Annotated in this window: 99 protein-coding genes, 4 tRNA genes and 1 pseudogene (1 of these 104 only partly in view); 55 read left to right on the top strand and 49 right to left on the bottom strand. The window is 71.8% G+C overall.

Going from position 1 to position 114,903, the window contains the following annotated elements; genetic code table 11:
- The 7 genes from IE145_RS20350 to glmS all read left to right on the top strand — a co-directional run.
- On the top strand, positions 1-720 hold the 3' end of the coding sequence (locus IE145_RS20350; RefSeq protein ID WP_189526868.1) for a pyridoxal phosphate-dependent decarboxylase family protein. It extends 729 nt beyond the left edge of the window; 720 of the gene's 1,449 nt are visible here — the last part of the coding sequence; its start codon lies off the left edge, out of view; the stop codon is at positions 718-720.
- Positions 704-1,981, top strand: a complete 1,278-nt coding sequence (locus IE145_RS20345) for a lysine N(6)-hydroxylase/L-ornithine N(5)-oxygenase family protein (RefSeq protein WP_189526866.1) — start codon at positions 704-706, stop codon at positions 1,979-1,981. Before IE145_RS20350 ends, IE145_RS20345 begins: the two co-directional genes overlap by 17 nt.
- Complete coding sequence (locus IE145_RS20340) at positions 1,978-2,562, top strand: GNAT family N-acetyltransferase (protein WP_189526864.1); 585 nt, start codon at positions 1,978-1,980, stop codon at positions 2,560-2,562. Before IE145_RS20345 ends, IE145_RS20340 begins: the two co-directional genes overlap by 4 nt.
- The gene (locus IE145_RS20335) at positions 2,559-4,337 is read left to right on the top strand and encodes an IucA/IucC family protein (RefSeq protein WP_189526863.1); all 1,779 of its coding nucleotides are present in this window, start codon (positions 2,559-2,561) and stop codon (positions 4,335-4,337) included. The genes IE145_RS20340 and IE145_RS20335 overlap by 4 nt, the downstream gene beginning before the upstream one ends.
- Positions 4,338-4,442: 105 nt before the next feature.
- The gene (locus IE145_RS20330; RefSeq protein ID WP_189526861.1) at positions 4,443-5,324 is read left to right on the top strand and encodes a DUF4429 domain-containing protein; all 882 of its coding nucleotides are present in this window, start codon (positions 4,443-4,445) and stop codon (positions 5,322-5,324) included.
- A gap of 86 nt (positions 5,325-5,410) precedes the next feature.
- Entirely contained in the window at positions 5,411-5,686 is a 276-nt protein-coding gene (locus IE145_RS20325) for a hypothetical protein (RefSeq protein ID WP_018488852.1), read from the top strand.
- 75 nt (positions 5,687-5,761) lie between these two features.
- Positions 5,762-7,591 carry a glutamine--fructose-6-phosphate transaminase (isomerizing) gene (gene glmS / locus IE145_RS20320; RefSeq protein WP_189526859.1) on the top strand — a complete coding sequence of 610 codons (1,830 nt, stop codon included), beginning with the start codon at positions 5,762-5,764 and terminating at the stop codon, positions 7,589-7,591.
- Positions 7,592-7,707: 116 nt separating this feature from the next.
- Here glmS and IE145_RS20315 read toward each other — a convergent pair whose 3' ends face one another.
- Complete coding sequence (locus tag IE145_RS20315) at positions 7,708-8,229, bottom strand: universal stress protein (RefSeq protein ID WP_069739543.1); 522 nt, start codon at positions 8,227-8,229, stop codon at positions 7,708-7,710.
- Between the two features lie 571 nt (positions 8,230-8,800).
- Positions 8,801-8,965, bottom strand: coding sequence for a hypothetical protein (locus IE145_RS20310; RefSeq protein WP_189526857.1), 165 nt, complete (start codon positions 8,963-8,965; stop codon positions 8,801-8,803).
- Positions 8,966-9,147: 182 nt separating this feature from the next.
- Here IE145_RS20310 and IE145_RS20305 point away from each other — a divergent pair, with 182 nt between their 5' ends.
- From IE145_RS20305 to IE145_RS33855, 5 genes are all read left to right on the top strand, one after another.
- The gene (locus IE145_RS20305) at positions 9,148-10,365 is read left to right on the top strand and encodes a helix-turn-helix domain-containing protein (RefSeq protein WP_006124732.1); all 1,218 of its coding nucleotides are present in this window, start codon (positions 9,148-9,150) and stop codon (positions 10,363-10,365) included.
- 10 nt (positions 10,366-10,375) lie between these two features.
- Positions 10,376-10,981, top strand: coding sequence for an oligoribonuclease (orn, locus tag IE145_RS20300; protein WP_069739578.1), 606 nt, complete (start codon positions 10,376-10,378; stop codon positions 10,979-10,981).
- A gap of 120 nt (positions 10,982-11,101) precedes the next feature.
- A tRNA-His gene (locus IE145_RS20295) sits at positions 11,102-11,174 on the top strand.
- Between the two features lie 136 nt (positions 11,175-11,310).
- Positions 11,311-12,045, top strand: coding sequence for a 2OG-Fe(II) oxygenase (locus tag IE145_RS20290; protein WP_189526855.1), 735 nt, complete (start codon positions 11,311-11,313; stop codon positions 12,043-12,045).
- Entirely contained in the window at positions 12,032-13,132 is a 1,101-nt protein-coding gene (locus tag IE145_RS33855) for a DNA-3-methyladenine glycosylase I (RefSeq protein ID WP_308427824.1), read from the top strand. The genes IE145_RS20290 and IE145_RS33855 overlap by 14 nt, the downstream gene beginning before the upstream one ends.
- Before the next feature lie 18 nt (positions 13,133-13,150).
- On the opposite strand, the gene IE145_RS20280 is transcribed toward IE145_RS33855, so the two are convergent.
- Entirely contained in the window at positions 13,151-14,680 is a 1,530-nt protein-coding gene (locus IE145_RS20280; protein WP_189526853.1) for an FAD-dependent monooxygenase, read from the bottom strand.
- Positions 14,681-14,920: 240 nt separating this feature from the next.
- On the opposite strand from IE145_RS20280, the gene IE145_RS20275 reads away from it, so the two are divergent.
- The 4 genes from IE145_RS20275 to IE145_RS20260 all read left to right on the top strand — a co-directional run bounded on the left by IE145_RS20275 (position 14,921) and on the right by IE145_RS20260 (position 19,047).
- Positions 14,921-15,727 carry a 2-amino-3,7-dideoxy-D-threo-hept-6-ulosonate synthase gene (locus tag IE145_RS20275; protein WP_189526915.1) on the top strand — a complete coding sequence of 269 codons (807 nt, stop codon included), beginning with the start codon at positions 14,921-14,923 and terminating at the stop codon, positions 15,725-15,727.
- A complete protein-coding gene (locus IE145_RS20270) occupies positions 15,724-16,833 on the top strand; it encodes a 3-dehydroquinate synthase II family protein (RefSeq protein ID WP_189526851.1) in 1,110 nt (369 codons plus the stop codon). Before IE145_RS20275 ends, IE145_RS20270 begins: the two co-directional genes overlap by 4 nt.
- A gap of 88 nt (positions 16,834-16,921) precedes the next feature.
- Positions 16,922-18,343 (top strand): class I adenylate-forming enzyme family protein, encoded by a 1,422-nt coding sequence (locus IE145_RS20265; RefSeq protein ID WP_229825703.1) that lies wholly within the window; start codon positions 16,922-16,924, stop codon positions 18,341-18,343.
- Entirely contained in the window at positions 18,340-19,047 is a 708-nt protein-coding gene (locus tag IE145_RS20260) for a helix-turn-helix domain-containing protein (protein ID WP_229825702.1), read from the top strand. The genes IE145_RS20265 and IE145_RS20260 overlap by 4 nt, the downstream gene beginning before the upstream one ends.
- A gap of 1 nt (position 19,048) precedes the next feature.
- On the opposite strand, the gene IE145_RS20255 is transcribed toward IE145_RS20260, so the two are convergent.
- Positions 19,049-20,656 carry a 4-hydroxyphenylacetate 3-hydroxylase family protein gene (locus tag IE145_RS20255; RefSeq protein ID WP_229825700.1) on the bottom strand — a complete coding sequence of 536 codons (1,608 nt, stop codon included), beginning with the start codon at positions 20,654-20,656 and terminating at the stop codon, positions 19,049-19,051.
- A 62-nt stretch (positions 20,657-20,718) separates the two neighbouring features.
- Positions 20,719-21,219: a flavin reductase family protein gene (locus IE145_RS20250; protein WP_229825698.1), complete on the bottom strand. Its 501-nt coding sequence runs from the start codon at positions 21,217-21,219 to the stop codon at positions 20,719-20,721.
- 229 nt (positions 21,220-21,448) lie between these two features.
- On the opposite strand from IE145_RS20250, the gene IE145_RS20245 reads away from it, so the two are divergent.
- Entirely contained in the window at positions 21,449-22,093 is a 645-nt protein-coding gene (locus tag IE145_RS20245; protein ID WP_229825696.1) for a class I SAM-dependent methyltransferase, read from the top strand.
- 76 nt (positions 22,094-22,169) lie between these two features.
- On the opposite strand, the gene IE145_RS20240 is transcribed toward IE145_RS20245, so the two are convergent.
- Positions 22,170-23,807 (bottom strand): FAD-binding oxidoreductase, encoded by a 1,638-nt coding sequence (locus IE145_RS20240; RefSeq protein WP_189526912.1) that lies wholly within the window; start codon positions 23,805-23,807, stop codon positions 22,170-22,172.
- Between the two features lie 431 nt (positions 23,808-24,238).
- On the opposite strand from IE145_RS20240, the gene IE145_RS20235 reads away from it, so the two are divergent.
- Entirely contained in the window at positions 24,239-25,924 is a 1,686-nt protein-coding gene (locus IE145_RS20235) for an FAD-binding oxidoreductase (RefSeq protein WP_189526842.1), read from the top strand.
- A 72-nt stretch (positions 25,925-25,996) separates the two neighbouring features.
- On the opposite strand, the gene IE145_RS20230 is transcribed toward IE145_RS20235, so the two are convergent.
- The 5 genes from IE145_RS20230 to IE145_RS20210 form a co-directional block, all read right to left on the bottom strand.
- Positions 25,997-26,653, bottom strand: coding sequence for a cupin domain-containing protein (locus tag IE145_RS20230; RefSeq protein ID WP_189526841.1), 657 nt, complete (start codon positions 26,651-26,653; stop codon positions 25,997-25,999).
- 116 nt (positions 26,654-26,769) lie between these two features.
- Positions 26,770-27,543: an SDR family oxidoreductase gene (locus tag IE145_RS20225; RefSeq protein ID WP_189526839.1), complete on the bottom strand. Its 774-nt coding sequence runs from the start codon at positions 27,541-27,543 to the stop codon at positions 26,770-26,772.
- Positions 27,544-27,702: 159 nt separating this feature from the next.
- On the bottom strand, positions 27,703-28,509 hold the full coding sequence (locus IE145_RS20220) for an SDR family NAD(P)-dependent oxidoreductase (protein ID WP_006124751.1): 807 nt from the start codon (positions 28,507-28,509) through the stop codon (positions 27,703-27,705).
- A gap of 107 nt (positions 28,510-28,616) precedes the next feature.
- Positions 28,617-29,495: an AfsR/SARP family transcriptional regulator gene (locus tag IE145_RS20215; protein ID WP_229825694.1), complete on the bottom strand. Its 879-nt coding sequence runs from the start codon at positions 29,493-29,495 to the stop codon at positions 28,617-28,619.
- Between the two features lie 174 nt (positions 29,496-29,669).
- A complete protein-coding gene (locus IE145_RS20210) occupies positions 29,670-31,349 on the bottom strand; it encodes an FAD-dependent monooxygenase (protein WP_189526835.1) in 1,680 nt (559 codons plus the stop codon).
- A 314-nt stretch (positions 31,350-31,663) separates the two neighbouring features.
- Here IE145_RS20210 and IE145_RS20205 point away from each other — a divergent pair, with 314 nt between their 5' ends.
- The 9 genes from IE145_RS20205 (at position 31,664) to IE145_RS20165 (ending at position 42,162) form a co-directional block, all read left to right on the top strand.
- On the top strand, positions 31,664-33,382 hold the full coding sequence (locus tag IE145_RS20205) for a class I adenylate-forming enzyme family protein (RefSeq protein WP_189526833.1): 1,719 nt from the start codon (positions 31,664-31,666) through the stop codon (positions 33,380-33,382).
- A gap of 50 nt (positions 33,383-33,432) precedes the next feature.
- Positions 33,433-34,437, top strand: a complete 1,005-nt coding sequence (locus IE145_RS20200; RefSeq protein WP_189526831.1) for a methyltransferase — start codon at positions 33,433-33,435, stop codon at positions 34,435-34,437.
- Between the two features lie 117 nt (positions 34,438-34,554).
- Complete coding sequence (locus IE145_RS20195) at positions 34,555-36,573, top strand: FAD/NAD(P)-binding protein (protein WP_189526829.1); 2,019 nt, start codon at positions 34,555-34,557, stop codon at positions 36,571-36,573.
- Positions 36,570-37,994 (top strand): nitrosuccinate lyase, encoded by a 1,425-nt coding sequence (locus IE145_RS20190; RefSeq protein ID WP_189526827.1) that lies wholly within the window; start codon positions 36,570-36,572, stop codon positions 37,992-37,994. Before IE145_RS20195 ends, IE145_RS20190 begins: the two co-directional genes overlap by 4 nt.
- Positions 37,995-38,083: 89 nt before the next feature.
- The gene (locus tag IE145_RS20185; protein ID WP_189526825.1) at positions 38,084-39,070 is read left to right on the top strand and encodes a carbohydrate kinase family protein; all 987 of its coding nucleotides are present in this window, start codon (positions 38,084-38,086) and stop codon (positions 39,068-39,070) included.
- Between the two features lie 146 nt (positions 39,071-39,216).
- Positions 39,217-40,005, top strand: a complete 789-nt coding sequence (locus IE145_RS20180; protein ID WP_189526823.1) for an AfsR/SARP family transcriptional regulator — start codon at positions 39,217-39,219, stop codon at positions 40,003-40,005.
- A gap of 76 nt (positions 40,006-40,081) precedes the next feature.
- Entirely contained in the window at positions 40,082-40,669 is a 588-nt protein-coding gene (locus IE145_RS20175; protein ID WP_189526821.1) for an RNA polymerase sigma factor, read from the top strand.
- Positions 40,666-41,511: an MGMT family protein gene (locus tag IE145_RS20170; RefSeq protein ID WP_189526819.1), complete on the top strand. Its 846-nt coding sequence runs from the start codon at positions 40,666-40,668 to the stop codon at positions 41,509-41,511. Before IE145_RS20175 ends, IE145_RS20170 begins: the two co-directional genes overlap by 4 nt.
- A gap of 51 nt (positions 41,512-41,562) precedes the next feature.
- Positions 41,563-42,162, top strand: coding sequence for a methylated-DNA--[protein]-cysteine S-methyltransferase (locus tag IE145_RS20165; protein ID WP_229825693.1), 600 nt, complete (start codon positions 41,563-41,565; stop codon positions 42,160-42,162).
- 39 nt (positions 42,163-42,201) lie between these two features.
- On the opposite strand, the gene IE145_RS20160 is transcribed toward IE145_RS20165, so the two are convergent.
- The 5 genes from IE145_RS20160 to IE145_RS20140 form a co-directional block, all read right to left on the bottom strand.
- Entirely contained in the window at positions 42,202-43,239 is a 1,038-nt protein-coding gene (locus IE145_RS20160) for a LacI family DNA-binding transcriptional regulator (RefSeq protein ID WP_189526817.1), read from the bottom strand.
- Between the two features lie 172 nt (positions 43,240-43,411).
- Positions 43,412-44,869, bottom strand: a complete 1,458-nt coding sequence (locus IE145_RS20155; RefSeq protein WP_189526815.1) for a GH1 family beta-glucosidase — start codon at positions 44,867-44,869, stop codon at positions 43,412-43,414.
- Positions 44,870-44,928: 59 nt separating this feature from the next.
- Positions 44,929-45,849 carry a carbohydrate ABC transporter permease gene (locus IE145_RS20150; RefSeq protein WP_189526813.1) on the bottom strand — a complete coding sequence of 307 codons (921 nt, stop codon included), beginning with the start codon at positions 45,847-45,849 and terminating at the stop codon, positions 44,929-44,931.
- On the bottom strand, positions 45,846-46,862 hold the full coding sequence (locus tag IE145_RS20145) for a carbohydrate ABC transporter permease (RefSeq protein WP_189526811.1): 1,017 nt from the start codon (positions 46,860-46,862) through the stop codon (positions 45,846-45,848). The genes IE145_RS20150 and IE145_RS20145 overlap by 4 nt, the downstream gene beginning before the upstream one ends.
- Positions 46,863-46,974: 112 nt before the next feature.
- Positions 46,975-48,297, bottom strand: a complete 1,323-nt coding sequence (locus IE145_RS20140; RefSeq protein ID WP_189526809.1) for an ABC transporter substrate-binding protein — start codon at positions 48,295-48,297, stop codon at positions 46,975-46,977.
- 293 nt (positions 48,298-48,590) lie between these two features.
- Between IE145_RS20140 and aspT the strand changes: the two genes are divergently transcribed.
- Together aspT and IE145_RS20130 are read left to right on the top strand one after the other, a co-directional pair.
- The gene (aspT, locus tag IE145_RS20135; RefSeq protein ID WP_189526807.1) at positions 48,591-50,267 is read left to right on the top strand and encodes an aspartate-alanine antiporter; all 1,677 of its coding nucleotides are present in this window, start codon (positions 48,591-48,593) and stop codon (positions 50,265-50,267) included.
- Positions 50,268-50,313: 46 nt separating this feature from the next.
- A complete protein-coding gene (locus IE145_RS20130; protein WP_189526806.1) occupies positions 50,314-51,984 on the top strand; it encodes a bifunctional aspartate transaminase/aspartate 4-decarboxylase in 1,671 nt (556 codons plus the stop codon).
- Positions 51,985-52,338: 354 nt separating this feature from the next.
- Here IE145_RS20130 and IE145_RS20125 read toward each other — a convergent pair whose 3' ends face one another.
- Entirely contained in the window at positions 52,339-53,796 is a 1,458-nt protein-coding gene (locus IE145_RS20125) for a sensor histidine kinase (protein WP_189526805.1), read from the bottom strand.
- On the bottom strand, positions 53,793-54,524 hold the full coding sequence (locus tag IE145_RS20120; protein ID WP_189526804.1) for a response regulator transcription factor: 732 nt from the start codon (positions 54,522-54,524) through the stop codon (positions 53,793-53,795). Before IE145_RS20120 ends, IE145_RS20125 begins: the two co-directional genes overlap by 4 nt.
- A gap of 223 nt (positions 54,525-54,747) precedes the next feature.
- On the opposite strand from IE145_RS20120, the gene IE145_RS20115 reads away from it, so the two are divergent.
- Entirely contained in the window at positions 54,748-55,311 is a 564-nt protein-coding gene (locus IE145_RS20115; RefSeq protein WP_189526803.1) for a hypothetical protein, read from the top strand.
- Positions 55,312-55,326: 15 nt separating this feature from the next.
- Here IE145_RS20115 and IE145_RS20110 read toward each other — a convergent pair whose 3' ends face one another.
- Both IE145_RS20110 and IE145_RS20105 read right to left on the bottom strand, forming a co-directional pair.
- Positions 55,327-56,289, bottom strand: a complete 963-nt coding sequence (locus IE145_RS20110; protein ID WP_189526802.1) for a spermidine synthase — start codon at positions 56,287-56,289, stop codon at positions 55,327-55,329.
- 87 nt (positions 56,290-56,376) lie between these two features.
- Positions 56,377-56,787, bottom strand: a complete 411-nt coding sequence (locus IE145_RS20105) for a hypothetical protein (protein WP_229825691.1) — start codon at positions 56,785-56,787, stop codon at positions 56,377-56,379.
- 288 nt (positions 56,788-57,075) lie between these two features.
- Between IE145_RS20105 and IE145_RS20100 the strand changes: the two genes are divergently transcribed.
- Positions 57,076-58,443, top strand: a complete 1,368-nt coding sequence (locus IE145_RS20100; protein ID WP_189526800.1) for an NsdA family TPR-like regulatory protein — start codon at positions 57,076-57,078, stop codon at positions 58,441-58,443.
- 170 nt (positions 58,444-58,613) lie between these two features.
- On the opposite strand, the gene IE145_RS20095 is transcribed toward IE145_RS20100, so the two are convergent.
- The gene (locus IE145_RS20095; RefSeq protein WP_189526799.1) at positions 58,614-59,210 is read right to left on the bottom strand and encodes a histidine phosphatase family protein; all 597 of its coding nucleotides are present in this window, start codon (positions 59,208-59,210) and stop codon (positions 58,614-58,616) included.
- Positions 59,211-59,451: 241 nt separating this feature from the next.
- Between IE145_RS20095 and IE145_RS20090 the strand changes: the two genes are divergently transcribed.
- From IE145_RS20090 to IE145_RS20060, 7 genes are all read left to right on the top strand, one after another.
- Positions 59,452-60,456 (top strand): phosphatase PAP2 family protein, encoded by a 1,005-nt coding sequence (locus IE145_RS20090; protein WP_189526798.1) that lies wholly within the window; start codon positions 59,452-59,454, stop codon positions 60,454-60,456.
- Between the two features lie 106 nt (positions 60,457-60,562).
- Positions 60,563-61,597: a hypothetical protein gene (locus tag IE145_RS20085; protein WP_189526910.1), complete on the top strand. Its 1,035-nt coding sequence runs from the start codon at positions 60,563-60,565 to the stop codon at positions 61,595-61,597.
- Complete coding sequence (locus IE145_RS20080) at positions 61,588-63,204, top strand: hypothetical protein (protein ID WP_189526797.1); 1,617 nt, start codon at positions 61,588-61,590, stop codon at positions 63,202-63,204. The genes IE145_RS20085 and IE145_RS20080 overlap by 10 nt, the downstream gene beginning before the upstream one ends.
- Before the next feature lie 25 nt (positions 63,205-63,229).
- Positions 63,230-64,564 (top strand): AAA domain-containing protein, encoded by a 1,335-nt coding sequence (locus IE145_RS20075; RefSeq protein ID WP_069738571.1) that lies wholly within the window; start codon positions 63,230-63,232, stop codon positions 64,562-64,564.
- Positions 64,565-64,676: 112 nt separating this feature from the next.
- On the top strand, positions 64,677-65,018 hold the full coding sequence (locus tag IE145_RS20070; protein ID WP_073216185.1) for a DUF8844 domain-containing protein: 342 nt from the start codon (positions 64,677-64,679) through the stop codon (positions 65,016-65,018).
- A 267-nt stretch (positions 65,019-65,285) separates the two neighbouring features.
- Positions 65,286-65,984, top strand: a complete 699-nt coding sequence (locus IE145_RS20065) for a bifunctional DNA primase/polymerase (RefSeq protein WP_189526796.1) — start codon at positions 65,286-65,288, stop codon at positions 65,982-65,984.
- Positions 65,975-66,048 (top strand) — tRNA-Lys (locus IE145_RS20060). The genes IE145_RS20065 and IE145_RS20060 overlap by 10 nt, the downstream gene beginning before the upstream one ends.
- A gap of 64 nt (positions 66,049-66,112) precedes the next feature.
- Here IE145_RS20060 and IE145_RS20055 read toward each other — a convergent pair.
- Positions 66,113-67,354, bottom strand: coding sequence for a M6 family metalloprotease domain-containing protein (locus IE145_RS20055; protein WP_189526795.1), 1,242 nt, complete (start codon positions 67,352-67,354; stop codon positions 66,113-66,115).
- Positions 67,355-67,740: 386 nt separating this feature from the next.
- Here IE145_RS20055 and IE145_RS20050 point away from each other — a divergent pair, with 386 nt between their 5' ends.
- Complete coding sequence (locus tag IE145_RS20050) at positions 67,741-69,705, top strand: putative bifunctional diguanylate cyclase/phosphodiesterase (RefSeq protein WP_189526794.1); 1,965 nt, start codon at positions 67,741-67,743, stop codon at positions 69,703-69,705.
- 62 nt (positions 69,706-69,767) lie between these two features.
- Here IE145_RS20050 and IE145_RS20045 read toward each other — a convergent pair whose 3' ends face one another.
- Both IE145_RS20045 and IE145_RS20040 read right to left on the bottom strand, forming a co-directional pair.
- Positions 69,768-70,907, bottom strand: a complete 1,140-nt coding sequence (locus IE145_RS20045) for an LLM class flavin-dependent oxidoreductase (RefSeq protein ID WP_189526793.1) — start codon at positions 70,905-70,907, stop codon at positions 69,768-69,770.
- Positions 70,908-71,126: 219 nt separating this feature from the next.
- On the bottom strand, positions 71,127-71,891 hold the full coding sequence (locus IE145_RS20040) for a maleate cis-trans isomerase family protein (protein WP_189526792.1): 765 nt from the start codon (positions 71,889-71,891) through the stop codon (positions 71,127-71,129).
- Between the two features lie 322 nt (positions 71,892-72,213).
- On the opposite strand from IE145_RS20040, the gene IE145_RS20035 reads away from it, so the two are divergent.
- Positions 72,214-73,221: a D-2-hydroxyacid dehydrogenase gene (locus tag IE145_RS20035; protein ID WP_189526791.1), complete on the top strand. Its 1,008-nt coding sequence runs from the start codon at positions 72,214-72,216 to the stop codon at positions 73,219-73,221.
- Here the strand turns inward: IE145_RS20035 and kilB are convergent.
- Positions 73,211-73,678 carry a plasmid transfer protein KilB gene (gene kilB, locus IE145_RS20030; protein WP_189526790.1) on the bottom strand — a complete coding sequence of 156 codons (468 nt, stop codon included), beginning with the start codon at positions 73,676-73,678 and terminating at the stop codon, positions 73,211-73,213. The genes IE145_RS20035 and kilB overlap by 11 nt on opposite strands.
- Positions 73,679-73,900: 222 nt before the next feature.
- Between kilB and ehuB the strand changes: the two genes are divergently transcribed.
- The 7 genes from ehuB to IE145_RS19995 all read left to right on the top strand — a co-directional run bounded on the left by ehuB (position 73,901) and on the right by IE145_RS19995 (position 78,723).
- Positions 73,901-74,803: an ectoine/hydroxyectoine ABC transporter substrate-binding protein EhuB gene (gene ehuB, locus IE145_RS20025; RefSeq protein ID WP_189526788.1), complete on the top strand. Its 903-nt coding sequence runs from the start codon at positions 73,901-73,903 to the stop codon at positions 74,801-74,803.
- A 22-nt stretch (positions 74,804-74,825) separates the two neighbouring features.
- Positions 74,826-75,557: an ectoine/hydroxyectoine ABC transporter permease subunit EhuC gene (gene ehuC / locus IE145_RS20020; protein WP_189526786.1), complete on the top strand. Its 732-nt coding sequence runs from the start codon at positions 74,826-74,828 to the stop codon at positions 75,555-75,557.
- On the top strand, positions 75,554-76,198 hold the full coding sequence (ehuD, locus tag IE145_RS20015) for an ectoine/hydroxyectoine ABC transporter permease subunit EhuD (protein ID WP_189526784.1): 645 nt from the start codon (positions 75,554-75,556) through the stop codon (positions 76,196-76,198). Before ehuC ends, ehuD begins: the two co-directional genes overlap by 4 nt.
- Positions 76,188-77,045, top strand: a complete 858-nt coding sequence (gene ehuA / locus IE145_RS20010; protein ID WP_189526782.1) for an ectoine/hydroxyectoine ABC transporter ATP-binding protein EhuA — start codon at positions 76,188-76,190, stop codon at positions 77,043-77,045. Before ehuD ends, ehuA begins: the two co-directional genes overlap by 11 nt.
- Before the next feature lie 167 nt (positions 77,046-77,212).
- The gene (locus tag IE145_RS20005) at positions 77,213-77,971 is read left to right on the top strand and encodes an IclR family transcriptional regulator (RefSeq protein WP_189526780.1); all 759 of its coding nucleotides are present in this window, start codon (positions 77,213-77,215) and stop codon (positions 77,969-77,971) included.
- A gap of 40 nt (positions 77,972-78,011) precedes the next feature.
- Positions 78,012-78,563, top strand: coding sequence for a hypothetical protein (locus IE145_RS20000; protein ID WP_189526778.1), 552 nt, complete (start codon positions 78,012-78,014; stop codon positions 78,561-78,563).
- 86 nt (positions 78,564-78,649) lie between these two features.
- Positions 78,650-78,723, top strand: a tRNA-Lys gene (locus tag IE145_RS19995).
- A 181-nt stretch (positions 78,724-78,904) separates the two neighbouring features.
- Here IE145_RS19995 and IE145_RS19990 read toward each other — a convergent pair.
- The 4 genes and pseudogenes from IE145_RS19990 to IE145_RS19975 form a co-directional block, all read right to left on the bottom strand.
- Positions 78,905-79,093 (bottom strand): annotated as a pseudogene (locus IE145_RS19990) (acyl-CoA synthetase); the annotation flags it as partial.
- A 23-nt stretch (positions 79,094-79,116) separates the two neighbouring features.
- Positions 79,117-79,707 (bottom strand): lytic polysaccharide monooxygenase auxiliary activity family 9 protein, encoded by a 591-nt coding sequence (locus tag IE145_RS19985; RefSeq protein ID WP_189526776.1) that lies wholly within the window; start codon positions 79,705-79,707, stop codon positions 79,117-79,119.
- A 211-nt stretch (positions 79,708-79,918) separates the two neighbouring features.
- Positions 79,919-81,832, bottom strand: a complete 1,914-nt coding sequence (locus IE145_RS19980; RefSeq protein ID WP_373296612.1) for an SPFH domain-containing protein — start codon at positions 81,830-81,832, stop codon at positions 79,919-79,921.
- Between the two features lie 644 nt (positions 81,833-82,476).
- Positions 82,477-83,775, bottom strand: a complete 1,299-nt coding sequence (locus tag IE145_RS19975) for a peptidoglycan-binding protein (protein ID WP_189526774.1) — start codon at positions 83,773-83,775, stop codon at positions 82,477-82,479.
- A gap of 192 nt (positions 83,776-83,967) precedes the next feature.
- Between IE145_RS19975 and IE145_RS19970 the strand changes: the two genes are divergently transcribed.
- The 3 genes from IE145_RS19970 to glxA all read left to right on the top strand — a co-directional run bounded on the left by IE145_RS19970 (position 83,968) and on the right by glxA (position 88,373).
- Positions 83,968-84,041: transfer RNA gene (locus IE145_RS19970), tRNA-Lys, on the top strand.
- A 466-nt stretch (positions 84,042-84,507) separates the two neighbouring features.
- Positions 84,508-86,439 (top strand): glycosyltransferase family 2 protein, encoded by a 1,932-nt coding sequence (locus IE145_RS19965; protein WP_189526772.1) that lies wholly within the window; start codon positions 84,508-84,510, stop codon positions 86,437-86,439.
- A complete protein-coding gene (gene glxA, locus IE145_RS19960) occupies positions 86,436-88,373 on the top strand; it encodes a radical copper oxidase GlxA (RefSeq protein WP_189526770.1) in 1,938 nt (645 codons plus the stop codon). Before IE145_RS19965 ends, glxA begins: the two co-directional genes overlap by 4 nt.
- A gap of 80 nt (positions 88,374-88,453) precedes the next feature.
- On the opposite strand, the gene IE145_RS19955 is transcribed toward glxA, so the two are convergent.
- From IE145_RS19955 to IE145_RS19890, 14 genes are all read right to left on the bottom strand, one after another.
- Entirely contained in the window at positions 88,454-89,500 is a 1,047-nt protein-coding gene (locus IE145_RS19955) for a glycoside hydrolase family 6 protein (RefSeq protein WP_189526908.1), read from the bottom strand.
- Between the two features lie 339 nt (positions 89,501-89,839).
- On the bottom strand, positions 89,840-90,565 hold the full coding sequence (locus IE145_RS19950) for a class F sortase (protein WP_189526769.1): 726 nt from the start codon (positions 90,563-90,565) through the stop codon (positions 89,840-89,842).
- 1 nt (position 90,566) lies between these two features.
- Positions 90,567-91,133 (bottom strand): hypothetical protein, encoded by a 567-nt coding sequence (locus IE145_RS19945; protein ID WP_189526767.1) that lies wholly within the window; start codon positions 91,131-91,133, stop codon positions 90,567-90,569.
- A 113-nt stretch (positions 91,134-91,246) separates the two neighbouring features.
- Positions 91,247-92,080 carry an HAD-IIA family hydrolase gene (locus tag IE145_RS19940; protein WP_189526765.1) on the bottom strand — a complete coding sequence of 278 codons (834 nt, stop codon included), beginning with the start codon at positions 92,078-92,080 and terminating at the stop codon, positions 91,247-91,249.
- A gap of 74 nt (positions 92,081-92,154) precedes the next feature.
- Positions 92,155-93,696, bottom strand: coding sequence for an alkaline phosphatase family protein (locus tag IE145_RS19935; protein ID WP_189526763.1), 1,542 nt, complete (start codon positions 93,694-93,696; stop codon positions 92,155-92,157).
- Positions 93,697-93,830: 134 nt separating this feature from the next.
- Entirely contained in the window at positions 93,831-94,883 is a 1,053-nt protein-coding gene (locus IE145_RS19930; protein WP_189526761.1) for a 2-aminoethylphosphonate ABC transporter substrate-binding protein, read from the bottom strand.
- A gap of 29 nt (positions 94,884-94,912) precedes the next feature.
- On the bottom strand, positions 94,913-95,710 hold the full coding sequence (locus IE145_RS19925; RefSeq protein WP_189526759.1) for an ABC transporter permease: 798 nt from the start codon (positions 95,708-95,710) through the stop codon (positions 94,913-94,915).
- Positions 95,697-96,569: a 2-aminoethylphosphonate ABC transporter permease subunit gene (locus tag IE145_RS19920; RefSeq protein ID WP_189526757.1), complete on the bottom strand. Its 873-nt coding sequence runs from the start codon at positions 96,567-96,569 to the stop codon at positions 95,697-95,699. The genes IE145_RS19925 and IE145_RS19920 overlap by 14 nt, the downstream gene beginning before the upstream one ends.
- Complete coding sequence (locus IE145_RS19915; RefSeq protein ID WP_189526755.1) at positions 96,566-97,669, bottom strand: ABC transporter ATP-binding protein; 1,104 nt, start codon at positions 97,667-97,669, stop codon at positions 96,566-96,568. Before IE145_RS19915 ends, IE145_RS19920 begins: the two co-directional genes overlap by 4 nt.
- A complete protein-coding gene (locus IE145_RS19910; protein WP_189526753.1) occupies positions 97,666-98,379 on the bottom strand; it encodes a phosphonatase-like hydrolase in 714 nt (237 codons plus the stop codon). Before IE145_RS19910 ends, IE145_RS19915 begins: the two co-directional genes overlap by 4 nt.
- A gap of 5 nt (positions 98,380-98,384) precedes the next feature.
- A complete protein-coding gene (locus IE145_RS19905) occupies positions 98,385-99,509 on the bottom strand; it encodes a TIGR03364 family FAD-dependent oxidoreductase (RefSeq protein ID WP_189526751.1) in 1,125 nt (374 codons plus the stop codon).
- A gap of 167 nt (positions 99,510-99,676) precedes the next feature.
- Positions 99,677-100,435, bottom strand: coding sequence for a GntR family transcriptional regulator (locus IE145_RS19900; protein WP_189526749.1), 759 nt, complete (start codon positions 100,433-100,435; stop codon positions 99,677-99,679).
- A gap of 108 nt (positions 100,436-100,543) precedes the next feature.
- Complete coding sequence (locus IE145_RS19895; RefSeq protein WP_189526747.1) at positions 100,544-101,635, bottom strand: chromosomal replication initiator protein DnaA; 1,092 nt, start codon at positions 101,633-101,635, stop codon at positions 100,544-100,546.
- Between the two features lie 182 nt (positions 101,636-101,817).
- Entirely contained in the window at positions 101,818-102,960 is a 1,143-nt protein-coding gene (locus IE145_RS19890) for an ROK family transcriptional regulator (protein ID WP_189526745.1), read from the bottom strand.
- A gap of 73 nt (positions 102,961-103,033) precedes the next feature.
- On the opposite strand from IE145_RS19890, the gene IE145_RS19885 reads away from it, so the two are divergent.
- Positions 103,034-104,176, top strand: coding sequence for a Gfo/Idh/MocA family oxidoreductase (locus IE145_RS19885; protein WP_189526743.1), 1,143 nt, complete (start codon positions 103,034-103,036; stop codon positions 104,174-104,176).
- Positions 104,173-104,658, top strand: coding sequence for a heme-degrading domain-containing protein (locus tag IE145_RS19880; RefSeq protein ID WP_093808860.1), 486 nt, complete (start codon positions 104,173-104,175; stop codon positions 104,656-104,658). The genes IE145_RS19885 and IE145_RS19880 overlap by 4 nt, the downstream gene beginning before the upstream one ends.
- 106 nt (positions 104,659-104,764) lie before the next feature.
- Here IE145_RS19880 and IE145_RS19875 read toward each other — a convergent pair whose 3' ends face one another.
- From IE145_RS19875 to IE145_RS19860, 4 genes are all read right to left on the bottom strand, one after another.
- A complete protein-coding gene (locus IE145_RS19875; protein WP_189526741.1) occupies positions 104,765-105,625 on the bottom strand; it encodes a fumarylacetoacetate hydrolase family protein in 861 nt (286 codons plus the stop codon).
- Between the two features lie 138 nt (positions 105,626-105,763).
- The gene (locus IE145_RS19870; protein ID WP_189526740.1) at positions 105,764-106,534 is read right to left on the bottom strand and encodes a YidC/Oxa1 family membrane protein insertase; all 771 of its coding nucleotides are present in this window, start codon (positions 106,532-106,534) and stop codon (positions 105,764-105,766) included.
- Between the two features lie 148 nt (positions 106,535-106,682).
- Positions 106,683-107,015 (bottom strand): DUF6412 domain-containing protein, encoded by a 333-nt coding sequence (locus IE145_RS19865; protein WP_093438357.1) that lies wholly within the window; start codon positions 107,013-107,015, stop codon positions 106,683-106,685.
- A gap of 127 nt (positions 107,016-107,142) precedes the next feature.
- Entirely contained in the window at positions 107,143-107,910 is a 768-nt protein-coding gene (locus IE145_RS19860) for a class E sortase (protein ID WP_189526738.1), read from the bottom strand.
- 348 nt (positions 107,911-108,258) lie between these two features.
- Here IE145_RS19860 and IE145_RS19855 point away from each other — a divergent pair, with 348 nt between their 5' ends.
- Positions 108,259-109,263 (top strand): SEC-C domain-containing protein, encoded by a 1,005-nt coding sequence (locus IE145_RS19855; RefSeq protein WP_189526736.1) that lies wholly within the window; start codon positions 108,259-108,261, stop codon positions 109,261-109,263.
- 152 nt (positions 109,264-109,415) lie between these two features.
- Positions 109,416-112,553, top strand: a complete 3,138-nt coding sequence (locus IE145_RS19850) for a DEAD/DEAH box helicase (RefSeq protein ID WP_189526734.1) — start codon at positions 109,416-109,418, stop codon at positions 112,551-112,553.
- 141 nt (positions 112,554-112,694) lie between these two features.
- Here IE145_RS19850 and IE145_RS19845 read toward each other — a convergent pair whose 3' ends face one another.
- Positions 112,695-112,898, bottom strand: a complete 204-nt coding sequence (locus IE145_RS19845; RefSeq protein ID WP_373296611.1) for a DUF397 domain-containing protein — start codon at positions 112,896-112,898, stop codon at positions 112,695-112,697.
- A 13-nt stretch (positions 112,899-112,911) separates the two neighbouring features.
- Positions 112,912-113,775 carry a helix-turn-helix domain-containing protein gene (locus tag IE145_RS19840; RefSeq protein ID WP_189526730.1) on the bottom strand — a complete coding sequence of 288 codons (864 nt, stop codon included), beginning with the start codon at positions 113,773-113,775 and terminating at the stop codon, positions 112,912-112,914.
- 378 nt (positions 113,776-114,153) lie between these two features.
- Here IE145_RS19840 and IE145_RS19835 point away from each other — a divergent pair, with 378 nt between their 5' ends.
- Positions 114,154-114,594: a hypothetical protein gene (locus IE145_RS19835; protein ID WP_189526728.1), complete on the top strand. Its 441-nt coding sequence runs from the start codon at positions 114,154-114,156 to the stop codon at positions 114,592-114,594.
- Positions 114,595-114,903: the final 309 nt, after the last annotated feature.

The following is a 114,903-nucleotide window of genomic DNA, read 5'->3' as shown; positions in this document are numbered from 1 at the left end:
GACCCGCTGCCCGAGATCGCCTCGCTCTGCGACCGGTTCGCCACCTGGATGCACGTGGACGCCGCGTACGGCTGCGGACTGCTGGCCTCCCGCCGGCGGAACGGACTGCTCGAAGGTATCGCGCACGCCGACTCGGTGACCGTGGACTACCACAAGTCCTTCTTCCAGCCCGTGAGTTCGTCCGCCTTCCTGGTCCGTGACCGGGCGACCCTGCGCCATGCCACGTACCACGCGGAGTATCTGAACCCGCGGCGGATGGCCGAGGAGCGGATACCCAACCAGGTCGACAAGTCCCTCCAGACGACCCGCCGGTTCGACGCGCTCAAGCTGTGGATGACGCTGCGCGTCATGGGCGCCGACGGCATCGGCGAGCTGTTCGACGAGGTCTGCGACCTGGCCGCCGAGGGGTGGAAGCTGCTCGCCGCCGACCCGCGCTTCGACGTGGTGGTCCAGCCGCAGCTCTCCACGCTCGTCTTCCGCTGCATCCCCTCCGGCGGCGCGTCCCCGGACCGGATCGACCGCGCCAACCTCCACGCCCGCAAGGCGCTGTTCGCCTCCGGCGAGGCGATCGTCGCGGGCACCAAGATGGGCGACCGCCAGTACCTGAAGTTCACCCTGCTCAACCCCGAAACGACCGTGCACGACATCGCCACGGTCCTCGACCTGATCTCCGGCCACGCCGAGAAGTACCTGGGAGACTCCCTTGACCGCGCTTCCTGACCCCCACGACTTCATCGGAATCGGCCTCGGCCCGTTCAACCTCGGTCTCGCCTGCCTCACCGAGCCGATCGAGGAACTGAACGGCGTCTTCCTGGAGTCGAAGCCGGACTTCGAGTGGCACGCCGGGATGTTCCTCGAAGGCGCCCATCTCCAGACGCCGTTCATGTCGGACCTCGTCACCATGGCCGACCCGACCTCGCCGTACTCCTTCCTCAACTATCTGAAGGAGCGCGGCCGGCTCTACTCGTTCTACATCCGGGAGAACTTCTACCCGCTGCGGACCGAGTACAACGACTACTGCCGCTGGGCCGCCGGGAAGCTGAGCAGCATCCGGTTCGGCGAGACCGTGGAGACGGTGACGTACGACGAGGGCACCGGGCTCTACACCGTGCGCACCGCGTCCGGCGGGGAGTTCCGGTCCCGGCATCTCGTCCTCGGCACCGGCACGCCGCCGCACATACCCGAGGCCTGCCAGGGACTCGGCGGGGACTTCATCCACAACTCCCGCTACCTGGACGGGAAGGCCGAGCTCCAGAAGAAGAAGTCGATCACCCTGGTCGGCAGCGGGCAGAGTGCCGCGGAGATCTACTACGACCTGCTCTCCGAGATCGACACGTACGGCTACCGGCTCAACTGGGTCACGCGCTCCCCGCGGTTCTTCCCGCTGGAGTACACCAAGCTGACGCTGGAGATGACCTCCCCGGAGTACATCGACTACTTCCACGCGCTGCCCGAAGAGACCCGCTACCGGCTGGAGACCGGGCAGAAGGGGCTGTTCAAGGGCATCGATGGGGAGCTGATCGACGCGATCTTCGACCTGCTCTACCAGAAGAACCTGCCGGGCCCCGTGCCGACCCGACTGCTCACCAACTCCGCCCTCGTCAGCGCGCGTTACGACGAGGAGGGCGGTGCGTACTCCCTGGGGCTGCGCCAGGAGGAGCAGGGCAAGGAGTACGAGCTGACCACCGAGGGGCTGATCCTCGCCACCGGCTACCGGTACGAGGCTCCCGCCTTCCTCGCCCCGATCAGCGGGCGGCTGCGCCACGACAGCCGGGGCCGCTTCGACGTGGCCCGCAACTACAGCATCGACACCACCGGGCGCGGGGTCTTCCTCCAGAACGCCTCGGTGCACACCCACTCGATCACCTCGCCCGACCTCGGCATGGGCGCCTACCGCAACGCGTACATCATCGGCGAGCTGCTCGGCCGTGAGGTCTACCCGGTCGAGAAGTCCATCGCCTTCCAGGAGTTCGCCGTATGAGCCGCCCCGACGAACAGCGTCCTGACGAACAGCGCCCCGGCACCATCGGCGCGTTCACCGTCCGGCCGCTGGACCCCGCCGCCGACGCCGAGCTGGTGCACGGCTGGGTGACCCACCCCAAAGCCGCGTTCTGGCTGATGGGTGACGCCGAACTCGCCGACGTGGAGCGGGAGTACCGGTCCATCGCCGCCCATCCGCACCACGACGCGTTCATCGGGCTGCACGACGGCGAGCCCGCCTTCCTGATCGAGCGGTACGACCCCACCGAGGTCGAGCTGAAAGGGCTGTACGAGGCGGAGCCCGGCGATGTCGGGATGCACTTCCTGGTCGCCCCGACCGACACCCCGGTGCACGGCTTCACCCGGGCCGTGATCACCGCCGTGATGGATTTCCTCTTCGCCGACCCGTCGGTGCGCCGCGTCGTCGTCGAGCCCGACGTGACCAACAGCGCCGTACAGGCCCTCAACAAGGCCGTCGGGTTCGAGGTGCTGCGCGAGATCGCCAAACCGGAGAAGGACGCTCTGCTCAGCGCCTGCACCCGTGAGCAGTTCGAAGCAGCAACCGGAGGTAACGACCGATGACGACCGCCCTCACCGACAGCGTCGCCCACCTCTCCCCCGGGCGCTGGGCCACCGCAAACCGACTGCTGGTCCGCAAAGCACTGGCGGAATTCAGCCACGAACGGCTGCTGACCCCCACGCCGCTCGGCGACGACCGCTACACCGTCCGTAGCGACGACGCCTCCACCGAGTACCGCTTCACCGCGCGCCTCTTCGCCCTGGACCACTGGCAGGTCGAGGCCGAGACCATCACCCGGCACCGGCACGGCTCCGAACTTCCGCTGGACGCGGTGGAGTTCTTCATCGAGCTGCGGCACACTCTGGGAATCTCCGAGGAGATCCTGCCGGTCTACCTGGAGGAGATCTCCTCCACCCTGGCCGGAACCGCCTACAAACTCACCAAGGAACCGGCCACCTCCGGCCAGCTCGTCGCCGCCGGTTTCCAGTCCGTCGAGACCGGGATGACCGAGGGCCACCCCTGCTTCGTCGCCAACAACGGGCGCCTCGGCTTCGGCGTGGACGAGTACCGGGCGTACGCCCCCGAGGCGGCGTCCCCGATCCGGCTGGTGTGGCTGGCCGCCCGGCGGGAGCGGGCCACCTTCACGGCGGGCGCCGGGCTCGACTACGACGCGCTGATCAAGGACGAGCTGAGCGAGGCCACCCGGGAGCGGTTCGCCGGCGCGCTGCGCGGGCTCGGCCTCGACCCGGACGACTACTTCCTGCTGCCCGTCCACCCCTGGCAGTGGTGGAACAAGCTCGCCGTCACCTTCGCCGGGGAGCTGGCCGAACGCCATCTGGTGGTGCTCGGGGAGGGCGAGGACGGCTATCTCGCCCAGCAGTCGATCCGCACCTTCTTCAACACCGACCACCCCGAGAAGCACTACGTCAAAACGGCGCTCTCGGTCCTCAACATGGGCTTCATGCGCGGGCTTTCGGCCGCGTACATGGAGGCGACGCCCGCGATCAACGACTGGCTGGCCGGGATCATAGAACGGGACGACCTGCTGCGCGGGGCCCGGTTCTCGATCATCCGGGAGCGGGCCGCGATCGGCTACCACCACCGCTCCTACGAAGCGGCCACCGTCAAGGGCTCCCCGTACCGCAAGATGCTCGCCGCCCTGTGGCGCGAGAGCCCGGTGCCGGGCCTCCGGCCGGGCGAGCGGGTCGCGACGATGGCCTCGCTGCTCCACACCGACCACGAGGGCACCTCGGTGGCCGGGGTCCTGATCGCCGAGTCGGGCCTGGACCCGCAGGTGTGGCTGCGGCACTACCTGGACGCCTACCTGGTGCCGGTGCTGCACAGCTTCTACGCCTACGACCTGGTCTACATGCCGCACGGCGAGAACGTGATCCTGGTCGTGGAGGACGGGGTCGTCACCCGCACGATCTTCAAGGACATCGCCGAGGAGATCGCGGTGATGGACCCGGACGCGGTGCTGCCGCCGAAGGTCGACCGGATCCGGGCCGAGGTGCCCGAGGACATGAAACTGCTGTCGGTGTTCACCGACGTCTTCGACTGCTTCTTCCGCTTCCTGGGCGCGGGCCTGGCCACCGAGGGCATCCTCGACGAGGAGACCTTCTGGCGGACGGTCGCCGCCTGTGCGCGCGACTACCAGGAGTCGGTGCCGTATCTCGCGGAGAAGTTCGCGCAGTACGACCTGTTCGAGCCGGAGTTCGCGCTCTCCTGCCTCAACCGCCTCCAGCTGCGCAACAACCAGCAGATGGTCGACCTCAACGACCCTGCGGGAGCGTTGCAGTTGGTGGGCCGCCTCCAGAACCCGATCGCCGGGTTCTGAGCCCGGCCGCCGCGGTGCGGCGGCCCCCCGGACGGTGAGTGTCCGAGGACGGTCCCTCGGGCACTCACCCCTTTTCCGGGGCGGCCGGCTGGCAGAATCGGGGCCATGGCGGAAATCATCCAGCGGGACGGAACGTGGACGTTCGACGGGGACACCGTGCGCATCGTGCCGGGCGGAAAGGCGCACCCGGTCCGGCAGGAGCTGGGTGAGACCGCCGTCCCGCTGGAGGCGGTGGCGGGCGTCTCGTTCGAACCGGACCGCAAGGGCGGGCGGCTGCGGCTGCGGCTGCGCGGGGGCGCCTGCCCGGTGCTGCGGGCCGCCGACGGCCGGCTCAAGGACGGCGCCGACCCCTACGCGCTGACCGTGGAGAAGGACCGCACGGGGGTCGCGGAGTACTTCGTCGACGAGGTCCGCAACGCGCTGCTGATCGAGCAGGTGCCGGACACTCCGGTGGACCGCTTCCTGCTGCCGGGGCCGACGCTGCCGGTCTCCGGCGGGGGCGGCGACGGCACGGCGTCCTTCGACGGCGAGACCGTCCGGCTGACCTGGAACTGGAAGGCCGAGGAGGCCAAGACCGCCGGGGGCGCGTCCACCTTCCCGCTGTCGCGGATCGCGGCGGTGCGGTGGCTGCCGGCGATCGGCCTGGAGAACGGCTATCTGCGCTTCGAGCCGGTGGAGGGGCCCGTCTCCTCGCCGCCGAAGTACGACCCGTACGCCCTGGACCTGTGGGGGATGTCCAAGAAGGAGCACACGGCGGTCCTGGTCGCGGCGGCGGTGCTGATGCGGCTGCCCGGGGCCCGTGCGGCCCTGGACGCGCCGGGGGCGCCCCCGGCCCTCACCAAGGCGCCGGAGCCCGCCGCACCGCCCGCGAGCGACCACGACGCGCTGCTGCGGCGGCTGCGGGAGCTGGGCGAACTGCACCAGGCCGGAGTCCTCACCGATGAGGAGTTCAGCACCGCGAAGCAGGCCGTTCTGCGCAGCATGTGACGCGATCGGGCGAGCTTCCCCACATCCCCTGCCCGATATCGGGCAGATTTCTTGCGTAAGCGCGCCCCGGCACGCAATATCGACGGGTGCTTGAACGCCGCTCGTCGCACGACGACCTCATCGACCACCTCGTACGCTCCACCGCGCTCCAGCGCGGCGAGGCGGCCCGGGTGGTCCTCGACGTGCTGGCGTACTTCGACGAGAGCACCGACGACTTCGTCCGGCGCCGCCACCGCGAACTGCAGTCCGGCGGCCTGGTCAACACGGAGATCTTCGAGCGGATCGCGGCCGAGCTGCCGCACCGCGCCGTGGCGCCGCCGGAGCTCTCGCTCCGCCAGCTGCGCCGCATCGTCTACGGCTGAGCGGGGCCGGGCGCCCGTGCGCGGGGCGCCGCACCGCGTGTGTACGTGTACGTCGATGGAGGGGCAGAGAAATCCATGTGCGGAATCGTCGGATACATCGGGAAGCGTGACGTCGCTCCGCTGCTGCTGGAAGGGCTGCAGCGGCTGGAGTACCGGGGCTACGACTCCGCGGGCATCGTGATCACCGGCAAGGCGGCGGCGGGCAAGCCGGGCACGCTGAAGATGGTCAAGGCCAAGGGCCGGGTCCGCGAGCTGGAGGCCAAGGTCCCCAAGCGGTTCGCGGGCACCACCGGTATCGCCCACACCCGCTGGGCCACCCACGGCGCCCCGAGCGACGAGAACGCCCACCCGCACCTGGACGCGGAGAACAAGGTCGCCGTCGTCCACAACGGGATCATCGACAACGCCTCCGAGCTGCGCGCCAAGCTCACCGCCGACGGCGTCGTCTTCCTCTCCGAGACCGACACCGAGGTGCTGACCCACCTGATCGCCCGCGCCCAGGCCGAGACCCTGGAGGAGAAGGTCCGCGAGGCGCTGCGCCACGTCGAGGGCACCTACGGCATCGCCGTGCTGCACGCCGACTTCAACGACCGCATCGTGGTCGCCCGCAACGGCTCGCCGGTCGTCCTCGGCATCGGCGAGAAGGAGATGTTCGTCGCCTCCGACGTCGCCGCCCTGGTCGCCCACACCCGCCAGGTCGTCACGCTGGACGACGGTGAGATGGCCACCCTGAAGGCCGACGACTTCCGTACGTACACCACCGAGGGCTCGACCACGACGGCCACGCCCACCACCGTGGAGTGGGAGGCCGAGTCGTACGACATGGGCGGCCACGACACGTACATGCACAAGGAGATCTCCGAGCAGGCCGACGCCGTGGACCGGGTCCTGCGCGGCCGGATCGACGACCGGTTCTCCACCGTGCACCTGGGCGGCCTCAACCTGGACGCCCGTGAGGCGCGCGGGGTGCGCCGGATCAAGATCCTCGGCTGCGGCACCTCGTACCACGCGGGCCAGATCGGCGCCCAGCTGATCGAGGAGCTGGCCCGGATCCCCGCCGACGCCGAGCCGGCCTCCGAGTTCCGCTACCGCAACCCGGTCGTGGACCCCGACACCCTGTACGTCGCGGTCTCCCAGTCGGGCGAGACGTACGACGTGCTGGCCGCCGTCCAGGAGCTGAAGCGCAAGGGCGCGCGGGTGCTGGGCGTGGTGAACGTGGTCGGCTCCGCGATCGCCCGCGAGGCCGACGGCGGTACGTACGTCCACGCGGGCCCGGAGGTCTGCGTGGTCTCCACCAAGTGCTTCACCAACACGGTGGTCGCCTTCGCGCTGCTCGCGCTGCACCTGGGCCGGATCCGTGACCTGTCGGTCGCGGACGGCAAGCGGATCATCGACGGGCTGCGCCGGCTGCCGGAGCAGATCAGCGAGATCCTGGGACGCGAGGACGAGATCAAGCGGCTGGCGGCGGAGTACGCGGACGCCAAGTCGATGATGTTCATCGGCCGGGTGCGCGGTTATCCGGTGGCCCGCGAGGCCTCGCTGAAGCTGAAGGAGGTCTCGTACATCCACGCCGAAGCCTACCCGGCATCCGAGCTGAAGCACGGCCCCCTCGCGCTGATCGAGCCCGCGATGCCGACCGTGGCGATCGTGCCGGACGACGACCTGCTGGAGAAGAACCGCGCCGCGATGGAGGAGATCAAGGCCCGCAGCGGCCGGATCCTCGCCGTGGCCCACCAGGTGCAGGAGAAGGCCGACCACACGATCGTCGTGCCGAAGAACGAGAACGAGCTGGACCCGATCCTCATGGGCATCCCGCTCCAGCTGTTCGCGTACCACACGGCCCTCGCGATGGGCCGGGACATCGACAAGCCGCGCAACCTGGCGAAGTCCGTGACGGTCGAGTAGACGGCGGCGCGCGACCGCCGGCACGACGTCGGGCCCCGTACCGCTTCCATCGCGGTACGGGGCCCGACGCGTGCTCCCGCAGGGCTTTCTGGCGGCCCCTCAGCAGGCGCGGACGATCAGGGGATGACGACGACCGGGCGCTGCGCGCGGCGGGCCAGGCGGCCGGCCACCGATCCGAAGATCCGGCCCACGATGCCGTGCGTGGAACCCACGACGATGGCGTCGGCGGCGTACTCCCGGCCGACCTCCTCCAGCTCGTGGCAGATGTCGCCACCGCGCTCGACCAGCACCCAGGGGACCTCGGAGAGATAGTCGGCGCAGGCCAGCTCCAGGCCGAGGACCTCGGTGCGGTGGTCGGGGACGTCCACGAAGACAGGGGGCTCGCAGCCCGCCCATACGGTGGTCGGCAGGCGGTTGGCGACGTGGACGATGATCAGGCCGGAGCCCGAGCGGCCGGCCATGCCGATGGCGTAGGCGAGGGCCCGCTCGCTGGACGTGGAGCCGTCGAAACCGACCACGACTCCGTGCCGGAAGGCGGGATCGCACGCATGGCGTGCTTCGTCGACCGTGCGCGGCTCCGACCCTGGGTCGGCCAGCGGCTTGCGGTCTTTGGGTTCAGGGATTTCGTGACCGGCCATCGGTGTCTCGGCGAAGAGAGTCCTCGTGAGGAGGGAACGGTTTCGATGTGCATCAGGTGCGTCGGCTGACGGTGAAGCTCTGTCCGGGAATCATCTTCCCAACCCCATACCCCCAAGGGTACGGCGTCACTCCTCCATCGCCCAGACCCCCGCAAAAGCGTGCTTGACGCTTGAGGGAGCATGCACGAGCCCGTCCGGTATGGCAATGCCGGTTGTGTCGTACACGGGCCTTCGGGACGGCGAACACCGTCGGGCGTCCTGTTTTTCGCGACGTCTCCCGACCACCCGCCGGAGGCGGTGACGGAGCCCGTACCCGGTCCCCGTTGGCCACGTCGCCGAGGACCACCCGAAACCCGTCGTTCGTGTGTTCCCCGGCACATCGACCGGCGGCGGGAACCCGCGGAGCCTCGGCCCCGTCCGCGCCACAACACCCGCCACACCCGCCCTCCCTGACCCGAACACGCCATGCGGCCACGGCCGCGAGGGAGCGCACCGGCGCGGTCGCCCCGCGTCGGTTGTGCGCCCGGCGTGACTGGATACAGCACACACAACCGATGATTTTCAGCCAACTTCAGCCGAGGGGTGACCCCTTCACCGGATGGCCGGACAACCCACCGCCCACCAGGCAGGAACGGACCGCGCGGTACGCTTTCACCCGACGCGGACGGGCCACGTTGGCGAAGGGCACTTCCCTGTGCGCTTCGCAGGTGAAACGCTTCGTGATCGAACGCTTCACGCCACGTTTCCTTATCGACATTGAGCTGGTGGGGGAAGGTGTCACGGCAGGACCACGCGACGCAGTAGATTCGATCTTGAAAATCGGGGGCTGGGGAACCGTGCGAAACCGAGGGGAAACGTGCAGGAGCGGCAGGCCCGTAAGGACCAGAAAGACGCGAACACCGAGGGGGGCTTAGCGTCATGAGCCAGGACTCCGCCACCGCGACGGAGGCCGCACGCAAGCTGACCGGGCGGCGACGCCGGGAAGTCGTTGCCGTGCTGCTGTTCAGCGGCGGCCCTATCTTCGAGAGCTCCATCCCGCTCTCCGTTTTCGGGATCGACCGGCAGGACGCGGGAGTTCCCCGCTACCGCCTGCTGGTCTGCGGGGGCGAGGAAGGTCCGCTGCGCACCACCGGCGGGCTCGAACTCACCACGCCGTACGGCCTGGAGGCGATCAGCAGGGCCGGCACCGTGGTGGTGCCCGCCTGGCGGTCGATCACCTCGCCGCCGCCCGCCGAGGCACTGGACGCGCTGCGGCGCGCCCACGAGGAGGGCGCCCGCATCGTCGGTCTGTGCACGGGAGCCTTCGTGCTCGCGGCCGCCGGCCTGCTGGACGGCCGGCCGGCCACCACGCACTGGATGTACGCGCCGACGCTGGCCAAGCGCTATCCGTCGGTGCACGTCGATCCGCGCGAGCTGTTCGTGGACGACGGCGACGTGCTCACCTCCGCCGGAACGGCGGCGGGCATCGATCTCTGCCTCCATATAGTCCGCACCGACCACGGCACGGAGGCCGCCGGGGCGCTCGCGCGCCGGCTCGTCGTGCCGCCGCGGCGCAGTGGCGGGCAGGAGCGCTACCTGGACAGGTCTTTACCGGAGGAGATCGGGTCCGACCCGCTCGCCGAGGTCGTGGCCTGGGCCCTGGAGCATCTGCACGAGCAGTTCGACGTGGAGACGCTCGCGGCGCGCGCCTACATGAGCAGGCGGACCTTCGACCGCAGGTTCCGTTCGCTCACCGGCAGCGCACCGCTCCAGTGGCTGATCACCCAGCGGGTGCTTCAGGCACAGAGGCTGCTGGAGACCTCCGACTACTCCGTCGACGAGGTCGCCGGCCGCTGCGGCTTCCGCTCCCCGGTCGCGCTGCGCGGGCACTTCCGCCGCCAGCTCGGCTCCTCCCCCGCCGCGTACCGGGCCGCCTACCGGGCCCGTCGTCCGCAGGGGGTGGCGGAGAGCGCCGCGACGGTGGTCGAGACGACGGTGCCCAGCCAGGGGCCGCCGCCCGGACGCCGGGGCACGCCCGTGTCCGCCGCACCCGTCGCCGTGGCGGCGTCGGTGGGGCCCGGGGAGCACTCCCTGCCGGGTCCTGACGCGTTCGTTCCCGGACGCCCGGCCCTGCCGGGACAGCGGAGTGCCCCGTAGGGTGGGGCCCATGAACGACCGCATGGTGTGGATCGACTGCGAGATGACCGGGCTCTCGTTGACGGACGACGCACTCATCGAGGTGGCCGCCCTGGTCACCGACTCGGAGCTGAACGTGCTCGGCGAAGGGGTGGACATCGTGATCCGCCCGCCGGACGCGGCCCTGGAGACCATGCCCGAGGTGGTGCGGCAGATGCACACCGCCTCGGGCCTCCTCGACGAGCTGGCCGGGGGCACCACCCTGGCGGAGGCCGAGGAGCAGGTCCTGGCCTACGTCCGCGAGCATGTGAAGGAGCCCGGCAAGGCCCCGCTCTGCGGAAACTCGGTCGGTACCGACCGCGGCTTCCTGGCGCGGGACATGCGGGACCTGGAGAGCTACCTCCACTACCGGATCGTGGACGTGTCCTCGGTCAAGGAGCTGGCCCGGCGCTGGTTCCCCCGGGCGTACTTCAACAGCCCGGACAAGAACGGCAACCACCGGGCGCTGGCGGACATCCGTGACTCCATCACGGAGCTCCGCTACTACCGGGAGGCGGTCTTCGTCCCGCAGCCCGGCCCGGACTCGGAGCGTGCCAAGGAGATCGCGGCACGCCTGGCGGCCCCGGCCGCACCGTAGGAACCCGCTGGTCACGGGCGTGCGAGCGCCCGCGGACCGGCCCGGGGAAACGGGGGCGCGAGCACCCTCCCGGACCCTGTACACTTTTTCTCGGCCGGTCGGAAACGACCGGGCGACATGGTGGGTATAGCTCAGCTGGCAGAGCACCTGGTTGTGGTCCAGGATGTCGCGGGTTCAAGTCCCGTTACTCACCCTTCAGGGAAAGCCCCTGATCTGCGGAAACGCAGATCAGGGGCTTTTTCGTGCGCGCGGCGGGCGGGGCGCGGAAACCTGGGGGAAGTTCGCCGTCCGCGGCGGGTCCCCGTGGCGACGGACATACGGTGGTGGCCATGCCATCCCACGACGTCAACCCGTCCGGTCCCCGTCCGTCCCCGATCGAGGGGACCGACTGGGCGAGGGTCTCCGAGGAGATGAACGCGCACGGCTTCGCGGTCACCCCGCCCCTCCTCAGCCCCGAGCAGTGCCGGAGCATCGCCGAGTTATACGACGACACGACACGATTCCGCGCCACGATCGACATGCAGCGCTACCGGTTCGGAGCCGGGCAGTACCGGTACTTCGACCACCCGATCCCCGAGCCGGTCGCGGAGCTGCGCGAGGCCTTCTACCCCCGGCTGCTGCCGATCGCCCGAGAGTGGGCCGAGAAGCTGAAACGGCCCGCGCCCTGGCCCGACAGCCTCCAGGAGTGGCTCGCGATGTGCCACGAGGCCGGGCAGACCCGGCCGACGCCGATCCTGCTGCGCTACGGGCAGGGCGACTGGAACGCGCTGCACCGGGATCTGTACGGGGACCTGGTCTTCCCGCTCCAGGTGGTCATCGGGCTCGACACGTACGCGAGCGATTACACCGGCGGCGAGTTCCTCATGGTCGAGCAGCGGCCCCGGGCGCAGTCCCGGGGCAGTTCGGCGGTCCTCCCGCAGGGCGGCGGGCTGATCTTCACCACCCGTGACCGGCCGGTGGCCTCGGCCCGCGGCTGGTCGGCCGCGCCCATGAGGCACGGGGTGAGCACCGTACGCTCCGGTCTCCGCCGCACGCTCGGGCTGGTGTTCCATGACGCCGCCTGACGCCCGGCACACCGCCGCCGAGCTGGAAGCGCTCCTGCGGCTCATCCCGTCCACGGTCCGGGACGTCGCCGTCGGGCACGGGCGGGACGGGGACGGCGCCCACCGGGCCGCCGCCGAGGCCTTCGTCACGGCGTGGGAGGCGACCGGGCGCACGGTCACGGCGGTCGTGGACTGGCCCGAGGAGGCCGCCTCCTGGCTCCGTCCCGCGCGGCGGTTCACCGCCGGGGCCCCGGACGCCTGGGTGGTGGCCGGGGCGCCGCCGGGCTGGGCGCGGATGAGCCGGCGGCTGGCGCAGAGCACCGACTGGGCGGCGGAGCGTACGTACGCCTTCGCCTCGCTCGACTCCCCGCGGCTGGCGGAGCTCGCCGGGGTCGCGGTCCTCGACGGGCTGCGCGGTGCCACGGCGGACGGCGGCACCTGGCAGATCGACGACGGCCGCAGTAACCGCTGGCCTCCCCCCGCCCCGGCCGCCGCGGTCTCGAAGGGTGGGCCGGTGCTGGGTCCGGACGGGCGCAGGCGCTGTCCGTGGGCCGCCGGCCACCCGCTCAATCTGGCGTACCACGACAGCGAATGGGGTCTGCCCGTCCACGGCGAGCAGGCGCTGTTCGAACGGATCACGCTGGAGGCGTTCCAGGCCGGGCTGAGCTGGCTGACGATCCTCGCCAAGCGGCCCGCGTTCCGTGCGGCGTTCGACGGATTCGCCCCGGAGAAGGTGGCGGCGTACACGGACGCCGATGTGCTGCGGCTGATGGCCGACGCCGGGATCGTCCGCAACCGGGCGAAGATCGAGGCGACCGTCCGCAACGCCCGGGCCGTCCTGGCGCTGCGCGAGAAGGGTGGCCTGGACCGGCTCATCTGGTCGCACCGGCCCGCCGAGACCCCTCGGCCGCGCACGGCGGCCGAGGTGCCGACGAGCACCCCCGGCTCCCAGGCGCTGGCCCGTGAGCTGCGGGCGCACGGGTTCGGGTTCGTCGGCCCCACGACGAGCTACGCCCTCATGGAGGCCATCGGGATGGTCGACACCCATCTCCTGGAATGCCATCGCCGGGGCTCGGCGCTCCGCACCGGCGGTCCGGCCGGGGGCTGAGCCCGCCCGCCTCCCCGGTCAGCGGGCGGGTCCGAACCAGCGGGTCAGCGAGTCCCGTAGTTCGGGCCCGTCCCGCCGGTCGCCCCGCCCGCTCCAGGCCGTGTAGCCGTCGGGCCGCACGAGCACGGCGGTGGTGCCGAGCGGCTCGTCGGCCGTGGCGGTGACGACGTCCACCCGGTCCTGCCAGGGAGCGGACGCCTCGCGCAGCCCGGCGTCGTCGGCGAGGTCCAGGAGCACCGGGCGCGCGGTGTGCAGCAGTCCGGCGAGGGTGGTGGTGCCCCCGGCGGTCTTCAGCGTGATGTCGGGGGCGAGCCGGCCGACCAGCGGGGCGTCCCGGCGCAGCCCCATGTCGTACACCAGCGAGGTGCCGGTGATCATGCTGCTGAGGTGGTCGTTGACCTCGTCGAAGTGCATCAGCTCCGAGAAGAGCTCGCGCAGCGCGTCGGTGCGCGGGGCCGGGTCCATCAGCGCGACCTGCGCGCGCACGTTGTGCAGGACGGCGGCCGCGTCGGGGTGGCGCTCGGCCTGATAGGTGTCCAGCAGGTCGGCCGGGGCGCCGCCGCGCAGCTGCGCGGCCAGCTTCCAGCAGAGGTTGAAGGCGTCCTGGAGACCGAGGTTGACGCCCTGTCCTCCCGCCGGGAAGTGCACATGGGCCGCGTCCCCGGCGAGCAGGACCCGGCCGTGGCGGTAGGTCTCTGCCTGGAGCGCGGCATCGCTGAAGCGGGTGAGCCAGGCCGGCGAGTCCATGGGGACCTCGCGGCCGGCGATGCGCGCGACCTCCCCGCGCAGCTCCTCCAGGGTGACCGGGGAGTGCCGGTCGGGGTGCGGGCCGCGGAAGTCGTACGTGCACACACGGCTGCGGCCGGACGGCAGCACCCACAGCAGGGTCCAGCCGTGGGGGGTGCGCTGCCACCCCGAGGGGGCGTTCCACGGATCGAGGAGGCGGACCTCGCCCATGAGGGCGGAGACCGTGGCGGGCGTGCCGGTGAAGGCGATACCGGAGAGCCTGCGGACCGCGCTGCGCGCGCCGTCCGCGCCGACGACCCAGCGGGCCGTGACCGTACGGGTGTCGCCGGCCGTGTCGCGCAGGACGAGCCGGACGTGGCCGCATTCCTGGTGGATGCCGATGAGCTCGCTGTCCCGTTCGATCCGGGCGCCGAGCGTACGGGCGTGTCCGGCGAACACCTCCTGGGCCCAGGCCTGCGGGCTGGCGATCATGGCCGGGCCCTCGTCGACCACCCGGGACAGGTCCAGGTCGAACAGCGCGCCGAAGTGGAAGCGGACCCGGCCCCGTTCGTCCCGCCGGGCGGGGGGTCCGGGCTGGACCGCGTCCAGGATGCCCCGCCGGTGCAGGAGTTGCGCGGTCCGCGCGTGCAGGGTGCTCGCCTTGGAGACGGGCGAGGGGGTGGGCAGCTTCTCGTAGACCGTCGCCCCGACCCCCAGGAGGGCCAGCTCTCTGGCCACCAGCATGCCGACCGGACCACCGCCCACCACGGCGACTTCAGTGTCGACGGTGGTGGGCACCGTCTCCCGGGGGCTCGCGGGCATGGCTGCTCCGTCTGTCGTCGGTGGTGGGGGGCGCAGGGTCAAACCCCGGGTGAACAGTCCGGGTTGCGCGGGCGGGGGGGCCGATGGCCGATTCTCGCGGCGGACGCCGGCGCGGCTCTCTGGCTCGATTCTTCAGCGGCCGCTGCGACAGTGCAGCGAGGAGAGCGGCCACCACGGCTTTCGACCTGTTCCTCTCCGGTCGCGCAGAGATCACGATGGAAGAGGTGTGTCATGTCAAGCATGCCGCTGAGTGGCAAGGCACTGCGCCTGGCACGGCTGTCCAGGCGGGGTGACGGGCGCTATCTGTTCGTCCCCCTCGACCACTCCGTGTCCGACGGCCCCTTCGTCAGCGGTGCGGGCTTCCGCGAGCTGGTGCGCGGCATCAGCGAGGGCGGCGCGGACGCGGTCGTCGTCCACAAGGGCCGGGCACGGATGATCCCTCCGGGGCTGCTCACCCGCACCGCGCTCGTGGTGCATCTGAGCGCCAGTACCGCCCATGCCCCGGACGTCGACGCGAAGGTGCTGGTCGGCGATGTGGAGGACGCCGTGCGGATCGGCGCGGACGCCGTCAGTGTCCACGTCAACATCGGTTCGCCCACCGAGGCGGCCCAGCTCGCCGATCTCGGCGCCGTGGCCTCGGCGTGCGACCGGTGGGGCATGCCCCTGCTGGCGATGATCTACCCGCGCGGGCCGCGGGTGGAGGATCCCGGCCAGCCGGAGCTGGTCTCGCACGTCACCAGCATCGCCGCCGACCTCGGCGCCGATCTCGTCAAAACGGTCTTCGCCTCGCCGACGCCCCGGATGTCGGAGGTCGTGGCGAACTCCCCGCTGCCGGTGCTGGTCGCCGGAGGCGGGGGCAGTGGTCGTCCCCTGCACCAGTTCGCGTCCTCGGCCCTGGCCGCGGGATGCAGCGGACTGGCTGTCGGGCGTCGGGTCTTCGCCGGCCCGTCCCCCCGGCAGACGGTCCGGGAGCTTGCCGAAATCGTCCATGGCCGGGTGCTCGCGACCGAGCCGACGCCGCCCTCACACATGGCAGGTGTGCTGTGAAATTCGCCTGGATCGACATCCGCACCGTCCGCGCCGAGCACCGGGAATCGGTGATCGACGCGGCCATCCACGCCCGGGTCGACGCCGTCGTCGACAGCGATGCCGCCACGCTGGCGACTTTGCCGAACACGGTCAAGCGGGTACTGGCCGGCGCCCCGCGCCCGGCCGATCAGCCCCTCGACGACGTGATCGTCCTCAACGAGATAACCGACAGCGGGCGGCTGGGCGAGCTCCAGGCCCTCCACCGCAACGGCCAGAAGGACACCGCCGGTCTGGTCAACGTGGTCGACGACCCGTCCCTGACGCTGGCCTGCGACACCGCGATCGCGCTGCCGTACACCGTCGTGGAGTTCAAGGACCCGACGAAGATCCCGCTGGAGATCGTGATCGCGGCGGCCGACAGTTCGCCGGGTCAGCTGATCTGCCGGGCCGACGACCTCGAAGAGGCCCAGGTCATCGTCGACGTACTGGAGAAGGGCTCGGAGGGCGTGCTCCTGGCGCCCCGGGACGCCAACGACGTCTTCGCCCTGGTGGAGATGCTCCAGGTGAAGACCCCGGCGCTCCAGCTGTCCACGCTGACCGTCGAGTCCATCGAGCATCTCGGGCTCGGGGACCGGGTGTGCATCGACACCTGCACCCACTTCGAGAAGGACGAGGGGATGCTCATCGGCTCGTACGCCCACGGGTTCATCCTGTGCGTGAGCGAGACCCACCCCCTGCCGTACATGCCGACCCGCCCGTTCCGTATCAACGCGGGTGCGCTGCACAGCTATGTCTTCGGGCAGGACAACCGCACCAACTACCTCAGCGAGCTCAAGGCGGGCAGCGCCGTCCTCGCGGTCGGCGCCGACGGCCGCACCCGTCGCATCGTGGTGGGCCGCATCAAGCTGGAGTCCCGGCCGCTGCTGAGCATCAGGGCCCGTTCGGCGGAGGGCGTCGAGGTCAACCTCATCGTCCAGGACGACTGGCATGTGCGGGTGCTCGGCCCCGGTGCCGCCGTGCTGAACGTCACCGAGCTGAAACAGGGCGACCAGGTGCTGGGTCATGTCGCGACCGACAAGCGGCACGTCGGCTGGCCGGTCGGCGAGTTCTGCGTCGAGAAGTAGGACCGGGGTCCGGTCCGGGGCCGCCGCGCGGGCCGCCCGGGACCGGACGCCGTCGCACGACGGACCGTCGGGCCCGTGGGAGGGGACCATGTCGCAACAGTCCTGGCCGGCTCCGCTGTCGTCGCTGGTACGCCGCGCCCGGGGCCCGGTGTGGGCCCAGGCCGGGCGGCCCGGCTCCGAGGTCGACGCGACCGCGCTCCGGGCCCGGACGGACCGGCTGGCGCACACCTTTCGCTGTCACGGCATCGGGCCGGGCAGCACCGTCGCACTGCACGGAACACCCAGCTTCACCCAGCTGTGGTCGCTGTTCGCGCTCTGGTCGCTGGACGCCCAGGTGGTGCTGCTGGAGCCGCGATCGGGGCGGGCGGAGCGCGAGGCGCTGCTGGAGCTGTGCGCTCCCCAGTACGTCATCACCTTCGGCGAGCTGTACGGGCGCGAGGACCTGTTCGTCGGTGAGTGCGAGGTGCTGGTACGCCGCAGGCGCACCGGCCGCCCGGCGCGCACCGGCCACTGCCTCGTGCAGTTCTCCTCCGGAACCACGGGGCGTCCCAAGGCCGTGGGCCGTACCGCGCGGTCGCTGCTGACCGAACTGGAGCGGCTGCGGTCCCTTCCCCGGATGCCAGGGGAAGGCGAGCGGGTCGCGGTGCTGGGGCCGGTGGCCCACTCCTTCTCCCTGGTCGCGGGGGTCCTGTACGCCCTCGACGCCGGCGCCACCGTGGTCTTCCCCACGGCGCAGACGCCGGGGGCGCTCGCCGACGCGGCCCGGGGGGCGCGGGTGGTGATGGGCGGCCCCCGGCATTTCGCGGCGCTGGCCCACGCGGACGAGCGGCTCACCCTGCCGGATCTGCGGCTCGCCGTCTCCGGCGGGGACGTGCTGGACGCCGGGGACGCCGGGGCCTTCGCCCGGCGCTACGGCGTGCTGGTGGGCCAGGGGTACGGGACGACGGAGACCGGCATGGTGTCCACGGATCTGTCCGGCGCGGCCGGGCCGGGGGCGATCGGTACGCCCGTGCCCGGTGTCCGCATCCGCCTCCTCGGTGGCGTCCTCGGTGTCCATCTCCCCGAGTCCCCCTATCTGTACGAGGATCTGCCGCCGCACGACGGCTGGCTGTCCACGCAGGACCTGGTGGCCCGTGATCCGGCGACCGGCGTGCTGTACCTGCGCGGGCGGGTCGAGAGCCTCACGCCGGGCGGTGTCGACGCGCTGCGGATCGAGGCGGTGCTCCGGGCCCACCAGGACGTCACCGACGCCGTGGTGCTGGGGGCCGACCCTCCCCAGGCCCTGGTCGCGTGCGGGGACGGGCTGACGCGCACGGACCTGGCCGCCTGGTGCCACCGCTTCCTCGGCCCGTCCGGGGTCCCGCCGCGCTTCCACCTGGTGCCCGAACTCCCCCGCACGGCCGGCGGGAAGGTGCTGCGCGACCGCGAATGGCTGAACGGGCGCAGTTGGTTCAGCCGTCCTGCCGCGCGGCAGGACGGGCGGCGACAAGAGAGACGGGAGCGACGATGACAGGCGCCGTTGCGTACGGACGGGACGTCACCGGGGCGGACGAGGCCGCCCCCAACAGGCTGCACGCCCTGGCGGTCACGCGGGCCTGCCGGCTGATGGACGAGTCCGCGGCCCCGCCGAACCTCCAGGAACTGGCGCACTCCGCCGGATACAGCCGGTTCCACTTCCACCGGATGTTCAAGACGTTCACCGGGGTGACCCCGCACGCGTACGTGGCGGTCGTGCGGGCCCGCCGGGTCCGCCACGAACTGGCGCACGCCCCCACGGTGTCGGACGCCATCTACCGGTCGGGCTTCAACTCCAACGGGCACTTCTACTCCGCGTCCCCGGCGATCCTCGGCATGACTCCGCAGGAGTTCCGCTCGGGCGGTCGCGGGACCGTGATCCGGTACGCCTGCGCCCCGTCGTCGCTGGGCCCGGTGCTGGTCGCGGCGGCGGGCAAGGGCGTGTGCGCGGTGCTGGCCGCCGCCGGGGCGCCGGGCCGGGAGGTCCTGGCCCGGCGGTTCCCGCTCGCCCGGCTGACGGCGGGGGACACCGGGTTCGCCGCGCGGGTGCTCGCCGCGGTCCGCCGCGCGGAGCCGCCGGCGGCCGGCCGGGCCCTGCTGCCCGCGGATCTGCTGGAGGTGTGCCTGCACGAGCGGGTGCGCCGGGAGCTTTCGGGGCCCGGCGCGGCCGTCCGGGGCGCGGCGCCGGGCCCGTCCTGACTCAGCCGGAGCTGCCGAGGTTCCCGCGTACGCCCGTGAACCCCTCGAACGAGTCGAGGTCGGGGACGGTCCAGCCGTCCAGGTCGTACTCCTGGAGGCACCGCTCGGCGAAGCCCTTGTAGGCGGCCACCTGGCCGCTGGCCTCCTGCGCCTGGAGGATGTCGGTGCGCACCGCCTCGTGGTTGCCCGAGTAGTTGCGCTCGTACAGCTCGTGGCGGCCGCCGAACTCGGTGCCGACCGCGTCCCACAGGAGCTTCATGAGCTTGACGCGGCTCACCGCGTCGTGGCCGCCCGAGCCGCGTACGTACTTGTCCAGGTACGGGCGGATCTCGGGGTTCTTGAAGTCCTCGGCGCCGGAGGTGGTGTAGATCAGTCCGCTGGCGACGTCCTGCTGGATGATCTCCTTGATGCGGGGGTAGCCGATCGTCATGAACCAGCGGTAGGCCATGCCGTAGTCGAGGCGGGGCAGCAGTGCGCCGTTCTTCCATTCCTGGGGGTTGCGGGCCGCGGCGTCGCTCAGGGCCCAGAACATGTTCCGCCAGGCCAGCACCTCGCCGACCCGGGCCTGGACGCCCCGGAAGTCCTTGGTGCCGGTCATCTCGACCGCCTTGAGCAGCAGCCCGGCGATGAAGTCGATCTTCACGGCGAGGCGGATGGCGCCGTGGAAGGTGAGGCGCTCCAGGAAGCCGGACTGCGGGGCGAACCCGTTGACCCGGTCCACGTCCCCGTACAGGAAGACGTTCTCCCAGGGGATGAGGACCTTGTCCATGACGAAGATCGTGTCGTTCTCGTCGAACCTGCTGGAGAGCGGGTAGTCGAAGGGGGTGCCCATGACCCCTGCGGTCGCGGCGTACGACGGGCGGCAGATCAGCTTCAGTCCCGGCGCGTCCATGGGGACGGTCGCGACGAGTGCGAACTCCTTGTCCTTCAGCGGCAGTCCGTAGTGCGAGACGAAGTTGAAGTGGGTGATCGCCGATCCGGTGGCGACGACCTTGGCGCCGCTGACGATCAGCCCGTTGTCGGTCTCCTTCTCCACGTGGACGTAGACGTCCCTGACCTCTTCCGCGGGCCGGTTGCGGTCGACCGGCGGGTGGATGATCGCGTGGTTCCAGAAGAGGACCTTCTCCTGGGACTCGCGGTACCAGCGCCGGGCGTTCTCCTGGTAGGGCGCGTAGTAGTCGCTGTTGGCACCCAGGGTGCCGAGGAACGCGGCCTTGTAGTCGGGGCTGCGCCCCATCCAGCCGTACGTCATCCTCGCCCACTCCGCGATCGCCTCGCGGTCCTCGACGAGGTCCTGGACGCTGCGGGGGGTGCGGAAGAACTTGTGGGTCCAGCCGTCGGAGCCGGTGTCGGTGGGGGCGGTGAGGACGTCGCGCCGGGCCGGGTCGTGGAGGGCGTCGTAGAGCCGCGCGGTCATCAGCGCGGAGTTGCGGAAGGCGGGGTGGGACGTGACGTCCTTGACCCGGTCGCCGTAGAGGTGGATCTCCCGGCCGTCGCGCAGCGACTCCAGATACTCGTCGCCGGTCAGCGGGCGCGTCACCCGGCGCGGGGTGTCCGGGCCGCCGGCCGCTTTCGCCGCTTCTGCGGACTCGCCCTGCTCAAGCGTCATGTCGGTTTCCTTTTCGGGTCGATGAGTCCCCGTCGGGGGCGGGCGGTGAAGGAGGCCCGGCGTCAGCGGCGGGCGGATCCGAGACCGGCGGACGATCGCAGGGCGTGGAAGGCGCCGCTGTGGAAGACCAGGGGCTCGCCGCCCGGGGCGTCGAAGCTCAGCACCTCGCCGACGTACAGCAGGTGGTCGCCGCCGTCGTAGGAGGCCCATGGTCCGCAGGCGAAGTGCGCGACGGATCCGGCCAGCCGCGGCGCGGGGCCGGTGTCCTGCCACTCGACGTCCTCGTGGGGCGCATCGCTCCTGCCCGCGAAGCGGAGCGCGAGGTCGCCCTGGTCCGCCGCGAGGACGTTCACCCCGAACGGCCCGCCGGCCAGGAGCGCGCTCAGCCTGGAGCGCCGGTCCAGGGACACCATGACCAGCGGCGGCCGGAGCGAGACGGAGGTGAACGAGCTGACGGTGGCACCGTGCACCGTTCCCAGGTCGCCGTGCCGGATGGTGACGACGGTGACACCGGACGCGAACTGTCCCAGGCAGTCCCGGAAACTTCGCTCGCCTGCGCTCACGAGAATTCCTCCACATCGGGAATGCGAGTACATCGAAATGTGAGACACAAAGGAAATGCGCTGCACATTCCCCAGCGATACACGACCAGTGTCGCAGGGGCGCCTGAAGAATCAATCAAGGAAGTACCGCACCCCTTTTCGCACTTGACAGGAATACCGGCCGCAGTTTAGATGACCGAACAGCAGAGGTATTTCATCGAAGGGATCAGGTGTGAGAATCCAGGTCGATTTGAGCGATGCCATTCAGGACTATGTCGCCGATGTCTCCCTGCGTGAGCCCGACCTGCTGGCCGAACTGCGGGAGAAGACGTCCGAACTGCCTCTGCATCTGATGCAGATATCGCCCGAACAGGGTCAGTTCCTGTCGCTGCTGGTGAAGGCGATCGGGGCGAGGCGCACGCTGGAGGTCGGCGTCTTCACGGGCTACAGCCTGTTGTCGACGGCGCTGGCGCTGCCGGCGGACGGCTCCGTGGTGGCCCTGGATCTCGACGAGGGCTGGGCGGCGACGGCGCTGGAGTTCTGCGAGCGGGCCGGCGTGGCCGACAAGGTGGACTTCCGGCTCGGCGACGCGCGCGAGACCCTCGCGGCACTGCTGCGCGAGGAGGGCGCGCCGGGCTCGTTCGACTTCGTGTTCATCGACGCGGACAAGGAGGGCTATGCCGAGTACTACGAGGCGGCCCTGAAGCTGCTGCGCCCGGGCGGCCTGGTCGTGGTGGACAACGTGCTGTGGCACGGCGCGGTCATCGACCACGAGGTGCAGGACTCGGAGACGCGGGCGCTGCGCGAGTTCAACGCCAAGCTGCACGACGACAAGCGCGTGGAGCTGAGCCTGCTGCCGTTCGCGGACGGTCTGACCTTCGCGTTGAAGCGCTGACGCCGTCGCCGTCACGGGTCGCCGCGGCCCTCGCCCGCTTGCGTGGTGCGGGGGCCGCGGTCCGTTCACACGACGGTCAGGACGGCAGCTCGATCGACTGCCGGTGGCGGAAGACGTTCCTGGGGTCGTACGCCTTCTTGATCCGCTGGAGCCTGGGGTAGTTGCCCTTGTAGTAGAGCTCGTGCCAGGGGACCGAGGACGTGTTGTGCCGGGGGTCGCTGAGGTCGACGTCCGGGTAGTTGACGTAGCAGCCGTCGGTGACGCCGTCGGGGACGGGGACGCCGCCCGTCTCGACGTACAGGTCCTCGTAGAACTCCCGGATCCAGCGCACGGACGCGGCCTCGTCCGCCGGGTCGGTCCACCAGATCATCCAGGCCATCTTGAAGGCCGAGTCGCGGTGGGCGTAGGCGGTGGCGGTGGCGGGAACGGCGTTGGACTGCCCGCCGTGGGAGCTCAGCATCAGGGAGGCGGTCGGGTTGCCGAGGTCCTCGCGCGACAGGTGTTTGTAGAGCTTCCTGATATGCCGGGCGGGGAATGAAGCACGCATGTAGGCGGACTTGAAGTCGCCTTTCAGAGTGGGGTTGTTGGTCGTGGCGTTCGCCGTTCCTATGTACTGGGTCGCCTGCATCCACGGCAGGCGGCGCGGCTCCGCGAATTCCGGCATGGGCTTGAACTCGCCGATCGGCGTCACGGCCGGTCCGGTTCTGACTCCGACACCTCTGGTCACCGCGGCCATGAAGTCCGCGTGCAGTTTCTCGGCGCGGGGGACGGAGGCGTCGACCTGCGTGACGATATTGACGGCCCCGTTGGAACGGTGGTTGAGCGAGAGCAGGCTGCATATGGCGGAATTGGGGTCGTCCGGCTCGCTGTGGGCCACGTGCCAGTCCGCGAAGTTCTTCACCAGCCGGACGAAGTCGGTTTCCGTCAGGTCCTTCCAGGCCCAGGCGGCGGCGCTGATCAGCACCTCGGCGGGCGGCTTGGGCAGGAGGCTCTCGGGGGTGCGGCCCGGCGCGCCGGGGCTGCGGAACCAGTAGCGGGTGACGATGCCGAAGTTGCCGCCGCCGCCCCCGGTGTGCGCCCACCACAGATCGCGGTTGGGGTCGTCCTGCTCCCGGGTGGCCACGACCGTCCGGACCTTGCCGGAGGCGTCGACCACCACGACCTCCACCGCGTACAGGTGGTCGATGACCAGACCGTGCTTGCGCAGCAGCATGCCCCAGCCGCCGCCGCTGACGTGGCCCCCGACACCCACGGAGTAGCAGGTGCCCGCCGGGATCGTGACCCCCCACGGCCGGTACAGCCGTTCGTACACGTCCAGCAGACGTGCGCCGGCCTCGACGGAGAACGCGTGCATCCGGGGGTCGTACCCCACCGTGGCCATCTCCGACATGTCGACGATGACGTCGACGTCCGCGTTGAAGACGAAGTCCTCCCAGCAGTGGCCGCCGCCCCGGACCGTGATCCGCTTGCCCTTGTCCACCGCCAGCTGGACGACCTGGGCCACCTGCTCGGTCGTCTCGACCACATAGACGGCGTCCGGCGCGCCGACCCACCGCTGGTTCCAGCCGCGCACCAGGTCCGGGTAGCGCTTGTCGGCCGGGGTGACCGCCACGGCCGAGGCGGGGCGGGCGGCCGGGGCGGCGCCCGCGACCGGCTCGGCGGCGGTCGCGGTGCCCGCGGTCGCCGCCCCTCCGATGACGGCGGCGCCCGCCACGCCCGCGCCGGCCGTCAGGAATCTGCGCCGTTCAAAACCGTCTGTATCACGCACTTCTCAAGCCCTTCCCACGCGTCGGTGCGGATGATGCTAAGTGCCGTCCCGGGGCGGGGAACTCCAATTCTTGCGGTCTTTCGGCCGGCCCGGGGGAAAGATGAACACGCTTGACAGGCCGAGGCCGCCTGGCTCTAATTATCGCCACGTCGGCCGAAACATGACGCGAGCCCGCCGGCCCCACGACAAAACGTCCGTGGGCACCGGCAATCCCCCCTCGCCGGAGGCGACTCCACCCTTGCGTATGCAATCGGGTGCCCCGCCGACATCCCCCCTCAGAACCTTACGTTCCGCTCATTCCCGCGGAACCACCGGGGACATCAGGGCGTCCCTGGAAACCAGCAATGTCTTTTTCGGCTTCGAGAAGGGTGAAAACGATGAAGCGGTCAACGGGTCTCGGGCGGCGGAAGTTCCTCACCGGCACCACGGCCGGCCTGGGCGGGGCGGCGTTACTCTCGGGCGGCGGAAACGCATTCGCCGTCACCGCGAAGCCCGGTCCGCGCGCGGCGGATCCGTCGATCGGTCCGGTCACGGTCACCCCGGCCGACCAGCAGTACCAGGATTCCGTCAGAGCGTTGAACGCCCGGTATGTGGCGCGCCCCGATTCGGTGCACTTCGTGGACGCCCCCGAGCAGATACCGGCCATCGTGGAGCGGGCCGTGAGAGAGGGGAAGCGGCTCAGCATACGCAGTGGCGGACACTGCCTGGAGGATTTCGTCTACAACGCCGATGTCCGGGCCGTGATCGACGTCTCGCACATGAACGGCGTGTACTACGACCCCGCTCGCCGGGCCATCGCGGTGGAGTCCGGCGCCACGCTGCTCGATCTGTACGAAACGCTCTACCAGGCCTGGGGGATCACCGTCCCCGGCGGCATCTGCTACTCCGTCGGTGTGGGCGGCCATGTCAGCGGCGGAGGCTGGGGCATGCTCGCACGCCGGGACGGCCTGGTCGTGGACCACCTGTACGCGGTGGAGGTCGTGGTGGTCGACGCCTCGGGCCGGGCCAGAACCGTACTGGCCACCCGGGAGAAGGACGACCCCCACCGGGAGCTCTGGTGGGCGCACACCGGAGGCGGCGGCGGCAACTTCGGTGTCGTCACCCGCTACTTCTTCCGCTCCCCGGACGCCGTCGGCGCCGACCCCCGCACGCTGCTGCCCAAGCCGCCGGCCGAAGTCCTGCTCAGCGCGGTCTCGTGGCCCTGGGCCGGGCTCAGCGGGGACGGATTCGCGCGGCTGGCCCAGAACTACGCCTCCTGGCACGTCGCCCACGGGGCGGCGGACAGCCCGCAGCGCTTCCTCACCAGCTTCCTGATCCTCAACCACCAGGCCAACGGCCAGATCGGGCTGGTCACCCAGGTCGACGCGGCGGCACCCGGCGCGCAGAGGATGCTGAAGGAGTACCTCGCGTACATGGGCCGGGGCATCCGCATCGGACGGGGCGCCCTCACCCGGCAGATGGGCGACATCGGCCCGATGCCGCAGTTCTCCGCCGCGCGCCGGCTGCCGTGGCTCCAGGCCACCCGCTTCGTGGGGACGACCAATCCGCTGCTCAACGACCCGACGCTGCGCGCCGAGTACAAGTCGGCCTACATGCGGGCCGAGTTCCCCCGGGCCCACCTCGACGCCATGCACAAGCACCTCACCCGGACCGACATCGCCAGCCCGAACCTGAACATCCAGCTGACGCCGTTCGGTGGCGCGGTCCGCGGGGTGGGCCACGACGCGACCGCGGCCGGGCACCGGGAGGCCGCGTTCAAGATGCTCTGGTCGGCGCAGTGGAACGACCCGGCGGACGACGCCACATACGTGGCGTGGACCAGGGAGAGCTATCAGGAGGTGTACGCGAGGACGGGCGGCGTGCCGGTGCCCGACGGCGTCACCGACGGCTGCTACGTGAACTATCCGGACGCCGATCTGAGCGATCCGCAGTACAACACGTCCGGTGTGCCGTGGCACGCGCTGTACTACAAGGACGCCTACCCGCGGTTGCAGCGGATCAAGAAGACGTACGACCCCAGGAACGTCTTTAGGCACCGGCAGTCCGTGGAGCTGCCGAACTAGCCCGCGCGCCGCGTCCCCTGCTGTTGTGCCCGGGCCCGGTGCGCCGGGGCCGGGCACGACAGCGCGCACGGGTCAGCGATGCCCCTGGGCCGGCTCGCCGCCGTGGAGGTGCGCCAGAACCTCTTCCGGCAGCTCCTCCAGCTCGGCCGTCTCGAAGGGCCGGCGCTCAAGATATTCGGGATTGCATCCCTGATAGCCGAGAAGCCGCGCGACGGGGGAAAGGACACCGTTGATCACCCGCTGCACCGGCCAGGGCCGGTCGGTGAACCGGAGCACATCGGAGAACTCGCTCATGGTGACGGCGCTCTGGAGCATATTGGGGCGCCCCTCCTTGTTCGTCTTGCCGTCCTGGGCGAGACCGAAGAGCTGCCGGCATATCAACTGCTCGAAACGGTCGGCCCGGTTGTTCAACTCGACGACGACAAACGTCTCTTCGGTCTCGCTGTGGGCGAACCAGCGGTGGACGGTGCCGGGAGGCACGAGAACACTCTGCCCGAGCTTGTCGAGAACGATGTCCCGGCCCGCGACATGCACGCGCAATTCTCCCCGTACGAGAATGAAGCGCTCCGAGCTGTAGGGGTGCGTGTGATATCCGGCTGCAAATCCTCCGGGTTCGACATACATGTCCATCACGGCGCGTTCGCCCTTCGTGCTGGCGGCCGGCGTCCGGATGACGAGTTTCTCCCGGCACAGCGGGTTGTAGTAGGCCTCGCCCGGGTGGACAGTCATGGCGTTCCTCCAGTGAATTCGGTGGTCCGAGCACTGTCGTGGAGCCGGTTGTCACGCACTCCCCACAGAGAGGATTTCGCAGCCGCCCTTTCCTGGCACCGCCATTCTTTGCTCTTTCACATGCGGGTTCCGCCACTGGCGTCGATGTGCTGACCCGTGATCCAGCGCCCGGCGTCGGTGGCGAGGAACGCCACCGCGTCGCCGATGTCCTCGGGCTCCCCGACCCGGCCGAACACGGACTTCGCCGCGGTCTCCTCCCACGCGTCCTTGTCGTGGCGCAGCCAGTCGGCGTTGGAGTCGGTGTCCACGTATCCGGGGGCGACCACATTGACCGTGATGCCCCGGGACCCCAGCTCCTTGGCGAGGATGCGGCTGAAGCTGTCGAGCGCTCCCTTGGTCGCGCCGTAGGCGATGACCTCGGGCAGGCCCAGGCGGGTGACCGCCGAGGAGATGTTGATGACCCGTCCGCCGTCACGGAGGCGGTCCAGCGCGTGCTGCACGATGAAGAACGGCGCACGGATGTTCACGGCGATCATCCGGTCGAAGTCGGCGACGGTGGCGTCCTGGAAGTGGTCCCGCAGCGCCACCGCGGCGTTGTTCACCAGGATGTCCACCCCGGTGTCCCCGTCGTCGGAGAAGGCCCGCCGCTGGACGTCGAACTCCGCCCAGAACCGTTCGGCGTCGCCCTCGTGGCCCAGTTCGGTGCCGAACGCGAAGGCCTGGCCGCCCGCCTTGCCGATGGTCTCGACGACCTCCTGCGCGGCCGCGGCGTTGGTCGCGTAGTGGACGGCGACCAGCGCGCCCCGGGCGGCCAGCCGCTCGGCGATTCCACGGCCGATGCTCCGGCTGCTCCCGGTGACGACAGCAGTCTTGCCCTTCAATGTCTCCATGAGAGGTCTCCGCTCAGGTCGATGAGAAGCCCGGGGCCGTGGAGCCCGGGACGGTGGGTCCGGCGCGGGATTCGATGGCACGGCAGCGCGTGGCGGGCCTCCAGCGGTACGCCGGGGGCCCACCACGCGGCCCGTGCCACCGATCCCGGGCCGCCGGGATCAGACGCTCTTGAGGAACCCTCCGTCGACGGCGAAGTCGGCGCCGGTCGTGCTCGCCGAGCGCGGCGAGGCGAGCAGGAGGATCGCGTCGGCGACCTCCTCCGGCGTGACGAGCCGCTTGGTGACCAGGTTCATCATCTCCGGGGCCACGTTCTCCATGACGTTGTCCCGGTCCGTTCCCGCCATCCCGGCGATCACGTCGGCCGCGCCGCCCTCGTCGGTCCACCAGGCGGTGAGCACCGGGCCGGGCGAGACCGTGTTCACCCGGATCCCCTGCGGGCCGAACTCCTCGGAAAGGACCTGGGTGAGGTTGGTCAGACCGGCCTTCGCCGCCCCGTACTCGGGGTTGGCGGGCGCGGGCTGACGGGCGAGGCCCGTCGAGACGTTGATGATCGAGCCCTCGCCCTGCTGGAGCATCTGCGGGATCGCGGCGCGGATCGCCCGGACGACGGCGAAGAGGTTGAACTCGAAGATCGCGCGCCATTCGGCGTCGTCGGCGTCGAAGAAGCCCGTACGGGGCAGCGTGATGCCGGGCGGCGGGCCGCCCGCGTTGTTCACCAGGATGTCGAGCCGGCCGAACTCCGCGATGGCGCGCTCGACCACCTGACCGGGCGCTTCGGGGTCCATGAGGTCGACCGAGGCATGCACCAGGTTCGGGCCGGCCAGCTTCTCGAGCTCCGGGGTGATCTTGCGGGAGGCGGCCACCACGCGTGCCCCCTCCTCGATCAGGGAGCGGGTGACGGCCAGGCCGATGCCCTTCGACGCCCCGGTGACGACAGCGACACGGCCGGAAAGCTTCAGGTCCATGAATGTCCTTCTGGTGATGGGCTCGCGTCCGGGGGCCGGGCGGAGCCGTTTCTTGCACTCTCATCGGTCTGAACACCGCGCCCCCCGAAGGGGTTGCACGCCCCGGCTCACCCCGGGAGCCCGGCCCCGCTCCACGTGGGTACGGACGGCCCCGCCGGTGGGCGGGGGTCGACGAGGTCGAGCGAGAGCCGCCATCGCGGCATCGACGGCGCGTCGAGGCGCGGATGGGCGGCGAGGATGTCGGTGTTGAGCTGCTGGATACGGGCGGAGGGCGATGCGCCGTGCTCGTCGCGCAGCGCGTGCCGCAGCCGGTGGAAGACGGTCAGGGCGTCCACCCGGCGGCCCGACCGGTACAGGGCGAGCATCAGCTGGGCGGCGAGCGTCTCGTCGGCGGGGTGCTCCAGCGACAGGGAGCTCAGTTCGCCGATCAGCGTGTGATGGCGGCCCAGGTCCAGGTCGGCGGATATGCGTCTGCTGAGCGCGTCGAGCCGGTTGCGCTCGACGACCGCGATGGCCGCGTGGAGCAGCGGCCCGATGGGCACGTCGACCAGGATCTGACCGCGCCACCGCTGCTGTGCGGCGCGCAGTTCCCGGGCACCGCGGCTCAGCGCACCGCAGTCCAGGCTGTTCCGGGCGGAGCGGACCTCGTCCTCGTACACGTCCAGGTCCAGTTCGCCCGGCTCGACCCGCAGGACGTAGCCCTGGTCGCGGGTGGTCAGCTGGCCCGGTCCGGCCGGGCCGGGCGAGGCGCTGTTCGGCCGTCCGCCGAGTGTGCGGCGCAACTGCATGACGTAGGTGTGCACAGCCGCGACGGCGCTGGAGGGCGGGCTGTACTCCCAGAGCTCCTCGACAAATTGCGACATGGACACAACATGATTGGCGTTCATCAGCAGCAGCGCCAGCATCTGGCGCTGCTTGGGGGCGCTGGGAGTCCGGTCGATTCCGTCGTCGACAACAGAGAGCGGGCCGAGCACACAGAAATCCATGGATCCTCGTATTCGTCGCGGCCGCCGGGAGATCATCCCGTAAGTGGTCGTAGCGAAAACCTCTGCGGTCGGTACGCGGAGGCCGTTCCGCCGTGTTTCCCGAGAATATTTCCGTGTTTCAACAAACGTGGGCGCGGCGCGATCAGCCCGCTCCGGACCGGATTTCAGCGGAATTCACCAGAACGCTTCACGCCGGCCATGCCCCGTCACCAGATCCAGCAGGGTTCCGGGATCGGCGGGCGGCCGCTCGCCGCGCCAGGCCACATGCCCGTCGGGCCGGACGAGCACCAGCCCCGGCCCGTACAGCTCGCGCGCCGCCCCGTCGGGGAGGTCCAGCCGGGTGAGCGGCACCCCGCGGTCCCGCGCGGCGCGGGCCAGGGCGCCGGAGTCCGCCACCCGGTCGCCCACCCGCAGCAGGGTGAAGCCGGTACCGAACCGGTCGAAGAGCGAGCTGCCGGGGCCGTGTACGTCGTCGAGCCAGAGGTGCGGCGCCCGGCCGCCGGGTACGGCGGAGGGGGTGTACGAGACGAACGCGTCCGGGGGCGGGGTGCCGCCGCCCGCGTCGATGACCGGCGAGCCGTCGTAGCGCGCCCCGAGCTGGACGCCCAGCGTGTCCAGGGTGCGTCGGCCGTACTCGGCGAGCGCCAGCCCGGTCTTCTCCCGGGCGGCCCGGCCCTCGGCCGAGTCGTCCTCCAGGGCGGCGGGCCGCTCGATCGCGCCGAGGCCGACGGCCAGTTCGCGGGCGGCGGCGGTGTTGCGCAGCGCGACCGGCCGGCGTTCTGCCTCGTAGGAGTCGAGCAGGCGCGGGCCCGCCCAGCCCTGGACGGCGGCGGCCAGCTTCCACGCGAGGTTGGCGGCGTCGTCGACGCCGGTGTTCATGCCGAAGCCGCCGTTGGGCGTGAACAGATGGGCGGCGTCGCCCGCCAGCAGGACCCGGCCGTCGGAGAACCGCTCGGCGACCAGGGCCGCCCCGGCCGTCCAGGGCCGGTGGCCGAGCACCTCCACCGGCAGGTCGGCGCCCGCCGCCCGCCGCACGAGCCGCACCAGCTCCGGGGCGTCCACCGTGTCCGGGTCCACGGAGCTGGTCAGCAGGAAGAACTCGTCCACGCCGTTGAGAGCGATCAGATTGAGCGCCAGTTCGCCGTTGAAGACCCAGTTGCTCCAGGCCGCGCGGTCCCCGAGGAACTCCCCGTACAGGGTGGGGACACGCAGGTGCGCGGCGGTCGCCCGGCGGCCGAGGACATCCTGGTCGAGGGCGCCCTGCCCGCTGTACGAGATGCCGAGGCGCCGCCGGACGAAGCTGCGGCCGCCGTCCGCGCCGACCGCGTACCGGGCGTGCCAGGTACGCGGGCCCGCGGGACCCTCGGCGCTCACCACGACCCGGTCCGCCCGCTGTTCGAGGCCGGTGACCGTGGTGCCGAAGCCGAGGGTGATACGGGGACGGGTGCGGGCGTGGTCGAGCAGCAGGCGCTCCACGTACATCTGGTTGGCCCGGTGCATCGGTTCCGGCACCTGGTCGGTGCGGGCCGCCGTGGCCGTCCGCGCCCGCACCTGTCCGGAGCCGGGCCACGGCAGCAGGCACAGGCCGTGGCCGCCGTACCGGGTGGAGAAGGAGATCCCGGCGTCGTGCCCGGCGGGAAGGCCCAGGGCCCGGACGCGGTCGGCGAGGCCCAGGGTCCGGTAGTGCTCCATGGTGCGGGCGTTGTGCGTGCTGCCCCGCGGTGTGTCCGGCACCGATTCCCCGGAGTTGAGGACCACCGACCCGACGCCGTACCGGTCGAGGAGGAGAGCGAGCAGGAGTCCGACGGGACCGCCCCCCACAATGACGATCGAGGTCGTCGACGATCGCTCCATCCGGCAATCCTCCAGCCGTAGTCCCGGTGCGTACGGCGAATGCGCCGTACGAATGCGTCCTTGCACGGTGGTTATGCTCAGGGCCTTTGCCCAACTGCCGTCGGACAGACTCCCAGCGGTGCCTGAAGGATGGAGCGAGATCACCCGGCACCGGTACTGCCGATTACCTGACGACCTGCGAAATCGCGTCCGTGGACCGAATCTTTAGAAGGATCTCACAGACTTCCCAGGGCCGGGGTGGCAATCGTCCACCGGGCACCCCGGAACACCGCCCTCCATAATGCGGCTCTCCCTGCGGAGCGAGAGGTAGTTCTATGTTCCTCTTCGGTACACACCGGTCCCCGGCCCAGCGCCTGCGGCTTTTCGCCGACCGCGGGCTGGGCGCCGGGAACTTCTTCTGGCATGCCTGGAAGGTCGCGTCCGACCGCGACCGGCCGCTGCTCTTCCACCCCGACGTGGCCTCCCCCTCCTGGTCGGAGGAGAAGCTGGTCGGCCTGTCCCTCGACGACATCCGCGTCGCCGCGATCCGGTACGCGAACTGGTACCGCGCGCGGGGGGTGACGGCCGGCAGCCACGTCGGCGTCATCACCGGGCACGGGCTGTTCGGACTGATCCACCACATCGCCCTCACCGGACTGGGCGCGGCGGCCGTGCACTGCAATCCGCGGATGGAACCGGCCACCGCGGCCGAGTACTTCCTGCGCACCGAGTCACAACTTGTGGTCGGCGACACCGTGTTGCTGGACGCGTGCGCCGAGGCGTGGGAGGCCGCCGGGGCGAAGGACACGCCCCGGCTCCAGGACATCCACGTCCTGGACGCGACCGCCCGCTTCCCCGCGCGGCCGCTGCCCGGGTTCCCGCACCGGCACTCCGCCGACGACCTCGTGATGATCTCCCACTCGTCGGGCACCACCGGGCGGCCCAAGGCGCCGGTGTTCCACCACGGTTCGTTCTTCGTCGGCAAGCGGGAGCGGCTGTGGACCTTCCCGTCGCTGCGCTCCGACCGGCTGCTGACCGCCCTGCCGCACAGCCACTCGGCCGGCATCAGCTACCTGAGCATGGCGATCCTGCTCGGCATCCCCACCCTGATCCTGGACAACGCCGACGGCGAGAAGGTCGTCCGGGCCATCAACGCCTTCCACCCCAGCACCGTGCTCGGCTTCCCGCTGACGCTCGCCGAGATCGACGCCGACCGGATCCGTCCGGAGGCGGCCCAGCACATCCGGCTCTGGAACGGCATGGGCGACGCCTCGCACGAACGCCATGTCCGTCCGCTGGTCGCACTCGGCAGCCGGGGCCACGGGGCGAAGAGGACCGCGGGCTCCGTCTACCTGGACGGGCTCGGCTCCTCCGAGATGGGCATGGTCCTCTTCAAGCAGGCCTACACGGCGCAGACTTCGCGGTACGGACGACTGATCGGCACCCCGGCCCGGGTGGTGCGCGGCGCGGCCGTGCTGGACGCGTCGGGCCGCGAGGCGCCCGCCGGTCAGGCCGGGCGCCTGGGGGTCCGCACCCCCAGCGTCACGCCCGGCTACTGGGACGACCCCCGGCTGAACGAGGAATCGCTGGTCGACGGCTACTTCCTCACGGGTGACATCGTGCGCCGGGACACCGAGGGGCGCTGGTACCACCTGGACCGCACCCCCGACGTCATCAAGTCCGCCGACGGCGAGGTCTACAGCCTTCCGCTGGAAGAGGTCGTCCTGCTGACCACCGGGGCGCTGGACGCGGCGGTGGTGGCCGTCGACGGCCCCGGCCCGGCGGACGCGTCGGTGCCCGTCGCGGTCGTCTACCACGCCGACGACGTCGAGCGGGTGCCCGCGGATGTGCTGCGGGTCTGCAACGAGGCCCTGGACCGGGCGGGCCTGGCCCGGCTGCACGGCCTGGTGCTGGCCGCCGGACGGGACGAACTGCCGGTCGGGGTGACCGGCAAGGTCCTCAAGCGCCGGCTGCGCGAGAAGCACCGCCGACTGCTCCACGAGCCGCCCACCGGCGCCGTGGCCGTGGCCGACGGTTCCGCGCACACCGGCTGACCCCTCCGAACGGCCCTTCACCGTCCCGTCCCACAGAAAGGCCCTCCCCCATGGCCGACCGGAGCGCAGCCCGCCGGGTCATCGACATCGTCACCGGCGCCTGGCAGTCCCAAGCCCTGTACGCGGCCGTGGCGTTGGGCCTCGCCGACCACATCGCCGCCGGACACCTCACCGACGAGAAGCTGGCGGCGGCGGCCGGAGCCGACGAGGACGCCGTCACACGGCTGATGCGGCTGCTGACGGCCATGGAGGTCTTCGGGGGCAACGGGCGCGACGGCTACCGTCCGACCGCCGTCAGCGAGTGCCTGCGCGAGGGCGCCGACCAGTCCATGAGCGACATGGTCCGCATCTACGGCGAGGAGTTCCACCGGGCCTGGGGGGCGGTGGTCCCCGCCGTCCGCAGCGGCACGTCCGGGTTCGCCCACGCCTTCGGGACCACGCTGCACGCGTACTTGCGCGACGAGCCGAGCGCGGGGCCGAAGTTCCAGCGGGCGATGAACGCGGGCAACGTGTTCTTCCCCGACGTCCTGGACGCCTTCGACTTCGGCGGGGCGAGGACCGTCGTGGACGTGGCCGGCGGCAGCGGATCGCTGCTGGCGACGGTGTTGCGGGCCCACCCCGGGGTGCACGGCGTCCTCTTCGACCAGCCGCACATGCTGCCGATCGCCACCCGGTACCTCGACGAGGCCGTCGGCCCCGGCCGCTACGCGACACGGGGCGGCGACATCTTCCACGAGGTGCCGGGCGGCGCCGACGTCTATCTGCTCTCGCGGGTCCTCCAGGACTGGGACGACGAGCACTGCGTACGGCTGCTGTCCACCGTCCGCCGGGCCATGCCCGACTCCGCGCGGCTGCTGATCGTCGAGCGGGTCATCCCCGAGGACGGATCGCACCTGCTGCCGCTGCTGTGGGACCTCCATCTGCTGATGGCGGCCGGCGGCCGGGAGCGGACCGGGCCGGGCTACGCGGCCGTACTCGGCGCGGCCGGGTTCCGGACGGAGTCCGTGCACCCCCTCGCACTGGAGACCAGCCTCCTGGTCGCCGCCCCGGCCTAGGCCCTGTCGTCGAACTGCCGCCTGCCGCGCGACGACGGCAGTTCGACGACAGGACCTTGGAGGCCCGGCCCGGCGGACCGACTGTGCGGCCCCTTCGAGACGTAACGGAGAATCCGGATGAGCAGCGGGCACCTCGCAGTCTGCATTGTCGGTGCCGGGCCCCGCGGCCTGGCCGTGCTGGAGAGGATCTGCGCCAACGAACGGCAGACCGCCGCCCGCACGGCGGTGACCGTTCACGTCGTGGACCGGGCCAGACCCGGGCCCGGGCGGGTCTGGCGGACCGACCAGTCACCGCATCTGCTGATGAACACGGTGGCCTCGCAGGTCACCGCGCACACCGACGCCAGCGTGGCGATGGAGGGGCCGGTCCGGGCCGGGCCGAGTCTGTACGAGTGGGCCGTCTCCCTCGCGGAGAACGGGAGTCCGCGGTCGGCCGCGTCCGGCCGTGAGGCCGGGTTCCTGGCCGAGGCGGCGTCCCTCGGCCCGGACTCGTACCCCAGCCGGGCGCTGTACGGCCGCTATCTGGAGGAGGCCTTCGACCGTACGGTGGCGACGGCCCCCGGCCACGTCCGCGTCGTGACGCACCGGTCCCTCGCCGTCGCGCTCGACGACAGCACGGACTCCGAGGCGCAGACGCTCACCCTCGCGGACGGCACCCGCATCACCGGCCTGGACGCCGTGGTGCTCGCCCAGGGCCATGTCCCGGCCGAGAACTCGCCGGTCGAGGAACGCCTGGCCCGCGAATCGCGGGCGCGCGGCCTCGTCCACATCCTGCCGGCCAACCCCGCGGACGTGGACCTGTCCGCCGTCCGGCCCGGCGAGGCCGTGCTGCTGCGCGGTCTCGGGCTGAACTTCTTCGACCACATGGCGCTCCTCACGCTCGGCCGGGGCGGACGCTTCGAACGCTCCGGCCCCCGTCTGGTCTACCGGCCCTCGGGCCGTGAGCCGCGCCTGTACGCGGGTTCCCGGCGCGGCGTCCCGTACCACGCGCGCGGCGAGAACGAGAAGGGCGCGCACGGCCGCCATCTGCCGGTGCTCCTCACCGAGGAGGCGATCGCCCGGCTGCACCGGCGTGCCGTGGACGGTGAGCGTCTGCACTTCGGCACCGACCTGTGGCCGTTGATCGCGAAGGAGGTGGAGAGCGTGTATTACACCGCTCTGTTGCGCGCGCGGGGCGAGCGGCCGGGGGCCTGGTCCGGGGGCCGGCCGGGGGTCGAGGAGTTCACCGCCCGCTATCTGGCGGCTCCCCCGGGCCGGGCCGAACAGGAGCTGCTCGACGCGTACGCCGTCGCTCCCGGCGATCGCTGGGACTGGGAGAGGATCTCCCGGCCCTACGGCGACCGGGTGTTCGCCGGCCGGGACGACTTCCGCGACTGGCTGCTCGGGCACCTGGCCCGGGATGTCAGCCAGGCCCGTGCGGGCAATGTGAGCGGGCCGCTGAAGGCCGCGCTGGACGTGTTGCGGGACCTGCGCAACGAGATACGGATCGCGGTGGACCACGGCCGCGTCGAGGGCAACTCCTACCGCGACGACCTCCAGGGCTGGTACACGCCGCTCAACGCGTTCCTGTCGATCGGCCCGCCCCTCTCGCGCATCGAGGAGATGATCGCGCTGCTGGAGGCCGGGGTCCTGGACGTCCTGGGGCCCGGGATGAGCGTGGTCATCGAGAGCGGAAGCCAGGAATCCGGAGGCGGGGCGTCCTTCGTGGCGGCCTCCGACCGGGTGGGCGGACCACCGGTGCGGGCCGCCGTGCTGATCGAGGCCCGGCTGCCCGAGCCGGACGTGCGGCGTACCCGCGACCCGCTGCTGGCCTATCTGATGGCCACCGGTCAGGCGAGCCCCTACCGCATCGACGGGGCCTGCGGCACGCGGTACGAGACGGGCGGCCTGGCCGTCACCGAGCGGCCCTACCGGGTGGTGGACGCCGAGGGGCGGGCCCATCCGCGCCGGTTCGCGTACGGCGTGCCCACCGAGGCCGTCCACTGGGTGACCGCGGCGGGCATCCGGCCGGGCGTCAACTCGGCGATCCTGGGGGACGCGGACGCCCTGGCCCGGACGGTGCTCCGGCTGGAGCCGGCGGGCGGCGCGGCGGACGCTCCGGCCGAGGACAGCGACTTCTCGCAGGCGCTGGCATGACGGCGGCCGAGCCGGGACCGGACGCCGGACTGCTCGTTCCGGTGTGCGCGGGCACCCCCGTCGAGGCGGCCGTCGACGACCGGGCGTGGCTCCAGGCCATGCTGGACGCCGAAGCGGCCCTGGCCCGCGCGCAGTCGACGCTGGGCACCGTGCCGCCCGGCGCGGCGGCCGTCATCACCGAAACGGCGCGGGCCGAACTCTTCGACGTACGGGCGCTGGCGCTGGCCGCGCGGGAGACGGCGAACCCCGTCGTGCCGCTGGTGCGCGAGCTGACCCGGCTGGTGGCACTGAGCGACCCGGCCGCCGCCGAGTACGTGCACCGCGGCTCGACGAGCCAGGACGTCTTCGACACCGGCGCGATGCTGGTGTCCGCCCGGGTGGCGCGACTGCTTCTGGCCGATCTGCGGCGCACCGCCGACGCGCTGTACGAGCTGGCCGCCGCGCACCGGGACACGCCGATGGCCGGCCGGACCCTGGCCCTGCACGCGGTGCCGACCACGTTCGGCCTCAAGGCCGCAGGCTGGCGCGATCTGGTGCTCGACGCGGCCGACCGCGTGGCCGGGGTGCTGGCGGGCGGGCTGCCCGTGTCGCTGGGCGGCGCGGCGGGCACCCTGGCCGGCTATCTGGAGTACGCGGCGATCGCGGCGGCGGGCGGCACATCCGCCGGGCTCGATCGCGGTGGGTATCTCGACGCCCTGAACGGCGCGTTCGCGGCGGAGACCGGCCTGGCGCGGCAGAGGACGCCGTGGCACTCCCTGCGTACGCCGGTCGCGGACCTGGCCGCCGCGCTCGCCTTCACCACGGGCGCGCTCGGGAAGATCGCCGTCGATGTGCAGTCGATGGTCCGCACCGAGGTCGACGAGGTGGCCGAACCGGCCGTAGCGGGCCGGGGCCGCTCGTCGGCCATGCCGCACAAACGCAATCCGGTTCTCGCCACTCTGATCCGCAGCGCGGCGCTCCAGGTTCCGGCGCTCGCGGCCGGGCTGACCCAGTGCATGCTCGCCGAGGACGAGCGCTCGGCGGGTGTCTGGCACGCGGAGTGGCCGCTGCTGCGCGCCTGTCTGCGGCTGGCCGGCGGTGCGGCCCACACCGCCGTCGAACTCGCCGAAGGGCTCGTGGTCAGGCCGGAACGCATGCGCGGCAACCTGCGGCTGACCGGGAGCCAGATGGCCTCCGAACGGGTCGCCGCCGCGCTGGCGTCGGGGCTGGGCCGAAGCCGGGCCCAGGAACTGCTGGCCGAGGCCTCCGCGACGGCCCGGCACACCGGCCGCCCGCTGGCGGAGGTGCTCGCCGCGCTTCCCGGGGTGGCGGCGTGCCTGGACCCCCGGGAGCTGTCGGTCCTGCTGGATCCGCTCGGCTACACCGGGGCGGCCGGCCCGCTGGTCGACCGGGCGCTGGAGCGTCCCGCCGGTCCGGCCTGACCTGCGGGGCACCCGGCAGCCCCACCAGCCCTTTCCGTTCCCGACCCCTTCCCGACGCACCGCATCGCGAGGTCCAAGGAGAAGCCGCCGTGCGCATCGCCGTGACCGGTTCCATCGCCACCGACCATCTGATGGTCTTCCCCGGACGCTTCGCCGATCAGCTGGTCAGCGAGCACCCGGCCCGGGTCTCGCTGTCCTTCCTCGCCGACTCGCTGGAGATCCGCCGGGGCGGTTCCGCCGCCAACATCGCCGTCGCCCTCGGCCGGCTGGGCCTGGGCCCGGTGCTGGCCGGCGCGGTCGGCGCGGACTTCGCGGGCTACCGGGCCTGGCTGCACGACAACGGCGTGGACACCGAGCTGGTGCGGATCAGCGAGTCGCTGCACACCGCGCGCTTCGTTTGCACGACGGACGCCGACCAGAACCAGATCGCCGCCTTCTACTCCGGCGCGATGGCCGAGGCCCGGGAGATCACCCTCGCCTCGACCGCGCGCCGGGTCGGCGGCATCGACCTGGTGGTGATCGCGCCCAACGACCCCGAGGCGATGCGCCGCCACACCGACGAGTGCCGCCGGCTGGGGCTCGACTTCGCCGCCGACCCCTCCCAGCAACTCGCCCGCCTGGACGGGAAGGAGACCCGCCGCCTCGTGGACGGGGCGCGTTTCCTCTTCACCAACGAGTACGAGGCCGCCCTGCTCCTGAAGCGGAGCGGCTGGTCCCACCGCGACGTCCTCGCCCGGGTCGGCACCTGGATCACCACCCGGGGTGCCGACGGCGCCACCGTCGCGCGCACCGGCGGGCCGGCCCTGCGGATCCCCGCCGTCCCCACCGAGAGGCCGGCCGACCCGACCGGGGTGGGCGACGCCTTCCGCGCCGGGTTCCTGGCGGGCGTGGGCTGGCACTGGCCGTACGAGCGCGCCGCCCAGTTCGGCTGCGCGATGGCCACCACGGCGCTCGAAGCGGTGGGGCCGCAGGAGTACACGCTTTCCCTGGCCGGCCTCCTCCACGGGATCGGACAGGCGTACGGGCCGACAGCCGCGTCGGAGATCGAGGAGCGGCTGGCCTGCGTGCGCGCGTGAGTTGCCGGCCGTCGCCGGGGCAACACCCCGACGGCGGCCGGCTCAGAACGGCTCGATTCGTTTCCATGGAATTGACGTGCCCGAAACCGGGTACCTAACGTCGGCCATCGCGAGTACCTGAGTCTCCCGAAGATACGGAGAAGGCAATGGAAATGGGCGTTTTAGGTTCGTTGGTGCTGGTCAGCGGCCGGGTCGACCTGACCCCGAGCGCGCCGAAGCCGCGCCAGCTGCTCGCCTTCCTGATGCTCAACGCGAACCGCATGGTGCGGGCCAGCGACTGCATCAAGGAGTTATGGGACTCCCATCCTCCGAAGAGTTCGATGTCCACGCTCCAGACCTACGTACTCCACATAAGACAGGCCCTCCGCTGCACAGCGGCCGAAGTCCACGGCCGGACCCTGGTCACCCAGAACCACGGCTACCAACTGAATGTCGCACCGCACTCCTTCGACCGGTTCCGTTTCGCGTACATGGACCGGCTCGGCCAGGAGGCCGCGGCGGCGGGCCGCTTCCAGCAGGCGTCCGACCGGTTCTCCGAAGCCCTCGCCCTGTGGCGGGGCCCCGCGCTCCAGGACGTGCGGACGGGCCCCCTCAGCCGGACCCATCTGGTCGAGCTGGAGGAGACACGCAAGTGCGTGCTCGAACGCCGCATCGAGGCGGACCTGCGGGTCGGCCGGCACCGTGAGCTCCTGGACGAACTCGCCGCCCTGGCCGTCCAGCACCCGACGCACGAGAACATCCACGCCCAGTACATGCTCGCCCTGCACCGGTCAGGGTACCGGCCGCGGGCGGTCACCGTCCACCACATGCTGAGCAGCGCGCTGCGGGACACCCTCGGCATAGAGCCCACCCCGCGCATGCAGGACCTCTACGAGGCCATCAAGTCCGGCGCCCCCGAACTGGACGTTCCGGCGCTCACCCCCCGGATCGTGTGAGCACTCCACGGCCGCTCCGGGCCCGCGGCTTCGCCACCCTGGCAACCCTCTTCATCGGGACGGTGTTTCCTCAGTGATGGACGACGAGGCGAAGCAGCTGACCGAATTACTCGCCACGGATCTGGACGGCGGTTTCACCGAGCTGGTCCGGATCCACGCGCAAGTGGTTCACATCTTCCTGTTGCGGGTGACCGGGTCCGCCGCGGAGGCGGACGACCTGGGACAGGACACGTTCCTGCGTGCCTACACGGCGCTGCGGGGCTACTCCGGCGACCGCCGGAGGGCCCTGCTGCCGCGGGCGTGGCTGCTGACCATCGCGGCCAACGTGTGGCGCAACCACGTGCGCACCAGCGTGCGGCGCCCGGTCTCGGCGATGCGGGTGGAGGACGCGGAAGACCTGTGGAGCGACGGGAGGCCCGGGCCCGAGGAGCGGGCCGCGACGGCGGAGGACCGCGGCAGGCTGGTCGAGGCGTTGTCCCAGCTGCCGGAGATCTACCGCGTACCGGTGGTGCTCCGGCATGTGATGGGCCTGAGCTACGGGGAGATGGCTCAGGTGCAGGGGTGCCCGGTGGGCACGGCGAAGGCACAGGTGTCCCGAGGTCTGCGTCACCTGCGCCGGCTGCTCGAACCGCAGGAAGCGGTGCGGAAGGATGTGGCGATGTGAACCACGACAACGAGGAGGCCTTCTCCTCGTCCGGCGACCTGGGGCTCCGGCTGGCCGCCCTGGGTCCGCGTGGAGCGACCACTCCGGAGGACTTCGCCCTGCGGGTCCTGCGGCGCGCGGGCATCTCGCGGAGCCGCTACGACACGTACGTACGCCTGGAGACGGCCGCGGGCGGGCTGTTCGTCGCCTTCGGTCCGGAGGCCGTCACGGGCGCCGAGCTGGAGGCCCGGCACGGCCCGGGGCGGGAGCGTCTGACGCCGCAGTGGTTCGAGGAGTCGCACCGCCGTCGCGTCGGCCGCTCCGCGATCCCCACCGACCGGGCGCCGGCCGGTCTGCGGCCGGCCCTGCGCACCGGCCGGGCCCGGCACCTGGCGATCGACCTGTCGGGGCTGCCCGTGGACGAACGTGCCGTGCTGGAGGCGGTGCGCTCCATTCCGCCGGGCCAGCTGCGCCCCGTCAGCTGGATCGCGCGGGAGGCGGGGCTGCCACCGGGGCCGGACGCGCGGGCGGTGGTCCGCTCCCTCGCGAGGAACCCGGCGACCGTGCTCGTCCCGTGCCACCGCGCGACCCACGACGACGGCACGCCGTGCGACGCGGCGTACGCCCGCGAGGCCGGTGACGCGCTGCGCGGCGCGGAGGGCATCGACATGGTCACGGTGCGGCAGTGGGCCCGGGGCGGCGACACGCTCCTCGGCAGCGACACCACCCATATCTACTGCCATCCCACCTGCGCGCACGCCCGGCGGATCACCCCGGCGCACCGCGTCCCGTTCCGTACGGCCAGGGACGCCCACCGTGCGGGCTACCGGGCGTGCAAGAGCTGCCGCCCGGTCGCTGCCTGACCCGGCCCGGCCGGGCCGGCACCACCCCCGACGACCCACGGAGTACCCACCATGCCCAGGAGCGCTTCCGCAGCCGGACGGACCGGCACGAGCGCCGTGTCGCTCACCGTCCTCCCGACCCCTCTCGGCGACCTGAGACTCGCCGCCACCGCGGACGCGCTGGTCTACTGCGGCTTCCAGCCCCTGGCCGTGGTCCGGAGCCGGCTCGCCCGTGCCGGTCTGCGGGAGGCCGGACAGGACGGTCAGGCCGGACAGGACGGTCAGGACGGCGCGGGTGCGCGCCGGGCCGTCCTCGACGAGGCCGGCGCCCAGCTGGACGCGTATCTCACCGGGCGGCTGCGCTCGTTCGGCCTCCCGCTGGACCTGTGCCTGGCCACTCCGTTCAGCCGGGAGACGGTGTCGAGCCTGGAGGCGTTCGTCCCGTACGGGAGTACGGCGACGTACGGCGCGCTGGCCCGGGCGCTGGACCGGCCGCGCGCCGCCCGGGCCGTGGGCACCGCGCTCGGCGCGAACCCCCTGTGCGTGGTGCTGCCCTGCCACCGCGTCGTGGGATCGACGGGAACGCTCACCGGATACGCGGGCGGGGTCGACGCCAAGAAGTACCTCCTGGCGCTGGAAGCGGGCGACCACCCCGGCGACGGCGGCCGGTGACCGGCCGCTGAGCGCGAGCCCCGGCGTACCGGCACCGCGTCACGACGAGTCGCGGACCACCAGCTCCGTGGGCAGGACCACCGAGGGGCGCTCGTCGCCCGGGGCGCGGCCCGCGATCTCGTCCAGGAGGAGCTGGGCCATGCGGCGGCCCATCTCCTCTATGGGCTGACGGACGCTGGTGAGGGCCGGGTGCATATGGCGGGCGACGACGGAGTCGTCGAAGCCGACCAGGGCCACGTCCTCGGGGATGCGGCGGTCCGCCTCGCGCAGGACCTGGCGGGCACCGGCGGCCATCACGTCGGAGGCGACGAAGACCGCGTCCAGCCCGGGGCGGCGGGCCAGGAGGTCGCGCATGGCCCCCGCGCCGCCCTCCTCGGTGAAGTCGGCGGGGGCGATGAGGCGTTCGTCGGGGGCCAGCCCGGCGGCGGCGACCGCCGCGCGGTAGCCGTCCAGGCGGCGCTGGGCCCCGTACACCTCCAGGCGGCCGGTGATCGTGGCCACCTGGCGGCGGCCCCGGGAGACCAGGTGCTCCACGGCGGCCCGCGCGCCCTCGAAGTTGTCGGAGTCGACCGAGGGCAGCGTCTCGGCCGCGTGCCGGGCGCCGCTGATCACACACGGCATGCCCAGCTGCTCCAGGAGTTCCGGCAGCGGGTCGTCCGCGTGCACGGCGACCAGGAGGACCCCGTCGACGCGGTGGGCGGTGAGGTACTGGGCGAGGCGGCGGCGCTCGCGGTCGTTGCCGACGAGGGTGAGGAGCAGTTGCATCTCGGTGTCGGCCAGGGCGGCCCCGACGCCGCGCACTATGGCGGAGAAGTACGGTTCGGCGAAGAAGCGGGTCTCCGGCTCGGGCACCACCAGGGCGATGGCGTCGGTGCGGTTGCCCGCCAGGGCGCGGGCGGCGCGGTTGGGGACGTATCCCAGCTCGGCCACGGCCGCCTCGACCGCCTGCCGGGTCGCGTCGCTGACCCGGGGCGAGCCGTTGATGACCCGCGAGGCGGTGCCCCGGCCGACGCCGGCCCGTGCCGCCACCTCTTCGAGCGTGGGCCGCCCGCCGCTCCGTACTCGCGCTGCCGCCATGGCCGCCTCCCCGTTCCCGGTCAATTTCTCACAGCCGTAACGTCAATCCAAGTCCTGGCTCGATCACCTCGACGAGCCTACGGACAGAGTATTGGGAGCGCTCCCAAAGGGGGTGGCGAAACGGCGGTGGGCCCGGTCGCGGGGACGACCGGGCCCACCGTTCCCGGGAGCGTCAGGCCTGCGGGGGCAGCGCGTGACGGGCGATCACGTCGCCGTACCAGTGGGCGCTGGACTTCGGTGTACGGCGCTGGGTCGCGTAGTCGACGTACACCGCGCCGAAGCGCTTCGCATAGCCGTAGCCCCACTCGAAGTTGTCCATCAGGGACCAGAGGAAGTAGCCCCGCACATCGGCCCCGTCGGCCACCGCCCGGCGGACCGCCTCCAGGTGGCCGTGCAGATAGGCGATCCGCTCGGGGTCGTGGACCCGGCCGTCCGCGTCCGGGGCGTCGTCGAAGGCGGCCCCGTTCTCGGTGACCATCAGCGGCAGCTCCGGGTGTTCGCGCGCGACGTCCATGAGAAGGGCGTGCAGACCGTTCGGGTCGACCGACCAGTTCATGGCGGTACGCGGCTTGCCCTCGGCCAGGTGGAAGGCCACGTGCTCGGAGCCGGGCCACGGGGAGTGGTCGCTGCTGCCGTGGCCGTCGTTGCGGGTGTCCCCGGAGCCGTCGGCGGGGGTCGAGACGATGGTGGGCGTGTAGTAGTTGACGCCGAGGACGTCGATCGGGGCCGCGATGGCGGCGAGGTCGCCCTCGTGGATCAGCTCGGCCCAGTTCACGATGCGCTCGGTGTCGGTCAGCAGGTCCTCCGGGTAGGCGCCCTTCAGCATCGGGCCGGTGAAGACCCGGTTGCCGACCGCGTCGATCCGGCGGGCCGCGTCCGCGTCCGCCGCGCTGTCGGTCAGCGGGCGCACCTGGTGGAGGTTGAGGGTGACCGAGGTCTGCGCGGCAGCGGGGAGGTTCGCGCGCAGCGCCTCGGTCGCCCGGCCGTGGGCGAGGTTGAGGTGGTGGGCGGCCCGCAGCGCGGCGGCCGGTTCGGTGCGGCCGGGGGCGTGCACCCCGGAGCCGTAGCCGAGGAAGGCCGAGCACCAGGGCTCGTTCAGCGTCGTCCACATCGAGACCCGGTCGCCGAGCGCGCGGGCCATGATGGCCGCGTAGTCCGCGAACCGTTCGGCGGTCGCCCGCTCGGGCCAGCCGCCCGCGTCCTCCAGCTCCTGCGGCAGGTCCCAGTGGTAGAGGGTGGCGACGGGCTTGATGCCGGCGTCCAGCAGCTCGTCGACGAGCGAGCGGTAGAAGTCCAGGCCGCGTTCGATCGCGGGGCCCCGGCCGGTGGGCTGGACCCGGGACCACGAGACGGAGAAGCGGTACGCCTGGAGGCCGAGGCGCTTCATCAGGGCGACGTCGTCGCGGTAGCGGTGGAAGTGGTCGGCGGCCACGTCCCCGGTGTCGCCGTTCTGGACCTTGCCGGGGGTGTGGCTGAAGGTGTCCCAGATGGAGGGGGTGCGGCCACGTTCGGCGGCCGCGCCCTCCACCTGGTAGGCGGCGGTGGCCGCGCCCCACAGGAAGCCGGTCGGGAAGGGGGCCTGGGCGGGGGATGCCTGCTGCGGGACCGTGTCGGGTCGGACGGCTGTCATGCGGGAGCGCTCCCTGGAGGAAGGTGAGGGGTGAAGGAAGAGGGAAAGCAGGGGGAAGGTCAGCCCTTGACCGCGCCGGACATGATGCCGCCGACGATCTTCTTGCCGAAGAGGACGAACACCACCAGCAGCGGCAGCGTGCTGATCAGCGCGCCCGCCATCACGATGGACTGGTCGGGGGTGTAGGAGGCGCTGAGCTGGCCGAGGGCCACCTGAAGGGTCGGGTTCTGCTGGTTGAGGGCCAGGTAGGGCCAGAAGAAGTCGTTCCACGCCTGGACGAAGGTGAGCATCCCGAGCACCATCATCGCGGGCCGGGCCACCGGCAGCACCACGCTGCGCACGATGCGGAAGTTGTTCGCGCCGTCGATCTTGGCCGCCTCGATCAGCTCGTACGGCAGGGCCTCGATCAGGTACTGGCGCATGAAGAACACGCCGAACGCGCTCACCAGGGTCGGGAAGATCACCGATTCGAGCTGACCGCCCCAGCCGAGACCGGACATCATCATGAACAGCGGGACGACGCTGAGCTGCGGGGGGATGGTGAGGGTGGCGATGACCGCGGTCATCAGCCAGCCGCGGCCCCGGAAGCGCATCTTGGCGAACGCGTAGCCGGCGAGCGTGCAGAAGAAGAGCGTGGCGAGGGTGATCGAGGACGAGACGATGATGCTGTTGACGATCGCCTTGCCGAGGTTGGCCTGCTCCCAGGCGGTCTGGAGGTTCGCGAACAGCTTTCCGCCCGGGAAGAACGGCGGGGTGGAGGCGAGGACCTCGTCCTGGGTGCGGGAGGCCGCGACCAGGGTCCAGTACAGCGGCAGCAGCGAGCCGAAGCCGACGACGGCGAGCGCGGCGTAGGCGAACGGGCCGCCCTTCAGGTGCTGTCCGGCCCCCATCCGGAAGCGGCTCGGACGGGAGGGCCCGCCGCTCCTCGGAGTCGGCGCGAGCTTCACGGGGGTGGTCGGCGTGGGGCTGGTCAGGGTCATGAGGGCGCTCCCGGTCGGACCGCGGACGTGCGGAAGAATCGGCCGACGATCCAGTTGGCCGCGGCGATGAGAAGCAGCAGGGCGAGCATCGCCCAGGCGACGGCGGCGGCCGGGCCGAGATGTCCGAGGTTCCAGCCGTAGTTGTAGAGGTAGATGCTGAGCGTCTCGTACTGGTTCTCGTTGCCGCCGGTGGCGCCCAGCGCGCCGCCCTCCAGCAGCAGCGGTTCACCGAAGAGCTGCATGGAGCCGATGGTGGAGATGACGATGGTGAACAGGATCGTCGGCCGCAGCGAGGGGATGGTGACCTTGCGGAACTGCTGCCAGCGCGACGCCCCGTCCAACGAGGCCGCTTCGTAGAGGTCGTTGGGGACCGCCTGCATGGCCGCCAGGTAGATCAGCGCGTTGTAGCCGGTCCACCGCCAGATGACGATGATCGAGATGGCGAGCTTGGACGTCCAGTGCCCGTTGGCCCAGTTGACCGGGTCGAAGCCGACGAGGCCGAGCGTCCAGTTGAGCAGTCCGCCATCGGCCCGGAACACCAGGGCGAAGACGAGGGCCGCCGAGGCGACCGAGGTGGCGTACGGGGTGAGGATGATCGTGCGCCAGAACGTACTTGCCCGCAGACGGTAGTTGAGGAGATGGGCGAGGCCCAGGGCCATCAGGAGCTGCGGGACGGTCGAGATGACGCCGATCAGGAAGGTGTTGCTGACCGACGTCCAGAACTCGGGGTCGTTGAGGATCTTGTCGAAGTTCTCCCAGCCCACCCACTCCATCGAGTCCAGGCCGGTCATCGAGACCCGGTGCAGGGCGATCCAGCCGGTGTAGAGCAGCGGGTAGAGGCCGAAGGCCCCGAAGATCAGGAAGAACGGGGCGATGTAGGCGTACGGGGACGCCTTGTCGTCGAACCGCCACAGCCGGCTGCGCCACAACTGCCGCCGCTCGGCGGTCGGTTCCTTCTTCGATGTGCGAGGCGCTTGCGCGTCCGCGTCCCGGGTGGGGGTCGAGGTTGCCACGGGCGGGGAGTCCTTCCCTGGGGACGGCTGGGGAGTCGGGCGGGCGGGCCGGGGCGGGCGGGGGCGGGACAGCTGCCGCCCGCCCCGGGGGGCGGTGAGGGCCCGGATCAGGTCAGCCGATGGCCTTCTCGATCGTCCGGACGGCCGCGTCCCAGGCCTTGTCGGGGCTGGTGCCGCGCTGCTCCATGTTGTTGATCTGGGTGGAGATGGAGTCCTTGATCACGCCGTCCTTCGGGCCGAGGACCGCCTCGGGGATGGACTTCGCGCCGTCGGCGTAGATCTGGCCGATGGGGGCGTTGTTGAAGTACGGCAGGGTCGCGTTCTTCACGTCGGGCAGCTCGTACGCGCCCTTGTTGGACGGGAAGACGCCGATCGCCTTGAAGACGGCGGCCTGCTGCTCGGGGGCGGTCAGCCACTTGACGAGCTTGGCGGCCTCGTCCACGTTCTTCCCGGACTTGGGGACGGCGAGGAAGGAGCCGCCCCAGTTGGCGGAGGTGTTGCCGGGGGCGCTGGTGATGTCCCACTTGCCCTTGTTGGCGTCACCGGCGTAGGTGGAGATCTGGCCGGCCATCCAGGCGGGGCAGACGACGGTGGCCACGGTGCTCTTGCGCAGGGCCGCCTGCCACTGGTCCTCGAACTGGGCCAGGCCCTGCGTCAGCTTCTTGGACGCGGCCTGGGCGGCGAGGTCCCAGCCCTTCTGGACGCTGGCGCTCGTCTCGTAGACCGGCTTGCCGTCCGCGTCGTAGTACTGCTCGGGGCTGGAGCTGACCACGGCGTTGAACATGGCGCTCGCGGAGTCCATGAAGTACGTGCCGGAGGGGGCCTTCTTCTTGTACTGCTCGCCGAGGGCGAGGTAGGCCTCCCAGCCGCCCTCGGTCAGCTTCGCCACCTCGTCCCGCTCGGTGGGCAGCCCGGCCTTCTCGAAGAGTTCGCGGTTGTAGCAGAGGGACATGGGGCCGATGTCGGTCCCCGCGCCGATGACCGCGCCGCTGGGGGCGGTGGCCTGCTTCGCCTTCCAGGAGACCCACTCGTCCACGCCGATGACCTTGGAGAGGTCGGCGAAGGAGTCCGCCTTGGTGTCGACGATCTCCTTGATCCGGCCGACCTCGATGCCCTGGACGTCGGCGAGACCGCTGCCGGAGTTCAGCTGCTGGAGGAGCTTGGGGTAGTAGTTCTTCTCCTCGGCGGTGGTGTCCTCCTTGACCGTGATCTTCGGGTTCAGCTCGTGGTACTTCTCGAAGAGCCCGGCCTCCTTGTAGCCGAACTGCCCGAAGTCGGCGACGGTCAGCGTGATGTTGCCGTTCGCGTCGGCTCCCTTGTCCGAGTCGGACGAGCCGCCGCACCCGGTGAGGAGGAGGGCTGAGACCGTGAGGCCGGTGGTGGCCACGAGGGCGGTTCTGTGGCGTCGACCGGCAACGCTGCGGGTGATGCGCATTCCACTGCTCCTTGTTCCGGGGATCCGGCAATGGCGCATGGGAGCGCTCCCATGCATCGATGCCGGAAGGTTGCTGCCTCCAGGGGGTGGGTGTCAAGAGTTGAAGACGATTCCGTTGCCAAGGGATGTCCGGGGCGTCACGGAGGGGGTCCTGGGTGACCCTCCCGTCGGAAGGTGAACGGGGGCACTCCGAGCCGAATGAGGTGCCGGTGGACACCGCCCCTGTTAATTTCTCCCTTATGCGCCTTTTGATCATTCCGGTCGCCGACTCCAGCCCCGGTGAGTGAGACAGGATGGGCGTCCTGCGCGACCATCCCGAACTGGCTCTCTTCTTCTGCCTCGCGGCCGGCTATCTCGTCGGCAAGCTCCGCGTCGGCCCGATCACGCTCGGCGGTATCTGCGGCACCCTGATCGTGTCGCTGCTGATCGGCACGCGGCGCGTCAGCGTCGACGACGACGTCAAAACGGTCTTCTTCGCGCTGTTCATCTTCTCGCTCGGATATCTGGCCGGGCCGCAGTTCTTCGCCAACCTGAACCGCAGGAGCCTGCGCTTCTTCACGCTCTGCCTGATCGAGCTGGTCTGTGTCCTCGGCATCGCGTTCGGGCTGGCCAAGGCCTTCGACCTGGACGTGGGCACGGCCTCCGGCATCCTCGCGGGCGCGGCCACGGAGTCCGCCGTGGTGGGTACGGCCTCCGAGGCGATCGGGAAGCTCAGCGATCTGACCTCCGAGCAGATCAGCCAGTACCAGGGGCATGTGGCCACCGCCTACACGGTCTGCTATCTCTTCGGCCTGATCACCATCGTGCTGTTCACCAGCCAGATCATGCCGATGCTGCTGCGCATCAACCTGGCGGACGCTTCGCGCGAGCTGTGGGAGAAGATGCGCGGCGGGCAGGCCGGCCTGGAGTCCGACGAGCGCGAGGCGCTGCCCGGCATGGTCGGCCGCACGTATCTGGTGACGCGGGCGGACGGCCGGACCGTCGGTGACCTCCAGAGCGCCATGGGCGGCCGGATCACCGTCGAGGGCGTCAAGCGCGGCAGCAAGCTGCTGACCCCCTCCCCCGGCCTGGAACTGACGCTCAGCGACCTGGTCCAGGTGGTCGGGGAGCGGGCGGCGATCATCGACGCGGGCCGGGAGATCGGCCCGGAGACCCCGGCCGTGCCGGGACTCGACGCCCCGCTGGCCACCAGCCAGGTCGCCGTCACCGAGAAGGAGACGATCGGCGCGACCATCGACCGGCTGGAGAAGCGGCACCCGGAGTTCCGCAAGGACGGCGTGTACATCACCGATGTGCTCCGCAACGACCAGCATCTGCCCGCCAGCGGGGAGACGGTCCTCGCCCGGGGCGACGTCCTCACCCTCGTCGGCGCCCGCGGCGGACTGAACCGGCTGGTCGCCAAGCTCGGCGCGGTGGTCAAGAACGACGCCACCGACTTCGTCTACCTCGGCTTCGGCATCGTGGCGGGCTCGCTGCTCGGCCAGATCGTCGTCAGGCTCGGCGATGTGCCGATGTCGCTCGGCACCGGCGGCGGCTGTCTCGTCTCGGGGCTGGTCTTCGGCTGGTTCCGCTCCCGCAGCCAGACCTTCGGGGCGTTCCCGCCGCAGGCCGCGACCACGCTCAAGGACATGGGCCTTGCCGTCTTCATCGCCTGTACGGGACTGGCGGCGGGCCCGCAGGCCTGGCCGCTGCTGAAGGAGTACGGGGCGCTGCTGCCGTTCGCGGGCATCGCCATGGTGCTGGTCCCGGCGACGATCTCGCTGATCGTCGGGACCAAGCTGCTGAAGATCGAGAAACCGCTCCTGATCGGCGCCATCGCCGGCCAGCAGTGCTCGACCCCGGCGATCACCTCCATCACCCAGGTGGCCCAGAGCTCCGTCCCGCTGCTCGGCTACACGATCACGTACACGCTCTCCAACTTCCTGCTGCCGCTGACCGGGCCGATCCTGGTCGGCGTCCTGGGGGCCTGACGTGACCGCCCTTCGCGCCCCCGCCCCGTACGGAACGGACTGCACCATGCCGAAGACCAAACTCAGCCGTGACCAGATCCGGTCCTACGCCCAGCTCTCCCCCTTCGAGCTGAAGGACACGTTCATCCGGATCGCGACGGACGCGCAGAGCGACCGGCCGGGCCAGAAGGGGAAGACGACCCGGGCCATGCTCAACGCCGGCCGGGGCAACCCGAACTGGGTCGCCACCGGCCCCCGCGAGGCGTACCACGCGCTCGGCTACTTCGCGATCTCGGAGTCCCGGCGGGTGTGGACGGCCGACAACCTGGGCGGCATGCCGGAGGAGGCGGGGTGCGCGGAGCGCTTCGACCACTTCGTCCGTACGCATCCGGAGCTGCCGGGCATCGAGCTGCTGAAGGCGAGCGTGGACCTGGCGGTGAAGCGGTTCGGCTTCGACCGGGAGGCGTTCCTGCACGAACTGACGGACTCCTCGATCGGGGACAACTACCCGGTGCCGGACCGGATCCTGCGCCACACCGAGGAGATCGTGCGCGGCTATGTCGCGGACGAGATGTTCGACCACCGGCCGCCCGAGGGGCAGACGCTGAGCCTGTTCGCGACCGAGGGCGGCACGGCGGCGATGTGCTACATCTTCGACTCGCTGATGAAGAACGGGATCCTGGAGAAGGGCGACCGGATCGCCCTGATGGTGCCGGTGTTCACCCCGTACCTGGAGATCCCCGAGCTGGACACGTACGACTTCGACGTGGTGCACGTGGAGGCGAGCCTGTTCACCGAGACCGGGGTGCGGCAGTGGCGCTACCCGGAGGAGGAGATCGCGAAGCTCGCGGACCCCTCGGTCAAGCTGGTCTGCTGCGTGAATCCGAGCAACCCGCCCTCGCTGGCGCTCTCCTCACGGGTCTCCGAGCAGATCGTGTCCGTCGTGAGCGAGCACAACCCCGACCTGATCGTCGTGACCGACGACGTGTACGGGACGTTCGTCGAGGGCTTCCGCTCGCTCGCGGCCGACCTGCCGCGCAACACCCTCCTCGTCTACTCCTACTCCAAGCACTACGGGGCGACCGGCTGGCGGCTCGGGGTGATCGCGCTGCACGACGACAACGTGATCGACGCGATGCTGGCCGAGCAGGACCGGGAGCAGAAGGAGCAGCTCAACAGGCGGTACGGTTCGCTGTCGTTGGAGCCGCAGAAGATGCGGTTCATCGACCGGATGGTGGCGGACTCCCGGCAGGTGGCGCTGAACCACACGGCGGGGCTCTCCCTGCCGCAGCAGGTGATGATGGCGCTGTTCTCGCTCTTCGACATGCTGGACGAGGGGCAGGAATACAAGCACCGGATCCGGGCGATCGTGCGGCAGCGGCTCGAACTCCTGCTGGAGGGCGCGCACATGAAGATCTCGGAGGATCCGAAGCGGGCGGCGTACTACATCGAGCTGGATCTGCTGGCCGAGGCGGAGCGGGTCCACGGAAAGGCGTTCGCCGAATTCCTGGAGCGGAACTACGAGCCGGTCGACCCGCTGTTCCGGCTGGCCGAGCAGACCTCGGTCGTCCTGCTCAACGGCGGCGGCTTCGACGGGCCTCAGTGGTCGGTACGGGTGTCGCTGGCCAACCTGGACGACCTGGACTATCTGAAGATCGGCCACCATCTGCGGGCGATCTTCGACGCGTACGCGCAGGAGTGGCGGGCGGGTGGCACCGCCGGCCCGTCCGGCGTCTGAGGACGCCTCGTCGTGCGCGGGGCGGAACGCGTCCCGGCCGGAGGTGGGGTGGGGTCCGGCCGGGACGCGCGGTGGGGGGTGTGCGGGTTCGGTACGGAGGTGGGGGTGTGGAGGTTCGGTACCGAGGTGGGGGCTGCCTGTCCGGTACGGCGGTCGGGGAGCCGGTGTCCCCGCCGCCACCGGGGCGAACGGTGGCGGCGGGGGCCGACGTGGGGGCCCCGGGGGAGGTGGGGGTTCGACGACTTCCCGGGGTTGCTTCAGGAAGAACGCTAGCGCCTGCGCAACGGGCGAAGCGGGCGTTACGGACAGGGGTGGGTGTTCTTAGGTTCCGCTTAAGGAACGCATCGGAGCCGGTTAATGCTGGGCCCCCGGACCGGTCGTGGTCCGGGCCCCCTTCCGCCCCCGCCACCCGATCCGGCGGCCCACCCGGCGGCCGTGGCCACGCCGGCCGCGCTCGGGACGGTTGCCGTGCAGGCCGATCCAGATCCGGACCTCGGTGCCGCCGAGGACGGACCGGCCGATGCGCAGGTCGCCGCCGGTGGACTCGGCGACCCGGCGCACGATGTCCAGGCCGAGGCCGGTGGAGCCGACGGAGCCGCTCGCCCCGGTGCGCCCGCTGGCGCCCCGGGCCAGGGCCGCCTTCGGGTCGTCGATCCCCGGGCCGGCGTCGGAGACGAGGACGATGACCGCGTCGCCGCTGTGGTGGACGTCGACGGCGAAGGCGGTGCCCTCGGGGGTGTGGCGGAAGACGTTGCCGAGCAACGCGTCGAGCGCGGCCGCCAGTTCGGTCCGGGCGACGGGGATGCGTACCGTACGGCCGACTCCCGCGAGGCGCACCTCGCGCCCCTCGTCCTCGGCGAGCGCCGACCAGAAGCCCATGCGTTCGCGGATCACCTCGGAGGCGTCGCAGCCCGCCTCCGCCTGCCCGCCCTGGGTCTGTGGGCGCTGTTCGCGGGCGGTGCGGATGATCGTGTCGACCTCGTGCTCCAACTGCTGGACCGCCGCCCGGGTCTGTTCGGCCGCCGGTCCCTCGCCGAGGGACGCGGCGTTCAGCCGGAGCACGGTGAGCGGGGTGCGCAGCCGGTGCGAGAGGTCGGCGGCCAGCTCGCGTTCGTTGGCCAGGAGCTGGACGACCTGGTCGGCCATGGAGTTGAACGCGACGGCGGCGGACCGCAGTTCGGTGGGCCCCTCCTCGGGGACCCGGGTGCCGAGGCGCCCCTCCCCCAGGTCCTGGGCGGCCCCGGCGAGGCGCTGGGCGGGCTGCACCATGCGTACGCCGAGCCGGTCGGCGACCGCGACGGAGCCGACGATCAGCGCGACGCCGACGCCCGCCAGCATCAGCCAGGCGGTGGCGACCCCGTTGGAGACCTCGCCCTCGGGGACGAACACCTCGACGACGGCGATCTCGCCGGTGCTCAGCGCGGTCGGCTGGAGGAGCGCGAACCCGCCGGTGACCTCGGTGAGGGAGGCGCGCCCGGCCTTGCGCACGGTCTCGACGTCCTTGGGGGTGGCGCGCCGGGTGCCGATGTCCAGCGCCTCGCCCCCGGTTCCGTCCGCCGCCTTCCCGGGGGCCGGGACGTGGACGGCGAGGTGGCCCCGGTCGCCCGGTTCGGTGGACAGGACGGCCCGGGTCAGCTCCTCGCGATCGGTGGTGATGGAGAGGGTCGGGGCGATCGTCCCGGCCTGGCGTTCGGCGTCGGAGAGGGCCCGGTCGCCGGCCATCTCCCGGATGACGAGTCCGAGCGGTACGGCGAAGGCGATGACGACCATCGCGGTGACCGCCAGGCAGACCTTGACCAGGGCCCATCTCATGCGGGCGGCTCCGCGGCCGGCGCACCGGCGTCCGGGGCGTCGGCCGGCGGCTGGAGTTTCACGCCGACGCCGCGCAGGGTGTGCAGGTAGCGCGGGCGGGCGGCGGTCTCGCCGAGCTTGCGGCGCAGCCAGGAGAGATGGACGTCGATGGTCTGGTCGTCGCCGTAGGACTGCTGCCACACCTCGGCCAGCAGCTCCTTGCGGGCGACGACCACGCCGGGCCGCCCGGCCAGGAAGGTGAGCAGGTCGAACTCGCGCCGGGTCAGGTCGAGTTCGGCCCCGTCCAGTTCGGCGCTGCGGCGCAGCGGGTCGATGGAGAGCCCGCCGACGCGGATGATCCGGGGCGGCGGCGCCTCGCTCCCGGCGGCGCGCGAGCGGCGGAGCACGGCGGCCATCCGGGCGGAGAGGTGTTCGACGGAGAACGGTTTCGTCAGGTAGTCGTCGGCGCCGTCGTTGAGGAGCCGGACGATCTCGCTCTCGTCGTCCCGGGCGGTGGCGATGATGACGGGGACGTCGGTGATGGACCGCAGCATCTTCAGCGCCTCCGCCCCGTCCAGATCGGGCAGCCCGAGGTCGAGGATGACCACGTCGAAGCGGAAGTGCGCGACCTCGCGCAGCGCTTCGAGCGCGGTGCCCACGCTCCGTACGGTGTGGGAGGCCTCACTGAGGTGCCGGATGAGGGCGGAACGTACGAACTGGTCGTCCTCGACCACGAGCACACTTGCCATGGGCGGCACCGTACGCCATGGCGAGGGGCCCGGTCCCGGCCCCGTCGGAATCCTCCGCAAAGGCCGGAGAAGGGCGTTTGCCCCGTCGGCGCGACCGATCTGGGAGCCGCCACCGCCGTGCACCTGGCCGTCACATTCGAGGCGGTCCGTGCCGGGCCTGCCGGGGGGGCCGGAGCGGACCGTGCGGTTCCAGGAGCGGGCCGGGTGGTGCAGGATGTGCCCGATGCAACGAGGACTCGTACACGCGCTGGCGTGGACGCTCGCCACCGGCGCGGCGGTCACGCTCTCGTGGTGGGGTGTGCACACGGTCATGACGGGGACGGCGTACGACCCGCCCCGCGCCGTGCCGATCTCGGTGGGGGCGGGGGCCCCTCAGCGCCTCGGGCGGAGCACCGAGGCACCGCTCGTCTCCTCGACGCACCGGACGTCCCCCTCCCCCTCCGCCTCCGCCTCGCCGAGCACCGGCGGCGCAGGCCCCTCGAAATCGGCCCCGAGCGCGACGCGTACGCCGTCGGCGAAGCCGCCCGCGCGGACGACTCCGGCGAAGGCCGCGGGCCGGGTGAAGGGCTATCGGACCGACGGCGGCCGGGTGGTGTTCGAGCTGGGCGCCGAGTCGGCGAAGCTGGTCTCGGCGACGCCCGAGCCGGGCTGGTCGATGCAGGTGTGGACGAACGACGCCTGGATCCGGGTGGACTTCAGCGACGGGGGCGGGACGAACGGCACGACGTATTCGGTGTTCTGCACCTGGAACGGGACGCCGCCGACGGTGCAGATCGTCGAACCGTAGGCCGTGGCGGCCCGGTCAGGGGTTCTCGAAGACCGACGGCGGGGGCGCGGGCGAGGGCTTGGCCGCCGCGTCGGTGACGACGGCCGCGCCGCCGGTGAAGTCGGTCAGCGCGCGGCCGTGTTCGACCCGGCCGGGGTGCGGATCGCTCGCCACCCGCCGGGTGAACTCCGCGACCGGGAGCGGCAGGGCGGAGGCGAGGAGGACCGCGTTGCCGAAGCGGCGGCCCCGCCACACCACCGGGTCGGCGGCCAGGGCCAGTTCGGGGAAGACGGCGGCGGCGGTGGCGACCTGGCCGCGCAGATGGGCGAGCGGGGGCCCGTCGGCGAGGTTGGCGGCGTAGCACCCGTCGGGTTTCAGCACCCGGCGCACCTCGCCGAGGAATTCGGCGGAGGTGAGGTGGGCGGGGGTGCGGGCCCCGCCGAACACGTCCGCGATGACCAGGTCGGCCCAGCCGCCGGGGAATCTGCCGAGCCCTTCGCGGGCGTCGGCCGCCCGGACCCGGACCCGGGCCTGGGGGTCCAGCGGCAGGTGGTCGCGGACGAACTGGACGAGGGGCGCGTCGAGTTCGACGATCTGCTGGGTGGAGCGGGGCCGGGTGGCGGCGGTGTACCGGGCGAGGGTGAACGCGCCGCCGCCCAGGTGCAGGACGTGCAGCGGCTGGAGCGGGGGCGCGGCGAGGTCGATGATGTGGCCCAGGCGGCGCTGGTAGGCGAACGAGAGGTGCGTGGGGTCGTCGAGGTCGACGTGGGACTGCGGGGCGTTGTCGATCAGGAGCGTCCAGCCGCGCGGGCGCTCGCGGTCTGGACGGAGCTCGGCGACGCCGCCGCCGACCGGCCGGGAGACGGCTTCGCGCTCGCCCCGGCCCGCACCGCGCCCGGAACCCGGGCGTTCCTGGCGCCCCTTGGCCTTCGCGCTCCCGGTGGCGGCCTTGTCCGCGCCCTTCCCCCTGCCCCGGCCCGGCGTTCCTCGACGTGCCACGTTCGCTGGTCCTTGCTGGTGGGGGCCCGGGGTCGCCGGCCTGGCGGAGACGCGCGGAGGTGTTCCGCCCGTCCGGCCATTATGGGCTCAGCGGCAGCTGTCGGCCGCCCTGATCAGCCGGGCGGCCTGGTCGAGGGCGGCGCGCAGCACGGCCGGATCGGTGACCGGGGCGTCCTCGGCGGGCGGGAGCAGCCAGCCGGATCCGGAGACCGGCGGCTCGGCGGGGACGCGCAGCCCGCGGCCGTCGGTCCGCGTACAGGCGCTGCCGGGTACGTCCCAGCCGTCGGCGGTGCCCGGCGGTACGAGGAAGCCGAGGGTGTCGCAGGTCCCGTCGTGCAGGACCGGGCCGACGGCCTCCTGGTATCCGCCGCGGCGGAGGATGTCGACGGCTTCGAGGCCCTGCCGGGCCGGGACCGTGACGAGGTCCAGGGGCGGGCCCGCCGGGGCGGGGGTCGTCGCGGTCGTCCGTGAGCCGGTCTCCCTGCCGAGGTGCAACAAGGGAACCCCTCCTCTCATCGCCGAACGGAGCCACACTCCGTCTCCACAGGGACCAACGCGCGGGCGCGTCAAGGGCTACGGGCTCACACCGCCGCAAAGGGTGGCAGTTCATGGCGGATCACGGGCGGTATGACCGGTTTCGCAACGAAACGCTGTGTGTGCGGCTCGTCACAGCAGGTACGTTCTTGCTCCGCCGGGACACCGGGACTCCGGGAAGGCCGGAGCGACCGGGGAGGCCCGGGGACGCCGGGTGGCACGACCCCCGGCTGCACCAGAGAGGGGCCGGGCATGGCGTCGACAGGGGCAGTTCCCAACCTCGCCTTCCGTCGGCTGCGCGGCCGGCGCTCCGCCGGGGAGTTCGCGGCGGCCGTCCGCAGGGCGGCCCGGGAGATCGGGGAGCAGGTCGCGTGCGACGCCCGGTACATCGGGCGCGTGGAGTCCGGGGAGATCCGCTGCCCCAACTACGCCTACGAACGCGTCTTCCTGCACATGTTCCCCGGCGCCTCCCTGACCGACCTGGGGTTCTCGGCCCGCGAGAGCGTACGGGGCCGGAGCGCCCGGGTCGTTTCACCACCCCCGCCTCCGTCCCCGGCCGCCCCATCGCCCCGCGACACCGATCCCGACGACATCCCCGAGGAGAGCGACGTGCTGCGTCGCGTGTTCATGACGAGCGGCACCGTCACGGTGGCGGCCGCTTCCCTGGGCCTCGGCGGGGCGCCCGCCTCCGCCGCCCGGGTCTCTCTGCCCACGCAGCGCCGGGTCGGCGAGGCGGAGGTGACCGCCGTCGAGAAGGCCGTACGCCAGATCCGGCTGCTGGACGACCGGCACGGCGCGGACGGGCTCTACCGGCGGGCCGCACAGCCGCTGCGCGCGGCGTACGAGCTGCTGGACGCCGGGAGCACCGCGCGGCGCGCCACCTCGGACCGGCTGCACGCGGGCGCGGGTGAGCTGGCCATCTCGGTGGGGTGGCTCGCCCACGACTCGGGCCGCTTCGACGACGCCCGCTCGCACTACGCGGAGGCGCTGGCCACGGCACGTCTCGCGGGGGACGCGGGTCTGGAGGCGCACGCGTTCTGCAACACGTCGTTCCTGGCCCGGGACGCGGGGCGGCCGCGCGAGGCGGTACGGGCCGCGGAGGCCGGCCAACGGGCGGCCCGCACGCTGGGGTCGCCCCGGCTGCTGGCGCTGCTCGCGCTGCGGGAGGCGGGGGGCCGGGCGGGACTCGGTGACCGTACGGGGTGCGACCGGGCGATCGGGCGGGCCCGGGCGGCGTTCGAGCGGGGGCCCGCGTCCGGTGACCCCGAGTGGATGAGCTTCTTCCGCGAGGCGGAGCTGGAGCTGCTGGAGGCGCAGTGCTGGTCGGCGCTGGGCGACTGGTCGCGGGCGGCGCGGCACGGGCGGCGGGCGGTGGTGCTCCAGGACGCGCACTTCACCCGGAACCTGGCGCTGTACCGGGCCCAGCTCACGGGTGACCTGGCCCGGGCGGGCCGGGCGGACGAGGCGGCGGCGACGGGGCACCAGGTGCTGGACCTGTTGACCCGGGTGCAGTCGTCGCGGATCCGGGGGATGCTGGCGGGCGCGGCGCGGGTGCTGGGCCCTCGGGCGGGGGCGCCGGAGGTGTCGTCGTTCCTGACCCGCCGCGAATCGACCCCGTAGAGCGACGGCCGGGGCCGCCACCCCCAGCCCGTCGAGCGGCACTCGCCCACCCAGACCGTCCGGCGATTGAGGACGGAACCGCTGAGCACGTTCCCGGGTGCCCATCAGGGTCTCCCCCGCCCCGGGGCCCGCGAGGTTCCCGCCCACCGGCGGACGGTCGCGTCAGCCGGTCAGCGGTCCAGGTGGCCCGTGTCGTTCCAGCGTTCCACGGCCGGCCGGCCGTACGCCCAGCCCAGGACCGACAACGACGTCGGCTCCAGGCGGATCCGAGCGCCGAAGGACAGGTCCTCGCCCAGCCACCGCGCCCCCAGCGCCCGCAGAATGTGCCCGTGCGCGAAGACCAGCACATCCCGGTCCGAAGACCGCGCCCACGCCACGATCTCGTCCGCCCGGGCGGTGACGTCGGCGACGGACTCCCCGCCCGGCACCCCGTCCCGCCAGATCAGCCAGTCCGGCCGGTCCGCCTTGATCTCGGCCGGGGTCAGCCCCTCGTACGCCCCGTAGTCCCACTCCATCAGCGCGTCCCAGCGCTCCGCCCGCTCCCCGAACCCGGCGAGCTCACAGGTCTCGGCGGCCCGGACGAGCGGGCTGGTGCGGACCTCCACGCCGGGCAGCCCGGCCCACGGCGCCCGGTGCAGCCGCTCGCCGAGCAGCTTCGCGCCCTCGCGCCCGCTGTCGAGGAGCGGGATGTCCGTCCTGCCGGTGTGGTTGCCCCGGACCGACCACTGGGTCTGGCCGTGCCGGGCGAGCAGGATGCGCGGTGCCATGAAGGCTCTCCCTGGAACGCTGGTGCTGGGTTGTCCATCATCCCGTACCGGCCCGCCAGGCAACCTCCCGGGCCCGGCAGGCGTCCCACCCTGCGCAGTCCCCCGCGCCCCGGAACGGGTCACGGCAGGACCGCTGCGTACGGGACGTCCGGAAGGGGACCCCCGGGGGATGCGGTGGCACGGTGCCGCCGTACGGTTGAACGTTCGTCGTCGGCCGCATGAACATGGGGAGAGCTACCGGATGCCGCACGCCACCGCGCCGCCCGCGACCGGTCATCGGCCCCGCTGGTGGACGGAGCTGCCACTGATCGCGGTGGTGTACGCGTTGTACTCCGTGGGCCGCCTCCTGGTGCGCGGCGACGTGTCGACGGCGGTCGACCACGGCCTGGCGATCCTCCGGTTCGAACAGGCGCTGTACCTCAACGCCGAGCACCCGCTCAACCGTCTCTTCACCAGCACCCCGTCCATCGGCATACCCGCCGACTTCGCCTACGCCTCCCTGCACTACGTGGTCACTCCGGCCGTCCTCGTCTGGATGTTCCGGCGCAGGTCGGCGGCGTACCGGGCGGCCCGGGTCTGGCTGATGAACTCCACGCTGCTGGGTCTCGTCGGCTTCTCGCTGATGCCGACCTGCCCGCCCCGGCTGCTGGACGCGAGCCACGGTTTCGTCGACACGATGGCGCAGTACAGCGCGTACGGCTGGTGGGGCGAGGGCGCGAGCGCGCCGCGCGGGCTGAGCGGGATGACCAATCAGTACGCGGCGATGCCGAGCCTGCACGTGGGCTGGTCGCTGTGGTGCGGGATCCTGCTGTGGCGGCACGGTCGGCACCCGCTGACACGGGCGGCGGGGATCGCCTATCCGCTGATCACCACGATCGTCGTGATGGGCACCGCCAACCACTACTTCCTGGACGCCGTCGCGGGCGCGGCCGTGATGGGCCTCGGCGCCCTGCTGGTCAAGCCGGTCATCCGGTTCGCCGACGGGGTCAAGGCCCGGCTGGCCGGCGTGCTGCCGGGCGGCCTCGCCGGCGGCCGGAAGCAGGGCGGCGCGAGCACCGCCGCCGCGTCGATTCCGGCGACCGTGTCCCCGGATGTCAGTGCCGGGTGCAAGACTTCCACGGGTGAGCGAATCCCCGGCCAGCGGACCACCTCCGCAGATCCCCCCGGCACGGCAGTCGGCGGCCCGGCAGCCCGAGACGCCGCCGGCGCGGACACGAGCGACGACGCTCCGGCAGCGGCTCGCTGAGCTGCGCGGCCCGTCCGTCGCACCGCATCCGCTCGACGCGAGAGCCCTGGCCGCCCTCGCCGCGAATCCCGGCTGCAAGCGGCGGGCCCTGCTGGACGGCGCCGGGGTGGACAAGGGCGTGCTGGCCACCGCGCTGGGCTCACCCGCCCCCTTCGGGCAGTCCCAGTTCGCCTTCATGCGGGGCAACGCCTTCGAGGCGAAGGTCAAGGCCGACGGCGGCGCGGAGTTGCTGCGTCTGCTGTACGAGCGCCTGGGCGGCTCCTCCGTCGCCCCGGGCCCGGACGTCGCGACCCCCGATCTGAGCGCCGCCGGCCCCGAGGGCCGCGCCGCGCGCACCGCGCTCGCCCTGCGGGAGGCCACGGCGACGGGCGGCTGGGCGCTGCTGGACCATCCGATGCTGGCCCTGGAGGTGGCGGGCTCCCCCGCCTATCTGGAGCCCGACGCGGTGGTCGTGCACCCCGACGGCCGGTGGACGGTCGTCGAGATCAAGTCGTTTCCCATGATCGACGCGTCGGCCGACGCGTCGAAGGTCGGCGCCGCCGCCCGGCAGGCCGCGGTGTACGTGCTGGCCCTGGAGCGGGTCGCGGCGGTCACGGAGGGTGCCGAGGTGGGTCAGCGGGTGCTGCTGGTCTGCCCCAGGGACTTCTCGAACCTGCCGACCGCCTCCGTCGTGGACGTACGCAAGCAGCGCGCGGTGACCAGGCGGCAGCTGACCCGGCTGACCCGGATCGAGGACATCGCGGCGGAGCTGCCGGAGGGGACGACGTTCGACCCGGCGTGCCCGTCGGAGGAGCTGGACGCGGCCGTGGCGGCGGTGCCCCCGGCGTACGCCCCGGAGTGCCTGGCCGCCTGCGAGCTGGCCTTCCACTGCCGGGCGAAGTCCCGGGCCGAGGGGGCGGTGGAGACGCTGGGCCGGAGTGTGCGCGGTGAACTGGGCGGGCTGACGACGGTGGCCGGTGTGCTGGCCGCCGCCGCGGGCAAGGAGGGCGATCCCGCCGATCCGACGGTCGCGGCGCTGCGCCGGGCCGCCGCGCTGCGGGCCGAGGCCCTGGAGAGCGCCGCCGCCCTGCGGGCCGGGGCGCGGGAAGCCGCCTCCGACCCCGGCGCCGGGGCTCCGGAAGGTGCGGCCGTATGTCGCTGATCACCACCCTGGCCCGGCTGGAGGCCGTCGACACCGGCCGCGCCCAGCCGCTCGCGACCGTCCGCCACCGCCATCTCACCGACCGGCCGCTGGTGCTGGTGCCGCTGACCACCGCCGGCGAGGCCGGAGCCCCGCTCGGGGCGCTCGTCGGCACGGACCGGGAGGCGCCCCGGCTGCTGGCCGTCGCCCAGCCGCGCGACCGGGACCTGCGGTTCGCGTTCCTGGCCGAGCTGGCGGAGGCGGTCCTGCCGCACATCGAGGCGTACGCGGACGTCGTCGAGCCCGCCGAGCGCAACGAAACGGATCCGGCGACCGGCAAGAAGACCAAGGTCGAGGTCGAGCTGTGCACGGACGCGGGCCAGCTGATCGTGCCGAGCCGGGCGGGCGTCGAGTTCGTCCGGCTGCTGGGCCGGTCCATGCGGTTCCGCCGCACCGCCGAGGACGACCCGGACACCCCGTATCCGGCCCCGGCCCGGGTGCCGCTGCTCGGCCGCTGGCTGACGCACTACGGGGAGCGGGCCCGGGTGCCCGGCTCCTCGCTGCTGCTGGCCGCCACCGATCTGCTGAACCGGCACTGGGCGACCGGGCAGAGCAGCCTGGAGGACCAGCACCTGGGCGCGCTGCTGTCCTGGATCGACCCGCCGGCCGGCTCCTCCGGGGCCGAGGCGGCGCTGCGGGCGGAGCTGGCGCGGGACGGGGAGGGCCAGCTGCTCTGTCCGCCGGCCGGTCCGGCGACCGACCCGGACTTCGACAACCGGCTCCTCGCCCCGGCGATCGAGCGGTACGACCGGGCGCGCACCGCCCTCGCGTCCGCCGAGGACGGGCTGGCGGCGGATGCCCGCCTGGGTGAGCTGAGCGGCGCCGAGCGGGAGATCCGTTCGCTGCTGGCACGGGTCATGCTGCCGACCTGGGACGCGGTCTGGCGCGGTCTCGACCTGCTGCGGGAGCTGCCCGAGGGGTCCCGGGCCGAGGACCGCTGGACCCGGGACCGCTGGTCGTTCACCGCGCACCGGGACCGGGTGCGCTCGGGCGAGCCGCCGCAGCCGCGCCGCGACGACGCGGTGACGGCGGCCCAGAAGCTGGCCTCCCGGGAGACCGCCCAGGCCCAGCTGGAGGCGCAGGAGGCGCTGGACGACCCGCTGGTGCTGGCGGGGCGGCGGCTCGCGGGCGAGGCGTTCGTCGCGACGGTGACGGATGTGGAGATGACGTACACCGAGTCGAAGCGGCCCTCGCCGCGCCCGCTGGTCACCGTCCGCACGGACGAGCGGCCGCATCTGGGCGAGCGGACGAAGGTCTACCGCTCGCTGGAGGGCAAGCCGCAGACGGCGGAGTTCGTGCGGGCCGAGGAGGAGGCGGACCAGGACGGCGACGTCCTGCTGGTGCTGCGGATCCTGGACCGAATGGGCCGGGGCAAGGAGCCCGCGCCGGGTTCGGTGCCGGAGCCCGGGGAGCGGATCGCCTGGACGCTGTTCGAGCACGACCAGCGCGGCGGGCCGAAGCTGCCGGACCCGGAGGAGACGCCGTGGACCCACGGCGGGCCGCCGGGCGCGGACGCCGCGACGCGTGCGGAGCAACCCGACCCCGTGACCCCGGAGGACCTGCTGTGACCACTGCCATCCGGGAGGACCTTCCGTGAGCACCGTCTTCGATCCGGGCGCGGCGGCGGCCCGTGCGACCGGCGCGATCCTCGACGACACCCTGCACGGCGGCAGCCGGGGCGTCGTCGTGGACTCGCCCCCGGGCGCCGGCAAGTCGACGCTGGTGGTCCGGGCGGCCCTGGAGCTGGCCGCCGCCGGCCATCCGCTGATGGTGATCGCCCAGACGAACGCCCAGGTCGACGATCTGGTCGTACGGCTCGCGGAGAAGGACCCGGAGCTGCCGGTGGGGCGGCTGCACAGCAGCGACTCCGACCCGTACGACAAGGTGCTGGACGGCCTCGCCAACGTCACGAAGTCGGCGAAGGCGGCGGATCTGGCCGGGCTCGACGTGGTGATCTCGACGGCCGCGAAGTGGGCCCACGTGAAGAACGTGGAGCCGTGGGGGCACGCCATCGTCGACGAGGCGTACCAGATGCGTTCGGACGCGCTGCTGGCCGTGGCCGGGCTGTTCGAGCGGGCGCTGTTCGTCGGGGACCCGGGTCAGCTGGACCCGTTCTCGATCGTCGGCGCGGACCAGTGGGCGGGGCTGAGCTACGACCCCTCGGCGAGCGCGGTGTCCACGCTGCTCGCCCACAATCCGGAGCTGCCGCAGCACCGGCTGCCGGTCTCCTGGCGGCTCCCGGCGTCGGCGGCCCCGCTGGTGTCGGACGCGTTCTACCCGTACACGCCGTTCCGCAGCGGTACGGATCACGGGGACCGGAAGCTCTCCTTCGGGGTGGCGTCGGACGGCTCGGGGCCCGACCGGGTGCTGGACGAGGCGGCGGAGTCCGGCTGGGGGCTGCTGGAGCTGCCCGCCCGGCACACCCCGCGCACCGACCCCGAGGCGGTACGGGCGGTGGCGCTGGTGGTCCGGCGGCTGCTGGACCGGGGCGGCGTCGCCACCAGCGAGCGGGCCGAGGAGCCGGTGCCGGTGACGGCGGACCGGGTGGCGGTCGGCACGGCCCACCGGGACCAGGCGGCGGCGGTGCGGGCGGCACTCGCGGAGCTGGGCGTCACGGGGGTCGCGGTCGACACGGCGAACCGGCTCCAGGGCCGCGAGTTCGACGTCACGGTCGTCCTGCACCCCCTGTCGGGCCGCCCCGACGCCACGGCCTTCCACCTGGAGACGGGCCGCCTGTGCGTGCTGGCGTCCCGGCACCGGCACGCCTGCGTCGTGGTGTGCCGGGAAGGGGTGGCGGACCTGCTGGACGAGCACCCGTCCACGGAGCCGGTCCAGCTGGGCGTCACGGTGAAGTTCCCCGACGGCTGGGAGGCCAACCACGCGGTGCTGGCCCATCTCGCGGAACACAAGGTGCGCTGGAAGCCGTGAGCCGTGAGCCGTGAGAGGTGGCCGGCCGACGGAGCTCAGGGCCCGGGGTGCCCTTGCGCGGGGTTGGACAATGGAGGGTGGCCGTCCTGGCCGTGCGAGGGAGGAACAGCACATGACAGAGTCCGAGCGGAACGAACGGCAGCGGCTGCGCCCCGCGCCGCTGCTCTTCGAGCCGTCTCAGGCCACGGCGGACCCGGAGCACTTCTTCGACCTGGAGTCGATGGAGGACCCCCGTGAGCTGCTGGCCCGGGCGACCGAGCTGACGCAGGCGTTCCGGGCGGCGACGGACCGGTCGGTGGAGTTCCAGGCGATGGCGGCGGCGCAGCTCGCCGACCCGCGCCGGTTCGACCGGCTGACCGCGGCGGACGTGGCGGAGCGCGCGGAGTGGACCGAGGACTACGCGAAGAAGATGATCGAGTTCGGCCGCTCGCTGCTGGACTCCCCGAGAGCCTGACGCGCTGGACGCCCCGGAGCCTGCCGTACGGGACGGGACGGGCCCAGGCGCTCCGGGTCCTGCGGGGTCTGCGAGTCCTCCGGGGTCTGCGGGTCCTGCGGGACTGATGTGGTCCATGGGGCGGCCGGGGCAGGTGTTGCGCCGTAAGGCCGGGGGTCAGGTCCCGTGGCATATTCCGGCGCGCAAGATACCCCTCCCCCTCCTCGCCTGTCCCGGATTCCGGCAACTCTCGGAATCAGTTCCGTCACTCCCGGTAGACCTTGCTCCATGAGCGCATGGCTGAAAGACACAACGACCCTGCAGGCCGGTGCCGCCGTCGCGCACCACGGCGTCGACATCTTCGCCTTGCTGCGGGACCAGACCGGATCGCAGGCCGCCCAGGTCACGGCGGCCGGCGCCGCCTGGCTGGCCGGGGCGACGCCCTACCCGCGCAGCACGCTCGCCCAGTGGGAGGAGCGCCCCACGGCCCCCGGGGTGCTGCCCTGCGGTTCCGCCTTCGACGTGGTGAACGTACCCGCGCTGTTCGGTCGGCGGATGCTGGAGCGGCTCTGGGCGGAGGGTCCCGGCTCCGGTCCGGTCGCCACGCACCGGGGCCGGATGCTGCTGTTCGCGGCCCCGGGAACGGCCCAGCGACTGCCCTCGCTGCTCGCCTGGGAGGAGTGGGGAACCGGCGGTTTCGAGGAGTCCGGAGGCGCCGGGGACGGGCGCGGGCCGGTGCCGCCCCTGCTCTGCCACGGCACCGGGGACGCCGTGACCGTACCGCCGCTGACCTGCGGGTCGTCGGACGGCGGGCCGCGCTGGGTGGTCGCCCCCGACACCCGCAACCCCTGGCTGCCGGGTCCCGATGTGCTGCTCTGGGCGTGTGTGCGGGTGAGCCGGTCCGCCTCCTCGCGGGCTGCCGCACCGTCGATTTTTCCTCGGACGGATCCGGGTGCTAATGTCTACGACGTCAGCAGGCGCCGTTAGCTCAGTTGGTTAGAGCAGCTGACTCTTAATCAGCGGGTCCGGGGTTCGAGTCCCTGACGGCGCACAGACGGAAGAAGCCCCTCGCGAAAGCGGGGGGCTTCTTCGTGTGCGGCACCGGCGGAGAGGCTTCAGACTCCGGTGGTGATCCGGACGGTCCAGGAGCCGGACAGGGTACGGTCGGCGACCTCGACGCGGGTGCCGGCGCCCGGGACGGTGAAGGTCTCGCCGACCCGGAGCGGGGCGTCGGCCAGCGGCGGGTAGACCGAGCGCTCCCAGCAGGCACCGGTCTCGGGGTGGGCGTCGACGACCTCGACGGGTCCGCCGCCGGAGGCCGTCCCGCTGCGGACGCGGTAGATCAGGATGCCCTCGGCGCAGGTCTCCCGGTCGTTGCCGGTGGCGCTGCGGGCCTCGATGGCCAGGGCGCTCTCGGCTCCGGTACGGACGACGGCGAGCCGGGTCCCGATCGACCCGCCGGGCACCGGGGCGGCGGCGACCGGTTCCAGGGTGAGGTCGGCCGAGCCCTGGACGCAGACGACCTGCCGGCCGCCGAGCCAGCCGAGCTTCCACTTGTGCCAGCCGAACAGGTCGGGGGCGAGGCCGAACTGGCTGCCCATGACGTCCCAGTCGCCGACGTAGGTGTCCCAGTCGCCCTTGCCGTCGGTGGGCCGGTGGTAGAGGTCGGCGAGGTCGAAGACGTGCCCGGTCTCGTGGGCGAGGACGTTGCGGTCGGGCGGGTGCTGCTCGAAGACCGTGACGACGCGCCGGATGTCATGGCCGTCGGCGCGCAGCGGCCGGTCGAAGTTGACGACCTTCGTGGCGTCGGAGTCCACGCCGGGGGCGTCCGGGTCGGCCACCAGATAGACGACGTCGTACCGGGAGAAGTCCACCTCGGGGTCGGCGGCGGCGACGGCGTCCCGCAGATAGGCGGTGCGCCGCTCGGCGTTCCAGTCGCGCTCTATGGCGTACCAGGTGGAGTCGCGGGGCATCTGCGTCCAGGTCCGCTGCGGATGCGGGCGCAGGGTGAACCGGCCGTAGCTGGCGCGCTCGAAGAAGCGCGTGGTGGACGGGAAGTGGTCGGCGGTGAGTTCCTCGGGGGTGAGCACGGGCTCGGAGTCCGGGAAGGACAGGAAGATCATGACCGCGTCGAGACCCCGGTCGGGGCGCGGATAGGCCGCGTTCCAGGTGTGCAGGCCGAGCGAGTGGTGGGCCGCCGTCCGGGGCAGGGCGCAGGGCGTGGCGTCGCCCGGGGCGGCCGCGGCGGGACCCGCGACGAGGGACATGGCGGCGAGCGCCAGGAGGGAGGTCGCGGCGGCGGCCAGACTGCGCAGGGGCGGCCGCGGGTCTCCCCCGGGTCCGCGACGGCACGGCACATCGACCTCCGGGTGAGGAAACTCGGTCCATCCCGTCCACCCTGTGCCGCATCACCACGCCACGCCCTGTTGTGCTGCCCCACACGGGTCAGCGGCAAAAATCACCACCCACACCTTCACGGAACGTCACCGTCGGTCGGTCCGGTCGACCGATACAACAGATCCGCACAGAAACGACCAGGATCGGGCAAAGCGGAATGCTCGCTCCCGCTCACTTCCGGCCGCGCGCGATGGCCCGGACCGGACCGCGAGCTGGAACGCCCGACGCGCCACCCTCTATGCTTCACCACGCTTTCCCGCGTGGAACGGGCCCCTTCACGGGACCACCACCCGGTGGCCAGTCCGACCCCACCAGTTCACAACGACCTTCACAGCGGGAGCGAGCGGTGAGCGGAACCTCCGAAGGGCCGAGGGCCTCGGCAGGCACGGCCCCGGGCGCACCCGCCCCGGCGGTCACGGAGCGTCATACGGCCGTCCCCGCCGAGAGCGGTCCCGCCCGGACCGCTTCCACCCGGACCGGTTCCGCCCGGACCGATTCCACCCGGACCGATTCCGCCCGGACCGGTCCCGGCGCGGGCGACGCCGGTTCCATCGCCTCCGAGCTGCGCGACTACCGCGCGGCGTTCAACGCCGCCACGCTGCCCATGGGCGTCGTCGACGGCCGGGGCCAGATCGTGCGGGCCAACGAGGCGCTGGGCGGACTGCTGGGGGCCCCGGCGGCGGTCCTCGCCGGGCGGCAGGCGTACGAACTGCTCGACCTCGCCACCGACGACCGCACCTGGCACGCGTACCGCGAGGTCCTCCTCGGCCGCCGCTCCCGGTTCCGCTGCACGCGCCGCCTCAAGCACCCCGACGGGCGCTCCCTGTGGGCCGAGATCACCGTCGTACCGATGACGGGGGCCTCGGCGGCGGAGTCCGCCCGGGTGCTCCTGACGGTCGCGGACGTCAGCGACCGCCGGGAGCTCCAGGAGCGGCTGCGCCACCTCCAGATGCACGACCCGGTGACCCGGCTGCCCAACCGGACGCTGTTCTTCGAGCGCCTCGCCTCGACCCTGGAGACCCCGCCGTACCAGGACGACTCCCTGCCGCCCCGGCAGCACACCCGGATCGGCCTCTGCTACCTGGACCTGGACGGCTTCAAGGCGATCAACGACACCCTCGGCCACCGCACCGGGGACCGGCTGCTGGCGGCCGTCGCCGCGCGGCTCACCGACTGCGCCGAGAACGACGCCTCCCGCAACGCCGGGGGCAACCGGCTGGTGGCGCGCCTGGGCGGCGACGAGTTCGCGATCCTGGTCGAGGACTCGGCCGGCACCCAGGAGCTGACCGACCTGGCCCGCTCCGTGCTCGCCGCGCTCCAGCAGCCGTTCGACCTGGCGGGCCAGCGGCTCTCGGTCTCCGCGTCGATCGGCGTGGTCGAGCGGATCGCGGCCGGCACCTCGCCCACCGGGCTGATGCAGGCCGCCGACACCACGCTGTACTGGGCGAAGGCGGACGGCCGGGCCCGCTGGACCCTGTTCGACCCCGAGCGCAACGCCCACCGCATGACCCGGCAGTCCCTCTCCTCGACGCTCCGGCCCGCCGTGAAGCGCGGCGAGTTCACGCTGGAGTACCAGCCGCTGGTCGGGATGGCGGACGGGGTGCTGCGCGGGGTCGAGGCGCTGGTGCGCTGGAACCATCCCCAGTTCGGCGTGCTGCCGCCGAATCGGTTCGTCCAGATCGCCGAGGAGGACGGTTCGATCGTCCAGCTCGGCCGGTGGGTGCTGCGCACCGCGTGCCGGCAGGCGCGGCGCTGGCAGCTGGACCACCCGGACGAGCCGCCGCTGTTCATCAGCGTCAACGTCGCCGTACGGCAGGTCTGGGACTCCGACCTGGTGGCCGACGTGGCGCAGATCCTGGCCGAGACCGAGCTCGCCCCCGGGCTGCTCCAGCTGGAGCTGACCGAGTCGGCGGTGATGGGCTCCGGGGGGCGCCCGCTGAGAGCACTCCAGGCGCTGAGCGACATGGGCGTCCGGATCGCCATCGACGATTTCGGGACGGGCTATTCGAACCTCGCCTACCTCAGCAGGCTGCCCGTCTCCGTACTGAAGCTGGACGGGGCGTTCGTGAAGGGCTTCCGGTACGAGGACGGTACGCATCCGAGCCCGGCCGACGAAACGATCGTGGAGGCCATGGTGCAGCTGGCGCACCGCCTGGGCCTGACCGTCACCGCGGAGTGCGTGGAGACGGCCGGGCAGGCGGAGCGGCTGCGGCGGATCGGCTGCGACACCGGGCAGGGCTGGCTGTACTCGCGGGCCGTGGCGCCGGAGCAGATCGCCGGGCTGATCGGGTCCCGGCCGCTGGAGGGCTGACCGGGGACCCCCACGGTCCACGGCGCGGTCGGCAGGTCCTACGAGGCGGCGGGCGGTTCCTATCAGGCTGTGGGCAGGCCGTACGCGTCCGCGATCAGGCCGTAGCTGCGCAGTCGCGCGTCCCCGCCGTGCGCGTTGGCGGTGATCATCAGCTCGTCGGCGCCGGTGCGCTTGGCCAGGGCGTCCAGGCCGCTGCGGACCTCGTCGGCGGTGCCGTGGACGACGTTGCCCAGCCAGCCGTCGACGAACTCCCGCTCCATCGGAGAGAAGTCGTACGCCTCCGCCTCCTCCGGGCTCGGGATCAGCCCGGGGCGGCCGGTGCGCAGCCGGACCATGGACAGGGCCCCGGTGAGCACCTGGCGGCGGGCCTCGCGCTCGTCGTCGGCGGCCAGCGCCGAGACCCCGATCAGGGCGTACGGGGCGTCCAGCACGGCGGAGGGCCGGAAGGACTCGCGGTACAGGTCGAGCGCCGGGACGGTGTTCTGCGCCGAGAAGTGGTGCGCGAAGGCGAAGGGCAGCCCGAGCGTCCCGGCCAGCCGCGCGCTGAAGCCGGAGGAGCCCAGCAGCCAGACGGGCGGCCGGTGCGCGGACTGCACCCCGCCGGGGGACGTCGCCTGGACCGGGCCCGGTACGGCGTGGATCCGGGCGTACGGATGCCCGTCCGGGAAGTCGTCGTCCAGGAAGCGGATCAGCTCCATGAGCTGCTGCGGAAAATCATCGGCCCCCTCGTTGAGCCGGTCCGTACGCCGCAGCGCCGCCGCCGTCGCACCGTCCGTGCCCGGGGCCCGGCCGAGACCGAGGTCGATCCGGCCCGGGGCCATCGCCTCCAGGGTGCCGAACTGCTCGGCGATCACCAGCGGGGCGTGGTTGGGCAGCATCACCCCGCCGGAGCCGAGGCGGATGCGCTCGGTGTGAGCGGCGATGTGCGCCAGGATCACGGCCGGGGACGACGAGGCGACCCCGGGCATGGAGTGGTGCTCGGCGACCCAGAAGCGGTGGAAGCCGCGGCTCTCGGTGAGCTTCGCGATCTCCACGCTCGTGCGCAGGGCCTGCGTCGCCGTGCGGCCCTGCCCCACGGTGACCAGGTCGAGGACGGACAGCGGAACGGTCGCCGTCCCGGCTGCGGCGCCCCGGATCCCGTCACCGTCGGCCGCCCGGCCGCTCCCGTCGCCGCTGGTCTCGTCGCGTCGGATGTCGTCCACGTTGTCGGCCTCTCCCGGTGCTGCTGTCGTCCGTACGTCTGTATATCGGAGGAGTACAACAGGAGGCCGACTCCGCTTTATTCCCGACGGGCGCAAGCTCGCCCCGGCGCGAGCCCGCCACGGCGCGTTCCCTACGGGCGCAAGGTCGCCCCGGCGCGCTCACGTCGGGCCCGGGCTCGCGCGGCACGTTCCCGATGCGTCCGGGGCGGACGCGGCGCGCTACTCCCGTACCTCGATGCCCTTCGGCTCCAGCTGCCGCAGCACCGGCTCGCGGGTGGCGAACAGGGTGCCGAGCGGGGGCGCCCAGGTCCGGCGGTCGGCGAGGCGCAGCCCCTCCCAGACGGTGACCTGGTTCGCGGTGAGCACGGGCTTGCCGATCAGCTCCTCCAGCTCGGGGAGGTACGCGGTGGTGTGCAGGGAGGTGTCCGGGACCAGCACCACCTCGGCGTCCGGGTGGTCCGCCTCGCGCACCAGCCGCTTCACCTCGTCCGGACCCCAGGATCCGGCCTCGGCCGACGAGTCGGCCCCGCCGGACGCGGTGGCCACCACCTCGATGCCCGCCGACGCCAGGAACGCGGCGAAGAGCCCGGTGACGTCGTCCGGGTAGGGCGCGGCGACGGCGACCCGACGGGCGCCCAGCTCCCGTACCGCGTGGCCGAAGCCGACGGAGGTGCTGGAGGCGGGCAGCCCGGCCGCCCGGGCGAGCGTGGCGATCTGCTCGTGGGCACCCTCCCAGCCCTGCCCGAAGCTCCCGCCGCTGGAGGCCCAGATCAGCGCCTCGGCCCCGGCCAGGCGCAGCTCCTCGACCCCCTCGGCGAGCCGGTCGGGGTCGCCCTGCTCACGCAGGGCGTCGGCGCGGTAGACGTCCTCGCCGGCCTCGGTGGAGAACAGGGGCAGCCGGATGTCGGTGTCGAGCAGGATCTCGGTCCGTGGGAAGTCGTCCTCGGCGGCGTGGCCCGGGTAGAGAAGTCCTACGGTCGTCATGTCCACCCTTCCTGTACGTCGACGGCTCGCCGCGCGGCGGGCGGGTCCCCTCGCCGGATCGCGGCGGGCGGGCCCCATCGCGGATTCCCGGCGGGCGCCCCGTCACGGGACGGCCCGGAGGCCGCCGCGACCCTCCGGACGCTCCGGCGACCGTGACCGCGCGACCGGTCACTCTTGCCCCGACTTGTTCCCAGTATTCCCCCGGGCGGCCACCGGGGCGCGCGGCCGGGCGTCGTTGACGCGGCGGTGAGCTACTGCGAGCGTGGGCGGTCGATCTTGTCCGTTCCGTCTTGTCCGTTCCGCCGCGGAGGGCCGACCACCCATGCCGGATCCCGTCCTGCTCGTCCTCGACGCCGACCCCTCCCCGCGGCTCGGCCGGCTCACCGGCCGGGCGGACGTGCGGTACGCGGACGCCGCCACGCTCGCCGAGCGGCTCCCGGCGGCCGATGTGCTGCTGGTGTGGGACTTCACGTCGGACGCCGTACGGGACGCCTGGCCGGGTCCGGGGCGGCGGCCGCGCTGGGTGCACACGGCGAGCGCGGGGGTGGACCGGCTGCTCTGCCCGGAGCTGGTCGCCTCGGACACCGTCCTGACCAACGCGCGGGGGATCTTCGAGCGGCCGATCGCGGAGTACGTGGCGGGCCTGGTGCTGGCGATGGCCAAGGACCTCCCCGGCACCCTCGCCCTCCAGCGGGAACGGCGCTGGCACCACCGCGAGGGGCAGCGCGTGGCCGGCTCCCGGGCGGTGGTCGTCGGCGCGGGTCCCATCGGCCGGGAGATCACCCGGCTGCTGCACGGCCTCGGGGTCACCGTGGCCCTGGTGGGGCGGACCGCCCGGCGCACCATCCACGGGGCGGAGGATCTGGACCGGCTGGCGGCGCGGGCGGACTGGGTGATCGCGGCGGCCCCGCTGACGGAGTCGACGCGCGGGATGTTCGACTCCCGCTTCTTCGGGCTGCTCCAGCCGTCGGCGCGCTTCATCAACGTGGGGCGCGGGGCGAGCGTGGTGCAGGCCGACCTGGTGGACGCGTTGAACCGCCGCTGGTTCGCGGGCGCGGCGCTCGATGTGTTCGAGGACGAACCGCTGGACCCGGACAGCCCGTTGTGGGACGTGCCGGGGCTGCTGGTCTCACCGCACCTGAGCGGGGACACGGTGGGGTGGCGCGACCGGCTGGGCGAGCAGTTCGTCGCGCTGTACGAACGCTGGGCGCGCGGCGAGCCGTTGCCCAACGTCGTCGACAAGGAACGCGGTTACGTCCCCTCCCCGGACCTCGACCGGCCCCCCGGCCCCGACGAACTCGGCAACGCGCCCGACGGGCTCACCGGGTGAGCGGCGCGGCCCGGACGACGAACGCCTCGATGGCTTCCCTGGCCGCGGCGTCCAACGCGTCGTGCTCGGCCTGGTCCTGGGCGGTCGAGACGTCCCGCGTGCGCCGGTAGGCCTCTTCCGCGGCGCCGGCCACCTCCGGGTCGTCGGTGAGCAGTTTGACCCGGTAGAGCACCTGCCGGGTGGCGGTGCGCAGCCGGTGGGCCTCGTCGCGCGCCTCGACGAACGCGTCGGAGACGTGGCTCTGCCCCCGGCGATACCAGCGGCCCGCCTGCCCGTGCCGGTACTCCTCCGCCGCGGCGGCGAACGCGCTGTAGGTGGCCGTGCGTTCCTGCCGGAGCGCCTCGGACCGGGAGAACCTCTCCGTGCGCGCGGCGGTGAGGCGTTGGAAGAGGTGCGTGACCACGGCTCCCAGGAGCGTTCCCCCGACCGCGACGACGCTTGTCCATATGGCGACCATGGCCCCAGCTGATCACAGAAGTGGCGGACGCGGCGTCATGAATCCTCCGCCGCGGGGAACACGCCCCGCGCATCTCCGGTCGCACTCCGCCTTCTCCGGGCACGGGAAGGTCTCCTTCCGGCCACTGTTGGGTTACATGCATCCGGCTACCCGCATAGACGTACGGGAGCGGGCAGGCGCTCACCCTGTCCGGACTGTTCGACCTCCAGGAGATTGCGAACCATGGCTGAATTCCCGAACCTGTCCCGCCGGGGTTTCCTCAACGGAACGGCGGCCGTGGGCGGCCTCCTCGTCGTTCCCGGCCTCCTCACCGCGTGCAGCAAGACCGACTCCGGCTCCGCGACCGGCGAGGGCGCCCTGGAGAAGCTCCGTAAGCAGGGCTTCGTGCGGGTGGCGTACGCCAACGAGGCCCCGTACGGCTACCTGGAGGGCAAGGAGCTCAAGGGCGAGGCCCCGACGCTGCACCGCGAGATCTTCCAGGCCCTCGGGGTGGACGAGCTCAAGCCGACGCTCTCCGAGTGGGACGGGCTGATCCCGGGGCTCCAGGCCGGGAAGTACGACGTGGTCAGCGCGGGCATGGCCATCACGCCGGAGCGCTGCGGCAACGCGATCTTCTCCGAGCCGGAGTTCATCTCGCCGACCGCGCTGATGGTGAAGAAGGGCAACCCGAAGAAGCTCACCGACCTGGACTCGGCGAAGGAGGCGGGGGTCACGATCGGCGTGATGTCCGGTGCGGTCGAGGGCAGTTACGCCAAGGGCGCGGGCATCCCCGAGGGCAAGATCAAGACGCTCCAGAAGCCGCAGGACGGGGCGGACGCGGTCAAGGGCGGCCGGATCGACGCGTTCCTGCTCACCGGTATCTCGCTGCGCTGGCTGGCGAAGACCAACCCGGAGACCGAGGTCACCGAGGCGTTCGTGCCGAAGCTGGACGGCAAGGAGCAGTTCTCGCCGGGCGGGGCGGTGTTCCGCAAGGGCAACGAGGACCTGCGGGACTCCTTCAACCGCGAGCTGAAGAAGATCGTCTCCGACCGCTCGCGCTATGTGCAGCTGCTGGAGCCGTACGGCTTCGGGGAGACGGAGATCCCGCCGGCGGACCTGAAGACGGCGGACCTGTGCAAGGGCTGACGGGGCGGGCGGGGACGCACGCATGAATGACTTCTTCTCCCTCCTCGTCGAGGAGCTCCCCCAGGTCCGCTCGGGCCTGTGGGTGACGCTCCAGGCCACGGTCCTGGGCGCGCTGCTGGCCGGAGTGCTGGCCTTCGCGCTCGGGCTCATGGCGGGCAGCAGGCTGCTCCTGGCCCGCGGCTTCTCCCGGGTGGTCGTGGAGTTCTTCCGGGGCACCTCCCTCTACATCCAGCTGTTCTGGCTCTACTACGCGATGCCGCTGCTGACCGGCTACGAACTGGAGCCGTTGATCTGCGGGGTGGTCGCGTTCGGCCTCAACTTCGGTGCGTACGGCGCCGAAGTGGTGCGGGGAGCCATCAACTCCGTACCGCGCGGGCAGTACGAGGCGGCGATCGCCCTCAACCTGAGTCCGGCCAGGCGGCTGTGGAAGGTGATCCTGCCGCAGGCGTGGGTGCAGATGATCCCGAGCTTCACCAACCTGCTGATCCAGTTGCTGAAGGCGACCCCGCTGCTGTGGCTGATCTCGGCCGCCGATCTGATGACGGTGGTGCAGCAGCTGCGCGACCGTACCGGTGAGACGGTGACCGCCTATCTGACCCTGCTGGCCGCCTACTTCGTGCTGGCCTACGCGCTGACGATGCTGATGAACCTGCTGGAGCGGAGCGCCAAGCGGCGGCTCGGCCTGGCCACCGGCGCGAAGAGCCTGTTCAAGAGCCGCAGCGCGTCCACGACCGCCGTGGGAGGTACCCGATGAACGACGGCTTCGACTGGGACGCCGCCGGCGAGTCCCTGCCGCTCCTGCTGGAGGGGTTCCGGGTCACCCTGCTCGCGACCGTCCTCGGCACCCTGGTGGCGGCCGTGCTGGGGCTGGTCGTCGCGATGGCCGGGCGGGCGCCCAGCAGGTTCGTGACGGTCCCGGTGCGCGTCGTGACGGAGTTCGTCCGCTCCACCCCGCTGCTGGTGCAGCTGGTCGGTGCGGCGGCTCTGTTCAACACGGTGGAGCCGCTGTACATCGGCATCGCGGTGCTGGGGGTCCACTACGCCGCGTACACCTCCGAGGTCTACCGGGCCGGGATCGACGGGGTGCCGAAGGGCCAGTGGGAGGCGTGCCGCGCGCTGTCGCTCTCGCCCCGGCGCACCTGGCAGGCCGTGATCCTGCCGCAGGCGGTGCGCAATGTGCTGCCCGCGCTCGGGAACTACGCGATCTCGATGTTCAAGGAGACGCCGTTCCTCGCCGTGATCACGGTGCAGGAGATGGTCTTCGAGGCCCGGAAGTACGGGGCCGACCACTTCGCCTACACCGAGGTGTTCACCCTCGCCGGCCTGATCTTCCTGGTCGCGAGCTACCCCACGTCGCTGTTGATGAGAAAGCTGGAGAAGCGCCTTGGCCACTGAACCCCTCCCCCTGAAGAAGACGGAGTCGTCCGGGCCGGCCGCCGCTCCCGAGGACGCCGTACCGGCCGCGGCCCGCACCGGTGAGCCGCTGGTGCGGTTCGACAAGGTGGTCAAGCGCTACGGCGACCATGTGGTCCTGGACGAGCTGGACTTCACCGTCGACCGCGGCGAGCACGTCACCCTGATCGGGCCCAGCGGCTCGGGCAAGACCACGATCCTGCGGCTGCTGATGACGCTGGAGAAGGTCAGCGGCGGCGTGATCTGGGTCGACGGCTCACCGCTGACCCACGTCCGCACCCCGGACGGTTCGCTGAAGCCGGCGGGCGAGAAGCAGTTGCGCGAGTCCCGGAAGAAGATCGGGATGGTCTTCCAGCAGTTCAACCTCTTCCCGAACATGAAGGTGATCGAGAACATCACCGAGGCCCCGGTCAGCGTGCTCGGCAAGAGCCGCGAGGAGGCGGAGGTCCGGGCCCGGGAGCTGCTGGACCTGGTCGGGCTCTCGGCGAAGGTCGACGCCCACCCCTCCCAGCTCTCCGGCGGCCAGCAGCAGCGGGTGGCGATCGCGCGGGCGCTGGCGATGGAGCCGGAGATCCTGCTGCTGGACGAGGTGACCTCGGCGCTCGACCCGGAGCTGGTGGCGGGCGTGCTGGAGCTGCTGGAGGACATCGCCCGCAACACCGACATCACCATGGTCTGTGTGACCCATGAGATGAACTTCGCCCGGGACGTCTCGGAGAAGGTGCTGATGTTCGACGCGGGACGGGTCGTGGAGTCCGGATCCCCGGAAAAAATCTTCTCGGATCCGTCACACGAACGTACGCGCGAGTTCCTCAACGCGGTGCTGTGACCTCGCCGGTTCCCCACCGCCCATGACGGTGGCATATGCCAGACGGGTGCGCCCCAGATGACAGCTCCGGGGCGCCCCTACTGACTCGTCAACTGCCGCCCCACGGGGGCCTCCCGGCGGCTATCGTGGGGCGAAAGCTTGCGGTCACAACCTGGTAGGGGGACACCGTGGCATTGAAGCCCGAGCCGACCGCGCCGTTCCATTCGGTGCAGTACGCCCTGCGCGTGCTCGAATCGGTCTCCAAGCACGGCAACGGTGTGACCGATGCCCAGATCTCCCGCGAGACGGGGCTGCCGACCGGCCACCTCGCCTCCCTCCTGCTCACGCTGCGCCGCGAGGGGTATGTGGAGCAGGTCGGCGACGGCGCGTACGTCATCGGCGCGTCCCTGCTGCTGCTCGGCTCCGGGGCGGCCCGCCGCCAGGCCCTGGAGGACCGCCTCCGGCTCACCCTGTCCGAGCTGCGCGACTCCGTCGGCGCGGCCGTCTACCTCAGCCGCTATGTGGACGGTGAGGTCAGTGTGACCCAGGTCGCGGACGGACCGCTCACCCCCGCGGTCAACGAGTGGGTGGACTTCCGCTCCTCGGCGCACGCCAGCGCGGTCGGCAAGTGCCTGCTGGCCCAGCTCGACCACGACGGGCGGCGCGACCACATCTCCCGGCACCGGACGGCCCGGCTCACCTCGCGGACGATCACCGACGAGAAGATCCTCTTCTCCCAGCTGGACGCCCAGTCCGCCACGGTTCCGGTGCTGGACCTCCAGGAGTACGCGGTGGGCACCGTCTGCGCGGCCGTGCCGCTGACGGCCGGCTCCGCCGCGGGCTGCCTCGCCCTGTCGCTGCCGATCGAGGACGCGCACCGACTGCGGTCGGCGGCCGAGACACTGAGCCGCCGGGCGGCGCCGGTCCTGCTGTCGCTGGCGCTGTAGCGTCCGGGCACCGGACGGCGCAGGCAGTAACCTCACCGTCATGTACGCACCGGTACCCGCGCTGAACCTCCTGAAGGAGTTCGAGGACAGCGTCGACGACTACTTCACTCCCGGCTTCGAGCTGATCCCGTTCGGCGAGGACGACGCCGGATATCCGCAGCTCTCCGACCACATCCGGCCCTTCGCGCAGGCCAACGACTCCGGCTCGACCTACGCGATCTGGCTGCGGGACGAGCGCACCGACCTCGCCACGCTGCCGGTGCTCCTCCTCGGCGACGAGGGGGGCGTCCATGTGGTGGCCCGCGATCTGCCCGAGCTGCTGCGCATCCTCGCCTCCGGCTGGGAGCCGATGTGCGGCTGGGACCGCCTGGACTACTTCGACGAGCGCGAGGAGGAGGGCGGCGGCGACGGGAACGGCCGCTGCCCGGAGAACCCCGCGTTCCGGGCCTGGCTGCGCGACCGCTTCGGCCTGGAGGCCGCCGAGGATCCGAACGAGATCGCCCGGTCGGCGGGCGAGGAGCTGCGGGAGCCGTTCGCCGCCTGGATCGGGCCGCTGATCCCGGACGCGGTGGGCGGGCACAGGACGGCTTAGGCGGGGCTTGGGCGGGCTCCGGGGGGTCCCGGGCGGAGGGTGTCATCAGCACCCCTCGGGACCAGGTATTATTTTCGAGTCAGCAGGCGCCGTTAGCTCAGTTGGTTAGAGCAGCTGACTCTTAATCAGCGGGTCCGGGGTTCGAGTCCCTGACGGCGCACGACACACAGTGGGCGGTCTCCTTCGCGGAGACCGCCCACTGTGTTTCCCGCGCTCATGACGCTCCGCCCTCCTCCTCGTACCGGGTGAGCGGGCACCGAGACCTCCGGTCCCTGTCCGCCCGTCGGCCGGAACGCATGAGCGGGTCCAAGACCCACTCATGCGTTCCGGCCGGAAACGGCGTGGTCGAGCAGGACGCCGGGGTGCGGTACGCCGCCGCGTGGCCGCAGATCCGCGAGGAGCGCCGCCCGCGCGGCGGCGCCCTCGACCACCTGGTGATGACTGAGCACGGTGGGGCCGTGCTTCAGGGCGGACCGGTGGTCACCCCATTGACGGCGTACGAGCTCCGCGACGGTGCCGGTACTCCTCATGGCGCCGCACGACCACCGGAGCGTCAGAACTTGACGTCGGAGCAGGCGTAGAACGCGTTGGTGGTGTCCGCGACATTCCACACGGCGAGGATGATGTGCTTGCCGCTCTTCTGGGTGGGGATCGTGCCCTGGTGGGTCAGGGTGGACGGCGGCTGCTGGTTGCCGTAGGGCACGGTCATGAAGGGCTGCGATTCGAGCGCGGCACGGGTGAGCGGCTTGGTGGGGTCCCAGCCGTTCTTGGTGATGTAGTAGCGGAAGTCGCTGGTCCGGTGCCGGGCGGTGAACTGCCAGCGGAAGCTGTAGCCCTGTCCGCCGGTGACCTGGGTGGCGGGCCAGTTGCCGCCACGCGGGTCGTCGAGCTGGGCGAACTGTCCGTTGCCGCCGGAGCAGATCTTGCCGTCCGCCGGTCCTGCCGCCGGGAAGCCCTTGGGGCCCTCGACGCTCTGCGGCTCCCACTGGATGTTGCCGCAGCCGGTCACCGTGCCGTTGGCACAGAGTTTCTGACGGCTGATCGGGGAGTCCGTGTAGCCGTGGCTGCTGGCGCTGGGGGCCGCGAGCACCGAAGCGCCCGCTATCGCCAGGCCGATCACGGCCGCGCTTGCCTTTTTCCGCATGGGCTGTCGCTCCTCTAGAACGTGGGGGAGGTTCCATGAGCATTGCTCGACTGCTGCGCGCTTGGTACGGAGTGCTGTGCGTGACACGGTGCTGCGGTCTAGACCAAGTCTTAGATTATTGACGCGCCGTGAACATGTCCAGACCAATGAGCGTCATATTCCGGCGGCCCTGCGAGCCGCCCGGCAACCTCCTCGGCGCCTCCCCGGGCTCTCAGGCCCCGTCCCCTCCCCCACTGCGTCCGGTGTAGAAGGCGACCGTCAAGTCCTTGACGAGCGCCTTGCGTTCGTAGTCGTCGAGCTCGACGATGCCGCGCGTGGTGAGCCGGTTGACCGTGTCGTCGACGGCGTCCACCACGGAGGTGAGCACGCTGTCGCGGTGCCGGGAGTCGATCGCGGCGATCCGGCGGCGCTGCATGGCGGCCGCGACCTCGGGGGCGTACTCGATGCCGGTCGGCTGTGCGGAGTACACCTCGACGCCGACCGGTTCGCAGTCCGCCTTCAGCATCCGGGTCAGCGCGTCGCCGACGGCCTCCGCGTCGCGCAGGGTCGGGGCGTCCTCGTGGAACGCGTCGGCGGGCAATTGCGAGAGGACCCGGGCCATCGCGGCCTCGACCTGGGCGCTCAGATACGCCTCGTGGTCCTCGATGCCGAGGACGGCCCGGACGGTGTCCTTGATCCGCCACACCACGAGGACGACCACGCGCAGGGCGGTGCCGTTGGCGTCGACGGCGGGCAGCGGTTCGCTGCGCCAGTGCCGCAGGCGTACGTCGACGCGGCGGCGCAGCAGGAGGGGTGAGACCCAGACCAGGCCGGTGCGGCGGACGCTGCCCCGGTAGTCGCCGAAGAGCGTCAGCACCCACGCGTAGCCGACCCGGCCCCGGCCGAGGCCGCCGAGCGCGAGGAGCACGAGGGTGGCGAGGAGGGCGAGTACGGCCCAGGCGCCGATGCCGATGCCGAGGTCGGGCCGGGGGGTGAGGCCGACCGCGCTCTGCCAGCCGGCGGGCAACGCGCCGCGCCACCACAGGACGGCCAGCGCGCCCGCGGTTCCGGCGGCACCGGCGAGGAGGGCGGCGTAACCGGACAGGGCGGGCCCGGGCCGCTCGGCGAGGCGGGGGTCGGCGACCGGGGCGGGCCGGGTGGAGGGCCGCACCCGCGTCTGCGGCGACCGCGGCTCGGGGGGCCGCCGGGTGGCGGGCGCGCGGTCACCGGCGGGCCGGTGGACGACGGCCCCGGGCCCGGGCAGCGCCGCCGCGCCGTCGGCCGGCTCCTGGTCGTCCCGGAAGAGGAGGTGTACGGGGATGGAGGCGGTGGTCTCGTTGGCGATGACCGAGTGGCGGCGGCCCGGGCCGGCGGTCGTCGCGGTGGTCGCGGCGGCCGGGGCGGTGGCCGGTGCGGTGGCCGGTGCCGGCACGGAGAAGGTGGCCGAGGCGGCGCGGTCGCCGGGGGCCAGGTCCAGGACGAGGTCCAACTCGGTGTCGGGCCCGGGGCCGGTCCCCTTGACGGACGTGCCCCCGGCCTCACGCTTCGGGCTTTCGGGCTCGGCCCCGTAAGAAGGATGCGGGGTCCACTCCGCCGAGGGTTCCGTCCTCAAACGCCGGACGGGCTTGAGATGCAGGTTGCCGTCGAGGGGGACGGGGCGGGAGGCGCTTCCGGCGGCCGGGCGGGGAGAGGCGGGAGCGGGTCCGTCAGCGCCAGGAGCGGGCCGCTCGGCTGCCGGGCGGCCCGAGGCGGAACCGCGCCCATCAGCAGCCGGGCGGCCAGGGGCAGGGGCAGGGGCAGGGCCACGGCCTTCGACGCCAGGGCGCACGGGGCCGGGGGCCGGGCCCTCGGCGGCCGGGCGCACGGGGCCGGGGGCCGGGCCGTCGGCCGCCGGGCCCTTCGCGGCAAGGGGGGCGGGAGCCGGGCCGTCGACGCCAGGGCGCACCGGAGCGGAGGCGGAGCCCTCAGCCGCCGGGCGCACCGGAGCGGAAGCGGAGCCCTCAGCCGCCGGGCGCACCGGAGCGGAAGCGGAGCCCTCGGCCGCCGGGCGCACCGGAGCGGGGGCCGGGCCGTCGGCCGCCGGGCCCTTCGCGACAGGGGAGGCGGGGGCCGGGCGGTCCGCGGCCGGCCCCGGGTGCCGGCTCACGTCCGGGGGCTCCGGGGCGACGGTCCGGGGCGGGGCGGACGGGGCCTTGCCGTTCCCGGGCGGCGGGGCCTGGTCACCCGCCGGCACCACCCGGCCATGCTCGCCCTCCGACCCCCGGGCAAGCCCGCCCTCCGGCCCACGCGCGGGCTTCTGCTCCGGCCCGTGCGCGGGTTCGGCGTCCGGCGGCGGAGTCCGGTCGGCCACCGGGCGGAACAACGGGGGCGGCGTGCCGCCCGCGTCCCGCTTCTCCGGCGCCACAGGTACGCGCTCGGCCTCCGGCAGCGGGGCACCGTCACCCACCGGGCGGAACAACGGCGGCGGCGTGCCGCCCGCGCCCCGCTTCTCCGGCGCCACGGGCACACGCTCGGCCTCCGGCAGCGGGGCACCGTCACCCACCGGGCGGAACAACGGCGGCGGCGTACCGCCCGCCCCGCTCTTCTCCGGCGGCACAGGCGCGGGCTCCGGGACCCGCCGCGGGGTCTTCTCCGCGACCGGGCCGAACAGCGGCGGCGGGGTCCCCCTGCCCGGTGGGGCGAAGAGGGACGGGGGGAGCTGGTCGTCCAGGTTGTCCGGGGTGCGGGGGGTCTGGTCGTCGTTGGGAGTCACCGGTTCCCTGTTCCTTTCCGTCACGTCGTGCGCGTCCGTCACGCGAAGAGCCGGCGCCAGGTCTCCGGCCCCGGATAACCGTCGGCCGCACCGCCGCGCCAGCCCTGGGCCCGCTGGAACGCCTCGACGTTGCGGCGGTCGGCCTCGGTCCAGAGCGGGCTGGGGCCCGACACGTAGTGCTTGCCGTATCCCTTCTTCACCAACTGTTTGCCGAGCCGGTCGACATGGCTGTTGGACTGACCCGGCTGGAAATAGCCGCGCCCGGGGAACGGGACCGCCGTGTTCGGGCTGCCGCCCGCACCGGCGGCCGGAATGTTCCGGCCGCCGCCGGAGGTCAGCAGCCGCCAGGTGTGCGGGCCGGGGATGCCGTCGGCCTCCTTGCCCTTCCAGCCCTGGGCCTGCTGGAACGCCTGGGTCGCGCGCTTGTCCGCCGTTCCCCACACGGGCCCGGGTCCGACCGCGTAGAACCGCTTGCCGCCCCGCTGCACCAGCATCCGGCCGAGCTGGGTGACGTACTTGTTGTTCGCGCCGGGGCCGAACCGCTCGGCCCCGGGGAAGGCGGTCGAGGAGCCGGAGCCGGGCGATCCGCCCGTGACCCCCTTGTAGCGGTAGGCGACGTAGCGGTCGGAGTTGTTCCAGTACGCCAGGGGCGTCGACTGCTTCCGGGTCCGGGGGCGCGCCTGCTCGTAGGCGACGTAGTGGGTGCGCGCGCCGGAGGTCCAGCCGCCGAAGATCGTGACGTGCGAGCCCTTGGCCGGGTCGGCCGGGTTGTGGAAGAGGAGGATGTCGCCGGGCTGGAGGTCGGAGCGGGCGATCCGGGTGCCGTACGCGGCGAGGCTGCCGGTCCACTCGTTGGCGCCGAGGTTCCAGGCCATCGACACATAGCCGGAGCAGTCCTGGCGGTAGCCGTCGGACCAGTACTTCTCCATGCTGTACGGAACCTTCGCGTTCACCCACCGCTGCGCCCGGTCGATGATCTCCGCCCGGGTCGTCCTGGGCGCCGCGGCTCCGGCCGACGGCGGGCCCGAGGCCCCGGCGCCCCGTAGCGGCCCCTTCTCGCCCTGCGGGTTGGCGGGGGCCGGCTCCGGGCCGGCGTCCCCGTCGGCGCGCGGGGCCCAGGGGGCGTGGCCCGCGGCGGCCGCCGCGCCGGCGGCCCCGCACGAGAGGACCACCCCGGCGGCCGTGGCCAGCACCAGGGCGCGTCGCGCGCCGTGCGCGGCGGGATGGCCGCCGCGCCGCACCGGCAGGGCCCGCGCGGCGGAGCGCCGCCGCACCGCGCACCCCGCGCATGCGCAGTCGATGGCGGGTTCGTACTCCTCGAAGACCGGAACAGACATGCGATTCCCCTCCGCACTCGTCATTCGTCAAGATCTTTGGGCGCAGCCGCAACGGACGTCGGCGTTTTAACTCTCCTGACATATCGCATTTTGACGGAACAAAGGAAAAAAACGACTATCTGACAGGGCGTGGCGGCCGGTAAATGGTTCGGAGCACCCCGGCGCGTCGGGTAGAGTTCTTCAGGTCAGCAGGCGCCGTTAGCTCAGTTGGTTAGAGCAGCTGACTCTTAATCAGCGGGTCCGGGGTTCGAGTCCCTGACGGCGCACGCACAGTCAAAGCCCCCTCACGGAACGTGAGGGGGCTTTGATCATTCCCCGCCCGACATGCGACGACACCCAGGGGCGCGAGCGCGCCTACGCACTTCGTCACACCCCCTCCACAACCTGGGACCAAATCGTGCGTATGACCAGTAAACAGTCCGTTTCACCCTTGCGATCGTGTTCGGTGTCGGACAATCTGTCTGGGGGCCCGACGGGGCACCAAGGGGGCTGCTGATCCGTACAGTTGGCACAGCAGAGCGTGACGTTCCGGTTGTCCGTACCGCGGGGTGGGGGTCCCGCTCGGGAGCGGACACCGAGGGGGCATCATGCAACCGGAAGGTGGCCGAACCATGTCTGTGGGAACGGTGGCCTGCCACTGTGTGCGTGCCCGGTGAAGAAACGGGGACCCACCGCGCACGACGAGAGAGACCGAACAGTCACGCACCAGCATGCGTGCGGGGGGATGTACCCATGACGTCGACGCCGCCAGGCGACCGGCAGGAGAACGACGCTTCCCGGACGACGCAGCTCCGGATACCGGCACAGCTGCGGGCCGGAGCGGCGCGGCGGCGTGCCAAGAAAGAGCTGCCCCGCTACGACTACGAGCACTACAGCCGGCTCGCCGGACCGCTGACGCAGCCCCCCGCGGGCAAGCCGTACAAGGTCCAGTACCGCTCGCTCATATCGCAGGAGCCGCACCGCGTGCGCGCGGCGCTCCTGCTCGGCGCGGCTCCCCTCGTCTCGCTCGGTCTCTTCGCCTGGCTGATGCAGCCGAGCCACTGGACCGACCGCGATCCGAACCTCGACAACGACCTGCTGCTCGTTCTCGACGTGATCATGCTCGTCTCGATCGGTCTGATCGAGCTGTTCCGCACGATGAACGTCCTCTCCAACGCGCACGCCACCCTCGTCGCCCGCGACCCGGTCCCCGTGGTCCCGGAGTCCGGCACCCGGGTCGCCTTCCTCACCTCCTTCGTCCCCGGCAAGGAGCCGCTGGAGATGGTGACGAAGACCCTGGAGGCGGCCGTCAGGATCCGCCACCGCGGTCTGATGCACGTCTGGCTGCTCGACGAGGGCGACGACCCGGCGGTCAAGGAGGTCTGCGCCCGGCTCGGCGTGCACCACTTCTCCCGCAAGGGCGTCGCGCACTGGAACCAGGCCAAGGGCCCGCACCGCGCCAAGACCAAGCACGGCAACTACAACGCCTGGCTGGACGCGCACGGCGGCGACTACGACTTCTTCGCCTCCGTCGACACCGACCACATCCCGCTGCCGAACTACCTGGAGCGGATGCTCGGGTACTTCCGCGACCCGGACGTCGGCTTCGTCATCGGCCCCCAGGTCTACGGCAACTACGACACCTTCGTCACCAAGGCCGCCGAGTCGCAGCAGTTCCTCTTCCACGCGCTCATCCAGCGCGCGGGCAACCGCTACGGCGCCCCCATGTTCGTCGGCACGAGCAACGCGGTCCGCATCTCGGCGCTGAAGCAGATCGGCGGTCTGTACGACTCGATCACCGAGGACATGGCCACCGGCTTCGAGATCCACCGCCACCGCAACCCCGCCACGGGCAGGAAGTGGCGCTCGGTCTACACCCCGGACGTGCTGGCCGTCGGCGAGGGCCCGACCGCGTGGACGGACTTCTTCACCCAGCAGCTGCGCTGGTCGCGGGGGACGTACGAGACGATCATCGGGCAGTTCTGGAAGGGCTTCGGGACCATGCCGCCCGGCAAGCTCTTCAACTACACGATGATGATCATCTTCTACCCGATGTCGGCGCTGAACTGGATCCTCGCGGCCCTCAGCTGCGCGCTCTTCCTCGGCATGGGCGCCTCCGGCGTCCAGATCGACCCGACGATCTGGATGATGCTGTACGGCAACGCCTCCGCGCTCCAGATCGGCCTGTACATCTGGAACCGCCGCCACAACGTCTCGCCGCACGAGCCCGAGGGCTCCGGCGGTCTGGCCGGCATGGTGATGTCCGCGCTCTCCGCGCCGATCTACGCCCGCTCGCTGATGGACGCGGTGCTGCGCCGCAAGAGCTCGTTCGTGGTGACCCCCAAGGGCGACTCGTCCAGCCCGGACACCCTCTTCGGCACCTTCCGCATCCATCTGTTCTTCATCGTCGTGTTCGGCGCCTCGATGATCTCCTCCTTCTTCCTCGGCCACAGCCACCCCGCGATGGTCACCTGGGCCACGCTGGCGCTGCTCATCACCGCGGCGCCGATCATCGGCTGGCGGTACACGATCCGCGCCGAGAAGAAGAAACGCCGGTCGGGCGGAGGATCGCACCGCAGCGGCGGGCCGGCCCCCGAGCCGAGGCCGCAGCCCCTGCCCGGTGCGCCGGGCAACGACCAGACCATGCAGATCGCTCAGATCGCCCTTGGGGGACGTAAGAAATGAAGTACCGTCCGAGCCGCCGTACCCGCCGCCTGGCGATCAGTACGGCGGTGGTTCTCGCGCTCGCGGGGGCGAACGGGCCGTGGCTGTACCGCTTCAGCACCGAGCGCTATCACGAGTACAAGATCAACCAGCCGGAGTACAAGGCGGCCAACGGCCACTGGGACTTCCTGGACGTCCCCTCCGAGCACCGGATCAACACGATCCACGCGGCGCTGCTGCACACCGGCAAGGTGCTGCTCGTCGCGGGCTCCGGCAACAACCAGAAGAACTTCGACGCGAAGAGCTTCCGGTCGGTGCTGTGGGACCCGAAGACGAACGTCTTCAAGGACATCCCCACCCCCAAGGACATGTTCTGCGCCGGGCACACGCAGCTGCCCGACGGCAAGCTCCTCATAGCCGGCGGCACCAAGCGGTACGAAAAGCTCCAGGGCGACGTCACCAAGGCCGGCGGCCTGATGATCGTCCACAACGAGGACCCGGACAAGCCGATCACCCTGCCCGCGGGCACCCGGTTCACCGGCAAGAAGAACGGCAAGACGTACCTCTCGAAGGACCCGGTCCTCGTCGAGAAGGCCACCAAGGTCTTCGACAAGGAGACCGGCGCGTTCCTGCGCAACGACCCCGGGCTCGGCCGGATCTACGTCGAGGCGCAGAAGACCGGCAAGAAGTACGAGACCGGCACCGAGGACAACTACCGGGTGGCGGGCCTCTCCGGCTCGGACACCCGCAACGTCTACGGCATCGCGCAGAAGCTGGCCCTGGACAAGAAGGACTTCCAGGGGATCAGGGAGGCCTTCGAGTTCGACCCGGTCGCGGAGAAGTACATACCCGTCGACCCGATGAACGAGGCCCGCTGGTACCCGACCCTGACGACGCTGGAGGACGGCAAGGTCCTCGCCCTGTCGGGGCTGGACGAGATCGGGCAGATCGTCCCCGGCAAGGACGAGATCTACGACCCGGCGACGAAGAAGTGGGAGTACACCGGCATCGAGCGCCGCTTCCCCACCTATCCGGCGGTCTTCCTGCTGAACGACGGCAAGCTGTTCTACTCCGGCTCCAACGCCGGATACGGTCCGGCGGACGTGGGCCGCGACCCGGGCGTCTGGGACCTCGCGACCAACAAGTTCAAGAAGATCCCCGGGCTCAGCGACCCGGACCAGATGGAGACCTCCGCCACCGTGCGGCTGCCCCCCGCCCAGGACGAGAGGTTCATGGTGATCGGCGGCGGCGGCGTCGGCGAGTCGGAGAAGTCCAGCGAGAAGTCCCGGCTGGTCGACCTCCAGCAGAAGAACCCGAAGTTCACCGACGGCGCGTCCCTCTCCGAGGGCACCCGCTACCCCAGCGCCTCCCTGCTCCCCGACGACTCGCTGCTGGTCACCGGCGGCTCCGGCGACTACCGGGGGCGCAGCGGCTCGGACGTGCTCCAGGCCCGGCTGTACGACGCGAAGACCGACACGTACAAGAGGGTCGCGGACCCGGCGGTCGGCCGGAACTACCACTCGGGTTCGGTGCTGCTGCCGGACGGGCGGGTCATGATCTTCGGTTCGGACTCGCTGTTCTCGGACAAGGCCAACACCCGGCCCGGCGTCTTCGAGCAGCGCATCGAGATCTACACCCCGCCCTACCTCTACCGGGACTTCCGGCCGGAGCTGACGGCCGGGCCGAAGAAGATCGAGCGCGGCTCCACGGGGCTGTTCACCACCCAGCACGCCTCGAAGATCACCTCGGCGAAGCTGATGCGGCCCTCGGCGGTCACCCATGTCACCGACACCGACCAGCGCACCATCGCGCTGGAGATGGAGAAGTCGGAAGACGGGGTCACCGTCACGGTGCCGGACAACCCGGCGCTGGTGCCGGCCGGCTGGTACATGCTGTTCGTCACCGACGCGGAGGGCACCCCGTCCGAGGGCATGTGGGTGGAGGTGCCCGAGTAGGGGCGCGAGCGCGTACGGACGCGGCGAAGGCCGCACACCGGGAGATCGGGTCTCCGGTGTGCGGCCTTCGGCCGTTCCCGCTATTTCGTGGCGCCGGCCAGGCCCAGGGCGTACTCCGGCCACCAGTCGCCGGCCTTCGGGCCGCCCTTGCAGTCGCCGTCGGACTCGCCGGGGCGCTTGATCCACAGGTAGGCGTCGACCAGCTCGTCGCCGGTCTTGGTGGTCGGGACCTCGCCCAGGGCGCGGCCCGGGGGGTTGCACCAGCTCTCGGCGGGGTCGCCGCCCGTGTAGGGGCCGTTGCCGTTGCGGCTGGTGTCGATGACGAAGGGCTTGTTGCCGATCTTCTCCGACAGCTTCTTGCCGAACTCCGTGGAGACGGCCGTGGTCTGGAAGTTGGAGACGTTGAGCGAGAAGCCGTCGGCCTCGGCGATCCCGGCCCGCTGGAGCGGCTGGAACAGGGCGTCGGGCGACTGCCAGCCGGCGTTGCCCGCGTCCAGGTAGACCTTGGTGGCGGGCTGCTGCTTCAGCCGCTGGATGGCGCCCTTGAGGAGGTCGTACCGCTCCTCGTGGAACTCCTGGGGTGTGCAGCCGTCGACCAGGTGGAGCAGGGCGTCCGGCTCCAGGATCACGGTGGCGCTGCGGTCCCCGATGCCCTTGGCGACGCCGTCCAGCCAGGAGCGGTAGGCGTTGCCGTCGGCGGCGCCGCCCTTGGAGAACTGGCCGCAGTCGCGGTGCGGGATGTTGTAGAGGACGAGCAGGGCGTCCCGGTCGGCCGCGGCGGCGGCCTCGGTGATGCCCCGCACCTGGGACTCCGGGTTGTCCGGGGTGACCCACTCGCCGACCGGCTGCTGGGCGATCTTCCGGATCAGCGCCGCCTTCTCGTCGTCGCCGTCCTCGGTGTACGCGGCGACCTGGCGGGCCGCGTTGCCGTCGGGGTTGACCCAGTACGGATCCTTGTCCTTGGGCTGCTGTTCGACGGTCGGCGCGCTCTTCCTGTCGCCGCCGTCCCCGTCGCCGGAGCAGCCCGCCAGCAGCAGGGCCGCTCCGAGCGCCGCCGCCGTACCGGTCGTCCGCAGGCCCGCCACGCGCCTGCGCGTCCGGGACCGGCCGGTGTAACTGCCGTACATCCACTCCCCCTTGGGTGCACTGCCCGCGCTTTTCGTCATTGGTTGCACCGATGTGCTGCCGGTCCGATCCATCCTGGCACAGCGGCCGGGCCTCCACGCTCGCACCCGTACAACGCTCACGCCCGGGCACCGGTTCCGGACATCCTGTTCGAAAGCCGGTCATCCGCCCGGCCGGTCCCCCTACAGTGGCGAGGGCCGGGGCTTTCCCACCGCACCGACCTCCCGTACCGCGCCGGGCGACTCCCGCGGCCGGGCGCACGCGGTCGAGGACCGGCCCGGCGGGTGCGCCCGGGAGAGGCGGCCCGCCGGGCCGGGTTTGAGCCGATGGGGCCCGCCGGGTCAGTGACGGCCGTGGGCCACCGCCTGCGCGCGCTCCCCGCCGTCCTCCGCCGCACCCTGCGCGTTCCGGGCGCCGGTGAGGTAGGCGGAGACGACCACGTTCGCCGTGTAGGAGCGGGTCGTGTGGTCGTACGTCCCGCCGCAGGTGATCAGCCGCAGTTCGGCCCGGCCGTCCTCGCGGGGCCCGTACACCTTCTGCGCGTCGAAGCGGGTCCGGGTGACGAGCTGGACGTCGTCCACGGTGAACTCCGCGACGCTGCCGTCGGTCCGGGTGACCTCGATGCGGGCGCCCGGCTCCACCGCGCTGAGCCCGTAGAACACGGCGGGCTTGGTGTCGGTGTCGACGTGGCCGACGAACAGGGCCGTGCCCTGCGCCCCGGGCCGGGTGCCGTCGCCGTACCAGCCGGCGGTCCTCGGCATCCCGTACGGGGGCGGGTCGATGGCCCCGTCGCCGTCGAGGCCGCGTGCGACGACGGGGGCGTCGATCCCGACGGAGGGGACCTCGACGCGTTCGGGGGCGGCCCCGTCGAGCGGCTCGTGGGCCGGGGGCAGCGAGGCCCCGAAGGGGCGGCCGACCGCGGCCACGTCGCCGGTGGTGGGGCCGGACAGACCGCCGAGCCCGCCGCCGGCCTCCTTGCCCCAGAGCCACAGGCCGAGCAGCAGCACGGCCCAGGTCACTCCGGTGAGCAGTCGCCCGTTGCCTGCCGGGCGGTCCGGGGCTGCCATGTCAGCCGCCGGCCGGGCCGCGGCGCCGGCGCGAGCTGCGCAGGGCGACGGCGCCGGCCGCGACGGCGGCGAGCACCAGGCCGGTCACCGCGTGCCGGGTGCCGGGGCCCTGTTCCTCGGCGGACCGTTCGGCGAGGGTGGCGGTGCCTCCGCCGCCCGCCTTGACGGGTGCGGCGGGCGAGGGCCGGTTGTGGTGGATGACGGTGAGGGTGCCGGTGGCCTTGCCGCCGCTGTCCTCGCACGTCACCCAGACGTCGTAGGAGCGGGGTTCGGCGTCGGACCGGATCCGGGCCTCGGCGAAGAGCCCTTTGTCGTCGGCCGGGCGGAAGTGGGCGACCGAGGTGAAGGCGTCGGAGTTGCCCTTGGCGCGGCGGCCCTTGCCGCAGACGTCGACCCACAGTTCCACCTGCCCGCCCGGGGCGATCGTGGACGGGGTGATCGAGACGGTGCCGGTGCGCCGGTCGTCGTCCCCGGCCGGGGCGGCCGGGGCGGCCAGCGCGGCGGGGGCGGGCACGGCTATGAGCGCGGCCGCCGCCGCTGCACAGAACGTGAGGGGTATGGAACGCATCGTGAACCTCCTACGGGAAGGTTCACGGCTGCGGTGGCGGCCCGCATCCGCAGTCCTCCATTCGGGCGACGCCGAGGGGGCGCCCGGACGGCTGCGGATGCGGGCCGCGCGGGTCAGCCGCGTTCGGCCGGGGCGGGCTTCTCCGCCTGGTCGGCCTGGTCCGGCAGGTCGATGAGGTCGACCAGGTCGGCGATGGACTCGACGACGTGGGACGGGCCGAACGGGTAGCGGTCGATGTCGGCGACGGTGGTGAGCCCGGTGAGGACCAGGAAGGTCTGCATGCCCGCTTCCAGCCCGGCCAGGACGTCGGTGTCCATCCGGTCGCCGATCATGGCGCTGGTCTCGGAGTGCGCGCCGATGGCGTTCAGCCCGGTCCGCATCATCAGGGGGTTGGGCTTGCCCGCGAAGTACGGATCCTTGCCGGTGGCCTTGGTGATGAGGGCGGCGACGGAGCCGGTGGCGGGCAGCGGGCCCTCGGCGGACGGGCCGGTCTCGTCGGGGTTGGTGCAGATGAAACGGGCGCCCGCGTTGATCAGCCGGATCGCCTTGGTGAGCGCCTCGAAGCTGTATGTACGGGTCTCGCCGAGCACCACGTAGTCCGGGTCGTGGTCGGTGAGGACGTACCCGATGTCGTGCAGGGCGGTGGTGAGACCGGCCTCGCCGATGACGTACGCCGTGCCGCCGGGGCGCTGGTCGTCCAGGAACTGGGCGGTGGCGAGCGCGGAGGTCCAGATGTTCTCCACGGGCACGTCCAGGCCCATGCGCTTCAGCCGGGCGTGCAGGTCGCGCGCGGTGTAGATGGAGTTGTTGGTGAGGACGAGGAAGGGCAGCCCGGAATCCCGCAGCCGCTTGATGAAGGCATCGGCGCCGGGGATGGGGGTGCCCTCGTGGATGAGGACGCCGTCCATGTCGGTGAGCCAGGAAGTGATGGGCTTGCGCTCTGCCATGTGTCGGGACTCCTGCCGTACGCACTGCGTGCTGGGGGTGCCCGGACCACGCCGTCCCGGCACCCCCAGCATAATTACGAGGTGGTGACCTTGACCCCGTCGATCACCCAGTACCAGTTGTTGCTGCCGGTGTAGTGGAACCGGAAGCTCACGTTGGCGGCCCCGGACGGGACGTTCAGGGTCAGCGACTGCGGCTGTGAGATCACGTCGGAGGTGTAGCGCTTCACCTCGACGGGCGTGCCGCCGTTCCAGGAGGCGAGGATGCGGGCGCTCTGGCTGCCCTCCTGCCGGTAGAGGGTGGTGAGGCCGAGGGTCACGGTGGACTTGCCCGCGACGGCGTACGCCGGGGTGACGAGTGTGGAGTCGTACGGTCCGGAGGACGCCTTGTCGTCCCACTCGTCGGAGTCGGCGACCGCGAAGACACCGCGCGAGCGGACGTTGAGCTCGCGGGACTGGTCGCGCTGGGTGCGGCTCCAGAACTCGTCGGTGGCGAAGGACCAGCCGCGCCACTCGGTGACGCCCCCGGTGCCCATCGCGGAGTTCACGACGGACCAGCCGCTGGGCGCGGTGTGGGTCCAGCCGAGGACGCCTGCCGGGATGCCGGTCTCGTCGACGCGGCCGGACAGGGCGGGGTGGAGGGTCTCGAAGGGGTCGGTGGAGCGCTCCTGGATCGGCTTGCCGTCCAGGCCCCAGGCCGGATCGGGTGTGATGCCGAGCTGCTTGAAGACGGTGGCGGCGACGTCCACGAGCCGGGTGTCGGCGGGGCGGGCGCCGGGGGCGATGCCCGGCCCCTGGGCGAGGACGAAGGTGCGCCGTTCCTCGATCGCGCTGCCGCCGTGGCCGCCGGAGTCGGTGTGGCCGTGGTCGGTGGTGACGATGATCGTCCAGCGTTCGGTGGAGTAGGAGGGCCGGGCCCTGATCGCGGTGAGGAGGCGGCCGAGGTGGCCGTCCTGGACGGCGATGGCCCGGCGGTAGGCGGCGCTGGCGGCTCCGGAGTTGTGGCCGACGATGTCGGTCTGGCCGAAGTAGACGAAGAGCACGTCCGGGTTCTGGTTCCGCAGGATCGACTCGGTCTCGGCGGCGATGGTGGCGTCGTGCCCGGTGTAGCCGTCGCGGTCGCCGTCGAGGACGAGCTTGGCGTCGGCGCCCGGAGTGACGGTGCCCTGGGCGTCCAGGGGCTTCCAGTCGACGGCGGCGTAGGTGGAGAGCTCGGGGCGGACCTGGGCGAGGCGGGCGAGGAAGCCGGGGTACTGGGCGTAGTTCTTCCCGGCGAAGGAGTTCTCCTTGACGCCGTGCTTGTCGGGCCAGACGCCGGTGGAGATCGTCGACCAGCCGGGACCGGACGAGGTGGCGGCCATCGGGTTGGCGTAGAGCAGGGAGGTGCCGTACGTCCCGTTCGCCATCATCGACGTCAGGTGCGGGGCGTCGGCGGCGGCGATGACGTCGTGGCGCAGCCCGTCCATGCCGACGACGAGCACCTTGTCCTTGCTGGTGCCGTTCGGGAGCGTGGGCGCGGCGTACGCGGCGGTGGCGGTGGTGAGCGGGGCGACGGCGGCGGCCGTGGCCGCCGCGGCGGTGGTGGCGAGCACGGAGCGCCGGGACAGGGACCGGGACACGTGATCCTCCAGGGAGAGGGCGGGCCGAGCGGGGACGGGACGTGAACTGCCTTTTGGACCAGACCCGTTACTCTTACGAGATATGCGGGCCGGGTCCAGACGTTCGCAGGAATCCGTGGCCGGGAAGTGGCCGGTTAGCTTCCGGTGGCCGACTTCCAGGCGTCGATGTACGTGTCCAGGTTGGCGCCGATGTCGGCCCAGTCGGGCTCGAAGATCTCCACGCCTTCCATCAGCCCGGCCAGTTCGACGGCGTTGGCGTCGGTGGCCTCGATGTCCTTGCGGGCGGCGAAGCCCCCGCCGACCGCGCTGACGTCGCGCTGGGCCTGCTCGGAGAGCATGAAGTCGAGCAGCTTCTTGCCGTTCTCGCCGTGCGGGGCCTTCGCGACGAGCCCGGCCGCGTACGGCAGGGCGAAGCTGGTGGGCTTTCCGTCGCCCCGGGCGGGGAACCAGATGGCGAGGTTGGGCATGTCCCTGGACTGGGCGAAGTTCATCTGGACGTCCCCGTTGGCGACGAGGAGTTCCCCCTTGTCGACCTTGGGGGCGAGCTTGCCGGTCGAGGCGGACGGGCCGACGTTGTTGGTCTGGAGCTTCTTCAGGTAGGCCATGGCCGGCTCCTTTCCGCCGAAGTCGTGCATGGCCTTGATGAGGACGGCGGTGCCGTCGCCCGCGACGCCGGGGGTGGAGTACTGGACCTTCTCCTTGTACGCGGGGTCCAGCAGCTCCTCCCAGGTGCGCGGCGGGTCCTTCAGCTCCTTCTTGTTGTGGATGAAGCCGAAGTAGTTGTTCACGACGGAGGTCCACGTGCCGTCGGCCGCCCGGCCGGCGCCGTCGACCTGGTCGGCGCCCTGGGGCTCGTACGCGGTCAGCAGCCCCTTTTCGTCGGCCTGCTGGATGAAGGGCGGGAGGGTGACGAGGACGTCGGCCTGGGTGTTGGACTTCTCGCGGGCGGCGCGCTGCACCATCTCGCCGGAGCCGCCCTCGACGTACTTCACTTCGATGCCGGTCTGCTTCTCGAAGTCCTTGAAGACCTTGTCGTACCAGCCGTCGCCGTTCTCGCCCTTGAGGCCGTCGGCGCTGTAGACGGTGACGGACTTGGCGTCGGACGCGGCGGAGGAGCCGCAGGCGGTGAGGGTGAGGGCGGTGAGGCCGGCCAGGGGGAGGGCGAGGGTGCGGGTGGGGATGCGCATGGGTTCTCTCCGGGAGGTCTTGGCGGGGATCAGCGGTAGGAGGCGCGGGTCCGGATGCGGGAGACGGCGGCCAGGACGAGGAGCGTCGACGTCATCAGGACCACGGCGAGGGCGGCGCCGGTGAAGAGCGAGCCCCGGTCGGTGGCGGCGAAGATCTGCACCGGCAGCGGGGTCCAGTCCGGCGGGTAGAGCATCATCGTGGCGCTCAACTCCCCCATGGACAGGGCGAAGCAGAGCCCGACGGCCGAGGTGAGCGAGGGCAGCAGGAGCGGCAGCTTCACCCGCCACAGAACCCGTGCGGGGCTCGCGCCGAGACCGGCGGCGGCCTGTTCGTACATCGGGTCCAGACGGCGTACGGCGGCGGCGACGGACTGGTGGGCGAAGGCGGTGACGAGGACGGTGTGGGCGAGGATCACGATCCACCGCGTCCCGTTGAGCAGCACGGGCGGCCGGCTGTAGGCCACCAGCACCGCGAGTCCGACGACCACCGAGGGCACGGCGACCGGCAGGATGAACAGGGCGTCCAGGAGCCGCCTTCCGCGGCTGCGGAGAGAGGCTGCGGCGAGCGCGGCCCAGCCGCCGAGGGTGAGGGCCAGCACGCTCGCGGCGAGAGCGGTGGCGAGGCTGGTGGTCAGCGCCTGGAGCGAGTCGCCGCTCGTCGCGGCGGCGTAGCGCTCGACGGTGGGCCCGGAGGGGAAGGCCCCGGACCAGTGGGTGGCGAGGGACGCGGCGAGGATGACGAGCAGCGGCACCGCGAACAGCGGGACGAAGAGGAGCAGGAAGACGGCCCAGGTGGCCCGTTTCCCGGCCCGGCTATGCACCAGCACGACGGCTCACCACCCGGTAGAGGCTGTAAAGGCCCACGGAGAGGGCGATGTTGACGACGGCGACGACGCAGGCGGCCGGGTAGTCCGATTCCAGGATCGCCTTGCTGTAGACGAGCATCGGCAGCGTGGTGACGTCCTTCGCCCCGGTGAACAGGACGATCCCGAACTCGTTGAGGCACATCACCAGCACGAGGCTGCCGCCCGCCGCGAGCGCCGGGAGCGCCTCGGGCAGGATCACCTGCCGGATGATCCGGGCGGGGCCGGCCCCGAGCGAGGAGGCTACTTCGAGCTGCCCGGTGTCGAGTTGGGAGAACGCGGCGAGCAGCGGACGCATCACGAACGGCGTGAAGAAGGTGATCTCGGCGAGCAGGACTCCCCAGGGCGTGGTCAGGAAGTGGAAGGGCCCGTCGGCCGCCCCGGTGACGTCGGTCCACAGGCCGTTGGCCATGCCGACCGAGCCGTAGACGAAGAGCAGGGCGAGCGTGATGAGGAAGGACGGGAAGGAGAGGAAGACGTCGACGAACCGGGCGACCGTCCTGCCGCCGGGGAACGGGACGAACGCGATGACGAGCGCGAGGGCGAACCCGAGGACCAGACAGCCCACGGTCGATCCGGCGGCGAGCCACACGGTGGTGGTGAGCGCGTCGCGGAAGACCTCGGAGGCGAAGACGTCGGCGTACGGGTCGAGGGAGACGCCGCCGCCGTCGTCCGGGGTGACGGACTGCCGGCCCACCAGGACCAGCGGGTAGAGGAACGCGAGGGCGAGGACGGCGACGGGTGGCAGCGCCCAGACCCAGGCGGGGACGGTACGGGACCGGGCGGGGGCGGTGGTGGCGGCGGTGGCGGCCGTGGCGGTCATGGGCCGGCCTCCGTCGGGTCTCCCGCCCCCGCTCCCGCGCCTGCGGGAAGCAGCACCGCGTCCTCGGTGGCGTAGTGCAGGGTGACGGGGTCGCCGATGGCCGGGGGCTCGCGCAGTTCGCGGAGGTCGGCCATGACGCGGTGGCCGTCGACGTCGGCGTGGACGCGGTGGGTGGAGCCGCGCCACTGGACCTCGGTGACGCTGCCGGTGAGGGCGTTGGGCCCGTCGCCGAGGCCGACCAGATGCGGCCGGACGCAGAGGGTGGCGGTGGCCCCGGCCGCGGCGGTGCCGGTCTCGGCGAGGACACCGAGGGGGCGGTCGCCGAGCCGGACGGCCCCCTCACCGGTCACGGTGACCGGGAGGAGGTTGGCGTTGCCGACGAACGAGGCGGTGAACTCCGTACGGGGCCGGCGGTAGAGCTCCTCGGGGGTGCCGCAGTCCTGGAGCCGGGAGCGGTCCATGACGGCGATCCGGTCGGCGAGGGTGAGCGCCTCGACCTGGTCGTGGGTGACGTACAGGATCGAGACGTCCGGCAACTCGCGGTGGAGTCTGGCCAGTTCGGCGAGCATTCCGGAGCGGAGGCGGGCGTCGAGGGCGGAGAGCGGTTCGTCCAGGAGCAGCACGCCGGGCCGGATGGCGAGCGCGCGGGCGATCGCGACGCGCTGCTGCTGGCCGCCGGAGAGTTCGCGGGGGTGGCGTTCCGCGTACGCGGCCATGCCGACGAGTTCCAGGGCCTCGGTGACCCGGCCGGGGATCTCGGCCTTCGGAGTGCGGTGGGCCTTGAGCCCGAAGGCCACGTTGTCCTTGACCTTGAGGTGGGGGAAGAGGGCGTAACTCTGCACGACCATGCCGATGCCCCGCCGGTGCGGAGGCAGGGCGGTGACGTCCCGGCCGCCGAGGAACACCCGCCCGGCGGCGGGCCGGACGAACCCGGCGACGGCGCGCAGGGCGGTGGTCTTGCCCGAGCCGGAGGGTCCGAGGAGGGCCATGAACTCGCCGGGTTCGACGGTGAGGTCGAGCCGGTCGAGGACGACGGTGCCGCCGTAGGCGACGGTGACGCCGTCGAAGCGGATGCCGCCGGGGGCGGTCCCGGGGTTCACGCCTCGGCCCGCGCGATGAGGCCGGGCAGTTCGGTGACGGACCCGAGGACGTGGGTCGCACCGTGCCGGGCGAGCCGGTCCTGGTCGTGGGCGCCGGTGAGGACCCCGGCGACGATCCCGGCACCGGAGCGTACGCCGCTGAGCATGTCGTACGAGGTGTCGCCGGCCACCACGGTCCGGCGGACGTCGGCCACGGCCCCGGTGCGCAGGAAGGCGGCCAGCACCATGTCCGGGAAGGGCCGGCCCCGGCCGCCCGCGTCGGCGGGGCAGAGGGTGAGCGGGACGAGGTCCTGCCACCCCAGGGCGGCGAGGATGGCGTCCTGGGTGGTGCGGGCGAAGCCGGTGGTCAGGACGACGGTACGGCCTTCGGCGGCGAGACGTTCCACGGCCTCGCGGGCGCCGGGGAGCGGGGCGATGCGGCCGCCGTCGACGAGCTCCCCGTACGCCTCCTCGAAGGCGGTGTTGGCGTACTGCGCCCGGTCCTCGTCGCCGAACAGATGCCGGAAGACGGAGATCTTGGACTCGCCCATGGTGGCGCGTACGTGGGCGAGTTGCCGGGTGTGCTCGTCGGATCCTGGGCGTACGCCCAGGCGTTGGGCGGCAGCGGAGAAGGCCTGCTCGACGAGGCCGTCGTCGGCGACGGTGGTGCCGGCCATGTCGAGGACGACGAGGTTGTAGGGGTCGCGCGTGATGTCGGTCGGGGAATTCATGGGGTTCACCAGCCCAGTTGGTCGGCGGTCGTTTCGGCGATGGCGGGCGAGCACGTCATGCCGCGCCCGCCGGGTCCGGTGACGAGCCAGACCCCGTCGCGCACCTGCTGCCGGTGGACGACGCGTGCGGTGTCGGTGCACTGGGCGTAGACGCCCGCCCAGCGGTGGCGGATGCGCGGCAGCGGGCGGCCGAGGAAGGCTTCGACGACCCGGGTGAGGTGCTCGTAGGGCTCCTCGACGGTGTCGAAGGCGAAGGGGTGCTCGTACTCGTGGGTGTCGCCGATGGTCAGCCCGCCGTCGCGGCGCTGGACCATGAGGAGCTGCATGCGGTGCTCGGCGGCGACGGGGTCCTGGGCCTGTCCGGCGTTGAGGGCGTCGAGCGCCTCGCCCCGGTAGGCGGGGTAGTAGCGGAAGCTGTCGGCGTCGGCGACGGAGGTGGTGAGGGGTTCGCCGAGCGGGTCGGTCTGCATCATCTGGAGGCGGACGCGGCGCACGGGCAGCTCGGGCCCGGCGAGTTCGCGGACGAGCCCGCCGAGCCAGGCGCCGGTGGCGAGGATGACGGCGTCACCGGTGTGGACGTCCCCGTGGTCGTCGCGCACCGAGGCGGTCCCGACGACCTCCCGCACTTCACGGCCGCCGAGGTAGGTGTACCGCCCGGAGGTCAGCAGCTCTTCCTTCAGGGCGAGTTGGGCGGTGCGGGGTTCGACCGCCGCGTCCCGCTCGCACCACAGGGCGGCGGTGAACGCGCCGCGCAGGGCCGGGTTGAGGACCCGGGCCTCGTCGGCGGTGAGCAGCTTGTAGCCGCGCGCCGCCGCGTCGGGCCGGGCGACGGCCGCCTCGGCGACGGCGACCTCGCGCGCGGTCCGCAGCGGGGTGAGTGAACCGCAGGCCCGGAAGCCGAGCCCGGGCACCCGCTCCCCGATGGCCTCCCACAACTCACGGGCACGCAGGGCGGTTTCCAGCTCCTCGCCCCCGGCCCGCCCGCTGATCCATATTTGTCCGAAATTGCGGAGCGAAGCCCCGCGCGCCTCGCTCTCACGCTCGATCTGTACGACCTCGTGGCCGCGGCTGACTGCGTGCCAGGCGTGCATGGTTCCCACCACGCCGGCTCCTACGACGATGACTCTCACGGCGGCCACGCTCCTGGGGGCGGGTGGCCCGGACACGTCCGGTCATCGACGGGACGGTGAACGGCCTCGCAAGCTTGGACCAGACCCGTTATGTTTTCGTGACCAAAGGAGGCGTGCGGCGGACGTGGGACAGCGGGCCGCGATCCGCCCCTCTCAGCCCTCAGCCCTCAGCCCCGCAGATGCGCGGAGAAGGAGAAGCGGTCCCCCCGGAACAGCGTCCGCACGCGCTCCAGCGGCCGGCCGTCGGTGTCCCGGGAGAGCCGGTGGATGAGGAGCATCGGCAAGGCGGGCGGGGTCCCGATGAGCAGGGCCTCCCGGGGGGTCGCGAGCACCGTCTCGATCCGCTCGTCGGCGTCGCCGAAGGCGATCCCGAGGGCGTCGCGGAGGTAGGCGTAGAAGGAGGAGTCCGGGTCGAACGCCGTGTCCAGGTCCGGGACGCGGGCGACGCCGACGTACGTGCTCTCCAGGCCGACGCGTTCGTCGTCGGCGAGCAGCACCCGCTCCAGGTGCCAGACGGGCTCGCCCCGCTCGACGCCGACCTCGGCGGCGAGCGCCTCGGGGCAGGGGAAGCAGTCCAGGCCGATGAGGTTGCGTCCGGGCCGCAGCCCCTGGCGGCGGACGCCCTCGGTGTAGCTGGCCAGCGAGAGCGGCTGCTCCAGTTTGGGCCCGGCGACGACGGTGCCGCGCCCCTGCCGACGCAGCCGCCCCTCCAGGAGGAGTTCCCGCAGGGCCTGGCGGACGGTCTCGCGCGAGACCTCGTGCAGCTGGGCGAGTTCCCGCTCGGTGGGCAGGAGTCCTCCCTCGCCCAACTCGTCGAGCAGGACCGCGATACGGGCCTTGACCGCGTAGTACTTCGGGATGCGGCCGTGCTCGGGGATGCCGGAGCGGATCGGTGCGCCAGGTGCCTGGTCGTTCGGGTAGTCCACCGCCCGATGGTGGCAGACGCGGGTGAACGGACCGGTACGGGCACGGGTCGCGGCCCCTCGCCCGTACCGTCAGCCGTGGCGGCGGGCCACCGCCCCGGGCCCTCCGGCTCAGTCCCCCGTGCGGCGGGCCCGGCGGGCGTGCCGCAGCAGGGCGGCCCCGGCCAGCAGGAACACCCCGGCAGCGGCTCCGGTCCAGGCGGTCGACACCGGTCCGGTGCGGGCGAGTTCGGGGAGCGGGCGGCCGAGTCCGTCGCGGGCCGGCAGCCCGGGGCTCTCCTCGCCGCAGTCGTTCCCGTCCGGGCGGGCCGGCGGCCGGGGGCCGGAGTCGCTGTCCGGGGCCGGGTCCCGGCCCGTGCCGGAGTCGGTACGGGGGTCCTCGCGGCGGCCGTCGGGATCGCGCGGCCGGTCCGTGCGGGTGCCGGTGGCGGGGGCGGTGCGCTCCGGTTCGGGGCGCTCGGTGCGGGGGCCGTCCGGCTCGCGGATGCCGCCCGTGGCGCCGTCGACGATCACGAAGGGGTACTCCTCCGACTCCCCCACCCACTCACCGTCCTCGCGCGCGCCGCCCTTCCCCTTGTCCTGGTGGCGGCGCTGGACGACGGCCGCGTGCGCGGTGACCGGACCGGGGGCGGTGTCGGAGGTGAACGCCATCCGGACGCGTACGGAGACGGTCTCCCCGGCGGGAACGGTGAACCCGGGGAACGGGTCGCCGAAGACGCCGATCTGCTCGTCGTGGTCGGTGGACTCCCAGGTGACGCGGTGCTCCTTCTCCGGGCTGCCGGGTTCGGAGAACTCCAGCTGGATCTGGTCCGACGTCAGCCTGCGGTCGCGGTCGGCGAGCACGAGGACCGGGTGCAGGGCCTGGCAGGACGTGTCGGTGGTGTTGGTGAGGTCGAGGAACCAGGTGCCGTAGCCGCCGCCGGAGGCGTACCGGTCCGGGGCGTCCTGGATCCGGGCCTCGATGGGGAAGTCCTTGGCCTTGGGGTCACCGCACACGGGCTGCTCGTCGTCCGCGTTCGCGGCGCGTACGGCTCGTACATCCGCGGGTGCGGCTGCGGCTAAGGAGGCGGAGACCGCCGGGGCGGACAGGGCCGTCGCCTGCGGTCCGCCCAGGAGCGCGGCGGGCACCGTGATCCCGGCGACCAGCCCGAGGGCGGCAAGCGTACGGCCGTCACGTGGTCGTGCGCCGGAGGTGGGGGGCATGGGGGTCACCCTTCGCTGCTCGCGGGACGACCGGGGCCCTGGCGGGGGCCGCCGGTGGTGACCTCCGACGTCATCACGCGCGCGCGAACTCAGAGAGTCGACATGCCGACACGGTTAATAGGATCACCCGACTGCATCTCCCTGGGTCAGCGGGAGCAGGAGGAGCAACGGCCGGCGAGGCCCTACCCTCGATCCGCCTTCTCCTCCCCCACCCGCTTCTCCTCCCCGACCCGCCCGAACACCGGCGCGAGCACCAGCTGCGCCGCGCCCTCCGCGACCGGCCGGTCTCCGCCCCCGGCGACCGTGACGGTCACGCCCGCGCCCGCTCCGCCCCGGGCGGCCCGCTCCTCGATCACGGCCCGGACGCCCCGTACGTACGCGTCCTCGTCGGCGGCCACCGTCCGGCCGCCCAGGACCACCCGGTCGATGTCGAGCAGGCCGACCAGGTTCGCCGCGCCCGTGCCCAGCACCCGGGCCGCCTCGCCCCGGTCGCCGCGCGCCTCGGCGGCCAGGCACAGGGCCTCGATGCAGCCACGCCCGCCGCAGCCGCACAGCGGGCCGTCCAGCTGGAGGGTCTGGTGCCCGAACTCGCCGGCCCCCGTCCGCGCCCCCCGGTGCACCTCGCCGCCGAGGACCAGGCCCGCGCCGAGACCCGTACCGAGGTGGAGGTAGGCGAAGTCGCCACCGCCCGCGCCGCCGAGGGCGAGGGCCAGGGCGGCGGCGTTGGTGTCCTTGTCCAGGACCACCGGCAGCCCGGTCCGCTCGGCGAGGGCGGCGCGCAGCGGGTAGCCGTCCCACCGCGGGAATCCGGTGACCCGGTGCAGCACGCCGTCCCGGTGGTCGAGCGGTCCCGGCACCGCGACGCCCACCCCGATCACCGGCTTGTGCGGTTCGGCCGCACACAGGTCCCGTACGGCGTCGGCCGCGTCCGCGAGGACCCGCTCCGCCGGAGCGCCGAGGTCGAGGGGTGCGGTGGCGACGGCGACGGGCCGGCCCGCGAGGTCGACCAGGACGGCGGTGAGCCCGTCGCGGTCCAGGTGGAGGCCGACGGCGAACTGGGCGTCGGGGACCAGCCGCAGCACCGTGCGCGGCTTGCCGCCGGTGGAGGGGCGCAGGCCCGCGCCGGCGGCGAGGCCGTCCTCCCGCAGCCGGGCGGTGATCTTGCTGACGGCCTGCGGGGTGAGGCCGGTGCCCTCGGCGAGCTCCAGCCGGCTGATGCCCTCCGCCCCGGCGGCCCGCAGCAGGTCCAGCACCAGCGCGGCGTTGTGGTGGCGCAGCGCCGGGAGGTTCACCCCCGCCGGGGCCTTCGTTCTGCTCCTGTTCACCGCTCACTCCCCTTCACCACCCCATTGTGCCGGTCGCTTGCACTTTGGCAACAGCGTTGCTTAAGTGGATCGCATGACCCCCAACGCCCCCGCCGCCTCCGGCGCCCCTCTCCGCGTCGCCCTCGTCGGGTACGGCCTGGCCGGCTCCGTCTTCCACGCCCCGCTGGTCTCCGCGACCGACGGCCTGGTCCTCGACACGGTCGTCACGTCGAACGAGGAGCGCCGGGCGGAGGCCCGTGCCGCCCATCCGCAGGTCCGGTTCGCCGCCTCGCCGGACGAGCTGTGGGAGCGCGCGGACGAGCTGGACCTGGTCGTGATCGCCTCCCCGAACAAGACGCACGTCCCGCTGGCGACGGCCGCGCTGAAGGCCGGGCTGCCCGTCGTCGTGGACAAGCCGATCGCCGGGACCGCCGCCGAGGCGCGCGAGCTGGCCGCTCTCGCCGAGGAGCGCGGGCTGCTGCTCTCGGTCTTCCAGAACCGCCGCTGGGACAACGACTTCCGCACCCTGGCCGCGCTGATCGCCGACGGCGAGCTGGGCGAGGTGCAGCGCTTCGAGTCCCGGTTCGAGCGCTGGCGGCCGCAGCTGAAGGGCGGCTGGCGCGAGTCGGGCGACCCGGACGAGATCGGCGGTCTGCTGTACGACCTGGGCAGCCATGTCGTCGATCAGGCGCTGGTGCTGTTCGGCCCGGCCGTCCAGGTGTACGCGGAGTCCGACGTACGGCGTCCCGGTGCGGCGGCGGACGACGACACGTTCATCGCGATCACGCACGAGAACGGGGTCCGCTCGCATCTGTACGTCAGCGCCACCACGGCCCAGCTCGGCCCGCGCTTCCGGGTGCTCGGCTCGGCGGCGGGCTATGTGAAGTACGGCCTTGACCCGCAGGAGGCGGCCCTGCGCGGGGGGCTGCGCCCGGTGGCCGGTGAGCCGTGGGGCGAGGAGGCGGAGGAGCTGTGGGGCCGCATCGGCTCCGGCGAGTCCACGCTGACCGGCGGCGGCACTCCCGTCCGTACGCTGCCCGGCGACTACCCCGCGTACTACGCCGCCGTCGCCGCGGCCGTCCGTGGCACCGGCGCCAACCCGGTCACCGCGCTCCAGGCGGCCGCGGCCCTGGACGTCCTGGAGGCCGCCCGCCGCTCGGCGCGCGAAGGCGTCTCGGTCACCCTTCTCCCCCACCACAACGGACCGCACCACGACGCAGAGGAGCGGCGCGCATGACCACCACCTCCCCCTCCCCCACCATCGCCGAGCTGATCGCCCAGGAGCGCCGGCTCACCCTCCCGCGCTTCTCCCACGACGACGCGTTCGCGCTGGGCAGCCTGCTGGTCGAGCTGGCCCGGGAGCGGCACGCGCCGGTCGCGATCGACATCCGGCGCGGGGCGCAGCAGCTGTTCCACGCGGCGCTGCCGGGTTCGAGCGCGGACAACGACGCGTGGATCGACCGCAAGCGCAAGGTGGTCGAGCGGTACGGCGAAAGCTCGTACCTGGTCGGCACCCGGTTCCGCGCGAAGGGCACGACGTTCGAGGAGTCCTCGCGCCTGGACCCGGACACGTACGCCGCGCACGGCGGTTCGTTCCCGATCGCGGTGGAGGGCGCGGGCGTGATCGGCACGGTCACGGTCTCCGGGCTGCCGCAGGCCGAGGACCACGCGATGGTGGTCGAGGCGCTGGAGCAGTTCACGGCGACGCCGGGGCTCTGATCCGGCCGTACGGGGAGGCGGGCCGGGCGGCTGAGCAGCCCGTACGGGAAAGGGGGCGCCGTCACACGTACGTACGCGGGACGACGACGGCACCCCCGCCACCCGGCTAGGCGTCCTTGAGCTCCTGCCGCTGCCGTCCGAGCCCCTCCACCTCCAGCTCCACCACGTCGCCCGCCTTCAGGTACGGCTTGGGCTCGGGCTGCCCCATGGCGACCCCGGCGGGCGTACCGGTGTTGATGATGTCGCCCGGGTAGAGGGTCATGAAGTGGCTCAGGTAGCGGACGACCTCGCCGACCGGGAAGATCTGCTCGGCCGTGGTGCCGTTCTGCTTCAGCTCGCCGTTGACCCAGAGGCGTAGCGGCAGGGCCTGCGGGTCGGGCACCTCGTCGGCGGTGACGAGCCAGGGGCCCAGCGGGTTGAACGTCTCGCAGTTCTTGCCCTTGTCCCAGGTGCCGCCGCGCTCGATCTGGAACTCGCGCTCGGAGACGTCGTGGGCGGTGGCGTACCCGGCGACATGGGCGAGCCCCTCCTCGGCGGAGCCCAGGTAGCGGGCGGTGCGCCCGATGACGACGGCGAGCTCGACCTCCCAGTCGGCCTTCCGGCTGCCGCGCGGTACGAGGACGGTGTCGTCGGGCCCGACGACGGTGTCGGGGGCCTTGAAGAACAGGATCGGCTCGGCCGGGATCTCCGCTCCCGTCTCGGTCGCGTGGTCGTAGTAGTTCAGCCCGATGCACACGATCTTGCCGATGCGCCCGACCGGCGGACCGATCCGCAGCCCCGTCGCGTCCAGGGCGGGCAGCACACCGGGGGTCTCGGCGGCCGCCCGTACGCGGGCGAGCGCGGAGGCGTCGGCGAGCAGTTCGCCGTCGATGTCGGGGACGATTCCCGACAGATCACGCAGAGTCCCGTCGCGGTCGAGAAGTGCGGGACGCTCGGCGCCCGCCGTACCGACTCGAAGCAGCTTCAACGGTCCAACTCCTCTTGATCGAGGTGGAGAGCCCTTCGGCGGGGTGCGGCCGCCGAGGGGCTTGGCTGATCGTCCAAGAGATCGGATCACTCCGCAAGACCTCGTTCACACACTGGACCGGCGCATCGGCCGCGCCGATTACGCCGCGGTGGCCATGGCGCCACCGGCGACCGGCATGTCGCGGTAGAGCCAGGCCCGCTCGACGGCGGTCCAGGTGGTCGTGGTGACGACGTACAGGGCGGCGGCCAGCGGGACGACGGCCACGGTGATCAGGGTGAAGAAGGACAGCAACGGAATGAGCTTGGTCATCGCGCCCATCCCGGGCACGGGCTGTCCGTCCGGGCCGGCGGCCGGCGTCATCGGATTGGCGGCCATCTGCCGCTTCGTGCGTCCGTAGCTGAACGTGGCGACGGCGGCGACGATCACGAAGAGCCCCAGGTAGACCAGCCCCTGGCCGCCGAACAGGCCGCCGTGCGCGAGCGCGTCGTGCCAGCGCCCGCCGAGCGGCGCGCCGAGCAGGTCGTGGCTGAGCAGCGCGTTGGGCTCGCCGCCGATCGAGCTGCTGGAGAACAGGTGGTAGAGCAGGAAGAACGCGGGCATCTGGAGCAGGCTCGGCAGGCAGCCGGAGAGCGGCGACACCTTTTCGGCGGCGTGCAGCTCCATGATCGCCTTCTGCATCCGCTCGGGATTCCTGCCGTGCTTCTTCCGCAGTTCGGCGATCTGCGGCTGGAGCCGGCTGCGGGCCTTCTGCCCGCGCGCGGCGGCCCGGGAGAGCGGGTGGACGGCGAGCCGGACGAGCGCGGTGAACAGGATGATCGCGGCGGCGGTGGACGCGGTCTGGAAGAGCGGTTCGAGCAGATCGGCGAGGGAGCCGACCAGGTTCGCGAAAGCGGACATGAAGGCGGACATGGGTGAGCCCTCCGGGGGTCTCGTCGTGCCGGGAGGTACCTGCGAGGAGGTACGGGGGTGATCACTCGGCATGACGACCGGCGCGGGGCGCACCCGTCCCGGGTGCGGCGCACGTACGCGCGGTGCGGGCGGGAGGTGCGGGGTTGCGCTACGCGGCGGCCGTCAGGAGGGCGTACCCGGGTGCCCGGGGCCTGGTGCGCCCCCGCGCGTCGGGGTCGCGTTGAGGGAGGAACGCGGTGCGCCGCTCCCGGTCCCTGATGGCCGTACGGACCCGGGTGCGGGGCACCGGGGCCGCGCAGCGGGCGCTGATGACGGCGCAGGCGAGGAGGGCGGACCCGGCCGCGGCGGTGGCGGCGAGCGCGACGGCGGCGGAGAGGCTGCCGCCTTCGGCGAGGAGGACCTCGGTGAGGAAGAGGAGGACGAGTCCGGCGGGCCGGAGCAGCCGGGCGAAGGCGCGGCGCAGGGCGTTGGCGTCCCGCACGATGTGCACCTCCCGTTCCTCGAATGCCGTTCCTCGAACCGTTCCGCAGGCCCTCGTGCCGTTCGTGCGGAGGCCCTTGTGCCGTTCCTGCGGGGTGCCGCCCATCGGAGTGAACGGCACTCTTTCGTTATACACGATGCGCCGGAGCGGCCTTCGGGTTCCCGGGATCGTCACCGGGGCGCATGGCGGTGAGCTTCCCCCAGACGACGAGGCGGTAGCGGGAGCTGAACTCGGGGGTGCAGGTGGTGAGGGTGAGGTAGTGGCCGGGTTCGCTGTAGCCGGCGGAGGTGGTGATGTTGCTGCGCGGTACGGGCGCGATGACCCCGCTGTCGGAGGGCGCGGTCCGGGCGAGGCGTTTGCCGACGGTGTACGTGTAGACGGCGTCCCGGGTCTCGACGGTGATCCGGTCGCCGCTGCGCAGCCGGTCGATGCGGCGGAAGGGTTCGCCGTGGGTGTTGCGGTGCCCGGCGAGCGCGAAGTTCCCGGCCTGTCCGGCCTGCGCGGTACGGGTGTAGTGCCCGACGTACCCCCGGTCGAGCACCCCGCCCTTGCTGGTGCCCTCGGCGACGGGGGCGGTGAGCCCGATCCGGGGGATACGCAGGACCGCGTAGGCCTGGTCCCAGCGGGGGGCGGTACGGGGCCGGGCGGCCGGGCCGGGCGCGGCCTCGGCCCCACGACCGGAGGCCGAGGGACGAGGCCCCCCGTCGACCGCGCCCTCACCACCACCCGGGCCGGGGGCGGGCACGGGCGCGGGGGCGGGCTCTTCCCACTCCCGCTGAAGGCTCCGGACGGTGCGCCCGGCGTCGGCGCGGGCCTCGCGGTTGGTCCACCAGAGCTGATGGACGACGAGGAGGAGTAGGACGACACCGAGGGTGACGACGACTTCGGCGGACACCCAGAGCCCACGGGCAAGAAGATACGAACCACCACGGCCAGGGCCAGGGCCACAGCAACGGCCAGGACCACGGCAACGGCCACGCCCACCGGACAACACCCCTCCGCCACGACCACGGCCACACACTCCGGACAACGCCGCACGCCCTCGCCCGGCTCCCCGCCTCCGTATCGACGTCACCGTCACCGTCGCCCTCCCGCACCGCAAGCCTCGGGGCGCACGACCGCACACCGTTGAGGACTCGGAGCGCACGGTAGGGGCAAACCTCACAACTCTCCAGACTTCTCCCGCTTCTCCTCCCCCGCCCTCTTCTCCCCGCCGTCACCGTCCGGCAGTACCGTGTGGTCCATGCGCCCCGACACGCCTGCCGACCACACCACCGAAGCCGAGCGTCTGCTCCGCACCGCGGCGCAGTACCCCGAGGACCACGAACCGCTGGTCCTCCAGGCCGCGGCCCACCTGGAACTCGCGGGCGACCGCGCCCGCGCGAGCACGCTCTACGACGGCCTGCTCGCCGCCCCCGAGGCGACCGTCGACAACCCGCACCTGATCAAGGCCCTGAAGGCGGCCAACCTCTGGGAGTACGGTCACGAGGCCGAGGCCCGGGCGATCATCGACGGCATCCGAGCCGCCGGCCCGCTGAACGCCGCGCCGTGGCAGGTGGCCGCGGAGACCTTGGAGGCACACGACGAGCTGGAGAAGGCGCACGACTTCCTCTCCACCGCCCTGACCCTGCTGCTGGCCCCCGGCGAGGAGGTCCCGTACGCCACCCAGTCTCTGCTGACCGGCCGCCACCGGGTGCGCCGGCTGATGGGCCTGGAGCACGACGCCTGGGACGAGCTGGCGGGCGAGCTGCACACGGCCCCGGTGCCCCTGGACGAGCTGCACGACCCGAAGCGCCTGTGGTCGCTGGGCTCCTCGGATCCGGTGGAGCTGAAGGCCGAGATCGCCCGCCTGCGCGCGGAGCTGGGCACGTACCGCACGGCGCTGTCCCGGCCGTTCCCGGTGGCGGTACTGCACTGGCCGGAGCAGGAGCTCCGCGAACTACTGACGTCGTACCCGGAGTTGACCGAGGAGTACGTGGACCGCCCGACCCACCTGGCCCGCCTGGAGGCGTCCCTGCGCGACCTCCACGCCACGGGCACCCCGAACCTGGGCATCGTCACGGGCACGGTCCCCTCGTACGAGGCGTTCGCCGCCTCGGAGTCCGCCTCCCCGTCCGACCCGGGCCTCCTCCCCCAGTACGCCACCACCCTCGCCGCCCGGGGCCGCGCGCTCCCGTGGCCTCCGGCGCGCACGGCTGCCTGCTGGTGCGGGTCGGGGGAGGCTTACGGGGGGTGCCACGGGGGCTGAGGCCGCCGGCGTCACATCCCTAGCAGGGGCCGCCGCCCACGACTTCTGGGGCGGTGGCCCCTGCTGCTTTCGCCAGCCATCGGGCCCGGATGTCAGACCTCCTTGATACAACTGCATATGCAGAACGCAGCCAAATGAGGGGGACTCGGGGCATGCCCAACGACTTTTCGGTTGAAGCGCCGGTTGCTGGGCTCTATGAATCGCTCATCACACATCGGCTCGCTGAGCGGATGAAACAGCTCGACTCCGCAGGCTGGCACTCCATCGAAGCCTCAGTCGGCACAGAATCGGCGCCCCATGTCCTCTCCCGCCATATCGGCGCAACAGTGCGCCGGGTGCTCCAAGGACTCTCCCCCGCCGAGCAGGTGGTTGCGGCCAATCACATCCTGGAATCGCTCAATACGCTTGAGGGTGCAACAGAGTGGGTCGACCTCGTCGCCGACGGGCCGCGGCAGCTGCTGGCGGTCGCGGAGCAGGAGGCGCCCGGCGTGTATGCCATACGTCCAGCGACCCCGTTGGCCGAGACGGCGCTCATCACGAACTCTCCCGAGGACCCCAGCCTCGGCTTCGAGCTGCGCTCCGAGCTGGCCACCGCCGACCGAGTCGACCTCCTCTGCGCATTCGTGAAGTGGCACGGACTCCGCGTCTTGGAGAAGTCCCTGTCGTCGGCACGCGAGCGGGGTATCCCCATCCGTGTACTCACGACGACGTACATCGGCGCCACCGAACGTCGCGCTTTGGACCGGCTGGTGCGAGACTTCGGCGCCGAGGTGAAGGTCAACTACGAGCTTCGCTCGACCCGCCTCCACGCCAAGGCGTGGCTCTTCCGCCGTGACAGCGGTTTCGACACGGCGTACGTCGGCAGTTCGAACCTCTCCAAGGCCGCCCTCCTTGATGGACTCGAATGGAACGTCCGACTGTCCTCCGTCGCGACGCCCTCGGTGATCCGCAAGTTCGAGGCGACCTTCGACGCCTACTGGAGTGAGCCGGCCTTCGAGTCGTACGACCCGGCCAGGGACGCCCAGCGGCTGGACGATGCCCTGTCCCGCGCCGGTGGCAATGGCCGCCCCGGATCTACGGGCATCACCCTCTCCGGCCTGGAGGTACGCCCATACCCGCACCAGCGGGACATGCTCGAACGCCTCGAAGTCGAGCGCACGGTGCAAGACCGGCACCGCAATCTTCTCGTCGCGGCTACGGGCACGGGGAAAACCGTCATGGCGGCGCTGGACTTCAAACGTCTGCGTCAGATCCTCGGCCGTGACCCACGCCTGCTCTTCGTCGCGCATCGCAAGGAGATTCTGGAGCAGTCCTTGCGCGTCTACCAGAACGTTCTCATCGATGCGAACTTCGGTGAGTTGTTGTTCAGTGGCGAGATCCCCAGCCGATGGACCCACGTGTTCGCCAGCGTCCAGTCGCTCACAGCGCAGACTTTGGACCGTATCGCCCCGGATCACTTTGACGTCATCGTGATCGACGAGTTCCATCACGGCACGTCGCCCACCTACCGCAAGATTATGGACCACTTCCAGCCACGGGAGCTCTTGGGGCTGACAGCGACTCCGGAACGCATGGATGGCTTGAACATCCAGGACGAGTTCTTCGACGGTCGGATCGCGGCGGAGATGCGTCTCTGGGAGGCACTGGAGAACGAGCTCCTGAGCCCCTTCCACTATTTCGGCGTCACTGACAACACGGACATGAGCGCTGTCACATGGAAGCGCGGAGCCTACGACACGACAGCCTTGAGCAACCTGTTCACGGGCAACGACGCACGGGCTCGCCTCGTGGTGCAAGCGGTGAAGGACAAGGTCACCGACCCTGACTCGATGCGTGCCCTGGGATTCTGCGTGTCGGTCGCGCACGCACACTTCATGGCCGATTTCTTCCGACGGGCCGGCCTGAACGCGGTGGCTCTGTCTGGTGAGACTCCAGCACTCGACCGCAAGGCAGCACTTGATGACCTGCGCTCGGGTGCACTCCAAGTCATCTTCTCCGTCGACCTGTTCAACGAAGGTCTCGACATCCCCGACGTCGACACCTTGCTCCTGCTGCGCCCCACCTCCAGTGCCACGATCTTCCTCCAGCAGTTGGGGCGGGGGCTGCGTCGCACGGAGAACAAGGCGGTCCTCACCGTCCTCGACTTCATCGGTCAGCACCGCAAGGAGTTCCGGTTCGAAGAACAGTTCCGTGCGCTGACGAACCTGACGCGGAACCGCCTTCTCGACAGCGTCGAGCAGGACTTCCCCCAGCTTCCTTCGGGCTGCCAGATCATCCTTGAGACGAAGGCCAAGGACCTGATCATCGACAACATCCGCGCACAGATCGCGGTCAATGTCACGCAGTTGGCCCGCGAGGTGGCTTCCTACGCGGAGCCACGCCTTGCGGACTTCCTCAAGGAGAGCGGCCGGGAGCTCAAGGAGCTCTACCGAGGCAGCGGAAACTCATGGACAGGCCTCTTGCGTCGAGCGAATCTCCTAGACGCAGTCGGACCTGAAGGCGAGTTGGCCCTCCTCAAGCGGGTCTCGGCCTTCCTGCACGTCGATGACCCGCTGCGCGTTGCCGCGTACAGCAAGTTGCTGGCCGATGACGCTCCTCACTACGACGAGCTCAGCGAGCAGGAACAAAGCTACGCCCGCATGTTCTTCTTCTCGCTCTGGCCGCTGGGTGGAGACTTCACAAGCTACCAAGCCGGGCTGGACTCACTGCGCCCCCAGCATGCGTTCCGGGACGAGCTGCGTCAGGTGCTCGCTCACGTGCTGCAGCAGGCCGACCACGTACCCGTGCCGCTCCTCGGGGCTCACGCCGCCATCCCACTGACCATCCACGCTTCGTACAGCCGCGAAGAGATTCTGCCCGCACTGGGCCAGGCCTCCGTGGACGGCCGAAAGCCCGGGCACTTCCGCGAAGGCGTGAAATGGTGCGAGAACATCCAGACCGATGCCCTGTTCGTGACCCTGGAGAAGGACGAGAAGGACTTCTCACCCGAGACCCGCTACAAGGACTACGCCCTCAATGACTCCTTGTTCCACTGGGAGTCACAGAACCAGACTTCAGAGCGCTCACCCACCGGTGTCCGCTACCAGACCCACAAGGAGAAGGGCACGCACGTCCTGCTCTTCGTCCGCCGATACAAGCAGACGGATATCGGTGGACCCCAGCCGTGGATGCTCATGGGGCCGGCGGAGTACGTCAAGCACACGGGCAGCAACCCGATGGCGATCGAGTGGAAGCTCTTCCATCAAATCCCGGCCGACGTGCTGACCTACTCGGCGATCGCCGCCGGCTGACTGCCTCCTGCCGTCCCGGCTCGGGCGGGCCGCGCCCGCTGAGCAGTTCCACACTTCGGGGGTTGGGGCGGCAAGCGGGCAGCCACGTTCTGCTGCACGGAGTGACCGCCCGGCTGAGCCCGCCAGGGCTGCGGGTACGAACTAGATGCCGCTGCCGCTCTTCACTCCGGCCACGAACGCCCCCCACGCAGCAGGCGGGAAAACGAAGGCTCCACGATCGCGGTCCTTGGAGTCGCCCACAGCGACAGCTCCGCCCGGTGCTACCTGGAACTCGACACACTGGCCCTGAGTGTCGCCACTGTAGGACGACTTGATCCATGCTTCGGTCGGAAGATCGTGCCGCATCATCGTGAGCCTCTTACTCGTTCTCAAGATCTCGCGCAACGCGTGAGATCACATCCATGGACTGTCGCGAAGATAGAGCGGCCGCACGTAGCTGGTCAAAGGCACTGCGGTAGTTCTCCACAGCCCCCGTCTCTTCGAGGTACAGGCCGCCGTCGAGATTGTCGAGACCGACGACGTCCAGCTCCATCGGGTCCGGATACGAGTACACGGTGAACGGACCGTCCATGCCTACGTACGCGCCCTGCGAGTAGGGGATCACCTGTACCGCGATGCCAGGGCGGTCGGACACTTCGACGAGGTTGCGTAGCTGTGCAGCTGTGACGGCAGGACCACCCACCTGCCGATGAAGCACCGATTCGTCCAGTATGCAGAGGTATTGAGGCGCGTCATCTCGATCAAAGATCGCCTGTCGGGCGAGGCGAAGGTCGACGAGTGTCCGCACTTCCTCGTCGCTCATCCGCTTGCTCACCGTACCGCGGATGACCGCCTCGGCGTACGCATCGGTCTGAAGCAGGCCAGGGACCACCACACTCTGGTAGGCGTAGATCCGGACAGCGTCCGACTCCAGCGTGAGTCGTTCTTGAAAGTCTGGCTTGAGCTTGTCCGAGTGCTGCGACCACCAGCCCTTCTGCTTGCTCTGCCGCTGAAGGGCGAGCAGCGCTTCCCTCATGGGCGGATCAACCTGGTACATGTCGAGCAGGGTCTTCAGCTCCAGAGGCCGCAGCCCTTGCCGCCCGTTCTCGATGCGACTCATCTTCGTCTTGTCGCCATCGACGGTCTCACCGGCCTGCTGAAGGCTGATGCCGGCCTCCTCCCGGAGCCTGCGCAGTTCAGACCCGAGCCGCTTCTTTCGCACCTTCGGTTCCGGATGTGCCACCCGTCACTCCCCTCCTTCGCCGCGGACCAGTGTGCCGCATGGGCCCGTTCAGGGTTTCGTCATATGCCTGTTGAGTTTCCCAATGCTAGAGAAATCTCAACGTTGAGCCCACTCATGTTGCACACAGCTCCCAGTTGGGTGCATTCTGTTGAGAAGTAGCAGCCGACAGCTGAACTGGGCTGGCACAGAAGCTTGGTGACGGCGTTACACGGCTGCACTGCGTCCCCGCACAGGTGTTCGCGAACTGAACTCGCCACCCATGTGCGCATATCGAGAGCGCTACGCGCCTGGGCACAGGAGATCGTGATGACTCACCAACCGGTCAACAGTCCACCGGAGGCGGCTAGCAATACGGGAGCCGAAGGATTACCTCAGGACGTGATCAGCGCGGAGCTCGACGTACGCCGCGCCCTTGCGTTCCGGTTGGGTACGACGACCCGTTCAACGCTGGACGAGGCAGTCTCTTTGCTGCGTCGCAAGATCGTCACCTTCGCAGACGAAGTCTTCGCCGTGGAAGCAGAACTGACCTCGTCGGATCGCAGTTTCCGACTCGAAGTAACCCACCTCGTCGACAACCCGCCGCGTCGAGCTGCCTACTCTCACGAGGTCTACGCACACGTCCGCGCTCAGGCACGGGTACTGCGGAAACTCCTCGCCATGAAGCGGCAGCCCGAGGAGCCGTCTGCCGGTGCAACCGCAGATCGCCCTCCGCTCCCCATTCGGCCCCGGCCCAGCCGCGCACCAGAGTTCACCGAGCGCACCGGAACGTACGTGGTGCCTAGCGGACTCGCTCCACCCTTCCCGGAGAAGGACGGATGAGCGAACGGGCCCGGCAGATCGCGTATGTCGTCTGCCTCGCCGCCATCGGCTCGTCGATCGTGGCGGCGGTGTGCTCGGGCAGGTAGCCGAGGGCGCTCCTCGGCTCGCAGCGCCCCTGACCGGCGCGCACGTTCAGCCCCGGGTTCACCCCACAGACCCCCGCCCGGCTGTCTCCATGGACGGTCGGCAGCCGGGCGGGTGCAGGAGCACGACGGTGCGGAGACCGAATCTCCGCGACATCAGCACCGGAAAGGACTTCCCAATCGTGATGTCAAGCCGCTGCTGTGACGGGAGGTGAACCTTGGTAGC

It is taken from the genome of Streptomyces sindenensis (assembly GCF_014649035.1).
Taxonomy (GTDB): Bacteria; Actinomycetota; Actinomycetes; order Streptomycetales; family Streptomycetaceae; genus Streptomyces; species Streptomyces sindenensis.
Note: the sequence above shows the minus strand (reverse complement) of the source record. Positions and strands in the feature narration are given on the sequence as shown.

Excerpts from the sequence above, each read along its gene's own strand:
- IE145_RS20235 (WP_189526842.1), top strand. The coding sequence starts at position 24,239 with ATGAAGCGGTCAACGGGTCTCGGGCGGCGGAAGTTCCTCACCGGCACC.
- ehuD (WP_189526784.1), top strand. The coding sequence starts at position 75,554 with ATGAACGACGGCTTCGACTGGGACGCCGCCGGCGAGTCCCTGCCGCTC.
- IE145_RS20160 (WP_189526817.1), bottom strand. The coding sequence starts at position 43,239 with ATGGCGGCAGCGCGAGTACGGAGCGGCGGGCGGCCCACGCTCGAAGAG.
- IE145_RS20125 (WP_189526805.1), bottom strand. The coding sequence starts at position 53,796 with ATGAGATGGGCCCTGGTCAAGGTCTGCCTGGCGGTCACCGCGATGGTC.
- IE145_RS19855 (WP_189526736.1), top strand. The coding sequence starts at position 108,259 with ATGCGCCCCGACACGCCTGCCGACCACACCACCGAAGCCGAGCGTCTG.
- ehuC (WP_189526786.1), top strand. The coding sequence starts at position 74,826 with ATGAATGACTTCTTCTCCCTCCTCGTCGAGGAGCTCCCCCAGGTCCGC.
- IE145_RS20215 (WP_229825694.1), bottom strand. The coding sequence starts at position 29,495 with ATGGATTTCTGTGTGCTCGGCCCGCTCTCTGTTGTCGACGACGGAATC.
- IE145_RS20290 (WP_189526855.1), top strand. The coding sequence starts at position 11,311 with ATGCCATCCCACGACGTCAACCCGTCCGGTCCCCGTCCGTCCCCGATC.
- IE145_RS20155 (WP_189526815.1), bottom strand. The coding sequence starts at position 44,869 with ATGACAGCCGTCCGACCCGACACGGTCCCGCAGCAGGCATCCCCCGCC.
- IE145_RS19850 (WP_189526734.1), top strand. The coding sequence starts at position 109,416 with ATGCCCAACGACTTTTCGGTTGAAGCGCCGGTTGCTGGGCTCTATGAA.
- aspT (WP_189526807.1), top strand. The coding sequence starts at position 48,591 with ATGGGCGTCCTGCGCGACCATCCCGAACTGGCTCTCTTCTTCTGCCTC.
- IE145_RS20190 (WP_189526827.1), top strand. The coding sequence starts at position 36,570 with ATGACGGCGGCCGAGCCGGGACCGGACGCCGGACTGCTCGTTCCGGTG.
- IE145_RS33855 (WP_308427824.1), top strand. The coding sequence starts at position 12,032 with ATGACGCCGCCTGACGCCCGGCACACCGCCGCCGAGCTGGAAGCGCTC.
- IE145_RS19940 (WP_189526765.1), bottom strand. The coding sequence starts at position 92,080 with ATGGCAGAGCGCAAGCCCATCACTTCCTGGCTCACCGACATGGACGGC.
- IE145_RS20095 (WP_189526799.1), bottom strand. The coding sequence starts at position 59,210 with ATGGCACCGCGCATCCTGCTCGCCCGGCACGGCCAGACCCAGTGGTCG.
- ehuB (WP_189526788.1), top strand. The coding sequence starts at position 73,901 with ATGGCTGAATTCCCGAACCTGTCCCGCCGGGGTTTCCTCAACGGAACG.
- IE145_RS19910 (WP_189526753.1), bottom strand. The coding sequence starts at position 98,379 with ATGAATTCCCCGACCGACATCACGCGCGACCCCTACAACCTCGTCGTC.
- IE145_RS20275 (WP_189526915.1), top strand. The coding sequence starts at position 14,921 with ATGCCGCTGAGTGGCAAGGCACTGCGCCTGGCACGGCTGTCCAGGCGG.
- IE145_RS19845 (WP_373296611.1), bottom strand. The coding sequence starts at position 112,898 with ATGCGGCACGATCTTCCGACCGAAGCATGGATCAAGTCGTCCTACAGT.
- IE145_RS20260 (WP_229825702.1), top strand. The coding sequence starts at position 18,340 with ATGACAGGCGCCGTTGCGTACGGACGGGACGTCACCGGGGCGGACGAG.
- IE145_RS20225 (WP_189526839.1), bottom strand. The coding sequence starts at position 27,543 with ATGGAGACATTGAAGGGCAAGACTGCTGTCGTCACCGGGAGCAGCCGG.
- IE145_RS20220 (WP_006124751.1), bottom strand. The coding sequence starts at position 28,509 with ATGGACCTGAAGCTTTCCGGCCGTGTCGCTGTCGTCACCGGGGCGTCG.
- IE145_RS19920 (WP_189526757.1), bottom strand. The coding sequence starts at position 96,569 with ATGACCGCCACGGCCGCCACCGCCGCCACCACCGCCCCCGCCCGGTCC.
- IE145_RS20195 (WP_189526829.1), top strand. The coding sequence starts at position 34,555 with ATGAGCAGCGGGCACCTCGCAGTCTGCATTGTCGGTGCCGGGCCCCGC.
- IE145_RS20040 (WP_189526792.1), bottom strand. The coding sequence starts at position 71,891 with ATGACGACCGTAGGACTTCTCTACCCGGGCCACGCCGCCGAGGACGAC.
- IE145_RS20175 (WP_189526821.1), top strand. The coding sequence starts at position 40,082 with ATGGACGACGAGGCGAAGCAGCTGACCGAATTACTCGCCACGGATCTG.
- IE145_RS20180 (WP_189526823.1), top strand. The coding sequence starts at position 39,217 with ATGGAAATGGGCGTTTTAGGTTCGTTGGTGCTGGTCAGCGGCCGGGTC.
- IE145_RS20070 (WP_073216185.1), top strand. The coding sequence starts at position 64,677 with ATGACAGAGTCCGAGCGGAACGAACGGCAGCGGCTGCGCCCCGCGCCG.
- IE145_RS19975 (WP_189526774.1), bottom strand. The coding sequence starts at position 83,775 with ATGTCTGTTCCGGTCTTCGAGGAGTACGAACCCGCCATCGACTGCGCA.
- IE145_RS20210 (WP_189526835.1), bottom strand. The coding sequence starts at position 31,349 with ATGGAGCGATCGTCGACGACCTCGATCGTCATTGTGGGGGGCGGTCCC.
- IE145_RS20205 (WP_189526833.1), top strand. The coding sequence starts at position 31,664 with ATGTTCCTCTTCGGTACACACCGGTCCCCGGCCCAGCGCCTGCGGCTT.
- IE145_RS20230 (WP_189526841.1), bottom strand. The coding sequence starts at position 26,653 with ATGACTGTCCACCCGGGCGAGGCCTACTACAACCCGCTGTGCCGGGAG.
- IE145_RS19985 (WP_189526776.1), bottom strand. The coding sequence starts at position 79,707 with ATGCGGAAAAAGGCAAGCGCGGCCGTGATCGGCCTGGCGATAGCGGGC.
- IE145_RS20115 (WP_189526803.1), top strand. The coding sequence starts at position 54,748 with ATGCAACGAGGACTCGTACACGCGCTGGCGTGGACGCTCGCCACCGGC.
- IE145_RS20090 (WP_189526798.1), top strand. The coding sequence starts at position 59,452 with ATGCCGCACGCCACCGCGCCGCCCGCGACCGGTCATCGGCCCCGCTGG.
- orn (WP_069739578.1), top strand. The coding sequence starts at position 10,376 with ATGAACGACCGCATGGTGTGGATCGACTGCGAGATGACCGGGCTCTCG.
- IE145_RS20340 (WP_189526864.1), top strand. The coding sequence starts at position 1,978 with ATGAGCCGCCCCGACGAACAGCGTCCTGACGAACAGCGCCCCGGCACC.
- IE145_RS20080 (WP_189526797.1), top strand. The coding sequence starts at position 61,588 with ATGTCGCTGATCACCACCCTGGCCCGGCTGGAGGCCGTCGACACCGGC.
- IE145_RS19955 (WP_189526908.1), bottom strand. The coding sequence starts at position 89,500 with ATGTACGGCAGTTACACCGGCCGGTCCCGGACGCGCAGGCGCGTGGCG.
- IE145_RS20100 (WP_189526800.1), top strand. The coding sequence starts at position 57,076 with ATGGCGTCGACAGGGGCAGTTCCCAACCTCGCCTTCCGTCGGCTGCGC.
- IE145_RS20120 (WP_189526804.1), bottom strand. The coding sequence starts at position 54,524 with ATGGCAAGTGTGCTCGTGGTCGAGGACGACCAGTTCGTACGTTCCGCC.
- IE145_RS20265 (WP_229825703.1), top strand. The coding sequence starts at position 16,922 with ATGTCGCAACAGTCCTGGCCGGCTCCGCTGTCGTCGCTGGTACGCCGC.
- IE145_RS20165 (WP_229825693.1), top strand. The coding sequence starts at position 41,563 with ATGCCCAGGAGCGCTTCCGCAGCCGGACGGACCGGCACGAGCGCCGTG.
- IE145_RS20000 (WP_189526778.1), top strand. The coding sequence starts at position 78,012 with ATGTACGCACCGGTACCCGCGCTGAACCTCCTGAAGGAGTTCGAGGAC.
- glxA (WP_189526770.1), top strand. The coding sequence starts at position 86,436 with ATGAAGTACCGTCCGAGCCGCCGTACCCGCCGCCTGGCGATCAGTACG.
- IE145_RS20150 (WP_189526813.1), bottom strand. The coding sequence starts at position 45,849 with ATGACCCTGACCAGCCCCACGCCGACCACCCCCGTGAAGCTCGCGCCG.
- IE145_RS19895 (WP_189526747.1), bottom strand. The coding sequence starts at position 101,635 with ATGCCCCCCACCTCCGGCGCACGACCACGTGACGGCCGTACGCTTGCC.
- IE145_RS20140 (WP_189526809.1), bottom strand. The coding sequence starts at position 48,297 with ATGCGCATCACCCGCAGCGTTGCCGGTCGACGCCACAGAACCGCCCTC.
- IE145_RS20200 (WP_189526831.1), top strand. The coding sequence starts at position 33,433 with ATGGCCGACCGGAGCGCAGCCCGCCGGGTCATCGACATCGTCACCGGC.
- IE145_RS20255 (WP_229825700.1), bottom strand. The coding sequence starts at position 20,656 with ATGACGCTTGAGCAGGGCGAGTCCGCAGAAGCGGCGAAAGCGGCCGGC.
- IE145_RS19965 (WP_189526772.1), top strand. The coding sequence starts at position 84,508 with ATGACGTCGACGCCGCCAGGCGACCGGCAGGAGAACGACGCTTCCCGG.
- IE145_RS20330 (WP_189526861.1), top strand. The coding sequence starts at position 4,443 with ATGGCGGAAATCATCCAGCGGGACGGAACGTGGACGTTCGACGGGGAC.
- IE145_RS20335 (WP_189526863.1), top strand. The coding sequence starts at position 2,559 with ATGACGACCGCCCTCACCGACAGCGTCGCCCACCTCTCCCCCGGGCGC.
- IE145_RS20130 (WP_189526806.1), top strand. The coding sequence starts at position 50,314 with ATGCCGAAGACCAAACTCAGCCGTGACCAGATCCGGTCCTACGCCCAG.
- IE145_RS19885 (WP_189526743.1), top strand. The coding sequence starts at position 103,034 with ATGACCCCCAACGCCCCCGCCGCCTCCGGCGCCCCTCTCCGCGTCGCC.
- IE145_RS20305 (WP_006124732.1), top strand. The coding sequence starts at position 9,148 with ATGAGCCAGGACTCCGCCACCGCGACGGAGGCCGCACGCAAGCTGACC.
- glmS (WP_189526859.1), top strand. The coding sequence starts at position 5,762 with ATGTGCGGAATCGTCGGATACATCGGGAAGCGTGACGTCGCTCCGCTG.
- IE145_RS19930 (WP_189526761.1), bottom strand. The coding sequence starts at position 94,883 with ATGCGCATCCCCACCCGCACCCTCGCCCTCCCCCTGGCCGGCCTCACC.
- IE145_RS19870 (WP_189526740.1), bottom strand. The coding sequence starts at position 106,534 with ATGTCCGCCTTCATGTCCGCTTTCGCGAACCTGGTCGGCTCCCTCGCC.
- IE145_RS19950 (WP_189526769.1), bottom strand. The coding sequence starts at position 90,565 with ATGGCAGCCCCGGACCGCCCGGCAGGCAACGGGCGACTGCTCACCGGA.
- IE145_RS20280 (WP_189526853.1), bottom strand. The coding sequence starts at position 14,680 with ATGCCCGCGAGCCCCCGGGAGACGGTGCCCACCACCGTCGACACTGAA.
- IE145_RS20315 (WP_069739543.1), bottom strand. The coding sequence starts at position 8,229 with ATGGCCGGTCACGAAATCCCTGAACCCAAAGACCGCAAGCCGCTGGCC.
- IE145_RS19880 (WP_093808860.1), top strand. The coding sequence starts at position 104,173 with ATGACCACCACCTCCCCCTCCCCCACCATCGCCGAGCTGATCGCCCAG.
- IE145_RS20065 (WP_189526796.1), top strand. The coding sequence starts at position 65,286 with ATGAGCGCATGGCTGAAAGACACAACGACCCTGCAGGCCGGTGCCGCC.
- IE145_RS20035 (WP_189526791.1), top strand. The coding sequence starts at position 72,214 with ATGCCGGATCCCGTCCTGCTCGTCCTCGACGCCGACCCCTCCCCGCGG.
- kilB (WP_189526790.1), bottom strand. The coding sequence starts at position 73,678 with ATGGTCGCCATATGGACAAGCGTCGTCGCGGTCGGGGGAACGCTCCTG.
- IE145_RS19945 (WP_189526767.1), bottom strand. The coding sequence starts at position 91,133 with ATGCGTTCCATACCCCTCACGTTCTGTGCAGCGGCGGCGGCCGCGCTC.